At 37.9% G+C, this 115,343-nt stretch carries 90 protein-coding genes, 3 rRNA genes, 1 other RNA gene, 5 pseudogenes and 1 riboswitch (1 of these 100 only partly in view); of the genes and pseudogenes, 61 read left to right on the top strand and 38 right to left on the bottom strand.

All coding sequences use genetic code 11. The features are described from left to right. The 3 genes from JNUCC51_RS10050 to JNUCC51_RS10040 all read right to left on the bottom strand — a co-directional run. Positions 1-4, bottom strand: the beginning of a protein-coding gene (locus JNUCC51_RS10050) for a DUF4097 family beta strand repeat-containing protein (protein ID WP_337991867.1). It extends 704 nt beyond the left edge of the window; only the first 4 of its 708 coding nucleotides appear in the window; the start codon lies at positions 2-4; its stop codon lies beyond the left edge, outside the window. Between the two features lie 72 nt (positions 5-76). After that, entirely contained in the window at positions 77-1,012 is a 936-nt protein-coding gene (locus tag JNUCC51_RS10045) for an ABC transporter permease (protein ID WP_337991866.1), read from the bottom strand. After that, positions 1,009-1,920: an ABC transporter ATP-binding protein gene (locus JNUCC51_RS10040; RefSeq protein WP_337991865.1), complete on the bottom strand. Its 912-nt coding sequence runs from the start codon at positions 1,918-1,920 to the stop codon at positions 1,009-1,011. Before JNUCC51_RS10040 ends, JNUCC51_RS10045 begins: the two co-directional genes overlap by 4 nt. 200 nt (positions 1,921-2,120) lie before the next feature. On the opposite strand from JNUCC51_RS10040, the gene JNUCC51_RS10035 reads away from it, so the two are divergent. Continuing rightward, positions 2,121-3,911: a response regulator gene (locus JNUCC51_RS10035; RefSeq protein ID WP_337991864.1), complete on the top strand. Its 1,791-nt coding sequence runs from the start codon at positions 2,121-2,123 to the stop codon at positions 3,909-3,911. Between the two features lie 238 nt (positions 3,912-4,149). On the opposite strand, the gene JNUCC51_RS10030 is transcribed toward JNUCC51_RS10035, so the two are convergent. From JNUCC51_RS10030 to JNUCC51_RS10010, 5 genes are all read right to left on the bottom strand, one after another. Beyond that, a complete protein-coding gene (locus JNUCC51_RS10030; RefSeq protein WP_337991863.1) occupies positions 4,150-4,857 on the bottom strand; it encodes an ABC transporter permease in 708 nt (235 codons plus the stop codon). After that, entirely contained in the window at positions 4,854-5,702 is an 849-nt protein-coding gene (locus JNUCC51_RS10025; RefSeq protein WP_337991862.1) for an ABC transporter ATP-binding protein, read from the bottom strand. Before JNUCC51_RS10025 ends, JNUCC51_RS10030 begins: the two co-directional genes overlap by 4 nt. Before the next feature lie 148 nt (positions 5,703-5,850). Further along, a complete protein-coding gene (locus tag JNUCC51_RS10020) occupies positions 5,851-6,807 on the bottom strand; it encodes a LytTR family transcriptional regulator DNA-binding domain-containing protein (RefSeq protein WP_337991861.1) in 957 nt (318 codons plus the stop codon). After that, the gene (locus tag JNUCC51_RS10015; RefSeq protein WP_337991860.1) at positions 6,794-7,399 is read right to left on the bottom strand and encodes a dienelactone hydrolase family protein; all 606 of its coding nucleotides are present in this window, start codon (positions 7,397-7,399) and stop codon (positions 6,794-6,796) included. Before JNUCC51_RS10015 ends, JNUCC51_RS10020 begins: the two co-directional genes overlap by 14 nt. A gap of 189 nt (positions 7,400-7,588) precedes the next feature. Further along, entirely contained in the window at positions 7,589-8,413 is an 825-nt protein-coding gene (locus JNUCC51_RS10010; protein WP_337991859.1) for a methyl-accepting chemotaxis protein, read from the bottom strand. A gap of 549 nt (positions 8,414-8,962) precedes the next feature. Between JNUCC51_RS10010 and JNUCC51_RS10005 the strand changes: the two genes are divergently transcribed. Beyond that, positions 8,963-10,471 (top strand): DEAD/DEAH box helicase, encoded by a 1,509-nt coding sequence (locus JNUCC51_RS10005; protein WP_337991858.1) that lies wholly within the window; start codon positions 8,963-8,965, stop codon positions 10,469-10,471. 17 nt (positions 10,472-10,488) lie between these two features. After that, positions 10,489-11,268: a YqhG family protein gene (locus JNUCC51_RS10000; RefSeq protein WP_337991857.1), complete on the top strand. Its 780-nt coding sequence runs from the start codon at positions 10,489-10,491 to the stop codon at positions 11,266-11,268. Between the two features lie 359 nt (positions 11,269-11,627). Here JNUCC51_RS10000 and JNUCC51_RS09995 read toward each other — a convergent pair whose 3' ends face one another. Together JNUCC51_RS09995 and JNUCC51_RS09990 are read right to left on the bottom strand one after the other, a co-directional pair. Next, complete coding sequence (locus JNUCC51_RS09995) at positions 11,628-11,945, bottom strand: ArsR/SmtB family transcription factor (protein ID WP_268637967.1); 318 nt, start codon at positions 11,943-11,945, stop codon at positions 11,628-11,630. Then, entirely contained in the window at positions 11,942-12,367 is a 426-nt protein-coding gene (locus JNUCC51_RS09990) for an SRPBCC family protein (RefSeq protein WP_337991856.1), read from the bottom strand. Before JNUCC51_RS09990 ends, JNUCC51_RS09995 begins: the two co-directional genes overlap by 4 nt. 175 nt (positions 12,368-12,542) lie before the next feature. Between JNUCC51_RS09990 and JNUCC51_RS09985 the strand changes: the two genes are divergently transcribed. Continuing rightward, positions 12,543-13,181 (top strand): LysE family translocator, encoded by a 639-nt coding sequence (locus JNUCC51_RS09985; RefSeq protein WP_337991855.1) that lies wholly within the window; start codon positions 12,543-12,545, stop codon positions 13,179-13,181. A gap of 227 nt (positions 13,182-13,408) precedes the next feature. Here the strand turns inward: JNUCC51_RS09985 and JNUCC51_RS09980 are convergent, their stop codons facing one another. Together JNUCC51_RS09980 and JNUCC51_RS09975 are read right to left on the bottom strand one after the other, a co-directional pair. Then, the gene (locus JNUCC51_RS09980; protein WP_337991854.1) at positions 13,409-13,873 is read right to left on the bottom strand and encodes a DUF3291 domain-containing protein; all 465 of its coding nucleotides are present in this window, start codon (positions 13,871-13,873) and stop codon (positions 13,409-13,411) included. Between the two features lie 169 nt (positions 13,874-14,042). After that, the gene (locus JNUCC51_RS09975; RefSeq protein ID WP_337991853.1) at positions 14,043-15,356 is read right to left on the bottom strand and encodes a short-chain fatty acid transporter; all 1,314 of its coding nucleotides are present in this window, start codon (positions 15,354-15,356) and stop codon (positions 14,043-14,045) included. Positions 15,357-15,650: 294 nt separating this feature from the next. Between JNUCC51_RS09975 and JNUCC51_RS09970 the strand changes: the two genes are divergently transcribed. The 4 genes from JNUCC51_RS09970 to JNUCC51_RS09955 all read left to right on the top strand — a co-directional run bounded on the left by JNUCC51_RS09970 (position 15,651) and on the right by JNUCC51_RS09955 (position 18,681). Further along, complete coding sequence (locus tag JNUCC51_RS09970; RefSeq protein WP_337991852.1) at positions 15,651-16,529, top strand: LysR family transcriptional regulator; 879 nt, start codon at positions 15,651-15,653, stop codon at positions 16,527-16,529. Positions 16,530-16,636: 107 nt separating this feature from the next. Beyond that, a complete protein-coding gene (locus JNUCC51_RS09965; RefSeq protein ID WP_337991851.1) occupies positions 16,637-17,344 on the top strand; it encodes a CoA transferase subunit A in 708 nt (235 codons plus the stop codon). Then, entirely contained in the window at positions 17,344-17,985 is a 642-nt protein-coding gene (locus tag JNUCC51_RS09960) for a 3-oxoacid CoA-transferase subunit B (protein WP_337991850.1), read from the top strand. The genes JNUCC51_RS09965 and JNUCC51_RS09960 overlap by 1 nt, the downstream gene beginning before the upstream one ends. Positions 17,986-18,267: 282 nt before the next feature. Further along, entirely contained in the window at positions 18,268-18,681 is a 414-nt protein-coding gene (locus JNUCC51_RS09955; protein WP_337991849.1) for a VOC family protein, read from the top strand. Positions 18,682-18,847: 166 nt separating this feature from the next. On the opposite strand, the gene JNUCC51_RS09950 is transcribed toward JNUCC51_RS09955, so the two are convergent. Further along, positions 18,848-19,303 (bottom strand): hypothetical protein, encoded by a 456-nt coding sequence (locus tag JNUCC51_RS09950; RefSeq protein WP_337991848.1) that lies wholly within the window; start codon positions 19,301-19,303, stop codon positions 18,848-18,850. A gap of 425 nt (positions 19,304-19,728) precedes the next feature. Here JNUCC51_RS09950 and JNUCC51_RS09945 point away from each other — a divergent pair. Beyond that, positions 19,729-21,288 (top strand): annotated as a pseudogene (locus tag JNUCC51_RS09945) (IS1182 family transposase); the annotation flags it as partial. 362 nt (positions 21,289-21,650) lie between these two features. Then, entirely contained in the window at positions 21,651-22,832 is a 1,182-nt protein-coding gene (locus JNUCC51_RS09940; protein ID WP_337992215.1) for a NupC/NupG family nucleoside CNT transporter, read from the top strand. Positions 22,833-22,907: 75 nt separating this feature from the next. On the opposite strand, the gene JNUCC51_RS09935 is transcribed toward JNUCC51_RS09940, so the two are convergent. From JNUCC51_RS09935 to ssrS, 3 genes are all read right to left on the bottom strand, one after another. After that, positions 22,908-24,238, bottom strand: a protein-coding gene (locus JNUCC51_RS09935) for an IS3 family transposase (RefSeq protein WP_337988626.1) whose coding sequence is annotated in 2 segments (ribosomal slippage) — positions 22,908-23,857 and positions 23,857-24,238 — 1,332 coding nt in all. Because the reading frame shifts where the segments join, the coding sequence is not laid out codon by codon here. Between the two features lie 673 nt (positions 24,239-24,911). Next, complete coding sequence (locus JNUCC51_RS09930) at positions 24,912-25,160, bottom strand: DUF3923 family protein (protein ID WP_337991847.1); 249 nt, start codon at positions 25,158-25,160, stop codon at positions 24,912-24,914. A 394-nt stretch (positions 25,161-25,554) separates the two neighbouring features. Beyond that, positions 25,555-25,747: non-coding RNA, 6S RNA (ssrS, locus tag JNUCC51_RS09925), on the bottom strand. 570 nt (positions 25,748-26,317) lie between these two features. On the opposite strand from ssrS, the gene JNUCC51_RS09920 reads away from it, so the two are divergent. The 3 genes from JNUCC51_RS09920 to JNUCC51_RS09910 all read left to right on the top strand — a co-directional run bounded on the left by JNUCC51_RS09920 (position 26,318) and on the right by JNUCC51_RS09910 (position 28,416). Continuing rightward, positions 26,318-26,656: a zinc ribbon domain-containing protein YjdM gene (locus tag JNUCC51_RS09920; protein WP_337991846.1), complete on the top strand. Its 339-nt coding sequence runs from the start codon at positions 26,318-26,320 to the stop codon at positions 26,654-26,656. A 238-nt stretch (positions 26,657-26,894) separates the two neighbouring features. Next, positions 26,895-27,425 (top strand): sigma-70 family RNA polymerase sigma factor, encoded by a 531-nt coding sequence (locus JNUCC51_RS09915; protein WP_337991845.1) that lies wholly within the window; start codon positions 26,895-26,897, stop codon positions 27,423-27,425. After that, positions 27,418-28,416: an anti-sigma factor gene (locus JNUCC51_RS09910; protein WP_337991844.1), complete on the top strand. Its 999-nt coding sequence runs from the start codon at positions 27,418-27,420 to the stop codon at positions 28,414-28,416. The genes JNUCC51_RS09915 and JNUCC51_RS09910 overlap by 8 nt, the downstream gene beginning before the upstream one ends. Positions 28,417-28,469: 53 nt before the next feature. Here the strand turns inward: JNUCC51_RS09910 and JNUCC51_RS09905 are convergent, their stop codons facing one another. Both JNUCC51_RS09905 and JNUCC51_RS09900 read right to left on the bottom strand, forming a co-directional pair. Continuing rightward, positions 28,470-28,982 (bottom strand): zf-HC2 domain-containing protein, encoded by a 513-nt coding sequence (locus tag JNUCC51_RS09905; protein ID WP_337991843.1) that lies wholly within the window; start codon positions 28,980-28,982, stop codon positions 28,470-28,472. Positions 28,983-29,125: 143 nt separating this feature from the next. Then, on the bottom strand, positions 29,126-29,764 hold the full coding sequence (locus tag JNUCC51_RS09900) for a YfbR-like 5'-deoxynucleotidase (RefSeq protein WP_100545782.1): 639 nt from the start codon (positions 29,762-29,764) through the stop codon (positions 29,126-29,128). Between the two features lie 464 nt (positions 29,765-30,228). Here JNUCC51_RS09900 and JNUCC51_RS09895 point away from each other — a divergent pair, with 464 nt between their 5' ends. After that, positions 30,229-30,669 (top strand): hypothetical protein, encoded by a 441-nt coding sequence (locus JNUCC51_RS09895; RefSeq protein ID WP_100545781.1) that lies wholly within the window; start codon positions 30,229-30,231, stop codon positions 30,667-30,669. A 44-nt stretch (positions 30,670-30,713) separates the two neighbouring features. Here JNUCC51_RS09895 and JNUCC51_RS09890 read toward each other — a convergent pair whose 3' ends face one another. From JNUCC51_RS09890 to JNUCC51_RS09875, 4 genes are all read right to left on the bottom strand, one after another. After that, on the bottom strand, positions 30,714-32,558 hold the full coding sequence (locus JNUCC51_RS09890) for an FtsX-like permease family protein (RefSeq protein ID WP_337991842.1): 1,845 nt from the start codon (positions 32,556-32,558) through the stop codon (positions 30,714-30,716). Beyond that, the gene (locus JNUCC51_RS09885) at positions 32,548-33,309 is read right to left on the bottom strand and encodes an ABC transporter ATP-binding protein (protein ID WP_337991841.1); all 762 of its coding nucleotides are present in this window, start codon (positions 33,307-33,309) and stop codon (positions 32,548-32,550) included. Before JNUCC51_RS09885 ends, JNUCC51_RS09890 begins: the two co-directional genes overlap by 11 nt. A 116-nt stretch (positions 33,310-33,425) precedes the next feature. Next, a complete protein-coding gene (locus JNUCC51_RS09880) occupies positions 33,426-34,406 on the bottom strand; it encodes a sensor histidine kinase (protein ID WP_337991840.1) in 981 nt (326 codons plus the stop codon). Beyond that, positions 34,403-35,092: a response regulator transcription factor gene (locus JNUCC51_RS09875; protein ID WP_049667282.1), complete on the bottom strand. Its 690-nt coding sequence runs from the start codon at positions 35,090-35,092 to the stop codon at positions 34,403-34,405. Before JNUCC51_RS09875 ends, JNUCC51_RS09880 begins: the two co-directional genes overlap by 4 nt. 1,042 nt (positions 35,093-36,134) lie before the next feature. On the opposite strand from JNUCC51_RS09875, the gene JNUCC51_RS09870 reads away from it, so the two are divergent. Continuing rightward, the gene (locus tag JNUCC51_RS09870; RefSeq protein ID WP_337991839.1) at positions 36,135-37,157 is read left to right on the top strand and encodes a GGDEF domain-containing protein; all 1,023 of its coding nucleotides are present in this window, start codon (positions 36,135-36,137) and stop codon (positions 37,155-37,157) included. 277 nt (positions 37,158-37,434) lie between these two features. On the opposite strand, the gene JNUCC51_RS09865 is transcribed toward JNUCC51_RS09870, so the two are convergent. Further along, complete coding sequence (locus JNUCC51_RS09865; RefSeq protein ID WP_337992214.1) at positions 37,435-38,565, bottom strand: response regulator; 1,131 nt, start codon at positions 38,563-38,565, stop codon at positions 37,435-37,437. Between the two features lie 824 nt (positions 38,566-39,389). Here JNUCC51_RS09865 and JNUCC51_RS09860 point away from each other — a divergent pair. From JNUCC51_RS09860 to JNUCC51_RS09835, 6 genes are all read left to right on the top strand, one after another. Then, positions 39,390-40,172: a 3D domain-containing protein gene (locus JNUCC51_RS09860; protein ID WP_337991838.1), complete on the top strand. Its 783-nt coding sequence runs from the start codon at positions 39,390-39,392 to the stop codon at positions 40,170-40,172. Between the two features lie 171 nt (positions 40,173-40,343). Further along, on the top strand, positions 40,344-40,895 hold the full coding sequence (locus JNUCC51_RS09855) for a superoxide dismutase family protein (RefSeq protein WP_100545772.1): 552 nt from the start codon (positions 40,344-40,346) through the stop codon (positions 40,893-40,895). Positions 40,896-41,657: 762 nt separating this feature from the next. Continuing rightward, positions 41,658-42,650 carry a TAXI family TRAP transporter solute-binding subunit gene (locus tag JNUCC51_RS09850; protein WP_134022706.1) on the top strand — a complete coding sequence of 331 codons (993 nt, stop codon included), beginning with the start codon at positions 41,658-41,660 and terminating at the stop codon, positions 42,648-42,650. A 142-nt stretch (positions 42,651-42,792) separates the two neighbouring features. Further along, positions 42,793-43,308 (top strand): DUF1850 domain-containing protein, encoded by a 516-nt coding sequence (locus tag JNUCC51_RS09845; RefSeq protein WP_337991837.1) that lies wholly within the window; start codon positions 42,793-42,795, stop codon positions 43,306-43,308. Continuing rightward, a complete protein-coding gene (locus JNUCC51_RS09840) occupies positions 43,305-45,344 on the top strand; it encodes a TRAP transporter permease (RefSeq protein ID WP_337991836.1) in 2,040 nt (679 codons plus the stop codon). The genes JNUCC51_RS09845 and JNUCC51_RS09840 overlap by 4 nt, the downstream gene beginning before the upstream one ends. Positions 45,345-45,686: 342 nt before the next feature. Further along, complete coding sequence (locus tag JNUCC51_RS09835) at positions 45,687-45,830, top strand: hypothetical protein (RefSeq protein ID WP_166672130.1); 144 nt, start codon at positions 45,687-45,689, stop codon at positions 45,828-45,830. A 20-nt stretch (positions 45,831-45,850) separates the two neighbouring features. On the opposite strand, the gene JNUCC51_RS09830 is transcribed toward JNUCC51_RS09835, so the two are convergent. Further along, positions 45,851-46,153 carry a hypothetical protein gene (locus JNUCC51_RS09830; protein WP_337991835.1) on the bottom strand — a complete coding sequence of 101 codons (303 nt, stop codon included), beginning with the start codon at positions 46,151-46,153 and terminating at the stop codon, positions 45,851-45,853. Positions 46,154-46,390: 237 nt separating this feature from the next. Here JNUCC51_RS09830 and JNUCC51_RS09825 point away from each other — a divergent pair, with 237 nt between their 5' ends. Then, entirely contained in the window at positions 46,391-47,506 is a 1,116-nt protein-coding gene (locus tag JNUCC51_RS09825) for an amidohydrolase (RefSeq protein WP_337991834.1), read from the top strand. Between the two features lie 681 nt (positions 47,507-48,187). Beyond that, the gene (locus JNUCC51_RS09820; RefSeq protein WP_337992213.1) at positions 48,188-49,582 is read left to right on the top strand and encodes an amino acid permease; all 1,395 of its coding nucleotides are present in this window, start codon (positions 48,188-48,190) and stop codon (positions 49,580-49,582) included. Positions 49,583-49,679: 97 nt separating this feature from the next. Here JNUCC51_RS09820 and JNUCC51_RS09815 read toward each other — a convergent pair whose 3' ends face one another. Then, positions 49,680-50,921 carry a hypothetical protein gene (locus JNUCC51_RS09815; RefSeq protein ID WP_337991833.1) on the bottom strand — a complete coding sequence of 414 codons (1,242 nt, stop codon included), beginning with the start codon at positions 50,919-50,921 and terminating at the stop codon, positions 49,680-49,682. A gap of 81 nt (positions 50,922-51,002) precedes the next feature. Between JNUCC51_RS09815 and JNUCC51_RS09810 the strand changes: the two genes are divergently transcribed. Next, positions 51,003-52,115, top strand: coding sequence for a mandelate racemase/muconate lactonizing enzyme family protein (locus tag JNUCC51_RS09810; RefSeq protein WP_337991832.1), 1,113 nt, complete (start codon positions 51,003-51,005; stop codon positions 52,113-52,115). 12 nt (positions 52,116-52,127) lie between these two features. Continuing rightward, positions 52,128-52,808, top strand: coding sequence for a GNAT family N-acetyltransferase (locus tag JNUCC51_RS09805; protein ID WP_337991831.1), 681 nt, complete (start codon positions 52,128-52,130; stop codon positions 52,806-52,808). Positions 52,809-52,865: 57 nt separating this feature from the next. Here the strand turns inward: JNUCC51_RS09805 and JNUCC51_RS09800 are convergent, their stop codons facing one another. Further along, the gene (locus tag JNUCC51_RS09800) at positions 52,866-53,573 is read right to left on the bottom strand and encodes a Fe-S oxidoreductase (RefSeq protein WP_337992212.1); all 708 of its coding nucleotides are present in this window, start codon (positions 53,571-53,573) and stop codon (positions 52,866-52,868) included. A 119-nt stretch (positions 53,574-53,692) separates the two neighbouring features. Between JNUCC51_RS09800 and JNUCC51_RS09795 the strand changes: the two are divergent. The 3 genes and pseudogenes from JNUCC51_RS09795 to JNUCC51_RS09785 form a co-directional block, all read left to right on the top strand. Next, positions 53,693-53,929 (top strand): annotated as a pseudogene (locus JNUCC51_RS09795) (DUF4395 family protein); the annotation flags it as partial. 310 nt (positions 53,930-54,239) lie between these two features. Continuing rightward, entirely contained in the window at positions 54,240-54,374 is a 135-nt protein-coding gene (locus JNUCC51_RS09790; protein ID WP_337992211.1) for a DUF4395 family protein, read from the top strand. A 625-nt stretch (positions 54,375-54,999) separates the two neighbouring features. Further along, positions 55,000-55,488: a GNAT family N-acetyltransferase gene (locus tag JNUCC51_RS09785; protein ID WP_337991830.1), complete on the top strand. Its 489-nt coding sequence runs from the start codon at positions 55,000-55,002 to the stop codon at positions 55,486-55,488. A 65-nt stretch (positions 55,489-55,553) separates the two neighbouring features. Here JNUCC51_RS09785 and JNUCC51_RS09780 read toward each other — a convergent pair whose 3' ends face one another. From JNUCC51_RS09780 to JNUCC51_RS09770, 3 genes are all read right to left on the bottom strand, one after another. Then, positions 55,554-56,519, bottom strand: coding sequence for a DMT family transporter (locus JNUCC51_RS09780; RefSeq protein ID WP_337991829.1), 966 nt, complete (start codon positions 56,517-56,519; stop codon positions 55,554-55,556). An 89-nt stretch (positions 56,520-56,608) separates the two neighbouring features. Further along, complete coding sequence (gene pepT / locus JNUCC51_RS09775) at positions 56,609-57,838, bottom strand: peptidase T (protein WP_337991828.1); 1,230 nt, start codon at positions 57,836-57,838, stop codon at positions 56,609-56,611. Positions 57,839-57,973: 135 nt separating this feature from the next. After that, positions 57,974-58,633, bottom strand: coding sequence for a lysoplasmalogenase (locus JNUCC51_RS09770; protein ID WP_337991827.1), 660 nt, complete (start codon positions 58,631-58,633; stop codon positions 57,974-57,976). Between the two features lie 155 nt (positions 58,634-58,788). Between JNUCC51_RS09770 and JNUCC51_RS09765 the strand changes: the two genes are divergently transcribed. Beyond that, the gene (locus JNUCC51_RS09765) at positions 58,789-60,468 is read left to right on the top strand and encodes a hypothetical protein (RefSeq protein ID WP_337991826.1); all 1,680 of its coding nucleotides are present in this window, start codon (positions 58,789-58,791) and stop codon (positions 60,466-60,468) included. A gap of 63 nt (positions 60,469-60,531) precedes the next feature. On the opposite strand, the gene JNUCC51_RS09760 is transcribed toward JNUCC51_RS09765, so the two are convergent. Beyond that, complete coding sequence (locus JNUCC51_RS09760; protein WP_337991825.1) at positions 60,532-60,957, bottom strand: hypothetical protein; 426 nt, start codon at positions 60,955-60,957, stop codon at positions 60,532-60,534. A 207-nt stretch (positions 60,958-61,164) separates the two neighbouring features. After that, positions 61,165-61,896, bottom strand: a complete 732-nt coding sequence (chrR, locus tag JNUCC51_RS09755; protein ID WP_337991824.1) for a class II chromate reductase ChrR — start codon at positions 61,894-61,896, stop codon at positions 61,165-61,167. A 288-nt stretch (positions 61,897-62,184) separates the two neighbouring features. On the opposite strand from chrR, the gene scpC reads away from it, so the two are divergent. Then, positions 62,185-63,705, top strand: coding sequence for a succinyl-CoA:acetate CoA-transferase ScpC (gene scpC / locus JNUCC51_RS09750; protein ID WP_337991823.1), 1,521 nt, complete (start codon positions 62,185-62,187; stop codon positions 63,703-63,705). Positions 63,706-63,947: 242 nt separating this feature from the next. On the opposite strand, the gene JNUCC51_RS09745 is transcribed toward scpC, so the two are convergent. Together JNUCC51_RS09745 and JNUCC51_RS09740 are read right to left on the bottom strand one after the other, a co-directional pair. After that, positions 63,948-65,429, bottom strand: coding sequence for a DASS family sodium-coupled anion symporter (locus JNUCC51_RS09745; protein ID WP_337991822.1), 1,482 nt, complete (start codon positions 65,427-65,429; stop codon positions 63,948-63,950). Between the two features lie 184 nt (positions 65,430-65,613). Continuing rightward, complete coding sequence (locus tag JNUCC51_RS09740) at positions 65,614-66,246, bottom strand: glycerol-3-phosphate acyltransferase (protein ID WP_337991821.1); 633 nt, start codon at positions 66,244-66,246, stop codon at positions 65,614-65,616. Positions 66,247-66,540: 294 nt separating this feature from the next. Then, a riboswitch (SAM riboswitch) is annotated at positions 66,541-66,653 on the top strand. A 117-nt stretch (positions 66,654-66,770) separates the two neighbouring features. Here JNUCC51_RS09740 and JNUCC51_RS09735 point away from each other — a divergent pair. From JNUCC51_RS09735 to JNUCC51_RS09725, 3 genes are all read left to right on the top strand, one after another. Next, positions 66,771-68,072: an O-acetylhomoserine aminocarboxypropyltransferase/cysteine synthase family protein gene (locus tag JNUCC51_RS09735; RefSeq protein WP_337991820.1), complete on the top strand. Its 1,302-nt coding sequence runs from the start codon at positions 66,771-66,773 to the stop codon at positions 68,070-68,072. Between the two features lie 395 nt (positions 68,073-68,467). Next, positions 68,468-68,854, top strand: coding sequence for a hypothetical protein (locus tag JNUCC51_RS09730; protein ID WP_337991819.1), 387 nt, complete (start codon positions 68,468-68,470; stop codon positions 68,852-68,854). 921 nt (positions 68,855-69,775) lie between these two features. After that, complete coding sequence (locus tag JNUCC51_RS09725) at positions 69,776-70,762, top strand: homoserine dehydrogenase (protein WP_100545177.1); 987 nt, start codon at positions 69,776-69,778, stop codon at positions 70,760-70,762. 51 nt (positions 70,763-70,813) lie between these two features. Here the strand turns inward: JNUCC51_RS09725 and JNUCC51_RS09720 are convergent, their stop codons facing one another. Beyond that, a complete protein-coding gene (locus JNUCC51_RS09720; RefSeq protein WP_049667308.1) occupies positions 70,814-71,044 on the bottom strand; it encodes a MerR family transcriptional regulator in 231 nt (76 codons plus the stop codon). A 159-nt stretch (positions 71,045-71,203) separates the two neighbouring features. Between JNUCC51_RS09720 and JNUCC51_RS09715 the strand changes: the two genes are divergently transcribed. The 4 genes from JNUCC51_RS09715 to JNUCC51_RS09700 all read left to right on the top strand — a co-directional run bounded on the left by JNUCC51_RS09715 (position 71,204) and on the right by JNUCC51_RS09700 (position 75,443). After that, positions 71,204-72,061, top strand: a complete 858-nt coding sequence (locus JNUCC51_RS09715; protein WP_337991818.1) for a DMT family transporter — start codon at positions 71,204-71,206, stop codon at positions 72,059-72,061. Between the two features lie 345 nt (positions 72,062-72,406). Next, entirely contained in the window at positions 72,407-73,099 is a 693-nt protein-coding gene (locus tag JNUCC51_RS09710; RefSeq protein ID WP_337991817.1) for a response regulator transcription factor, read from the top strand. Next, positions 73,077-73,232 carry a hypothetical protein gene (locus JNUCC51_RS09705; RefSeq protein ID WP_337991816.1) on the top strand — a complete coding sequence of 52 codons (156 nt, stop codon included), beginning with the start codon at positions 73,077-73,079 and terminating at the stop codon, positions 73,230-73,232. The genes JNUCC51_RS09710 and JNUCC51_RS09705 overlap by 23 nt, the downstream gene beginning before the upstream one ends. Positions 73,233-73,247: 15 nt before the next feature. Then, positions 73,248-75,443, top strand: a complete 2,196-nt coding sequence (locus JNUCC51_RS09700) for a sensor histidine kinase (protein ID WP_337991815.1) — start codon at positions 73,248-73,250, stop codon at positions 75,441-75,443. A gap of 432 nt (positions 75,444-75,875) precedes the next feature. On the opposite strand, the gene JNUCC51_RS09695 is transcribed toward JNUCC51_RS09700, so the two are convergent. Then, entirely contained in the window at positions 75,876-77,024 is a 1,149-nt protein-coding gene (locus tag JNUCC51_RS09695; RefSeq protein WP_337991814.1) for an acyl-CoA dehydrogenase family protein, read from the bottom strand. A 425-nt stretch (positions 77,025-77,449) separates the two neighbouring features. On the opposite strand from JNUCC51_RS09695, the gene JNUCC51_RS09690 reads away from it, so the two are divergent. From JNUCC51_RS09690 to JNUCC51_RS09670, 5 genes and pseudogenes are all read left to right on the top strand, one after another. After that, complete coding sequence (locus tag JNUCC51_RS09690) at positions 77,450-78,532, top strand: metallophosphoesterase (RefSeq protein ID WP_337991813.1); 1,083 nt, start codon at positions 77,450-77,452, stop codon at positions 78,530-78,532. A 148-nt stretch (positions 78,533-78,680) separates the two neighbouring features. Continuing rightward, entirely contained in the window at positions 78,681-79,514 is an 834-nt protein-coding gene (locus tag JNUCC51_RS09685; RefSeq protein ID WP_337991812.1) for an undecaprenyl-diphosphate phosphatase, read from the top strand. 237 nt (positions 79,515-79,751) lie between these two features. Further along, positions 79,752-81,053 (top strand): protoglobin domain-containing protein, encoded by a 1,302-nt coding sequence (locus tag JNUCC51_RS09680; RefSeq protein WP_337991811.1) that lies wholly within the window; start codon positions 79,752-79,754, stop codon positions 81,051-81,053. Positions 81,054-81,571: 518 nt separating this feature from the next. Further along, complete coding sequence (locus tag JNUCC51_RS09675; RefSeq protein ID WP_337991810.1) at positions 81,572-82,534, top strand: 2-hydroxyacid dehydrogenase; 963 nt, start codon at positions 81,572-81,574, stop codon at positions 82,532-82,534. 266 nt (positions 82,535-82,800) lie between these two features. Continuing rightward, positions 82,801-84,360 (top strand): annotated as a pseudogene (locus tag JNUCC51_RS09670) (IS1182 family transposase); the annotation flags it as partial. Positions 84,361-84,484: 124 nt separating this feature from the next. Here the strand turns inward: JNUCC51_RS09670 and JNUCC51_RS09665 are convergent. After that, the gene (locus JNUCC51_RS09665) at positions 84,485-85,285 is read right to left on the bottom strand and encodes a TIGR00266 family protein (RefSeq protein ID WP_337991808.1); all 801 of its coding nucleotides are present in this window, start codon (positions 85,283-85,285) and stop codon (positions 84,485-84,487) included. Between the two features lie 500 nt (positions 85,286-85,785). On the opposite strand from JNUCC51_RS09665, the gene JNUCC51_RS09660 reads away from it, so the two are divergent. The 9 genes from JNUCC51_RS09660 (at position 85,786) to JNUCC51_RS09620 (ending at position 96,357) form a co-directional block, all read left to right on the top strand. After that, the gene (locus JNUCC51_RS09660) at positions 85,786-87,264 is read left to right on the top strand and encodes an aldehyde dehydrogenase family protein (protein WP_337991807.1); all 1,479 of its coding nucleotides are present in this window, start codon (positions 85,786-85,788) and stop codon (positions 87,262-87,264) included. A gap of 26 nt (positions 87,265-87,290) precedes the next feature. Next, positions 87,291-88,463 carry a saccharopine dehydrogenase family protein gene (locus JNUCC51_RS09655; protein WP_337991806.1) on the top strand — a complete coding sequence of 391 codons (1,173 nt, stop codon included), beginning with the start codon at positions 87,291-87,293 and terminating at the stop codon, positions 88,461-88,463. A 10-nt stretch (positions 88,464-88,473) separates the two neighbouring features. Next, positions 88,474-89,667 carry an acyl-CoA dehydrogenase family protein gene (locus tag JNUCC51_RS09650; protein ID WP_337991805.1) on the top strand — a complete coding sequence of 398 codons (1,194 nt, stop codon included), beginning with the start codon at positions 88,474-88,476 and terminating at the stop codon, positions 89,665-89,667. Between the two features lie 485 nt (positions 89,668-90,152). Further along, positions 90,153-90,578, top strand: a complete 426-nt coding sequence (locus tag JNUCC51_RS09645) for a MarR family transcriptional regulator (RefSeq protein WP_337991804.1) — start codon at positions 90,153-90,155, stop codon at positions 90,576-90,578. Between the two features lie 154 nt (positions 90,579-90,732). Further along, positions 90,733-91,338 carry a DedA family protein gene (locus JNUCC51_RS09640; protein WP_337991803.1) on the top strand — a complete coding sequence of 202 codons (606 nt, stop codon included), beginning with the start codon at positions 90,733-90,735 and terminating at the stop codon, positions 91,336-91,338. A 90-nt stretch (positions 91,339-91,428) separates the two neighbouring features. Further along, positions 91,429-92,631: an MFS transporter gene (locus JNUCC51_RS09635; protein WP_337991802.1), complete on the top strand. Its 1,203-nt coding sequence runs from the start codon at positions 91,429-91,431 to the stop codon at positions 92,629-92,631. A gap of 317 nt (positions 92,632-92,948) precedes the next feature. Continuing rightward, the gene (pssA, locus tag JNUCC51_RS09630; RefSeq protein WP_337991801.1) at positions 92,949-93,482 is read left to right on the top strand and encodes a CDP-diacylglycerol--serine O-phosphatidyltransferase; all 534 of its coding nucleotides are present in this window, start codon (positions 92,949-92,951) and stop codon (positions 93,480-93,482) included. Continuing rightward, complete coding sequence (locus tag JNUCC51_RS09625) at positions 93,473-93,961, top strand: DedA family protein (RefSeq protein WP_337991800.1); 489 nt, start codon at positions 93,473-93,475, stop codon at positions 93,959-93,961. Before pssA ends, JNUCC51_RS09625 begins: the two co-directional genes overlap by 10 nt. Positions 93,962-94,263: 302 nt before the next feature. Beyond that, a complete protein-coding gene (locus tag JNUCC51_RS09620; RefSeq protein WP_337991799.1) occupies positions 94,264-96,357 on the top strand; it encodes a beta-propeller domain-containing protein in 2,094 nt (697 codons plus the stop codon). Positions 96,358-97,073: 716 nt separating this feature from the next. Here the strand turns inward: JNUCC51_RS09620 and JNUCC51_RS09615 are convergent. Then, on the bottom strand, positions 97,074-98,486 hold the full coding sequence (locus JNUCC51_RS09615; RefSeq protein WP_337991798.1) for a polysaccharide deacetylase family protein: 1,413 nt from the start codon (positions 98,484-98,486) through the stop codon (positions 97,074-97,076). 404 nt (positions 98,487-98,890) lie between these two features. Here JNUCC51_RS09615 and JNUCC51_RS09610 point away from each other — a divergent pair, with 404 nt between their 5' ends. Both JNUCC51_RS09610 and JNUCC51_RS09605 read left to right on the top strand, forming a co-directional pair. After that, on the top strand, positions 98,891-99,643 hold the full coding sequence (locus JNUCC51_RS09610; protein ID WP_337991797.1) for a threonine/serine exporter family protein: 753 nt from the start codon (positions 98,891-98,893) through the stop codon (positions 99,641-99,643). A 12-nt stretch (positions 99,644-99,655) separates the two neighbouring features. Next, complete coding sequence (locus JNUCC51_RS09605; RefSeq protein ID WP_100545854.1) at positions 99,656-100,123, top strand: threonine/serine exporter family protein; 468 nt, start codon at positions 99,656-99,658, stop codon at positions 100,121-100,123. 92 nt (positions 100,124-100,215) lie between these two features. Here the strand turns inward: JNUCC51_RS09605 and JNUCC51_RS09600 are convergent, their stop codons facing one another. Then, entirely contained in the window at positions 100,216-102,237 is a 2,022-nt protein-coding gene (locus tag JNUCC51_RS09600) for a GGDEF domain-containing phosphodiesterase (RefSeq protein WP_337991796.1), read from the bottom strand. A 370-nt stretch (positions 102,238-102,607) separates the two neighbouring features. Here JNUCC51_RS09600 and JNUCC51_RS24790 point away from each other — a divergent pair. From JNUCC51_RS24790 to JNUCC51_RS09565, 8 genes and pseudogenes are all read left to right on the top strand, one after another. Further along, positions 102,608-103,064 (top strand): annotated as a pseudogene (locus JNUCC51_RS24790) (DMT family transporter); the annotation flags it as partial. A gap of 77 nt (positions 103,065-103,141) precedes the next feature. Continuing rightward, positions 103,142-104,863, top strand: coding sequence for an ABC transporter ATP-binding protein (locus JNUCC51_RS09595; RefSeq protein ID WP_337991795.1), 1,722 nt, complete (start codon positions 103,142-103,144; stop codon positions 104,861-104,863). Then, positions 104,863-106,695, top strand: coding sequence for an ABC transporter ATP-binding protein (locus JNUCC51_RS09590; protein WP_337991794.1), 1,833 nt, complete (start codon positions 104,863-104,865; stop codon positions 106,693-106,695). Before JNUCC51_RS09595 ends, JNUCC51_RS09590 begins: the two co-directional genes overlap by 1 nt. 487 nt (positions 106,696-107,182) lie before the next feature. Then, complete coding sequence (locus JNUCC51_RS09585; protein WP_337991793.1) at positions 107,183-108,049, top strand: GNAT family N-acetyltransferase; 867 nt, start codon at positions 107,183-107,185, stop codon at positions 108,047-108,049. Positions 108,050-108,675: 626 nt separating this feature from the next. Further along, positions 108,676-110,228 (top strand): 16S ribosomal RNA (locus JNUCC51_RS09580). Positions 110,229-110,409: 181 nt separating this feature from the next. Next, positions 110,410-113,337: ribosomal RNA gene (locus tag JNUCC51_RS09575) — 23S ribosomal RNA — on the top strand. A 61-nt stretch (positions 113,338-113,398) separates the two neighbouring features. Further along, a 5S ribosomal RNA gene (gene rrf, locus JNUCC51_RS09570) occupies positions 113,399-113,514 on the top strand. The 16S, 23S and 5S rRNA genes sit together here, the layout of an rRNA operon. A gap of 275 nt (positions 113,515-113,789) precedes the next feature. Then, positions 113,790-115,112: pseudogene (locus tag JNUCC51_RS09565) on the top strand (IS3 family transposase). The last annotated feature ends 231 nt before the right edge of the window (positions 115,113-115,343 follow it).

Raw genomic sequence — 115,343 nt, 5'->3', positions numbered from 1 at the left:
TCATATTTATCCTCCTTTTTCTAGCAGAGATTGATCTAAAATTCCGCTTTTGTTGCTCAATTTTGAAGTTCGCCACTCAGACCACATCGCGTTTTACAAATATAGGGTAGGATACTAAATACATGACTGCTAGATGGATACCAATAAATACGAGAGAAAAGCCCAACGTTACCCCATCAACAGAAGGATTTCCGTATATGTACGGAGTAAGGTCAGTGTGGGAGAAGACAAAGTATTTCGTCCAGCTCCAGCCGTCCATCGCAATCGCAATAATAAACCCAGTCAACGAGACGAGCAGGGAAATAACGATGGAGAAGGTTGTGCTCCGAAAGGCGGCAGAAATCATAAATGCCAACGTAATCACGATGAGCAAGAATGGAATATTAAGCACATATCCCACAAGTAGAGCTTGCAGCATTGGAACTTCTTCTACAGCTTGGTTCTTTACATAGAAATAGCTGTCCGCTAATCCATCAAAACCGAATATGAAGCCACCAAGAAAGATTGATGTTAATACTCCAGCCACTGATAACATAAGGCCGAACAAGATAGCGGCGACATACTTGGAGATGTAGATGTTGGTGCGGCTAGCCGAACGGGTCAATAGAAGTTTAATCGTACCGGATACGAATTCAGCGGCAACAATCTCACCGGCGATAATAATGGAAATAAGAGAAACAGCAAAAATGATATTCCGTACTAGGCTCACTGCAAAGGTCCATGCATTGGTGCTAGGTGGAATGTCTTTGTCTAAATAGTACTGGTTCAGTACTATGTGTTTCTCAGCCTGCTTGATTTCAATGTTCAGCGCGTCCGGCTTGCTTGCTTCCTGACGGAGTTGCACGTTCTTTTGTTCTAACTGTACTCTCCAGTTATCGTTTACAGCGTCACTTCCGGCTGTTTTCAAATTCACGATTTGAAGTACTACGTATAACAAGACGATTGCAATCATAACCCACGTCCGCTTTCGTTTATAAATCTTCATGTTTTCATTGCGAATGAATGAAATCAATGGTCTTCCCCTCCTGTTATCTCGATAAACATGTCTTCCAGCGTCTTTTTGAGCGTGTGGACGGCATATACGTTAATTCCGGAAGCCATTAGCTTTTGGCTAATCTCCGGAATATCCGACTTGGCGATGCGGATTTGTATATGTCGTTGATCGGTCGTGATTTCATCGCCAGACATTAGCGTTTGGAGAATTTGTACAGCTAGATCCGGTCGATCGACTTCAAATCGAACTTGCAGTCGTTCATCTTCTTCCATATCTGATATTTTGTGAGTACTAATCAGTTTTCCTTTCTGCATAATAGCGACCCGATCACACATCATTTCCATCTCGGACATGAGGTGGCTGGAGATCATAATTCCCACACTTTCTTTTTGAGCTAGATGCTTCAAGTGACCTCTTAGTTCACGGATACCAGCTGGATCAAGTCCGTTGGTAGGTTCATCGAGTATAAGTAGGGAAGGTTTATGGACGAGAGCGACGGCAAGACCTAGGCGCTGACGCATGCCCAGGGAGTAGGTCGCAACCTTATCACTGATACTATGCTCCAAGCCAACGAGTGAAATGACTTCTCGGATTCTTGCTTCTGTCACGCCTGGCGTCATACGAGAGAAGTGAAGTAGATTGTCATAACCGGATAAATATTTGTACAAATCCGGATTCTCCACGATTACGCCTACATGCTTCATAGTTTGTTCAAAGTGGGTATGAGCATCTGTACCGTCAATCAGTACTTGGCCTCCTGTTTTGGACATGAGACCGACAATCATCCGAATCGTCGACGTTTTTCCTGCACCATTTGGACCGAGGAGCCCTAAGATTTCTCCCTTTTCTATATTTAGCGTTACCTGATCAACAATGATCTTGTTTCCTATTTTTTTCGTGAGATCACGAATTTGTAGCAGCGACAATGCCTACCACTCCCTTTTATTAGTAATTGGAATGAGATATACTTTTCTGTATTCTAGTGGAATCTCATCCAACTTCAAATTAGCAGAACGATTGTCATAAAGCCGAGTGACAAGAAGTCATAACCTTGATATGACAAGGGAAATTGGGTTCTCTCAGGTTGTTTTTTTCTCAGTTCAATAAGATGAAAGGAGTTGTACATATGCGTTTTCAAATTAAAAATAAAAATCGGTGGTTATGGCAGGACTGGACTATGCTTGCTATTCGTTGTCTATGGGTCGTCGCCGTTATCATTTTTATGTATCAAGATCAGCCAACCTTTACTTTTTGGAGGGTGTTTTTTCCTCTTTTACTGTGTAATCTTGTCCCATTTTTATTTGTGAAGGGTCATTATTATCAATACCTGATATCAGAGTGCTTGTTTGCTGGTGGAATATCATTATTTCTTGCTTATGATTTTGGACTGATACGTCTGTTTCCACCGGCCCTCTTTACGATTGCGTTCTATACCCGAGGGCTATCCCATTGGTTCTCGCTTCCTATCGCCGTCACACTGTTTGTTCTAAGTACAGGGGATTCTTTCAGTTCATCGTTTTCACACCCTGTCATATGGCAAAGCATAATCGATGCGCTTATCTTCTACGGGGTAAGCTACGCGCTGCAAAAAGGAGCCTTAGCGATTAATGCTATCAAACAGAAGCTTTCGTTGATAAAAGAGCAATACACAATTTTGGAGCAGTATTCATCTCAGATTGAAAGAATGACGCTGTTAGAGGAACGTTACCGTATGGCTCGTGAGCTACATGATACGATCGGTCATACCTTTACTTCCATGATTTTAGGAATGGAGACGTTAAAGTCCCATATTCATTCGGAAGAGGGAGAAGCAAAGCTGCAGGGAATGCTCAAGCTGGCGAGAACGGGACTGGATGACATTCGCCGCCAGGTGCATCAGATGGATCCAATCGAGGAGGCGCTACCATTGGATCGAGCGCTGCTTCAGATTATGGATGAATTCAAGACGAATACCGGGATTCGAATTGTATTCCGTACAATGGGTGAGCCTTATCCTGTGATGAAGCAGGCCAAGCTTGCCTTGTATCGCTGTCTGCAGGAGGCTCTAACTAACGCCAGTCGTCATGGGCAAGCCAGTACGATTCAGGTTCTTTTGCAATATGATCATACGCACTTGATGCTACAGGTACAGGATAACGGCAAGGGTGAGGACAACCTCCAGTATGGATTCGGTCTGACAGGTATGAAGGAACGTCTAGCCCCATTGCAAGGCAAACTTTTTATCCATTCGCAGCCGGATACTGGCACAATGGTAACCTGCACGATACCGAATCCATCTCATGAGGGTGGACAGAAAATCAAAATCTTGTTGGCCGATGATCAGCCATTAGTCAGTGAGAGTCTGAGATTGCTGTTAGGAGAAGAACAGGATTTCGAAGTGGTGGTTGTTGGAGATGGCAAGCAAGCCATTGAAGAATGTAAGAAGGATCGTCCCGACATTGTATTAATGGACATCAACATGCCCGAGATGGATGGTATCGAAGCTACAAAGTTTATTAAAGAGACGTGGCCAAACATTCGGGTCATTATGATTACAACAATAGAGGATGTTGCCTTGGCAGCTGAAGCGCTTCGTATTGGAGCAGAAGGCTACATGTTGAAATCGATACATCCTAAGGAATTGGCCGCAACGATCCGACTTATATATAGCGGGGGGACGATGATCTCGCAAGATATAGCTCATCAATTGTTTCAACACAAGATAGGAGTTAAGGTGCAGAATAGGTATGAACTAACTGAGCGGGAAATGGAAGTTCTCTGGTGCTTGACTGAAGGGCATCGCAATAAGGAAATTGCACAAAAGCTACATCTGTCGGAAGGTACGATACGAAATTATATCTCCTCTATTTACCTGAAATTGCAAGTGCATAGCCGTGAAGAAGCGGTGGAGAAGGCAAGAATTGAGTGTCTAATTTAACGATGAGAGAGAGGATCTACGTCAAACTATTGAATGGCACATTCTTTCTAATTCTTTAGGTGTAAAAAGTACTTATAAAATCACCTCCATTTAAATTTTAATTATATGTAAAATAATTACATTTCTATAAGTGTTCTGAAATGTAATTATAATCAAAAGTAAAGCTGAACTAATTAAAATAATTAGTTCAGCTTAAAAATACTAAAAATATAACGTTAGCTCTTGTCTTTAATAAAAATTAGTCGACCATTCTTTTTTTATAAATAAATCCTGCTACAATCCAAGTAACTAGTGACCATGCGATGATAGTAGCTATTGGAATAATGACGTCCATTGTTGTGTATGTTCCTTCTAAAGCTTCTGCTAATACTAACAATTGAGAACTTGGTAACCACTCTGCAATCTTTACAATCGGGTTAGTAGAAGATAAAGCAAGTGCAAGAGGACCAAATGAGAAAATAAGCATAACAGGTAATACGATGATGGATGCCTCCATAATCGATTTTGTGAATAAACCGCATAATGTTCCTAGTGCAATATAGAACACAGCCGAAAGCATTAAAGCGATAGCTATGATGAAAAGATTAGAAGGTTTATAACCAACTATGAAAATAGTCGTTGCTACAATAACGCTTGTAACAATAAAGACAAATAAGCTTTTACCAATTAAAATATCGCCAAGTGAAGCAGGGGAAAGCATGAGACTGCGAAGCGTATTTTTTTCTTTCTCCTCTGCAATTAAACAGCATTGTATATAGGTAGTCACAACAGAAAATGCCATATTTATCGATAGGAAATATATGCTGATAGTATGGGCACCTGTTTGATTGTATACAAAAGCCATAATAAGTGGTAGTAAGGCCATAGTGGATACCGCATAGTTACGTGAAAATTCCTTATAATCCTTCATAAAAATAGCCTGGATACGTGTCATTGAAATGTTCATACTAAATCACTCCCTGTTATTTGCATAAAAATATTACCTAGTGTTGGCTCGTTTGTATAGATGCGAGAAACTTCGTTAGATTGCATCCAATTAAACAGTTTTTCAGCATCCTGTTCTCCAGTTTGGATGACTTCACAAGCACCATTTTTTAATTCAACTGTAATAGAGTCATCGCCGAACTCTTTTTTCAAATCCTTCGGAGAACCAATTGCTCGAATTTTACCTTTATGTAGGAAGGCTACACGATCACAAAGTATTTCTGCTTCACTCATATCATGTGTTGTTAAAAATATTGTTGTCCCCATCTCGTTTAATTTGCGTAAGCCATTATAAATGTGCTGTGTATTAACAGGATCGAGTGCAGAAGTTGGTTCATCTAAAAATAATAATTCTGGTTTATGCATGATGGCACGAGCAAGTGTAACACGTTGGATCATCCCTTTAGAAAGCTGACTAATCTTCTTTTTACGTTCACCGTATAAGTTAACAAAATCCAACGCCTCTTTTACGGCCGATTTAGGCAAATGATATAAATTACTGAATAGTAATAAGTTCTCCTCGATTGAAAGTCTCGTATATAGTCCACTATTATCTGTTAAAATGCCGAAGCGTTTACGATTGTTATTTTGTTTCATCTCATTTGCTGGGCGACCAAACAATAAAACATCGCCAGCAGTTTTTTCAGTTTGTGCCGTTAATATTTTTATAGTAGTAGTTTTCCCGGAGCCGCTAGGTCCAAGGAATCCGAATATTTCTCCTTTTTGAATGGTAAATGAAACATCCTGTAATGCTGCTTCCTTATTAAATGTTTTTTTCAAATGCTGAACATCGATCACTGCGTTCATTTGAAAACCTCCCTGTGTTGTTGTTGATATCTACACTATAAGAGACAATAAGGATATCAACATTAATTTACAGGTGAAAGGCAGTAAAATGACCTTTAGTGGAGAAATATTTCAGCTGACAGGAGTCGTTTATTTCCTGGGAAATCTACTAAATTCCGAGTATTTCCTTTAAATCCGCGAGCTTATTTTTCGACAAAGGCACTATGGTCTTTTCATTGCTATTTAAGGCTAGGCTGTAGCTATTGCGAGTCCATGTAATGATTTCCCGTACCTTTTGTAAGTTAACGATATAAGAGCGATGACTTCTAAAGAAGCCGAACGGTGTCAATTTTTGCTCAAGTTCGTTTAATGATAATGTACATGGATAGGCTTCACCTGTAACATACAGTGAAACAACACCCTCAACACTTTCGATATAATCGATTTCAGGGGGATTAAATAAAATGATCTTATCATTTTTCTTTGTAGGAATTTTATCTAGTCGAATGGGTACGTTTTCTTGAGAGGGGGAAGCTGATTCTGTTTCATCCTCTTTAACATCTAATGCATGTAAGCCCATTGTATCCAATCTATGTATTTCTGTACTTGAAATAATTAAATCCTCAAAATTGTTGGATAATAAAACAACTGTTTTATTCTGTTTTTGAAGGGTATCCAATAACTGTATGACTTTTTGCTTGGAAAACTCATCTAGGTTTTGGAATGGTTCTTCTAAAACATGTATCTGTGCCTGATTGAGATATGTATGAATCAGTTTTAAACGTTGTTTCTCTCCATTTGAAAGCGTGCTGATTTTAGTGTTCTTTTGCTCAGTTAAAGCGAATAATTTTAATAAATCCTCCAGCTTTTCGGAAGAAGCATTGAAAAGCTTTAAGCAAAAGTTGATATATTCTCGAACCGTCAGTCGCTCATACAAGGCATTTTCGCGAAAATGTGTATACGTATTATTTTGCTTCGTAAACCACTGCATTAATGTATGTATTTTTGACACATCGGTATAGATGCCAATAATAATGCCAGGCTGCATAGATAAATGAAAGTTTGGATAAATTACATTTCCTCCTTCTATATAAGGATCAATAATTATGCTTTCATTTTGGTGCATTGCTTTGTCCTCCTTGACTTCGTTTGATTTCGAAAAATTGCGAGATTTCAGCCTGTACTTGTAAATAACTTTCATTACAATAGTTTGCATTATTAAAGTCCATAAAACCATGCTGACCTAGATATTGTCTCGTATGAACAGATGGGAATGTAACGAGTGTTTCTTTTAATTCATGGACATTAAAACTTTTCTCATGACCTGGTAAAATAACGAGTGTCGGACAAGAGGGGATTACATCCAAATATTGGCGAATGCGTGAACCGTAGACGCAAACGATACCTTGTAATGGTAGCGTTGATAGTCTCCAAGCTAAAGTTGCACCTACACTAAATCCAATTAACAGCACCTCATCATAATGTGTCCTAGCTTCCAATAGTATTTTGGTTAGTTTTTCAAGAGGAGAATCAAAGCCAACCTTGTTTATGAAATACTCATAGGCTTCCTGTTCTTGTTCATATGGAAATACTCTATTATCTGAATATAAAGAAATGCACTCAACAGTAGTGTTGGCGTTCCTGTATGCTTCAGCTTGCATTTTTATAAAATCGTTGATGCCATAAATCTCGTGTAAAATAAATATTTTTCTTTTCATGTAGACCTCATTTTTGCTTTTTTTAATAGTGTACCAAAAAGTAATCATATCGTATATTTTGTAAATTTTTAGGATTGATTTCGTCGTTTTTCAGTAATTAGTCCCTAAATGAAAAAAATCCACTCAGACTTCTGTGGTTCTTGATTTAACCACAGAAAGCGAGGCGGATTTTTCCGTTGATATATGCCTTTATTTCATTTCTTTAGACATAAAACCCTTCATTTCCATACTAAGTGCATTAAGCTCTTCAATAATTTCACTAAAGTCCTGAACTAGTTGTGCCTGTTCGTTTGTAGCACCATTTATTTGAGTCATGTTTTGCTTTAAATTCTCAAGATTATGATTGATACTTCGAAGCGAGGATTCAATGTTGTCAGTAGCAGTAGTTGTTTCAGTAGAAAGTTTACGAACTTCTTGTGCGACTATATTAAATCCGGCACCATGCTGACCTGCTCGTGCTGCCTCAATCGATGCATTTAATCCGAGTAGATTGGTTTGACGCGAAATATTTTTTATTAAATCGGTAATACCATTTGTTTTTTCAGCATCCTCTAAAGCAAATTGTGTTTGCTTATTAATTTCCTCGCTAGTTGCAGCTAGCTCCTCCGAATGAGAGGCAATTGTATGTACTTTATCCTGTAGGTTTTGGATAATGTCATTCATAGTAGTAATATATTTCTCCATTTGGAGAGAGTGGTCAATAGGTATTCCAAAGGCTAGCGCACCTACGATATGCCCATTTTCACGAACGGGAAAAGAAAATGCGTTAAACTCCACACCATAATATTCTTTTGGTACAGGCTCATCAGTGCTTATTCCTTTAAGTGGAAGATGTAAAATTGCATCCTGTGGGAGAAGTTTTTGTCCAATCTTATAACCAGAATCTATCCGTTTCCCAGGTAAATAAGCAATAATAGTTTCACTCTCTTTATCTACTAATCCAATCATGGACTCGCCCTTTAAAGCTAAATGCATGTAAGGGATTGACATTGTTAATGCTTCAAGAATTTTCATAGTAACCTCCTAGTATATGTAAGTCCTGTTAAACTGGACTTAATCCCGTTCTTCTATAAACGTAATGTTTTGGAAAGTAATACTTCTTTAATTGTATGAAAAAAGTAAGAAAATAAAAAGACTATATTAATACCATTATCCTTTTAAATTATACAAAATTAAGGGTACTATATGTTTAATTTTAAAACAGGGATTGGATTTGCATAGTAAGAATATTACAGACGCGATAATCATGGAGTATGTGCAATAGAACTTTGCAGAAAAAATGTAAGTCTATTGGAGTGAAAGCTTGGCGACTCTTTGGAGATTAGCGGCTCATCGGACGCTCCTAGGAAGCTTTGCTCTGCGCGTCAGCGAAGGACAGCGACCAAATGTTTTAACTGCGCGAAAGCGAAGCGTCAGCGCCAAAGCGCCCAGCCGGAACGAAAATCAACTTCTAGTTTTGCCGAAGTAAACTTTAATTATTTAATTTTTCTTTCGCAAAACCTTAACATAGCTTTCTCTTTTTTGGACAACCTAAACTAGAAATAATGGCATGAGGTGTTGATCATGAAAATAGAAAGGTCGTCCGAATGGGAAGAAGGCTTTATCAATAAATTGAATGAACTTGGAAAATGGGATAGTTGGACATTGTACAAGATGAATTATGAAATTGTGAAAATGAAGTTAATTCCTGATTTCACAGGTCTACAGGCGACAAAGTATTTACCAAATTTAAAGCCGCTTAAGCACCAGTTGGAAGCAGCAGAGACAGTTATTGAACGTATGAATGGTAAAGCGATTTTAGCTGATGAAGTAGGTCTTGGTAAAACGATTGAAGCAGGTTTAGTTTTAAAAGAATATTTGATTCGAGGACTCGTTAAAAAAGCATTAATATTAGCTCCAGCATCTCTTATTAATCAGTGGGTGGAAGAATTAAATATAAAGTTCCACATTCCGGCAGTAGCTTATAAAAAAAATGTTCAGATTGAGCGCCATGATGTCCTTATTATGAGTATGGATACGGCAAAGAAAAGTCCTCACAAAGAGCGTATTTATGAGCAGGATTACGACATGATAATTATCGACGAGGCTCATAAACTCAAAAATCATAAAACACAAATTTATGAATTCGTACAAAGTTTAAAGAAAAAGTTTTGTTTATTATTAACGGCTACACCGATTCAAAACGATGTCTTTGAATTATTTTATCTTATTTCTTTACTTAAGCCTGGCCATCTTGGCAATTATGATACATTTCAATCTGCATTCTCGGCGAGTAAGCATGATTTAGAGCATGATGATTATTTAAAGGAATTAGTGAATCAGGTGATGGTGAGGAATAGGAGAGAGGACACAGGTATTGATTGGACAAATCGACGTGTTCAAATTATCCCGATTCAATTCACGAAGGAAGAAGAGGAAGTTTATAATCTGCTCGGAACGCTTCAAAATACAGCATCTTTTTCAAAGATTACATTGCAAAAGGAAATGTGTAGTAGCAAGGAAGCAACAGGTTTAACATTATCTAAAATGCTTGAAGACAATGCGCAATCGCAAGAAATTGAAGAAATACTAGCAAAATTAATGGCCTTAGAAGTGAATTCGAAGGCGAAAAAGACCCTTGAAATAGTCGAACAGGCTAAGGATAAAGTGATTATTTTTACAGAGTATAGAGCTACTCAAATTTACTTGCAATGGTATTTGCATTCTAACGGTATAACGAGTGTCTTGTTCAACGGTAAATATAATAAAAGCAAACGTGATTATATGAAGCATCTTTTTAAGGAAAGGGCACAGGTTCTAATCGCGACAGAGGCAGGTGGTGAGGGGATTAACCTTCAATTTTGCCATCATGTCATTAACTATGATTTGCCATGGAACCCAATGAAGCTAGAGCAGCGAATTGGGCGTGTACATCGATTAGGGCAGGAGCATGATGTTCATATTTATAATCTAGCTATTGCCAATACGATTGAAGAGAAAATATTAGCATTACTTCATACGAAAATTGATGTGTTCGAAAAGGTAGTAGGCGATTTAGATGCGATTCTATCTAACTTTAAAGAATCTGTATAGTGTGAGGGAGAAGGACCATGTATCCACAGCAAGTTCATAGTTATTTACGCCAATTTTTTAATGAAAATAATTGCCCTATTTTAGGAGAAGACCATCATTATCTTACTGTACAATTAACCGTTGATATTGATAAAAGAATAATGAATCGACCTTTTTATTGGCAATACGTAGAAGCTACAAATAGTGAGGGAAATCCCGCTCAAGTAACTTTCATTACAAATCAAACAGCATCAGCTGGGGGCCTTTATGGGGAAGCTATTCATTTTGGTTCTCCGAGAATGAACCAGCTTTTTCGAGCAACAAGGGAGCTAGGGGCTTATGTTCAGCTTTTTGAAAAAGTGGATAACGCGATAGGACAAGTTATCTTAACTCCTTGGCTTGGTGTTAATTTTAAAGTGTCGTATTGCTGCGATCGAACGAAAGAAATGCTTTATTCATTTGGTATAAACTTGCTAACTGGGATAATAAAAGAGGATTTTCAAGAGACGATATGTACATCTGAATTTGACACTGTTCCAGCAGACAATGCTTTTCATGTACAATATATCATTAAGCCTCTTAGAGCACTCGAAAGATTACATGCTACTATTGAAAAGATTATTGAACGAGATGACCATTCATGGGCTACAGAAGCAAAAAAACGATGGCAGCGTGATCAGCGAGTACTTGATTATTTTTATGAGGAAGAAGAAGAGAAGCCAGAATGCTATAACATTGAAATGAAGGCATTAGAGGAACAATACGATACAAAAATTAAAATAGAAATTATTAATGGTGGATTATTTTATCTTTATTAAACGAGGAGCTGTCCTAATAGTGGGGACAGCTCCTTGCTCATTTTAACTTCTTTCATCGGGTGTCAAAACACACATTGAAATAGAGGAACTCAGTCTAAGAACGCCACGTCCTGTGGCGACGACTGAGTGACCAACATCACGTTGGCCTAAAGCCTCTGGCGGATGTCACGGAATCGGAAAGGAATGCTTAAAGGATGTTAGCCTAAAACCTTCGTATCCTGCGAAAACGGCTAACTGACCTGCATCGGTAATAACGCCACGTCCTGTGGCATTACCGAAATGACCGACATCGTGTCGGCCCTCTCGCAGGCCTAAGCACAAAGCAGATTCGGGACGGAATAATGCCGAGGAATTATTGATTATTCCTCGAAAATACTTTGTAATTGCGCCAATTTATTATCCCAAAATAAATCAAAGTACTGTAGCCAGTCTTCAATTTCTTTTAGTTTTTCGGCGTGTAATGTGTAAATTTTTTCTCGGCCCTTTTTCTGAGCAGAAACTAGCTCAGCCTGTTCTAAAATTTTTAAATGCTTCACGACAGCAGTTCGGCTTATAGAAAAATTTTCAGAAATGAGTGAGATGGGTTTATCACTTGAGGCAAGTAGCTGTAGGACATGACGTCTTGTTGGATCAGCGATTGCTTGAAAAACATCATTTTTTACAGCAAGCTGTGTCATTGTGATTCCACAACCTCTTTAAATTTTTGATCGACAATTTTTGTCCAGCCGTCAGCCATAATTTTTCGAATAGCTTCAGCAGGCATATTAGCTTTAGGAATGATATGTGTAGCTTCTTTCCAGCCACCATGCGTTAACGTGAATTCAGTTTGTCCACCAGTTTCTTTCAGTTCAAAAGTGACAAACCATCCATCAGTATCCCATGCAAAACGCACAAAATGTGGAGCATCTACTTGTTCTACTCGACATGGTGAAGGACCAAATGGTGATTGTATTGTAAATTCATGACCTTCAACTGGCTTAAAATCATTTGGCATAAGCCAAGAAGCAATCTTTTCAGCATCCGTTACTGTTTCCCATACTTTTTCAATCGGTGCATTAAGTGTAACTGTTTTAACAATATTCTCTAGTTTTTCTGTCATTTAAAATGAACTCCTTTGCAAAAATATAACCTTAAGGTGTTATGAATATATAACACCTTAAGGTTATATGTCAATTATAAATACATTGGATAAATTTTTACCGCGTCTTTTTGTGTAGCCTCACTTATGTTAAAATTATTTTTATAATTTTCTGACTAAAAGGGAGGTCATTAAAGTGGTGAACATATCTGTCTTTTTATTAATGTGCATTTTATTAATTATTTTGCCTGGTCCAGATACGGCGATTGCAACAAAAAATACATTGACTGTAAGCAGAAAGGGAGGCTTACAGACTTTACTCGGTTCGTGCTGTGGATTATTGATCCATACTTTTGCAGCGGTTATTGGACTTTCCGCAATTATTGTTAAGTCAGCATATGTATTTACCATTTTAAAATACGTCGGCGCGGTCTATTTATGCTATTTAGGTGTCAAAACCTTATGGGCATTACGAGTAATACGGACACAGCTTCCAGTTGTACAAGACGAAACCCAAATCGACCACAAATATTCGGAACAATCATGCTTTAAACAAGGCTTTTTAACGAACGTTACAAACCCAAAGGTGGCTGTATTTTTTCTAACATTTTTACCTCAGTTTGTAGATGGAAAGAGCGGTACATTTATGCCGTTTCTTATAATGGGGCTCATTTATACTGCATTAACAGGATTTTGGTTTGTGTTTTATGTTTACTTGTTGGATAAAATTAGCGCATTTATGAAAAAGCCAACGACAAAGGCTGTTATCGAAGGATTGACAGGTGCAGTATTAATTGGATTCGGCATTAAATTGGCATTAGAAAAAGCTCACTAAGATTTTATTGAAAATCAAAAAATATTTAAGATTGTTATGAATTAAGTAACTGAATACAATGTCACACATTTTACAGGTCTAAAAAAGGATAGATGAACAGGAAGAATACCTGTTTTCATCTATCCTTTTTTACAACAAATGACCTCGACAACTTTTTTGTTGTTCAACTAACGCACCTTGATAGTTTGAGTGTAATGCTTCACGATTCCCTCCAGAGTGGGCCATTGCTATTCAATCAAGAATCTTTCTCCTTTTTCATCAAATGTATGCTTAAAATCAAATGCAAAAGAAGTTGGACCATGCTGAATATAATAGTTGTATCTCTTAAATGCCTCCTCCCATGACACATCCTTCACCTTTTCTGTCCACCAAACTACATAAGAAAGGTGTTTCTCTGGATATGGCTCGATCCATTTGCTTCTATCTCGTAATGCTTGTATATGCTTTCCGGAATAGGTAAAGCGATATAATGATTGAAGATTTCTCCATACTGTTAACGTAAGAATAGGAGGACCCTTTCCCTTTACGGTTTCTTCAGGGAAAGGGACTCCTTCAGGTGAAAAAGTCTCTATAAGTCCTGATTTAGTTGCCTGACGGTATACTTCATTTCCCACTTGATAAAATTCACGAGAGGCTGGGTGGTCATAGGGATGGTTTAGCCTACCAACAGTATAGATTGAAACTAACGCCATAAATTGCCCTCCATTTATAGTCTTTTTATAGATATATTAGAGTGAAAATGTGAAAATTCCTCCTTCGACTAACCTGCCTATTAAAGCTCACTTTAGCTTCGTTCAAAGTGAACATAAAAGCTTCACGGAAATTATGTATTGCATTCCGTGAAGCTTAAATACTCGATATTTAGAAGAAAAGTAACCCAATGCTAATAATAATGCCTGTAAAGATTAAAACGAATAAACAAAATCCCATTATATCCCTAGCCTTTAAGCCAGCGATTGCAAGGGCTGGAAGTGCCCAGAACGGTTGAATCATATTCGTCCAAGCGTCACCCCACGCAATAGCCATAGCGGTTTTTGCATAGTCGGCACCTAAAGTGGTTGCGGCATCTAACATAATAGGAGCTTGCACTGCCCATTGTCCACCGCCTGACGGTATAAAGAAGTTAACAAGTCCTGCTGAGAAAAATGTGAATAAATAGAATGTATGTTCGTTGGAAATATTAACGAACCATTCTGAGAATACAGCGGCTAAACCAGAAGCGGTCATCATGCCCATAATCCCTGCATAAAACGGAAATTGAAAAACGATGCCTGTTGTAGTTTTAATAGCATCTTGTGCAGCAGCAAGGAAACGCTGTGGTGTCCCGTGAAAAATGATTCCTAACACAATAAAAATCGTATTAATTACATTTAAATCAAGAACAAAGCCTTTTGTAATAAAGTGATGAACTAAATAGACAAGTCCGATAATACTAATTAAAATCGTTAAAATATAACTACGTTCAGAGCGGCTGGCAAAGTTGTTTTCAGGCTTAGGTAACTCTGTTTTTTCTTCTACTAATAATGCAGGGTCAACCTCAACCGTATCCTCTTCCTTTGGCATCATCCAACGATTAAACAACGGTAAAGTGAAGACGATAACAATGACTATAAATAAGTTATACGTTGAGAAAAGTGTAACATTTGTTGGTATGATGCCCATAATGTCTGCAAACTTATGACCCTCAGTTGCAATGGATAGTGGAATTGAGCCAGCTAATCCACCATGCCAAATAACAAAGCCTGAGTAGGCACTAGCAATTAATAAACGATAATCTACCTTTTTAACATGACGAGCAATTTCTTTTGCAAAGAGAGCACCAATAACAAGTCCGAATCCCCAGTTAATCCAGCAAGCTATTAGTGATACGAATGTAATAATGATAATTGCCATGCCTGGTGTTTTTATATTACTTGCGATGGCTGATAATCCTTTTTTAAAGACAGGACTATTCGCTAAAATGTGACCTGCAGCCAAGACAATCACCATTTGCATTGTAAATGCTAATAGCTCCCAAAATCCATCTCCCCAATAGATCACCATATCGAGCGGAGAAGAATCTGTTAATGCAACCCCTAATAATAACGTCAACACTGTGAGTATAGTGACAAAAATATATGGATCAGGTAAATATTTTTCCATAATAGCATTTGAAATTCTTGTTAACGTTTTCATGTTAGAAATCCCCCTTATCTTATTGCTAATTTTACATAGAAAACCGAATTGAGGAAGATAAAAATCAGCATTAAGTACGATAAATGAAACGTAATGTAGAAAAGAATTCGTGGCTATTATCGCGGATATTGTGGAATCAAATAATTATTGAAATCATAACAAAGCCTTATTGCTATTGTATTTAACTACATATTTTTTTAGAAAAAGGATTAGTAGGAGATAAGGAGAATTTATTACTAAATAGAGATTTTGAGAATATATTTTATAACAAATTAGAATAAATGAGGTATCTATATGGAGTTGCGAGATTTAAAAGCATTTATGACTGTTGTTGAACATGGGAGCTTTACAAAGGCAGCTAATGAATCCTTTGTATCACAGCCTTCATTAAGCAAAAGCATTAGAAAGTTGGAGGATGCTCTTCATGTAGAGTTATTAAACCGCTCTACACGCAATATAGAATTAACGGACGCTGGTAGTATCGTCTATAAACAAGGGCAAAAAATAATACGTTCTGTACATGATTTGCATATATTATTGGATGATTTATCGAACATTGAAACAGGTACGATTAAACTAGGAATTCCGCCGCTAATTGGTACACTATTTTTTCCTGAAATCGCTCGAAAGTTTCATAAGCAATATCCTAAGGTGCATTTAGAGCTTGTGGAACGTGGAGCTAAAATGATCGGAACATTAGTAGAAAATGGCGATGTTGATATGGGGATTGTTGTTATACCTACAGATGAAAGGAAATTTTCTGTTCAATCATTTGTGGAAGACCAATTTTTTGTCTTTATTAATGAGTCCCATCCATTAGCTCAGCAAGAGCATATTCTATTACAAGATTTAAAAAATGAGACATTCATTATCTTTGCAGAGGAATTCACACTGCATGATTATGTTATTAAATCATGTAAAAGCGTAGGATTTACACCAATAATCGGCTATAAAAGCTCGCAATGGGATTTAATAGTAGAGCTAGTATCCTCGAATTTAGGGGTGACACTTTTACCATATTCAATAGCCGCTAAGCAGACAAATAAAAATGTCAAAATTATTCCGTTGCTTGATTTTGACATGCCATGGCGTTTAGGTGTTATTACGAAGAAGAATACATATCAATCTTTTGCCTTAAAGCAATTACTCAATACAATACGTTCTGAAAATTGATTTATGCACTTTTAGAATAAATAGTATTCTAATTAATTCCTTTACTTATAAAATGATATTAAGGTAGAATTTTTCTTAATAAGTGAGCAATTTTAGGGGGTTTCGATATGGGGAAGGGAAAAGTGTGGAATTCGTTTGAGGAAGCCGTTGCTGATATTAAAGATGGAGATACATTAGCAGTAGGGGGCTTCGGGCTATGTGGTATCCCTGAAAAATCAATTGCGGCGCTAGTACAAAGGGGAACAAAAGACTTAACAGTTGTAAGTAATAACTGTGGCGTGGATGATTGGGGTTTAGGGCTTTTATTAGCAAATAAACAAATCAAAAAAATGATTGCATCCTATGTAGGTGAAAATAAAATTTTTGAGCAGCAATTTTTAAGTGGAGAGCTTGAAGTAGAATTGACACCACAAGGTACGTTAGCAGAGCGTTTACGAGCTGGCGGAGCTGGAATTCCGGGCTTTTACACAGCTACTGGAGTTGGTACTCCAATTGCTGAGGGGAAAGAAGAAAAGGTTTTTGATGGCAAAGAATATATTTTAGAAAAAGGTATAGTCGCAGATTTTGCACTTGTAAAAGCATGGAAGGCAGACAAGCTAGGAAATTTAGTTTTCAAAAAAACATCACGTAATTTTAACCCTCTAGCAGCAATGGCGGGGAAAATTACGATTGCGGAAGTAGAGGAAATTGTTGAAGTAGGAGAGCTAGATCCGGATCATATTCATACTCCTGGAGTATTCGTGCAACGTGTTTTACTTGGTGGCAATTATGAGAAGCGTATCGAGCGTTTGACGGTAAAAAAGGGGGATGCGTGATGGCTGATACAAGACAAAGAATCGTAAATAGAGCGGTAAAAGAAATACAAAACGGCATGAACGTCAATTTAGGTATTGGTATCCCAACGCTAGTGGCCAATGCAATTCCATCTGATTATGACGTCCTTCTACAATCAGAAAACGGACTTCTTGGCATTGGTCCATACCCAGTAGAAGACGCAGTCGATCCTGATTTAATTAATGCAGGTAAAGAAACGGTAACAGCTGTTCCTGGAGCTTCTTTCTTTGATAGTGCCGAATCATTTGCCATGATTCGTGGCGGTCATATTGATCTGGCTATTTTAGGTGGCATGGAAGTATCTGAGACGGGTGACCTTGCGAACTGGATGATCCCAGGGAAAATGGTGAAAGGTATGGGAGGTGCCATGGACCTTGTAGTTGGGGCAAAAAGAGTAGTCGTCGTGATGGAGCATGTTAATAAAAATGGTGAGTCAAAAATAAAAAAACAATGTGAGCTACCGTTAACAGGGAAAAGCGTTGTGCATAGATTAATTACAGATTTGGCTGTTTTTGATTTTACGGATGAAGGGATGCAGCTTATAGAATTAGCAGAGGGTGTTACTTTAGAGGAAGTAAAAGAGAAGACAGCTGCTTCATTTAGTGTTGTCTTAAATGGATAAAGTGAAGTGGGGGTTTTTTTCATCCACACAGATCATTAGTCTTCACCAATCGGACGTTTCCGGGCAGTTAACCTCCCATAACGTCTTTGCTTCAACTTAACCCGTAACCAGTTCTTTGATAGGGCTGGTTATTTTCATTAGGGATATTAATCACTTGAGCGGTATTGTCTCTTCGCGGGTATTTCTGAAAAGCATGAAGGTTGATTGTGATTTTTCAGACTATTGGCTGTTCTCTAGCTCTATTTTTCAATTATACAATGATTGAAAAGGAGAAAAATAACTATGAGACAACAATGGTCAGAGGAATTACAGGTGGCACAGGTACGCGTTGCACGGCCAACTGATAAATTAAAGGAAATTGAAGAATTTTATTGCGAAGGCGTAGGGTTAGAAAAAATTGGCTCTTTTTCTGGACATCGGGGCTACACTGGTATCATGATTGGTCTTCCGAATGCGGGATATCATTTAGAGTTTACAGAGCATATTGAAGGAAGTCCTTGTCCAGCACCAACAAAGGATAATTTGCTTGTACTGTATATCCCAAAGCTTTCAACCATACAGCGTATTGCAGAACGCTTATTACAAATGGGCTACCCGGAGGTCGAGCCAGAAAATCTGTATTGGGTTGAAAAGGGTGTCACAATTGAAGATCCAGACGGCTGGCGTCTCGTATTGATGAATACAGAGGGGATTTAAATAGGTATGAGCTTACATTTTCATACCCCTTGCGGTATTTGATTGCAACTTTTAGTATCGGAAAGATGGAAAAGGCAATAGGTAAAAAAACTTTTGTTTGAGGCAATTAATAAATAAAAAAAGATACCCCTTCTATATACATGGAGGGGTATCTTTTTGGATTATTCTATTGTCCTAAAGAAGCACTTTGATGATAATGAGTAGCAATGGATTCAATATCTAGCTCAGTATAGTTTGCCCAATTAGTCTTTCTGAAATCTTCCTCACTAAAGTAAATATTTAAAAGCTCAGTCATAGATTTGTCCCCTTTAGGCTTTGTTAATGGAGCATACCAATTAATAGCTGGAGCTTTAACACTTTGAAGCTTAGACAGCTCTGCAAATATTTTAGTGGAATCCTTCAGCATTTGATTTTTCATACCTTTTTTCACATCTGTATCTTGAATGGAGATTGATACCGTACCATTCTTTTCTTCAACAGTGAATTTGTTTTTAACGATAGCTCCTACTATATCTTCAACGGTAGTATTTTTATCGACGGCAACTTCCTTTGGTGCGGTATTTTTCCCGCAAGCGGATAATAGTAGTGTGGCTAGTAAAAACAAATAAAATAACTTCTTCAATGTAATAACCTCCCTTGTTACTACCATATATGCGCAAAATGGAGGTGAATTATACAAAAAGAAGGAAGGAAATAAATTAAATTGGAGTTACATAAATCTGTTTTTTAGTTGGATATAAGAGGACAATCCCAACAGCTTGGTTTTTATCTATAAAACGAATAGAAATAGGGATATAACAGCTGCCGCTAATCACAAAGTCGTCAGTCTCTAATAAGACCATTTAAATAAGTATAATTTGAATAAATTTTACAAAAATTTGTAGTGAGCGGGGAGGCTGGGACAAAACCCACCTCTTAACTAAAAAGCCGGTGAAATTTTACGATTAGTAAAATTTCACCGGCTTTAAATTTTTTTCATAAAAAATAAGGACCACTTCTGATAAAATTAAGTCACCATAACAAAATTATACAGAAAGAAGGATCCTTATGTTTAAAGATTATAACATGAATCAATTAGTTTTGCCTTTAGATTTTGAAGTGAAGTTACAAAAGAATGATATCGCCTTCCATGTCCACCATTTAGTCGAAAGTATCCCGCCCGAAGCGTTTGAACCATTCCTTCGAAATGAGGGCTGTCCTGCCTACCATCCACGCATGATGCTTAAAATTATCTTATGTGCCTACACGCAATCTGTCTTCTCAGGGCGCAAAATTGAAGCGCTTTTAAAAGATAGTCTTCGGATGATGTGGTTAGCTCAAGGGCATGAACCAACCTACCGCACAATCAACCGATTCCGTGTCCAACCAGAGGTAAAAGAGTTGATTCGTCAATGCTTCGTTCAATTCCGCTGCCAGCTGGTACAGGGAGAATTAATTGACCAGGAAGCTATTTTTATTGATGGAACAAAGATTGAAGCGAATGCGAACAAATTTACATTCGTGTGGAAAAAGTCGGTTGAGAAATTTCATAACGGACTAATTGAAAAGTCAAACCAGCTATACGATGAGCTGCTTGAAAAAGAAATCATGCCAGAAATTGAACGGGAAAGTGAAAAGGAATTAGCATTGGAAGACCTCGCTCAAATGGTCGAAAAAGTTGATGAAGTGATTTCTGAATATGATCGAAAAATTGAAGAGTCATCGGATGTAGCAGAGCGAAAGGCTTTAAGAACGGAACGGAAATTCCCAAAGCAGGCTCGCAAACAATTGATCGACTATATTGAACGCAAACTAAAATATCAAAGAGACTTCGAAATCTTTGACGAACGAAATAGTTATTCGAAAACAGACCCGGATGCAACATTTATGCGTATGAAAGATGACTATATGAAAAATGGTCAATTGAAGGCAGGTTATAACATACAAGTGGCAACAGAAGGTCAGTATGCGCTTGCCTACAGCATTTTTCCGAATCCAACGGATACACGTACATTAATCCCATTTTTAGATGAAATCGAACAACATTATTTTAAGTTACCAAAACACATCGTCGCAGATGCTGGATATGGCAGTGAACAAAATTATGATGATATCCTTTCGAACCGTAAGCGAGAAGCCTTAATCACGTATAACATGTATGTAAAAGAACAGAAGAAAAAGCATAAGCAAAACGAATTCAATACAGAGAACTGGGATTATGATAAAGAACATGATCGATACACTTGCCCAAACCAACAACAGCTTGTATTTAAATATCGTTCCACGAAAACGGATAAGTATGATTTCACGCGTGAATTTAAGATATACGAATGTGAGGACTGTTCCGGATGCCCCCTACGTTCGTTATGTACGAAAGCAAAAGGGGGAAATAATCGTAAGTTAATCGTGAATGAGAAGTGGGAGCAACAAAAAGAATATGTAAGAGTAAAGCTTTCAGAAGAAAAAACGAGTACCATTTATCGTCAACGCAAAATTGACGTGGAACCAGTTTTTGGATTCTTGAAGGCTAATTTGCGTTTCACTCGATTTTCTGTGAGAGGAAAATCGAAGGTTGAAAACGAGATGGGCCTCGCATTAATGGCCGTGAATTTAAGAAAATTCACAGCCATTAGCTAATAGCTATATGGAGACAACATAAAAAATAGAGAAATCCGAATTTGAATGAATTCAAATTCGGATTTCTCACTAATGAAGCTAGTTATGTCCCAGCCTCTTTTTTTATAGAACGGTAATTTTGTAAGCGTATACACTTTTTGCAGAGTTTTTTTTCTTTTACTATTGAATTGCTAGTGAAAACAATGTATAGTGAAGTGATTTGTCTGACGTCTGACTATCTACATATTTTCAGTTTTAAGATCTAAAGCTGTTATTCAAGTTTCAATAATGGAACATAATGAGTGACAGAAGGGTTTGTAGTTTCGGATATCGAACGTGCAAAAATATTATCAATATTATTTATGGAGGAACTCATGAGATACTTAATATCCATTTGTGGATTGCTACTTGTTTTTGGTTTAGCTCTGTTAATGAGTAAAAACAAAAAAGAAATAAAATATAAAAACATAATTATTATGTTAATCATTCAATTTATATTTGCAGCATTACTGCTAAATACGAAGTTTGGTTATATTCTAATCAAAGGATTTACAAATGTATTTGATCATTTATTGTCTTATGCAAGTACGGGTGTAAATTTTGTTTTTGGTGGTTTAGCGAATAAAGGAGAGTATTCCTTCTTCCTAAATGTTTTATTACCGATTATTTTTATATCTGTATTGATAGGTATTTTACAGCATTTTAAAATTCTCCCATTCATCATGAAGTGGATAGGTTTATTTTTAAGTAAAGTAAGTGGTATGGGGAAATTGGAGTCCTATAATGCTGTTGCTTCTGCAATGGTAGGTCAATCTGAAGTATTTATTACTGTAAAAAAACAATTAGATAAGATTACTCCACAGCGAATGTATACATTATGCGCATCAGCAATGTCGACCGTTTCTATGTCAGTTGTTGGAGCATATATGACGATGATTGAACCAAAATATGTTGTAACGGCGATTGTCTTGAACTTGTTTGGTGGATTTATTATTGCTTCAATCATTAATCCGTATAGCGTAGAAGAAAGTGAAGATATCTTAGCGATTGAAGATGATAATAAGCAAACTTTCTTTCAAATGCTTGGGGAATATATCATGGATGGATTTAAAGTAGCCGTCATTGTTGGAGCTATGCTTATCGGTTTTGTAGCATTAATGGATTTAATCAATTCAGTATTTGATATGATTTTCGGTATATCCTTCCAAGACATTTTAGGTTATATCTTTGCACCAGTTGCTTTCCTAATGGGTGTACCTTGGGCAGATGCTGTTTCTGCCGGAGGAATTATGGCAACCAAATTAGTAACGAATGAATTTGTTGCAATGGTAAGCCTTGGAGAAGTAGCTAAGTCTATGAGTGCACATACACTGGCTATTATTTCTGTATTTGTTGTATCCTTTGCGAACTTTTCATCGATCGGTATTATTGCTGGAGCAGTAAAAGGTTTGAATGAAAGGCAAGGAGATGTAGTTGCTCGTTTTGGTTTAAAGTTGTTGTACGGAGCAACACTTGTTAGTATCTTAACAGCTACAATCGTTGGTTTGGTTATTTAATTTATAAAAAAGAAGCAGTTGACTGCACTCCAATATCTAAAGTGTACCCTTTGTAAAGGACATTTTGAAAAAAAGCTAGGCAATCTTTTGAAGCTGCTGTCTGTATTTTGCAGGCGGCAGCTTTTTCAAGTTCCATTGCCCTCTATAATGGTTGTAATACATCATATAACTTTTCACTTCTCGTTTTACTTCTTCTAATGTTTCGCACGCTTTCAGGTTGGTTTCATCTTTAAAATGACCGAAGAAGGATTCTTGGGGGGCGTTATCCCAACAGTTTCCTCGGCGTGACATCGATTGCCCTAGTCCCATTTTCTTCACAAGTTTCTGGAATTGCGGATTCGTATAATGGAATCCTTGATCTGAATGAATAAATGCATCTTCTGTTAAATGGCGGTGTTTCTTCAATTGATGAAGTGTATTGAGGGCAATATCAATACTTAATGAAGACGACACTTCATACGCTAAAATTTCATTCGTTTCAGCGTCTTTAATCGTTGATAAATAAGCGCGTTTACTGCTTCCATACGTTAAATAGGTGATATCCGTCAGTAACACTTTTCCGGCCACACCCTGTTTAAAGTTGCGTTGTAATTCATTTGGGCACGTACGATGTTCTTTTGTTGCTTTTGCCATACGTCGAGCTGGATTCGCTTTTCGAATCGGGCAGATAATCTGATATTTTTTCATCACGCGGCGAATACGTTTCAGATTGTACGTAATTCCATATTGATTTTCTAACGTCATTTTAATTTGACGTGCTCCTTTTTTTCGCCCTCGGAAATGATACGCCTTTAAAATGATTTCCTTTACCACTTCATCTCCTTGTTCTTGTGCCATACGCTTCTGCGCTGATTTTTCTGAAAAATAATTGTAATAGCCAGACCGAGATACATCCATCACATCACATAGATAGCTGACTAAACGCTTTAATTTATACTTTTTTATCGTGTGATAGATGAGTTCAAATTTTAGTGTTGTAGCGATTTTTATTTCTTCTTCAACATCTGCCTTTCGAGTAGATCGACCTTTTTTAACAATTCATTCTCTGCTTCAAGTAATCGATTTCTCGCTTCTAATCGCTTCAATTTTTCTTCTAGTGTTAATTCTTTTTCAGATGGTCTACCTGAATTTGTTTTACGTGTATCTTGTAAACCTTCTACACCTGTTTTACGATAAGAAGCTCGCCAACGTTTGCCTGAAGATTCTATACGTTTTATACCGATTAATTCAACATCTAAACCCGCATTTTCAAAAATTTCTCTTGGGAATTTACCTTTTTCATTTTCCGCAATAAAATGACGTTTAAATTCGTCAGTATATGTGATAGCTTTTTCACTAACTGCATGCACATTTGGATTACATTTTAGTTGTTCTAGTTCTATTTTCGTAAAATATCTTTTGGTCATTTCACTCTACCTCAACATCTTTTTTCTCATTATAAACAAAAGTACCCTATAGGATAGACTTTTTTCAAAGTGTCTATCTTATAGGGTACAGTTTAATCTATGGGGTGCAGTTTTTTTATGCAAGGGGATTATCATTAAATGTTAAGCGTTCGAAAAAGCTTGTTCCCGATACACTGCAAACTAAGTCCCTTTGGCGAAGGAAACACAAAGAATGGTGGCTTATAAAATATCCTTAAATAAGTGCCTTTAAAATGGACGCATCACCAAAAGTTGTAGATGACATTTGTGATATGTATGTCGTTTATATAAGTTGATTGGAGTGGAGACTGAGCGACTCCTTGGGGATTAGCGATATAGAGGAACGAAGGCTAAAAGCATCACGTCCTGTGATAACGCCTTCGTGACCAACATCCTGTTAGCCCGAGACCTTGGAGCGAGCAGCGCGAGTGAAGCGGCTCATCGGACGCCCCCAGGAAGCTCTGCTCTGCGCGAAAGCGAAGCGTCAGCGGCAAATGTTTTCATGTAGCGAAAGCAAAGCGACAGCTACAAAGCGCCCAGTCGAAACGGAAATCAACCGCACGTTATGATGATGAGTTTGAAAATATTTACATTTGTACATATAAAAAAAGCCACTTTATTTAAGTGACTTAGAAAACTACAAAGACCACTGTTATTAAGATAGTCTTTTTGCTGAATTATTGGTTGTGCCTTTTCTAAGAAAATGAATAAAAATGAGTAGTATTAGTTGAAACAGTACAACAATAAAAAACGCGATACCCAAAACAATGAATGAGACCATTTTAACTTCAGGAGTTTGAACTACCCCTGCATAATCAACTTCTCTTACCCCAATAAAAATGGCTCCAGCAGCAAAAATGAATAGCCATATAATATTTATAGCCCACCATATTTTTATACCCAAAATAACTATCTCCTTTCTCTTCATAAGTTTACTACCTTAGCTTAGGGATGATTTCCTTTCCAACGAGGCGCTTTCTATATGCGTCCGATGTGCCACTTTGAGGAAACAGGATGTTGGTTACGAAGAGAGTCGTCTAAGGATGAAGATCATTGCACTTTCTAAAATCGATACGTTCTTTAATAAATGTCATCCTGGGTGATGAATTTAATGCTCCGATTATTGTTTATAATTGTAACACTTTTCCTTTTAACTGGAAACAAACTTTAGGCGGTGCTACTTCTCAGCCTTAAGACTGATTTCATTAGTATTTCCAAGAATAAATGAGTATAAAAAAATCACCCTCCAATAATAGAGAGTGATTCGTTCAAAAGCCTTGTGGCTGTATGATTAAAATTAAAAAGCCGCGTATGCCGTAGTTATTATAGAAAGTTTTAAACCACCACTCCTCAAAGTGGGTGTTCGCAGAAGCTTTCCTGCTTATCCTCATGCACCTTGGTGTGAGGCCCGTCATTCCAACTCCAATAATAAAACTCCCTTTTACAGCTTAAAGGTTAAAACTTAATATTATACGAACAATGCAGCCTTTAAGGATATAATAAGGCATGTAAAACAAACTTGCAAGTAAGATGGTTTGTACAAAAAAGTCAATGGGCATGTGTCCCAAATCATACATATCCAGAATGAAAAAACTCAAAAAGCATAAAACAGATTCAAACATTTTTCACAAATACGAACGAAAAATGCGAACGGCCTTTACTTAATAGGACGAAGTATGTAAAGATAGGAGCATGCATATATGGGGTTTACCTTCATTCAGTAGAAGGCTACACATCTCAACGAGTGGTGAGATGAATGCAGTTTTGATTCCCTTTCAGTGGGTATCCAAATCCTTACTGAAATAGAGGAACTCAGTCTAAGAACGCCACGTCCTGTGGCAATGACTGAGTGACCAACTTCGTGTTAGCCTAAAGCCTCCGGCGGATGTCATGGATTTTCAAAGGAATGAATATAAGGATGTTAGCCTAAAAACCTTCGCATCCTGCGAAAACGGCTAACTGACCTGCGTCGTGCAGGCCTGGGCACAATTCAAAATCCAGACGCAATTACGCCAAGGCGAAATTGATCTAGAAGCAAAAAAGTAAAAGGAGGAAGCGGAAATGGCAGCTTATCCAAATTGTCCGAAATGTAATTCTGAATACACATATGAGGATGGAACGAACTTTGTATGTCCAGAATGTGCGCATGAGTGGAGCACTGATGTAACGGAGCAGGACACAGATACGTTAATCGTAAAGGATGCTAATGGCAATCTACTTGCGGACGGTGATTCCGTTACAGTTATTAAGGATTTAAAGGTGAAAGGTAGTTCTTCAACATTAAAAATTGGGACAAAGGTGAAAAGCATTCGTCTCGTTGAAGGCGATCACAATATTGATTGTAAAATCGATGGCTTTGGTGCAATGAAATTAAAATCAGAGTTCGTTAAAAAAGCATAATAACAGTAAAAAGAGTCGTGTGATGAGGCGCCCAACTAGGAGATGATGTTGGAAGCTTTTCAAAATACGACTCTTTTTTTATTTTTATTCAGTAGGTGTCTAAACACCTACTGAATAAAGATAAAGCCTCCGGATTACGCCAAGGTGAAATTGATTTTAGTAAAAAATTTTAGTAATTACTGTAACATTTAGAAAAGATATACGTTTTACTTGTGGAAATACAAAGCGAGGGGATGGCATGGACAGACAGCGGAAAAACGAGCTTGAGCAACTTTATGAAAAATACGCGAAATCTTTATATTATTTTCTGCTGAAGATGTCTGGATCAGTGCAAATAGCAGAAGATTTAGTGCAAGAAACATTTGTACGAGCTACGATATCGCTGTCTTTTTATAAAGAGGAGGATGTGAGATCGTGGTTATTCAAAGTTGCACGGAACACGTATTTAGATGAATGGCGTAAACAGAAAAGACGGAAGACTATTCCATTCGCAAACTTATTTTGGAAAGATGAAATCCTAAGTCCATATGGGTTACCAGAAGAGGATTTTTTAACGCAGGAAGTGACAGAAGATGTACAGGCGTTGCTGAAATTTTTGCCTGAAAATTACCGAACGATTTTATATTTACGTGAATATGAACAATTCACCTACTTAGAATTGCAGGAAGCCCTAGAGCTTTCTGAGGGGCAGGTGAAAATACTTTTGCATCGTGCCCGCAAAAGATTAGAAGAAATAGCGAAAAAGAATGGAGGTTTCCAACATGACTAAGTGGTCGCAGGAGAATGAAAAAAAGATTTTAAGAAAATACCGTTTTACGTTAACATTTCGAGTACTTCGTATATTGCTAATATGCTTCGTTATTTATGCTCTGTATATAGCAGGGGTATCCATCGTTTTTGATAAAACGCGTCCTGATCTTAAACATGCTTATAATTCTTTAATAGTACTTGAATGGCTACACCCAAATATGAAAGGTCAATATTCTATGGGTTCGCCTGCAGAAATAACACCATTTCTAACACAAAAAATGAGTTATCCACTTGAGAAACAGGTAGGAAAGGAAAAAGTAGTAGTTGGTGAAATGCGTGTTGAAAAATCAATGTTAAATTCTAATTCATCTATGCGTATGAACTTAACGTCGACAAATACTTCACAACAATTTAATTTTAATTTACCAGAAGATCCTGTGACGGGAAAAGCAACCTCATCTCATCTTAACAACAATGTATGGAAGGCGTTGGAAAAGTTACCTGAGGGAGCTGTAGCGGAAATGGCATTTTCGACTTCAACATTTAAAGAGCCTAAAGAATTGGAAAAAATGCTTGCTCCGTACGATGTCCGAATCGTTTGGATGCCACTATATACAGGTGAGTTTAAATCCTTTGAACCAACTTCTTCTGACCGCAGTAGTGGCACAATTACAATTTATGATAGAATCGGGCTATCAGGTGGCTTAACAGTTAGTGATGATTATTCACATATATCTGAAGCACAGGACTTTACAAGTTTGAGGGATAGCCAGCGTTGGATGCTCGAAAATATGGAAAAACTTTTAGCTGAAAAGAAAAGCTATTACGAAGGATTTCTCGGTTTAAACCATTTGCAAGAACGCTATGATTATATTAAGAAGAATGGATTTCAGGCTTATGGCGCTGTTGTAACAGGACCGACAAAGCAACTAATGGGGCTTCAAGATCTAGAAGGTATTTCTAATGAAATGCTAGGGGATGTCGAACTTATGAATGGGTATAATTGGTGATGAAAGAAGTTGTCTCAAATACTTGAGACAACTTCTTTCTGCAAGGTGGAACATTATTTTGTAAACCTACGAAACATAATAGCAAAAGCAGCACCGATTAGTGCGAAAATAGTATGTAAAAGGGCTATGTAGCTAGCTCCAATCAACAGTGTACCGATTTCTGCGAATGAGTAGTAGGTGACATAGAGTGGGTTATTGATATTGTCAATAATAGCCCATACAAAAACAGGTACAAAGCTGATGGAAAAAACAATCCAAATATTTTTGTAAAAGAAATAAGTAAGGCCGCCAAAAATCGCGTAAGATATAGCAAAGCTTGTTTGATTGCCAAGTAAGGAAGAGTTAATAGCAAACATAAAGGATAGTACGATAAAAACAAGATGGAAAAATGTTATCGTTCTTTTCATTAATAAATGATAACCCAGTGATTGCTTTGAAGTAGCGAGCTGCTGACAATGCTCACAATTAGCTAAATGCTGTTCGACAAATTCTACAGTAGTTGCTTGGAGCGCTTGTTTTTTATACAAAGGCAATAAATCCTCTACAATTGAACATTCCTGTGACAAAAGCTTCCCTCCATTCGATCTCCTTCCATTATACGACTTTTTAACTTCTTTCAGCAGACGCAATTAAACCAAGGCATAATTGATGAAAATAAAAAAAGCCTTCCGTGAATTAATTCGTTCGGAAAACTTGTACATGCACCCTATTAATTTGATGTTAATACTTCATTGGTCAAAGCTTGAATATCAATGTGTGTTTTTTCCTTCACAGCATCCTTTAGAATCTCAGTACGGAAATAGTGAACCGAAGCTTCAAGAGGAATAGTTAAAATCTTAGAAAGAGCGGATTGATACATATGCACAAATTCTTTATCTGTGTTACCGCGTTTTAACTCAGCAAAGGCTTCGTAAAATTGGTCAAGCTTATCAGCAAACTCAAGTAGGCGACCTTCTACAGTTTTATCCTTACCTTCTTTCATGCGCTCAAAGAAGACAGCCTGAAACTCTTGTGGGATCTCATCGATAATAAATTTCTCCATCATTTTTTCTTCCACATGTGCAAGCATTTGTTTAAGCTCTGGGCTAGCATGCTTTACAGGTGTTTTAATATCGCCGATAAATACTTCAGCAAAGTCGTGGTTGATGGTTTTTTCATATAATGATTTCCAATTGATTGTAGCTCCGTTTAATTCTTCAAGTGTGGCAAAGAACATCGCATACTGTGATACTTTCCAAGAGTGAGCAGCCACATTGTGCTCTTCAAATTTGAAGCGCCCGGGGCAACGAATAATACGCTCTAAATCATTAAGACTTGTAAAAAATTGATGAATTCCTATAAAAATCACTCCTTTTTGGTCTATATGTGCATGTTACTATAATCCATACCCTCTTTGTGCACATTTCAAACAACTTAACAATGATTCATTTTGCGTTTACAAAGGATTCACAATTGACGATAAAGCATACTTATGTTAAGTGCTATAATGAGGGGGAATGAATCAATTATGCCTTGGCATAATTGCGTCCAGAATCGGCTTTGTGCTTAGGCCTGCAGGATGCAGGTCAGTTAGCCGTTATCGCATGGATGCGATGATTTTAGGCTAACATCCTTTATGAACTCCTTTCCGATTCAGTGACATCCGCCGGAGGCTTTAACTTCTTTCAGCATGTGTTTGAACACGACTGAAAAAGTAACGTAAACCCGCATTCATTTCACCACCTATAGAGGTGGGAGACTTCTGTACCTGTCGCTACGCTTTCGGTACATAAAACATTTGCTGAAAAAAGTTAAAAGGGGAGTAAGTGCACAATGATATCAATTTATACACTTCTACTTTACATACATATTTTAAGTGCTGTACTTTCGATTGGGCCTTTGTTCGTTGTTTTAACAATTGTTAAGAAAATGCGTACAGCTTCTCATGTTGAAATGTCACCATATATTGAGGCTTTTAAAGGAGCCATTACGATCGTCAAGCATTCGGGGCATGTTCTTGTTGCGTCCGGTATTTTATTAATGTGGCATGCGGGCTATCATTGGAGTACCTCATGGATTGTTCTTACATTTCTTGTGATGTTGGCCTCGATTGTATTTTTAGCTAGAGCATTCAAACCGACTTTACAGACATTTAATACGCCTGCCTATGACCAGCAAAAATTTACTTCGTTGCTACATCGCAAAGCATGGATGTACATTTTATTATTGCTAATTATGTTATGGCTAATGGTTGCAAAGCCTGTACTTTGGTAAAGGATAAAAAATCCGCACCCCGAGAGGAGTGCGGATTTTTTTCATTAATTGCTAAGCAAGCGTTTGAAATAGCTTTTGCGAATAAATATATAACTAACGAAGAATAGGGCAAAGAAGCATAAAGAGCTCATCATAGAGACTTGTAAAAATGATGTTGAAACCATTGTTCGCATTGCAAATAATGTAGCAAATAACATTGTAGTCGCTATTGCGAATGGTACAAATATAAGGATTGCCAGCTCTTTAGACACAACAGTGAATAACTCTTTTTTAGATAGCCCAAGTTTTCGTATGCCTACATACTTTTCTTTTTCCTGCAGAAGTGTCGTTTGTAAATAGAAGTAGAGTATGCTCATCGCTGCACTTAAGAAAATTAAGCTCAACATAGAGCCGATAAAGAACATCACACTTTTTATAAACATCTCTGCGTCATACAATTCGATTTTTGACGTTACATAACGTTTCTCATATATATGTGGGAAATCCTTAATAATTTTTTTCGCTAACTCTGTATGTGCTGTCCAATTGTCTAGCTCAAATAAATAAGCTTTGTAGACAGGATATTGGATACTGTTATAAACTTCATCAGGCACAATAAAATACGTTTGTTGGAAACCTGTTGTTAATAGATTTTTTTCATTTACAGATACAAGCTTAAATTGCTTTAGATATTTGTCATTACTTACATTAGTAATAGGAATTGTCTTATGATTACCAGCAACTGCTATAAATTCATTTGCACCTAAGCTAATCTTTTCATTGTGTAACAAGTTATAATCGGAAACTGACATATAACCGAGTCGTTGATCTTCATTCGATTTAAATTTAATAAAATATTTTTGAGAATCCACTGTAGATAATTGTTCTTCAATGTTTTTAATATCAGCTTCTACCTTGTTTGGGTCAGCTTTAGGAGGGGCAATATACTGAAAACTGTACGGATAATTCGCCTCACTATCTTTGTCAACAGTATAGTAAGAACTAAATAAAATGCTTGTACATAAAAATACACCGCTTAATAAAATAGTGATTAAAAATAGCATATTTACGTGTGATTTCATTTTTGCATTGAGATTGGAAGCCAGTAGCATATTCGTTTGTTTCATATAGGCTGACGATCTCTCAAAAGCCTTTAGTAGGAAGCGCATTCCTTGTGAGATGATTAAATAAATTGTACAAAGCACACTCACGAAAAACGCTGCATAGAAAAGAAGACCGAGACTACCTACAATGTTATGTTCGATTTTTAAAAAATAGCCTAAACCAATGGTAATAATAATGCTAATGAATAATAAAAGATAATGTGACTTTATCGACTTTTCGATGACAACATCACTTTTTAATAGTTGAATGGAAGCTTCTTTATTAATAAATCTTGTCATTACTTTTGAAATAATAACGAATAATACAAGGAATAAACCAATAGTTAGCATGATTGCTTTAATAGGGAAATACATACCAAAAGCTTCTGCGTTTAAAACAACCTTGGCACCCATTAAGAAGAGAGGCGAAATGACAAGCCCAAGAACGATTGCTGTAATAATCGCCAGTACACCTATAAGAATATTCTCCCGAAAAACGAGCGTGCGAATTTGTTTCATAGATGCACCAGTAATCATAAAAATACCTAGTGTTTTTGTTTTCTTCTTTAAAAAGGCCATGATGGAATAGGCGATATAGATAAATGAAAACAAATAAACGAGTATACTCGCTAACATTAATGCAAGGCCAAGTGTTGAGTCTGGATCTAAACCTGCAAGACTTGGATGAAACACAATGACTGTAAATAGAAAGAAAATAATGATAGAGAACATACTGCTTAGGAAATACGAAACATAAGTCCATTTATCACGTAAAATATTTTGAATAACAATATGATTAAAGCTCATGCTGTCCACCACCTAAAAAAGCAAGTGTGTCCATGATTTCCTGGTAAAATTGTTTACGGTTATGACCTCGATGAATTTCGTTATATAATTTACCATCCTTAATGAATATAATACGATTTGCGAAGCTTGCCACATAAGGATCATGTGTCACCATTAAAATGGAAGTTTTCAGTTCTGTATGAATAGAACTGAATAAATTCATGACATCATTTACTGCTTTTGAATCGAGATTTCCTGTAGGTTCATCTGCCAACAATAAACTCGGTTCGTGAATAACCGCACGAGCAATAGCTACACGTTGTTTTTGCCCACCGGAAATTTCATAAATTCGTTTTGAAAGAAGCTCTTCAATTCCAAGAAATTGAGATACATGTTGAAGTCGTTGCTGCATTTTATCGGCAGGTAAACTATCTAAAGTTAACGGTAATAAAATATTTTCTTTCACCGTTAATGTGTGTACAAGATTAAAATCTTGAAAGACAAAGCCTAATTCTGAACGACGGAACTTTGCAAGTTCTTCATCATCTAATGAATATGGATTTCTACCATTTATAAGAATTTCGCCAATAGTAGGACGATCGATTGTTGACACGCTATTTAAAAATGTAGTTTTTCCACTTCCTGAAGGCCCCATGACGGCTACGAATTCGTTCTCACCAAGTTGAAAATCTACGCCATTCAATGCCTTATATGTGATTTCTCCGATATATTCTTTTTGCAGATTGGTCACTTGTAGGATTGAGGTTCCCATCTTTGAACAACTCCCTTACTTCGATTGAATAGCTTAAGTATAAAGAAGGAGCAGCATTTTCCCTATTTGATTAAATGACGTCAATATGACAAAGTTGTCATATTACGAGCTTACAATCATGATTTTTTCACGCTATTTGAAAAATCTATGGAAAAGGTAGTGACGCACTCATGGGACTGTAAAGTATAAGGGTGCTCTAATTCAGTTAAAATCTTTTTCACTAAATACAAGCCTATACCTGTTGCTTCTCCGCTCGTTCTTCCTTTCACACCTGTGTAAAATAAATCAAAGACACGTGAAATTTCACTCTCAGGAATCGTATCTCCATAGTTTTTAATACGTAAAGTAGCTTCGTCATAAATAATCTGAATAGAACTTTCAGACTCACCGTACTTAATGGCATTATTGATGACTTGATAAAGGACAACTTTTAACCATTTTCGATCTGAATAAATAATAGTATTTTCATTAAGCGTTACTTTTGGAAAAATTTCTTTAGCAATGAAATAATCCTTTAAATCGTTAACAACTTCCTTCATAAGTTCTTTTAATGAGAGTGCTTCTATTTTTAAATCAGCCACAAGATTGGACGTACGTTCATAAGTTAGTAGCTGATTGAGGGTAAACGTCAACTTGTCGCATTCTTGATTAATTGTTTGCAAATGCTCGGATTGGCTATTGCTATTAGATTGGATAATCAGTTGAATAACCGACAATGGCGTTTTCATTTGATGCGCAAAATGGGAAAGTACAAGTTGCTTTTCGTTTTCTTGCTCCTCTAAATGTTGCTGCTGTGTTAAGTATAGATATTGCATTTGTCGTAGTTTTTGGCTGTAGGCTTGCTCAATCATAGCCTGTGGTTCATACAGATGGAGGTCGTCGCTTGTTAATGTGTTGTTCTGTAAATGAGCATAGAGTTTTTTTCTGCGATAATAACGTCCGATTAGCCAAATGGTAAATAGGAAGCTAACTAGAAAGATAAAATAAAGATAGTGTGAAGATAAACCATCCAATGATTGAATGATCCAAGGTAATAATAGAAAGCTTACACAATAAAGACTGATTACACTTATATGATCTCGAAAGAACAGCTTCATTCTTCCGCCTCCACTAATTGATAACCAAGTCCACGGATTGTTTTAATTTCTAATCTAGATTGGATAGTCTCGAATTTTTTGCGTAATCGGCCAATATTAACAGATAAAGTGTTTTCTTCAACGAAGGATTCATCATCCCAAATGGCACTCAACAATTTTTGACGAGGAACTACATTAGGGTAAGCTTCAAATAGTAGTTTGCTAAGCTGCATCTCTTTTAACGTTAACAGGCTCTCGTGTTTTTCGGTGTAAAGACGAACTGTATCAGAATTTAATGTTGTATTAGCTATTGATATCGAATTAGATTCGGAGGAAGCATATTCTCCGTATGTACGACGAATAAGACCGTTCACTTTTGCCATAAGCACATCCAGCGAGAAGGGCTTAGTGATAAAATCATCCGCACCATTTTCAATTCCATGCACTTGATCGATATCATTCACACGCGCTGATACAATGATAATAGGGCATTTGGATAACTGACGGATTTTGCGTGACCAAAAGTACCCATCATAGGTTGGTAGGTTAATGTCCATAACCACTAAATGAGGTTGAATAGCTTGAAATTCTTCTACTATATGATTAAATTGTTGAACGGTATAGCATTCAAATTGATATTTTGTTAAATGCTCCACAATAATCTTTGAAATATTAGGATCATCTTCTATTATGTATATTTTGTACATAGTATCGACCTTTCTTTATTAACTTCTTTCAGCGAGTGTTTTATGTAGCGAAAGCGAAGCAGCAGCTACAGAATTCTCCTACCTCTATAGGTGGTGAGATGAATAAGGGTTTAAGTCACTTTTCAGCGGGTTTCCAAACATCCGCTGAAATAAAGGAACTCAGTCTAAGAACGCCACGTCCTGTGGCGACGACTGAGTGACCAACATCACGTTGGCCCAAAGCCTCCGGCGGATGTCACGGAATCGGAAAGGAGTTCTTTGTGCAAGCACAAAGCCGATTCCTGACGCAATTATGCCGAGGCATAATTGATCATATTATTAATGTACCCTGATTTCTAAAAATCCATAAATATAGCTCATCACTATAACGTGTGTTGATTTCCGTTCCGACTGGGCGCTTTGTAGCTGTCGCTTTGCTTTCGCTACATGAAAACATTTGCCGCTGACGCTTCGCTTTCGCGCAGAGCAGAGCTTCCTGGGGGCTTCCGATGAGCCGTTCACTCGCGTTGCTCGCTCCAGGGTCTCGGGCTAACAGGATGTTGGTCACGAAGGCGTTATCACAGGACGTGATGCTTTTAGCCTTCGTTCCTCTATATCGCTAATCCCCAAGGAGTCGCCCAGTCTCCACTCCAATCAACTTAATTACATAGCGTACGCTTTAATAAAAATATAATCTTCTTTGGTGATGAGCTAAATTAATATAGTAATTGTAACTTGAAAGTATAAAAAAGAGCCACCACCAACTCAATTAGAAGGTGATGAACTTTTAAGGGGGAAAAAAGACGACTTTGGATATCATCGTCCATACCTAACCCATTATCTACTTACGAGCGTCGAGCCGCTTTCCTAAAAAAATGCCCGATTGAAAAAGTATTGTTGGAATGACAGCACCTTGGAGAGGAAGGAAGTGAGTGAGTGTCCTACATCCTTCTGAGAGTGGAATGCACATCAATTCGGTAAATATCTATCCGTTTTTAAGTTTTCTTTAAGAGGTATGACGTATGATGAGGGAATAAAATCTCAATGGGAGAAATGATCTATTGTGAGTAAACTCAAGTTAAAGTTATCGTTTGTTATTGTTAGCGTGACGGTAATGATAGTACTTGCGACTTCTAGTGTTAGTATTTGGAGTAGCTATCGAAATTTTAACGACATTCTTATGCAAAATAAAATTGTCATGCAGGAAAATTATGTGAAGGAAGTTTCAATAATCACTGAGAGCTACGTACAAGAAAAACTGAGGGAACCAAATCAAGATAAATCGATCGAACCTTATATGGTGCAAGTGGTTGATAAGTTACTTGATGAAAGAGCGGTTTCTTTTAGCGCGTTCATTAAAAGTATACTCATACCTTTATTATTATGGTTAATCACAATACTTGTATTAGCTGTATGGCTTGCTTTCAAAATTGCACGACCTTTAAAACAGCTTTTTATTAGTATGGAGAAAGAAGAAGTACAGAAGCTTGAAGAAATTAATGACTGGTATTACGAAGCACATTCCTTAAAAAAGGTAGTGCGAAACTTGGTTATTAGTTCAGAAAGCACAATATTTGATTTAACTAATCAACTGAATTTAGACGCCTTAACAGGAATTCCTAACAGAGGAAGAATGGATCAAATTTTAAATGAATTAATCATCAATAAAGTTCCACATTCAATAGTGTTAATAGATTTAGATGATTTTAAAAGTATAAATGATACATATGGTCATACTGTAGGGGATGAAGTTCTAAAAGCTTTCGCCAGTCATATGCAGGAGAGCATAGAGAAACAAGGAATGTGCTTTCGATATGGTGGGGAAGAGTTTATGGTTATATTGCCATCCACGACAATAGATGTAGCTATAGAATTAGCGGAGAATTTACGTATTAAGCAGGCCATGTTAAATACTGCATGTGAAAGGCCTGTTACAATGTCTGCCGGCATTACATCATTTACAGCAAATATTAAAACGGCTAATCAGATCATTGCAATTGCAGATCAGGCATTGTATAAGGCGAAGCAGTCGGGAAGGAACTGTATATGTGTCTTTGAAGAACTATCTGAAAAAATAACCAAATAAATTATCAGTCAAGCCAACCACATCTTCATTCATCCCACTACCTTCAAAAGTGGAAGTCTTCTACTGATTGAAGATAAATGGTGTGTTTTAACTAAACCATTATAAATTAGATGAGGAACCGTTGATTTTCACGGAGAGTTGCGACTCCTGCGGGGTGAGTTTGTTCTGAAAGCGCCAACTCGGAGTGAAAATCAAACTTTGTTTATTGATACACTTTATTCATATTTATTTGTTTGTTTACAAGCTAAGGCATCGAGAGTTATCTTCCCGATGCCTTTTATAGATTAAAATTTTCGATAGATATAGCGTTAAATAGTTCAGTCGTTTCTTGCTCTGGTAAAATACCGAGATCCGCTAACAAGGTATTTTTAAAGGTATTGTAAACCTTTACTGCACATGCTCGATTATCCACTTCAATATAGTGCTTTATTAGCTGTTGTATGATTTTATCGGAATATGGATTATGTTCTATCGTTAAAAGTAAAATTTGCTCTCGTTTTTTCACATCATGTATTGTTGTATAATGCTCTATTAATTCATGAAGTAAAAGAGTAAATTTGTTGTTCATAAAATTTGCTTTACTTGTAATCCAGGGATAATCTAAGGCGGCCATATACTCACCTTGGTAGCTTTGTATTAGTGCCTCAGCCTTCTCTACATCAATCTTGGCAGTCTCCATATGAGCATTTAAAATATGCTCTAAGTCATGGGCATCACATTGAAAATCCTCTAGTTGCAAAATATAGCAGCCATTTGCATACTGTATGACTTCTGAATAGCCCAATGCTGAAAGCGTAGTGCGTAGATAGGAAACTGTTGTATGTAACTGTACTCTTGCCTTTTTAAATTCTGTATCTACCCATAAGTTGTCGATGATTGTATCACGAGGTACATGGTTATTAAGATTGGAAAAAAGAAAGGCAAATAATTCTTTTGTTTTAAGTGTTCTCCAATGTACGGCTTTGTTATTGTGTAAAACAACGAATCCTCCAAAGCATTGTATTGTAAGCTCGGGTTTATTTCGTATTTGTAAAGGAGTCGATTTATTTTCTAGGTGAAGGAGTTCTTGGATTCTGTTAATAGTTGTCTCTAGACGAGCTTTTGAAATAGGTTTTAGTAAATAGTCAATGGAGTGAATTTCAAATGCTTGGACAGCATAGTCCCGATACGCAGTGACAAATACGATAAAAATGTTTTTGTTCCATTCTTTTAATAGTCTTGCAATTTCTAAACCATTCATGCCAGGCATTTCAACATCTAAAAATGCTACTTGAAAATCCAAGCTCGGTCCCTCTGCCAACAAATCTTTTACAGTTGTAAAGGATTTAATGACCTCTATTGAATTAAATTCCTTTAACTTTTTCTCCATGTTTACAAGAGCTAATGGCTCATCATCCATTACTATCACTCGAATCAAAAAGGGCACCAACTTTCAAATATTAATTTTAACTTCTTTCAGCAGGTGTCCAAACATCTGTACCTGTCGCTACTCTTTCGGTACAAAAGACATCCGCTGAAATAGAGGAACTCAGGAACTCAGTCTAAGAACGCCACGTCCTGTGGCAATTTATCTGTGCGAAAGCGAAGCGGCAGCAACAACACACGATTGAGTGACCAATTTCATGCTGTGCTGCTGACGCTACGCTTTCGCGCAAAAAACATCTGTTGGCCTAAATCCTCCGGCGGATGTCACTGAAATCGGAAAGAAGTTCTTTATGCACGCCAAAGCCGATTCCGGACGCAATTATGCAGAAGCATAATTGATAAATAGTGAAGTAGGCTAAAGTGAAATATCAATGATTGACCCTTTATATGGATGTATGGCCACTTGCTGCTGTGGCAGATCTTTTAATAATTCGGTAGCAGCTACAGTATTTGGGTTGAGTGCATTTTGCACTCATTTGTACAGTATGTTGTAGCTCCATAATTTGAGAAGACATTATCGTATTAACTTCCATCCTACATTCCTCTTTTACCATATTATCGGAAAAAGCACTGATTTTCCAACATATAAAATTGCAAATAGTTTCGCAATATTCCCTCTTAAAATTGTTTGATTTACCAAAAATATATTCTATATTGTATATTTTTCCTCCTTTATACCAATAATTCCTAATATCAGGTCGTTGTCCTGAGTTATTAATTGCATTCTAGCATTGCTTGCATAAAAGAGCCCAACTCTAGTGTGCTAGCAGCAGACTGCGAAATATTAAAATATGGAGGTTACAAAATATGAAAAAACAAGCTTTAGCTTTAGCTGTAACAATGACGTTGGGATTAAGTTTATTTGCCAGTCCATCATCTGCTAAGGAACAACTAGCTTTTAGGCCATTCGATGCATTGTGGGGAATCTCGAAAATTTACAATTTGTCTTTAGGAGATTATGAGCCAATGATTGACACAGACGCGGGATGGTTTTATCCAGAGCAAGATTTAAGTGTATTCGAATTAAATGATGATAATTCAATGAAAGACCAACACTTTGTTGAGGCCGGGGATACATTATTTACAATTGCGCGTGTAAATGATGTATCAGTGGAAGAATTAAAGAAATGGAATAATCTCTCATCTGATGTAATTTATGTAGGTGAATCAATAGCTATCAAAGAATCAGCGGCAAAACCTAAAACTTTCGAAAACAGAACTAAAAGTGTAGCGACGGCATCAAGTAAAAAGAAAGTAACAACATCAAGCACAGACTCAGTGAGTGCTCCAGCAAATGCGGGCAAAACATTAACAATGCGAGCAACAGCCTATACAGCGTATTGTGAAGGGTGTTCTGGGATTACAGCGAATGGGACAGATATCAGATCTAATCCAAACTTAAAGGTAATTGCTGTAGACCCACGTGTAATTCCTCTTGGTACTAGGGTTTGGGTTGAAGGTTATGGTGAAGCAATTGCAGCAGATACTGGCGGAGCAATAAAAGGTAATAAAATTGACGTATTTATTCCTACTGAGGGACAAGCTCGTCAGTGGGGCGTTAAAAATGTAACTGTAAAAATTTTAAATTGATGTAATTTAAAGGGTGTCTCCTTAAGTTGGAGATATCCTTTTATTTTGCATTGTAAGATTAAAAGCCAAGTCCGCGAAGATTACTCAGTAACCAATAATTCGCAAATTTCTAATGAAAATGCATAAGTGGAAGGATTGTTGGCAACCATCAGAAATAGAGGAGGTATTTTTATGAAAAAAATGAGCTTAATAATTATTTCTTTATTAGTATTTGTCGGCGGTTGTGGTTTCTTTGAAAAGAAGGAGCAAAAAGTAGCCGTTAACGCCAATTCAGGACCAACTGCAACCGCAAAAGTAATTGGTAAAAATAATGAAAGCTATGGCAATGCATATTTTGAGGAAGAGGATAATGGGGTTAAAATGACACTCGCACTATCAGGGGTGCCAGCCGGAACTCACGGCATTCATATTCATTCAGTTGGCAAGTGTGAACCGCCAACATTTGAATCAGCAGGTCCTCATTTTAATCCAACGAGTAAAGAGCATGGGAAGGATAATCCTAAGGGATATCATTTAGGAGATCTTCCAAATTTAGTAGTTGGAGAAGATGGTAAAGTGGATTTGAACTTTTTAGCTGAAGGGCTGACATTAGAAAAAAATGCTGCCAACTCATTGTTACGAGATGGGGGCACTGCATTAGTCATTCATGAATCTGAGGATGATTATAAAACAGATCCTTCGGGTAATTCTGGTGCTAGAATTGCTTGTGGCATTATTCAATAAGGAAAATGAATCAACTGTATCTAAAGTAAATCACTTTAGATACAGTATTTTTGTTTTTCGGGTAAAAATCGACAATCATTTTGGTTATTACTAACAAGTTAGGAGATTATTTGTTAAACAGAATGCTATGTAATAAGTTGATTGGAGTGGAGGCTGGGCGACTCCTTGGGGATTAGCAATCGAGGAACGAAGGCTAAAATCATCACGTCCTGTGATAACGCCTTCGTGACCAACTTCGTGTTGGCCCGAGACCCTGGAGCGAGCACATAGGGGAACGAAGGCTAAGAGCATCACATCCTGTGATAACGCCTTCATGACCAACATCGTGTTGGCCCAAGCGGCTCATCGGACGCCCCCAGGAAGCTCTGCTCTGCGCGAAAGCGAAGCGTCAGCGGCAAATGTTTTCATGTAGCGAAAGCAAAGCGACAGCTACAAAGCGTCCAGCCGGAACGGAAATCAACTCCACGTTATGATGATGAGTATTCCTCATATAAAAGAAGAAGTAAGCGGTCATTTCAATAATAAATATGCAATTTTTATACATACAGAAACCAGGAATGTTTTCCTGGAAAAAGAAATTATTAGCTTAATGTAGATAAAATTTGAGTGGTGTAGTTATTAATAAACTTCTGAAATAAAGGGTGATTAAGGAGAAAGGTATAATTATAAAAGACTGAATTTACAATAAATAGATTGACATTATTATACTGTTTTTGATAATTTTAAATAGATTCTTATTTTTAACCAAGGGGGAAGGTTACTATGAAGAAAAAACAATTCAGGCTATTAATGCTATTAAGTGCCTTTGCGCTATTGATTTTAGCTGCATGTGGGTCTGATAGTGGAGCGGGTTCAAAGGATTCGGATAAGGGTGATTCGACAGCATCTGATAAGCCGAAATTTTTGAACTTATTAACAGGTGGAACGCAAGGTACTTACTACGCATTGGGTGGAACGTTTGCGGATCTAATTTCTAAAGAAACAGACATTAAAACAACTGCTGAAGTATCTCAAGCATCTGCAGCCAACATGACGGCTTTACAAGATGGTAAAGGTGAAATTGCATTTGTACAATCAGATATTGCTTATTACGCTACTGAAGGAAAATTGATGTTTGATGGCAAAAAAATCGATTCAATTGCTGCTTTAGGTGCACTTTATCCAGAAACAGTACAATTAGTAACGACTGAAGCATCAGGTATTAAATCTTATGCTGATTTAAAAGGGAAAAAGGTTTCTGTAGGTGCACCAGGTTCTGGAACTTACGCAAATGCTGAACAGTTACTTGAAATTCATGGTCTAACAATGGATGATATCAAAGCACAAAACCTAGACTTTGGTGAATCTACTGATGGTCTTCAATCTGGACAAATCGATGCAGCGTTTATTACTGCGGGTACGCCAACAGGTGCTGTTGAAGCATTAAATGCAACAACTAAAGTAAATATTATCGGTGTAGATCCTGGTAAAGCAGATGAGCTAATTGCTAAATATCCTTACTACGCAAAAGATACAGTAAAAGCCGGTACGTATGGTCTTGCAAAAGATACTGAAACAGTTTCGGTACTTGCGATGCTAGCGGTGAAAAAAGATCTTTCGGAAGATGTTGTTTATTCAATAACAAAAGCTATTTATGATAACACAGATAAAATTTCCCACGCTAAAGGGGCGTATATCAAAGCTGAGACAGGCTTACAGGGTATCAGTATTGACGTTCACCCAGGTGCTCAAAAATACTTTGATGAACAGAAATAACGGAACATTCGGATTATAAATTTAGAATAGCTTATGGCGAGTGAAAAGTTATTTTCTTAAATACGAGGAGGCTCGGATTGCGTAAAGCTTCGAGTCTCTTTTCTTCCGTACGAATAGCTTTTTAAGTGGGGGAACAGATGTAGTGCGAAAGAGAACATTAATAATTGTTTTAGCTTTTTTATGTATTTGCTTTAGTATAGTCATTTTTCTTCCTCTTCAAAAGGTATTCGCATTTACGGAAACGCGCATAAATGATCCGGTAGTGCAATATATACCACTGACAACTGAGGATACATTTGAAATTAGATACACTCACTCCATCCATAAAACGGATGTACTCGAACATTATAAATGTGTAGACGGAACGAGTATTCAAATGTTAGGGATGGAGTATGAAAGTTTAGCAATCGGCATGCCAAGCTATGCAGAAAAAAATCAAACATTAACAGAACGAGATGGTAAATATTTTTTGCAGTTTGACAATGAAGTCATTGAAAATTTTACGATCTATATAGGCGATTTGGATTTAGACCTTGTATTAGATTACGAGAATTATGAATACGATTTAAAAAAAGACTTACAAAGGGGAAAATCCTATTTATTTGAGGTGAAGCGGTTATCGCTTTATGAACAATGGAAAGGAGTAAGGATGAAATGACAACTCAGCATAAATCAAACGAAGAAGTAAAAAAAGAAGAATTCGAACAAATATCAGCTGAAGAGCAACAAGCGATACTAGAGAAATATGATATTGAATCCAATGTCCGAACGATATCGGGCATTATGAAGCATGTCGTTTTCTTTGGACTACTAGCATTTTCGCTGTTTCAGCTTTACACAGCAATATTCGGCCAATTCCCAGCGCAAATTCAGCGTACGATACACTTAGGTTTTGGTTTGACCCTTATTTTCTTACTATTCCCTGCTCGAAAAAAAGCAGCAAAGAATAAAATAGCGTGGTTCGATTATATTTTAGCGGTATTATCCATTGTAGTAGGTTCGTATTGGACAATGAATTATACAGAGCTTGTTAATAGCAATGGTACCATTACGCAAACAGATTTTATTGTAGGCCTTATAGCTGTCGTATTGGTACTTGAAGCAGCTCGCCGTGCAGTAGGTTTACCGATTACAATCATTGCTATATGTTTCTTAATTTATGCATATTTTGGACCATATTTCCCGGACTTTATGGCGCATAGAGGGCAAGATTTTGAGAGTATTGTTAATCTCATGTATTTTACGACAGATGGGATTTTCGGAACACCGATTAGTGTTTCTGCCACATTTATATTTGTGTTTTTACTTTTTGGAGCATTCCTTGTCAAAACAGGTGTTGGTCAATACTTTAATGATTTAGCGGTATCTCTTGCAGGTAAATTAATTGGTGGTCCTGCAAAAGTGGCGGTATTTTCTAGTGCGCTTCAAGGTACGATTTCGGGAAGCTCTGTAGCGAATGTTGTAACATCTGGATCATATACGATTCCGATGATGAAAAAGCTTGGATACCGAAAAGAATTTGCGGGTGCAGTTGAGGCGGCGGCATCTACAGGTGGGCAGTTAATGCCTCCGATTATGGGTGCAGCAGCGTTTTTAATGGTTGAGTTTATCGGTCGCAATATTACGTATTGGGATATTGCGAAGGCGGCGGCGATACCTGCATTGCTTTATTTTACAGGTATTTGGATTATGACTCATTTCGAAGCGAAACGAGTAGGTTTAAAAGGTTTACGTGATGATCAAATGCCAAATCGTCGAGAAGTATTTAAGAAGATTTACCTTCTATTACCGATCGTCGCAATTATCATCTTAATGTTAACGGGTACACCCGTAATGCATGCAGCGCTTTACGGTATTATTATTTCTATTGGTGTTGCTATGTTTAATAAGGAAACACGTTTAAAACCAAAGGATATTATTGATGCACTAGTTGAAGGGGCTCGTACAGCGCTTGGAGTGGTAGCGGCAACGGCTTGTGCAGGTATTATTGTAGGTGTAGTTGTAAAAACAGGTCTAGGCTTAAGTTTAGCTAATAGTTTAGTAGAATTAGCGGGCGGTAGCATTATTTTAACGCTGATTTTTGTTATGATTGCTTCCTTAATTCTTGGTATGGGGGCCCCGACAACAGCTAACTATGTAATTACGTCAACAATTGCTGCTCCTGCAATCGTAGCATTATTATCACCGAATACACCACAGGAATTAGTACCAATAGCAGTTTTATTATCGGCACACTTCTTTGTATTCTACTTTGGTATTATTGCTGATATAACACCACCTGTTGCACTTGCAGCTTTTGCAGCTTCGGGAATATCTGGTGGAGATCCGATTAAAACAGGTGTAAACTCTGCGAAGCTTGCGATTGCAGCGTTTATTATTCCGTACATGATTGTATTCTCACCTGCGTTGCTAATGATTGATACAACTATACCTGAAATTATATGGGTAGTATTTACGGCCATTACAGGAATGGTAGCCATAGGTGCTGGAGTAATCGGTTACTGGTATCGCAAAATGCTTTGGTTTGAACGCATTATTTCCATTGCAGCTGGTCTACTACTTATCTATCCAGAAAAATTCTCGGATTGGGCTGGTTTAGCAATCTTTATCGTGATGTTTGTTATTCAATATTTAACACAGCATAAGGATAACGGTGATGACAATCAAAAGAGTAAAACGAGTGCTGTAGCTTAAGTAAGGGGTAAAAAGGCTTCGAGCCTATAAATTAAATAAAAAGGAATCTACTCATTTTCTGAGTTAGTAAATGCTTGCTTTGTAATGTCTATGAGGTGATGAAAACACGCGCAATTTACGGCGTCCATGTACGATCGCTTGGTTAATAAGTCTAACCATCAAGGAGATGTATCATAATTTGATACATCTCTTTTTCTTATTAACCTCGAAATTCAATCTAAAAAGTAGATCGTTTTTATATTTTTTATGCATAATGAGCATCGTTTATTGCTTTTTTTACAAAGGTCATTGTATAATTTTTTTATCAGAAAATTCAATTAAATAAAACAGCGAGGTGATTAGATGAAAAAGTTGGCAAATTCAAAATTTGAAACATATTTAATGGATCAGGAAATTGAGCTTAATATCGAAGAGGAAAAAAATGAGGAGCAACTAACGATGGTACATTATGAAGAATTCCCAGAAGGTTTTTTTACAAGTTTATAATAAATATTTGATGGACTGTGCTAAAGGTTGAAATAACTTTTATCACAGTCTTTCATTTTTTTTACATAAAAGTTGGAAGAAATATTTGTAGAAATATACGCTATGAATCTAGGTTGATTGGAGTGGAGACTGGGCGACTCCTTAGGGATCAGCAATAGAGGAACGAAGGCTAAAACCATCACATCCTGTGATAACGCCTTCGTGACCAACATCGGTGCTGTTGCCGCTGCCGCTTCGCTTTCGCGCAGATGAACCCCTTTTGCTGTCGCTACGTTAGCACTACGCTTTCGCGGAAAAAACATCTGTTGGCCCAAGCGGCTCATCGGACGCCCCTAGGAAGCTTTGCTCTGTGCGAAAGCGAAGCGACAGCAACAAATGTTTTATCTGTGCGAAAGCGAAGCGACAGCAACAAATGTTTTATCTGTGCGAAAGCGAAGCGACAGCAACAAAGCGCCCAGTCGGAACGGAAATCAACCCACGCGCTATGGTCAATGTCCTCTTTTTCTTAAGAAATAGTTTCATGTATAATGGGAAACAAAAATGCGTATAGAGGTGTGGTTATGTCAAAGGCTGTAATCTTAGAAGGAACAATTTATCAATGGTTTGATCATTTTCATAAATACCCAGAGGTAAGTTGGAAGGAATTTGAAACTACTAAAAAGATTGCGTCGATTTTAGATGAGTTAAATGTATCCTATCGTTTGTTAGGGGACGTTCCGGGCTTAATTGCTGAAATTGGTACAGGTGATGAGATTGTTGCTATACGTGCAGATATAGATGCTTTGTGGCAAGAAGTGGATGGCAAGTGGCAAGCTAACCATTCATGTGGGCATGATGCAAATATAACGATGGTTCTTGGCGCTTTATTACTGCTGAAAGATCGACCATTGCAGCATCGTGTTCGATTTATTTTCCAACCTGCTGAAGAACTTGGGAATGGAGCTTGTGCAGCCTTTGAGCGTGGGGCTGTTGATGGTGTTTCACATTTATTTGGTGTTCATTTAAGACCAATTGAAGAGCTACCGCTTGGCAAGGTATCACCTGCTATCCATCATGGTGCGGCTTATTTTTTAGAAGGAACAATACGAGGTACTGATGCTCATGGAGCTAGACCTCATCAAGGGCAAAATGCAATCGATGTTATTATGGCCGTACAACAAATGCTCAATAGCATACATTTATCACCTTTCGAGCCTCATTCTGCAAAGTTAACGAAGATTGTTGCAGATGGAGGTAGTACAAATATTATTCCAGGTACTGCGAGCTTCTCTATGGATATTCGAGCGCAACGTAATAGTCAATTAGAATTACTTCGTAGTCGTATTGAGTTTGGCTTAGCATCAATCCAACAGCAGTTTGAAATTGATATGGACTGGAAATGGTTAGATTTCACACCTGGTGCTGAGGTTTCTTCAATTGCCGCACGTATGGCTAAAGACGCGATTATTGAAACGCTTGGGGAAGCGCATCTAGCTGAGGAAATCACAACACCTGGAAGTGATGATTTCCATTTTTACACAGTTAAAAAACCTGAATTAAAAGCAACGATGATAGGAATAGGGGCCAATTTAGCTCCGGGATTACATCATCCAAAAATGACTTTTGAACGAAATGCATTAATTGATGCTGCAAAAGTACTTGCTTGTGTGTTAGAGAAAAAACCTGAATACGAATAAGGATCGCGAGAGTGCTATGTCAAAGTTTCTTTGATATAGTTCTTTTTTTAATTTTTTTATCGAAATATATGAATATTTTGCATTGTCCCGAATAGCTATTTGAAAGCGTTTTTATGCGCAAAAATAGTCGAAATAGCTCGAGAAGCATAAAATTTTTGCGTTGACTTTTAATTTTTCGAATATTATGCTAAAAAACATATAAAAATATTTGCGTCTTAGAAAAGTTGAAAAGGGGATAGGTGCAAAAAAAGGGGATGGAACTGTAAAAAGGAAATTATTCTAGTTGGGCACCTATAATTTACAATTATATCTATTGTTTTAGTAGGATTAACTATCAGAGCATGGATCGATGATAGAGTCGTAGCAATAATGATTTATTAAGGCTTAAAATTAATTTCTCCAGCATGGTTTTTAGAACAATTATGCTGTTATCGCAAGGGTTTATTAAAAAGAGATTTTGACATTATTATTTTAACAAGAACATTTAATTTTGATATATAACAACTGCTAGGTAAAGAGAAACTAGATTTAGTTTTCTTTAAATTGGCAACATTAAGTGTTTTTAGAAAGGATAAAAAAATGGTCTTAAAAAAAGAAAATAGTATATCTCATGAAGATTCGCCCATTATTATACTAGGAGAAGAAAAATTAAAAAAGGGTTTAAAAGCTCGACATTTAACAATGATATCGATTGGTGGAGCAATTGGTACAGGATTGTTCCTTAGTAGCGGTGCAGCAATCAGTACCGCAGGTCCAGGCGGTGCATTACTAGCATATACTTTAGTTGGAGCTATGATTTTCTTTGTGATGACAAGTTTAGGAGAGCTAGCAGCATTTATGCCTACAAGTGGTGCATTTAGTACTTATGGTACAAAATTTGTTGATCCAGCTTTTGGATTTGCAATTGGTTGGACCTACTGGTTTAATTGGGCAATGACGATTGCAGCTGAGTTATCTGCTTCTACAATGATTATGAAATTTTGGTTTCCAGACAGCTCATCCTTATTATGGAGCGGTTCATTTTTAGCTATTATTTTCCTATTAAATTTTTTATCTGTTAAAGGATACGGTGAAGGAGAATATTGGCTGTCATTAGTTAAAGTAAGTGCAATTGTAATTTTTATTATAGTCGGCGTACTAATGATTTTCGGTATTATGGGTGGGGAAGCAGTAGGATTCAAAAATTTCACTGTAGATGATGCACCTTTTTCAGGTGGAACTTTAGGTGTTTTTATTGTCTTTATTGCAGCAGGGTTTTCATTCCAAGGTACAGAAATTGTTGGGGTAGCTGCTGGAGAAAGCGAAAATCCAGCCAAAAATGTACCTACAGCTATTAAAAGTGTTTTTTGGAGAATTCTTCTTTTCTATATATTTGCGATTTTAATTATTGGGCTTATCATACCGTATACAAATCCAAATTTACAAAGTGAAAATGTAATGGTCAGTCCATTTACCATGGTATTTGAAAAAGCTGGATTTGCATTTGCTGCTTCATTAATGAATGCTGTTATTTTATCAGCAGTTTTATCAGCAGGGAATTCAAGTTTGTATGCTTCAACACGTATGCTATACTCTATGGCTAAAGAAGGTCAGGCTCCAAGAATTTTTGGAAAGTTGAATAAACGTGGTGTTCCTGTTGCGGGTATGATATTAACATGTGCAGTCGGTATGCTTGCTTTTTTAGCTTCCTTTTTCGGGGATGGGGTAGTTTATATGTGGTTAATGAATGCAATAGGTATAACAGGGTTCATTTTCTGGTTAGGGATCTCTGTCAGTCACTATCGTTTCCGTAAAGCTTTTATTGCACAAGGGTATTCGTTGGACGATTTACCTTATAGGGCAAAATGGTTTCCAATTGGACCGATTTTTGCAATAGCATGTGGACTAATTGTAATTATTGCACAAAATTTCCAAGCGTTTATGGCTGAAGAAATAGATTGGGGTAGTGTTGTAGCAGCGTATTTAGGAATTCCATTCTTCCTTAGTTTATGGTTTGGCTATAAAATCATTAAAAAGACAAAAGTTGTTAACCTTAAGGATGTTGATTTTGATTTTGAAAATAAAAATTTGAAATAATATCCACTATAATTGAAAAGATATAAAAATAGGAGTTACATTGTTACTATAGTTAACCCGTAGTCTCGCAGATGCCAAAAGTATCTGCGAGATTTTTTTAATAAATAGCAAAGTTCAATTCATATATTGTACGTGGGCGACCTTGTTGATGGGTCATTTCTTCACCAACAACTTTAGCATAACCGTTATCCACCAATTTTTTTATAATGCGTTCTGTTGTGCGGCGTGTAACCTGTAAGTATTCAGAAAGATTATGGGAAGTAAATTGCGCTGATTGTCGCTCTCGGCTAAAATGAATGATCTTGGAAATATTTAATGGACTTAAGCCTGTTTTTTTTGCCATTTGTAAAACGTAGGGATCATCAGTTTTTAAAGCTAGTCTTACTTCTGATTTAGGGAAAGGACCTAGCAAATTTTTATGTTCGTCTAGTATATAAATCTCGAAAGGTTTAGTAAATGTTAAGGCATTCTTGGCATTTTGATTAGCCTCAAAAATTGAATGACCATAACCAAAGGCCAGCTTAAATGGCTTATCGGTTTGTTGTAATAAATTCTGTAAATTCTCTTTTTCGAGTGCCTTTTGCAAATGCCCAGCTGTCGTATATAGCTCAAAAGAGTATGGTGAAATTTCTTTATAAGTTGCATGTGTAGCTGCCGTGATTTGCATTAACATGTTGTAGTCTATAGGTTTATCTTCAGGAGCTTCTAATAGTCCAACAACCGCTTTTACAGATTCAGATTTTGTAAGAAGTGATTGGGATTTCGTCTCCTCAAAGCATTGAACAATGGAGTTAGTTGCATCTAACATGCGCATTGCAGGTATTTGAAGAGCTTGCAATTCATCAAAAACACTATGAATACTTGTTATGACGAAGTCAACGCTGTTAGCTTCCCATAAAGCTATATGATGCTGCAATATAGATTGCGTAGATTTAGTGATAGAAATAGGATGAATATATGGTTTTGGACCACAATACTCTATTTCTGTTAGTACATTTTCTACAATAGCTGGATTCATAACATCAATGGAAATTCTATTTAAAGGTACTGCATGATTGGCTATAAGCGATAACAAAGTTGTGGAAATTGCTGTCTCATCTTGTTTTATATAATTCCAAGGTATTGGCAGTTCTGACAGTGCAGATTGGGCATGTAAATAGGGTAGTGTTCCTCCGAATAAAAGTGCATCACATGGCTTCATTTCCTTTAACAAAACGGGTGCTTCTGTAGGTTGATTGTAAAGATAAAAATCTATTTGAATATTCTCTATGTTTTGTGCGATACTATTTATACGCTTCATAAATGCTTTAGAGCAGATAACCGCTATTTTAGTAGACATAGGCAACGCTCCTTCTCTATTATTTTTTCAACAATTAGCGACGTATTAGCGACAACCATATTATACAGGAGACTGATAAAAATGAAAATCCAACAAGTAGAAATTTTTGCAATTCATTTACCACTTATTGATCCATTTATCATCAGTTATGCTACATATGATACAATGCCTTCTATCATTTTGAAGGTTACGACAGATACAGGTTTTGTAGGCTACGGTGAAGCAGTACCAGATGAGCACGTAACAGGGGAGACGTGGGAGAGTACATATGCTGTATTAAAGAATCAGCTTGCTCCTGCTATCATTGGAGAAAATCCAATGGCCTTTGAAAAGCTTCATGATAAATTGAACAAAGTTGTGAAGGATGTGCCAGCAGCGAAAGCAGCGATTGACATTGCTTGTTTCGATATTGCAGGGAAAGCGTTACAAGTTCCTGTGTACCAACTATTGGGTGGACGTTATCATGAGAAATTCCCGATTACACATGTACTGAGCATTGGAACACCTGAGGCGATGGCAGAAGAGGCAGCTAACCGTGTAGAGATGGGCTATCGATCATTTAAAATGAAGGTAGGAACAGAGGTAGCTCGTGATGTTGTTCGTATTAAAGCGGTGCGTGAACGTGTTGGTGAAGACATTGCAATTCGTGTAGATGTAAACCAAGGATGGGGAAATGCGTCAACTACATTACAAGGTTTACGTGCATTAAAGGATCTAAATATCGATTGGTTAGAGCAGCCAGTAGATAGTGAAGATATTGATGGCATGGTAGAAGTGAAGTCAAAATCAGATGTACCATTAATGATTGATGAAGGACTTCGCGGTGTACGTGAAATGCGTGAAATTATTGCAAAGCGTGCTGCAGATAAAGTCAATATTAAATTAATGAAATGCGGTGGAATTTATCCTGCTATGAAACTAGCAGTTATGGCTGAAATGGCAGGCATTGAATGTCAAATCGGTTCAATGGTAGAATCATCAGTTGGATCAGCAGCTGGCTTCCATGTAGCATTCTCTAAAAAAATAATGACAAGTGTAGAATTAACAGGTCCATTAAAATTCTCTAAGGATGTCGGAAACTTACACTATGATGTTCCGTTTATCTGTTTAAATGAAAAACCAGGATTAGGTGTAGAAGTAGATGAAGAGATCCTTAAAGAATTATGTAAGTTCTCAACAATTGTAACAGCTTAAGGAGGCGGCGAAATGGAAAAAATTTGTGAAGGCATGCTTGGTGAAACGCCGTTTTTTGTTACAATATTAAATCTTCAGCATTTGCAAGAAATTGAGAAATTACAGCTTCAGGTTTATGAATCATTAGCAGACCAAAGTATATTACAACCATTAAGTACTGAGGAATTTGACTACATTTTAAGTGGCAATGGCATGATGATAGGTGCTTACGTAGGGGAAGAGTTAATTGCCTTTCGCGCACTATTGAACCCACCTGTTGATGACGAGCACCTTGGCTATGATTGTGGGATTGCTGAGGAAGAATTTCATAAAGTTTTATATCAAGAAATATCGAATGTCTCACCAGCATATCGTGGCTATGGATTACAAAAAACATTAGCGCAAGTTGTCATGGGTCATATCGATTTAGAAAAATATGATTATGTATGCTCAACAGTAAAGCCATATAATATCCCGAGCTTGAAAGATAAATTTGCTCAAGGGTTAGTCGTAAAGGGATTAAAGATTAAGTATGTAGATAAGCTCCGATATATTTTCTATAAAGACTTGCGACAAGAGTTACCAATCTTTACAGATAAGAAGACGATAACAATGGATGATACGGTTGGTCAGCAACAGCTTTTGAAACAGGGTTATATAGGTACTTCTATGTATGAGGATCAAAATGATTGGTTCGTCGTTTATGAAAAATAAAAAACCTTACCTTTTACTTTACGTGAGAGGTAAGGTTTTTTCGCTAAAGAGGGGCTTTTATTTCATCGGGCAAAAACCGCAAGCCATTAAACCAGGTATGTCTTTAGAAAAACAACATGATTTTCTTACGGGGACGTTCACTAAATTAGTAGGGCTTTGACCTCCAGTGTATTGTGCCCACCAAGATTTGTTGGAGAAACGAGCCCATGTTTTAGGGTCCTCTAAAGTTTCAATATCCTCCATTGCTTGATCAGCTAGACCTGGATTAGAAAGCAAAACATGATAGTGCCAAAGTAGATATCCAAAGAAATTCTCCCAAATAGTGAGAGGGGAAATAGAAGTTACTTTACGGAGCTGTTGAACGATAACGTGCCCATCATATAGGATCTTCTCAATAACTGATTGACGTTCATCCTCATCAACATAACGCCAATCATTTGGGTTAACAAACATTGCGACTGTAAAACTGTCGAATTCTTTTGCTGCATCAAAGCGAAGCTCGATTGGTTTACCATCCCACACCTCGTCATAGGCGGCAAGCATGTAAAGTTGCATAGCGAAAAACATACCGTAGCGGCGCGCAAAATGAGAAATAGCTGCTGTTTCCGTTGCTGCGTCTGTAATTCCCATCATAAGGTTTAAAAAGTCAGGATGGTAAAAGTCCTTATGTATATCTGCTAATGTAAATAGTGTCCGCTTTGGTTCTGTCGTATAAATGCTATAGGAATTCAATTGTCGAACTTGATCCATCGTTAATGCTGGCATTGTCATCACCTTTTCTTTCAATCTTCTGCTACTTCAATTATAAATTAATCATTTTTGCTTCACAAATGGAATGCAATATAGTAAAATGCATTAAACATATCTGAAAGGTAGGTTTTATAATGTCACAGCCCCATTCAATTCCAAGGCCGCTCGTGCGACTCAATCAATGGACGATTCTGTTAAGTGTCATTCTAACGTGGGTAACAGGTGTCTTTTGGATTTTAGCAATTCCTTTAGTAGCGAATATTCTTGGTATTTTATGCAATTTTAATCCTATTATTCGAGTAGGGAAACTGTTTCTAAAAAAGGCGCCATCTACATATATACCAGACGACACTCAGCAGCAAAAATTTAACTTCTTTCAGCAGAAGTCACCTACCTCTATAAGTGGCGAGATGGGGTTTAAGTATATTTGCAGCGGGTATCCAAATATACGCTGAAAGAAGTTAAAGCCTCCGGCGGTTGTCACGGAAATCGGAAAGGAGTTCATAAAGGATGTTAGCCTAAAATCATCGCATCCATGCGATAACGGCTAACTGACCTGCATCCTGCAGGCCTAAGCACAAAGCCGATTTCGGACGCAATTATGCCGAGGCATAATTGATTTACAGTATTGCTAGCTTTTGTTTAGCAGGTGGAATTTTGGGCTTCTTGCTTAAATGGCAGGTGGTTGGATATGTCTTTACGGGAATGGTTGCTGTAGCTTCGTCGATAGCAATTGCAGGCTTTTGTATAGGCTGTTTTCTACATTTTCAGCTAAAGCAATGGCAATATCGTCGCTCGTTGAAGAAGGCATTGTGACATTCATTTCTTTCAGCCAAAAGAAATTGAAAAAAACTTTAAGAAATTTTCAGATTAATGTTGACTTTATAATTGATAATGATTATCATTATCGTATAAAGATTATTCCTCGTCTACAATACAGTGTAGAGAGGATGAACTTTAGCTACTTTTCTCCAGAAGTTTGCTAGTTCATGATAACGCTCCTAAAACCCCCCTCATTTTTTGGGAACGTAAAATCTCTCGACGACTCACTCCATTGTGATTGAGTCGTCTTTTTTTGATTGAAACTGCGATTGTTCCGATAAAACGAGATATTATTCCGATAAAAGCAAAGATTGTTCCGATAAAATGAGATTATGTTCCGATAAATCTTCGAAGTATTCCTATAAAAGTGAACTCTTTGCCATAACGTGGGGTTGATCTCCGTTCCGGCTGGGCGCTTTCTTGGGGGCGTCCGATGAGCCGCTTCACTCGCGTTGCTCGCTCCAGGGTCTCATCTGTGACGCTGATTCCCGAGAAGTCGCCCAGCCTCCACTCCAATCAACACTATCTAGCGTACATTCAAAAACATCTAACTCCTAATAATTATACCAAAAATTACAATTTAATATATAATATACCTAATGAGAAGGGGTGATTATTCATGTTTTCTATTAGAAACTTCGAAGGTAATGAAAAAGAGTTTCAGTTCTTTCTAGATATGTTATATGAGTCTATTCATATTCCTGAGAATAAACCATTAAAAGATGTTTTACTAAACTCGCCTGACATAAGAAAATATCACGAAGGTTGGGGGAGAAAGGGAGATAAAGTGTTGATTGCTTTTAACACAAAAAATCAAACTGTTGGTGCAGTTTGGTACAGATTGTTTGATGACCATAATAAAGGCTATGGTTATATTGATGGCAACACGCCTGAAATAGGAATGGCTGTTTCAAAAGAAGTAAGAGGAAGAGGGGTGGGAACTATACTGATGCATGAAATAATTCAACAAGCAATGGATGAAGGATACAATACCATTTCTCTCAGTGTAGACCTCGAAAATGACAAGGCCATTAATATGTATCAAAAACTAGGCTTTAAAGATTATGAAGTTGTAGGGACATCAAAAACAATGATTTATAAATTTTAGTGTTTTCTAGAATAAAAAATGTACACGACTAAAGGGTGATTTAGTAATGTACATTTTTTTTGTATTTACTGAGTAGGACTGCTACTATGAACAGCGCTTTTTTTCCCTAGTATCATCGTATAGTAGCTATGTAACAGCATGCCGACAATAATGACACCTAAGCCTGCGAGAGCAATTGGGTTTGGGAATGCAATGCCGAGCAATAATACTTCACCAATAATGACAAAGATTATTTCAGTCGATTGTGTTGCTTCAACTGCTGCAAGCTTTCCTTGGTGATCGCGAACACGGTCAGTTGCAATGAAAAATAAAGTTGTAGCGATGACACCAGAGCTTATGCCTACAAGCAACGATTGCATCACTTGGTTGATTGAAGGAAGCCCAACCGTTGCCAGTGCATAAATAGCTAGAATAATCCATGCGGGCATCGAGGCGAGGGTCATTCCGAGAACTCGTTGATATGTATCGATGCGTCCGCCGCAGATTTCCATCATTTTGCGATTACCAAGAGGATAGGCAAATGCAGCGATGGCAACAGGTAAAATGCCAAGCATTAAACTTTTAAATGGAACAGATTGTGCCTGTGGTATTTGAATAAGTAAAATGCCGACTAAAATGACACATGAAATTAGTAATGAAATAAGAGGTATTTTTTGACGTACTGTTTTCCCAGCTACTACTGAAACAAATAGGGGAGCTAATAATACGCCAGCGACTATTGTAAATTGCCATGTTCCGGAAACGAGCCACCCTGGACCGAATGCTGCTGCAAATGTCAGTGGTGCATAGAACAATACGAATCCTATAAAGCTCCAGAGCAGCCAAGAGACAGGCTGTGCTTTCATTTCACCTGATAGTTGGGAAAAGCCCTTTCGATAGAAGACGATCGCAAGTAAAAACGGTAGCATGAAGAAATAGCGCAGTGATGAACTCCATAACCAGCTACCACCTTGCATTTCCATTGCGTGATTCAATATAAATGTAACAGCAAAAAATAGTGAGGCTAAAATACCTAATGCAATTTCTTTCAATAAATTCACCTCATAATCCTTTATGTAATTTGAAAATTCAGTCATTAATTTAGGGAAATTACGAAGAAGGGATAAACCCTTCTTCGTAATTATTTTCCTTGTTGTTCAAAGAGCTGTACGATTTCGATAATAACTTGTGTAGCTTTCTCCATCGTTTCTCCAGATACATATTCGAATTTACCGTGCATATTTTCGCCACCTGCAAAAATGTTTGGAGTTGGTAAGCCCATGTAAGAAAGCTGTGAACCATCAGTGCCACCACGGATTGGTAATGTAAGTGGAGCAATATCTAACTTTTCCATTGCTGTGCGTGCAATATCAACGATTTCTTTTACAGGCTCAATTTTTTCGCCCATATTATAGTATTGATCTTCCATAGTAATGATTAAAGCATCCTCGCCATATTGAGCTTTAATTTTTGCCGCAGCATCAAGCATTAATTGTTTTTTTGCTTCGAACTTTTGACGGTCATGGTCACGGACAATATAAGAAAGCTCAGTATGCTCGATCGCACCGTTAAAGCCCATTAAGTGAATAAAACCTTCATAACCATCCGTTTTTTCTGGTACTTCATTAGTAGGCATTTCATTTTGGAAGGCAATCGCCATTGTGATGGCATTGACCATTTTATTTTTCGCAGAACCAGGGTGTACACTCGTACCTTTTGTCACAACCTTTACGCCTGCAGCATTAAAGCTCTCGTATTGTAGCTCGCCAAGTGGTCCGCCATCCATCGTATAAGCATAGTCGGCTCCAAATGCAGCCACATCGAATTTATGAGGACCGCGGCCAATTTCTTCGTCAGGTGTAAACGCTACACGCAATTTACCATGTTTAATAGAAGGAGTGTTTACTAGGTATTCCATAGCCGTCATAATTTCTGCGATACCAGCTTTATCGTCAGCGCCTAATAATGTAGTACCATCAGTTGTAATTAACGTTTGACCTACATAATTTTTAAGCTCAGGAAAATCTGTTGGCGACATCGCTAGATTTTCATTGAGCTGGATAGCTCCACCATCATAGTTGTCAATGCGCTGTGGATTAACATTTGTGCCAGTAAAATCTGTTGTAGTGTCCACATGTGCTAAAAAGCCAATAGTAGGCACTTTTTTATCTGTATTTGCTTCGAGTGTCGCAAATAAATAACCATTTTCATCTAATGTAATATCAGTTAAGCCTATCTCAGCAAGTTCATCTTTTAGTACATGCAATAAGTCAAATTGCTTTTGTGTTGAAGGAGTTGTTTCGCTTGTGAAATCAGATTGTGTATCAATTTTTGCATAACGAATTAAACGCTCAATTACTTGTTCTTTCATAAGTATGGCCTCCTAATGTGTATGTTTAACTTTTATCGGTGGGTATCCAACACTGTTGCTGTCACTTCGCAAAGAAGTTCTTTGTGCAAGCACAAAGTCGATTCCGGACGCAATTATGCCGAGGCATAATTGATATTATTGTAACACTTTACTTCGGATTTCGGAATATTGAGAAATACTTAAGGCAATTAGTATTTGAGCACTGTAATATGTAAACATAATAAACTCATGTGAAAATGGTAAAGGCATAACAAATTTATTAATAGCTAAATAGGAATCTGATGAAATAAATAGTAGAGCGCCAATCGTTGCAAATGTAGAACCTGTACGAATCGCAGTCCAACCCATCGTTAATATGACTGAAATATAGGCAATTACCGCAATACCAAGCACGATTTCTCCTGATGAAAACACTGTACCTACAATCCACACAGCCATACTTGCACCGTAGACGAGTAAGACAATCTTCGCCCAAGTAGGTACTTGTCGTTCATTAGTAGAAGAAAAGGCGAAGATGTAAAAAATATGCCCGATTAAGAAGCTTGTTAGCCCAATTAGAAACCACTGAAGCGTATAATCGCCAACCATACAAAACACAAGTCCAGTGACAATCAGTAGTTGATACTTTTTAATACCTAAATTTTTTGGTCTAGCGGCTAAAATAATGATTAGAAGCATCGGAATAACTTTAAAGATAAGTATCAAGCTTTCTGGAATATGGGACAGGAAAAAAATATAATAAAGCCCAAACAAAATAATAAATGCTAATAAAACTTTTTTTGACAAAATTCTCATCTCCTTTTCTTTGAAATTCTTTATCTATGTTAGCATTTCCTTTATTTCTTTTGTAAAGAAAATGCACAAGATGGTACCCATTCATCTTATGTATGAAACTTTTTCTGTATGTAGCCGTAAATAAGTGGACAGTAAGGTTAGAGAGGGTGAACAAAATGACTAAGCTATTAATAGCTTCGGCAGTCATTGGACTAATCGCGAGTGTTTTATTAACACCGCTTATAACGAAAAAACGAGAAGATGGCGGATCTAAAAAGGTAATTGGATTCTTCTTTATCAGTGTATTTGTACTAGGCTTTTTAGCTACGGGTATAACAGTTTATGTGACAAAAATGGATGTAAACTGGCTTGCTTTTTGGCCTGCTATTATTTTATTAACATTAGGCGGTGCGCTTCTTGCAAGTGGTATTGAAAGAAAAATAAAGGGAATTTTATTTTTAGCTAGTTTAGGTGTTGCAGTGTATGTATTATCAGCTCCTTTATGGAATGCTAACGAAAAATTCAAATCAGCTGAAATGAAGGAAGAGGTTGAAATAAAACCATTCGATGAAACACAAACACCAGCTAGTGTTCCTCCTAAATTTGCGCGAAATAAGATGAAAAAAGCGTTCGGTCAAGTACCGAATACGAGCTATTATGAGCTAGGGCGCTTACAAATTCAAAAAGTAAAAGGTGAGTATGTTTATATAGCACCAGTTGAGTTCTCTGGTTTCTTTAAATGGATGAACGGCGATACAACTCCTGGTTACTTTATAATGAGTGCAACGGATTCAGCAGACAATCCTAAGTTTGTTAAGCAGGAAATGAAGTATGTTCCTTCTGCTTATTTAAATTCAAATTTAGAGCGACATATACGCTTACAACATCCATTCCTTGTTTTCTGTGGAGATGTACAACTTGAAATAGATGATGAGGGTAAACCATACTACATCCGTTCATATGGTGAATTTATTTCAGCACGTAATGGCTTCGATGTAAAAGGGATCGTGCTTGTAGATGCGCTAACAGGAAAATCAGAAGTTATTAAGCTGGAGGATGTCCCAGAATTTATTGATGGAGCTGTTTCTCCAGAGACAGTAAGCTTACAAAATAGTTATTTCGGTAATTATGTACATGGATATTGGAACAGTATGTTTGGTAAAAAAGATGTAAAACTTCCTTCTGATGAGGGAACAGAGGCAAATGTTAGCCCGATTTTTGACGAGAAGGGCGATATGTATTATTTCACAGACTTTACGAGCCCTAAAGAGGGTGTCGATTCAATGCTTGGCTACTCCTTAACAAATGCACGAACAGGTCAAGCGACTTATTATACTGGAAATCAAGACGCTTCATATATGGATTCACAAGGAAACTTGCAAATTATCGAGAAGAAATTTATAGAGAAAAAATGGTCTGGAGAAATGCCGGTATTGTATAACTTTTACGGTGAGGCTAGCTGGTTGACTGCGGTACTCGACTCAAATGGTTTCTTACAAAATTATTTCATTGTATCTGCGGCAAATCCTGAAATTTCCGTATATGCGACAACTCCTAAAGAGGCATTAAAATTATACAAAACAGCCTTAAGTCGCGGTGGAACTACGGTCGACGGAAGCTCACATGCGGAAGAGAAAAATGTAAGTGGAAAGGTCCTTCGCGTTTACAAGGAACGTCTCGGAGACTATACAGTTGTATCATTTTTATTAAATAACGGTGAAAACTATTTAGTAAGCTCAGAAACAGAACCGCTTGCAATTTATTTGCAAGAAGGTGATGATGTAATTCTCACTTATGGTGATACAGGAGAGCAGTTCTTACCAGTTCGAAAACTGATTATTAAAGGATTACAGTAATGTAGTTATCGCTAAATAAAAAAAGACGATCTAGTAGTACTATGCTACGAAGATCGTCTCTTTTTATGTTGGTTGAGATTCCATATAGTGAAGCATCTTTTCTTGGTGATTAGTAAAAAGTGCTTTTGCATGATCGTTTAACGCAAATATTTCATGAATGTACCCTTGCAGTAAATTATGTTCATATTCAAAAGGATAAGAATCTTCGTTTTCTAATATATGGGCTAATAAAAGTGCATGTAACACAACGACCTCTAGATTTTGTGTATTTGTAATAAATTTTAAGTTGAGGATAGTAGTGTGAGAAACGAATTGATTAACATAATCAATAGCATCTTTATAAACAGCTAAGTCGATATGTGGTTCAAGTCGTTTTCTTAATAATGTACACTCATTATTTAAGTCTTGAATTTTTAAAAATAAACCTCTTACACTTCGCTTATGTTGTTGTTCTAGGGTACGAGCAAGATGTTTATTGACATAGGACATTTATAAATAACTCCTTTTCACATAGCGGTCATCTATTAGTATTAATGTAATTGTTTAAAAAGGAAAGAGTCTTTTTGTTTAATTCATACCTAAATTTAACATATTGTGTTGGACAAAAATACTAGGTGTAGAGTGAGGATGAATGTAGAATATGAAAAAAGTGGAGAACTATCATACAATAGTAACTCCACACAGCTTGTTGATAAATTATTTCCAGTTGAAACCTTTTTTTGCTAAAAATTCATTGATATGAGGACGGCGTTGTTCAATTAAAAAATCGGCCATTTGCTTTGTCCAGTTATCAATTTTTCGATTGGATGAGCGAGTATTGTAGTATGCTTCCATTGTGTCGTTGTAAGCTGGTAAAAGGTCCTCGTATTTTTCTGTATTGTATTCATTTTCATGTAATACTGCTGCAACCGGTAAACGAGGTTTTACTTCATTGCGACGAGCAGGAACCCCAATTGTTAAGCCGAATAATGGGAAAACATAGTCAGGTAGATTGAATAATTCGCTGATTTCTTCAGGCTTATTACGCACTCCTCCAATATAACAAATTCCATATCCCATAGATTCTGCAGCAACAACAAAGTTTTGAGCGAATAATGATACATCAGCTACTCCAACAAGTACGTTTTCTGCTGAATCTGCCACAATATCTACGCCTTCTAATTTACCTGCTGATTGCAGACGCTTAAAATCTACGCAGAAGACAAAGGCACCACCAGAAGTTTCGTATTGACGAGGATTACCAGAAAGCAATCCTAATTTTTCTTTTTTCTCCGCATCTGTTACCCAAATTACGCTATAAGCTTGTACAAAATGTGATGTAGCAGCCATTTGTGCAGTAGAAATTAATTCTTCAATAATTTCCTTTGAAATCGGATTTCCATCATAAATACGAACCGAAGAATGGTTCCGTAATAATTCTTTAACCATTAATAAAATCTCCTTTTCCCCTTTATATATATCAAGAGCATATCACGCTTTATCTTCAAAATCGAATTTTTCCGACATTGAAATTATTTTCAGATAATTTACGAATGCACAAAATTTCTCGTAATATAAAATATTTTGTTAGTTATAGATTAAAAATTCTAAATAGTTTAAAATTATACACGAACGGTTTATTTGGTTGGATTTCTAATAATTGGATAACTATACCAGAAGGGTTAAACCGAGAAGAAATCTAAAATAAAAAAATAAAGTGGGATGGAGGAATAAGGAATGGCAGAAAAGTTGGCGAGAAAGCTTCGTAATGAACAGTTACGGAGCAAGGTTGTAACAGCAGAAGAAGCAGCATCTTGGATTAAGGATGGTATGGTACTTGGGATGAGCGGATTTACCCGTGCAGGTGATGTTAAAGTGGTACCTCTTGCACTTGTGGAGAAAGCTAAAAAAGAGAGCTTCAAGGTAGATGTATATACAGGTGCATCACTTGGCCCAGAAGTTGATCAATACTTAGCAGAAGCTGGTGTTATTCGTAAACGTGGACCTTTCCAAGCGGATGCTGGTATTCGTAACAAAATCAACAGTGGCGAAATTACATTCGTTGATGCGCATTTATCACATAATGCGGAGCTAGTACGTCAAGGTATTATTGGTCCTATTGATTTTGCGATTATTGAAGCGGCTGCTATTACAGAAGACGGCTTACTAATTCCTACAACTTCAGTTGGTAACTCTCCAATTTTTGTGCAAGAGGCAGACCAAATAATCATTGAGTTGAACGTAGCTCAGCTTGATGCATTAGAGGGTGTCCATGATATTTTTGTGCCAGGACCGCAGGGGAAACGTGATCCAATTCCATTACAAAATGTATCCGATCGGCTTGGCATAATTGGTATTCCATTAGATTTAGATAAAGTAAAAGGCATTGTCATTTCAGATATTTTAGATGCGCCATCAACGATCGTTCCAGCAGATGAAGAAACAGATATTATGGCCAATCATTTATTAAACTTCCTACGTGAAGAAATTAAAGTAGGTCGTTTAACAACAAGCTTAAGACCAATCCAATCAGGTGTAGGCTCAGTAGCAAATGCCGTTTTATTAGGCTTTAAAGATTCTGAGTTTGAGAACTTAGAAGTATATTCAGAAGTATTGCAAGACGCGGTATTCGAATTAATTGATGCAGGGAAGGTAAACTTCGCATCTGCTACTTCTATTACTCTTTCAGAGGAAGTTGGAAACCAAGTTTATGGTAACTTCGAAAAATATGCAGATAAACTAGTATTACGTCCGCAAGAAATCTCTAACCAACCAGAAATTATTCGCCGACTCGGGTTAATTTCTGTTAATACAGCACTAGAAGTAGATATTTATGGGAATGTAAATTCTACGCATGTTTCTGGCACAAAAATGATGAATGGAATCGGCGGCTCCGGGGACTTTGCACGTAATGCGAGATTAGGTATTTTCGTCACAAAATCTTACGCGAAAGGCGGAAATATTTCTAGTATTGTTCCAATGGTTTCGCATGTAGATCATACAGAGCATGATGTAGACGTAATTGTCACAGAGCAAGGGGTAGCAGACCTACGTGGCCTTGCTCCAAAAGAGCGGGTTGGGCTCATTATTGATAACTGCGCACATCCGGATTATCGTGAGCAATTATGGAAGTATTTTAACGATGCCAATGAAGCAACAGGTGGACACCATACGCCACACAATCTAGAAAAAGCACTCTCATGGCATGTGAATTACGCAAAAAATGGTACGATGAAGAACCCTGCTTTATCGAAATAATAAAGTAATGAAAGCCTTGAAGGAGACAATTAATCTGTTCCTTCAAGGCTTTTTGTTGTTTTAATAACAGCTTCTTCTAGCTCATCATCAAAAGTTGTGGATGACATTAATAAAAACATATGTCATGTATGTTAGTTGTTTGGAGTGGAGGCTGGGTGACTCCTTGGGGTCATCGGACGCCCCAGGAAAGCGCCCAGCCGGAACGGAAATCGACCACACGTTATGGTGACGATCCCTTCTCCTTACAGTAATCCAATCCATTTCCAATACGTTGCGGAAAATAGAAGAACTAAGATGTATCCAATAATCGTTAATGGAATACCAGATTTTAAGAAATCCTTTGTTGTAAAGGCTCCAGTACCATAGGCAAGCATATTTTGCGGTGCACTAATAGGTAAGAGGAAGCCAAAGCTAATGACGAATTGTTGTACGATAACGAAACCAACCTGATCGACATTAGTCGTTAATGTTGAGGCTAAAACGATAAATACCGGTATAAGTGCAGATGCTAAGCTTGTTGCACTCGCAAAGCCTAAATGAATAAGAATATTAAATAGAGTAACTAGCGCAATTGTTGCTAGAATTGGCATAGAATCTAAACCGAGTGAACCGAATACTTTATCAGATAACCACGATGCACCTTTTGTATTAAGCAAGACCGTTCCTAGCATAATTCCTACAGCAAAGACGATAATTGTACCCCAGGGAATATGTGATTCAACTTGCTTCCATGAATAGACTCCAATTTTTGGCATTAATAAAATAGCAATTGCAACGATTGTGACCGTTGTCGTATCGAACGGGTGAAGTTTGCCCTCAGCAGCCCAGAAAAATAGTAAAACTACCGATGTTATGATCAATCGAATTTCGGGAGCTTTTAATGGACCAAGTTCCGCAAGCTGTTTTTTGATTACTTCTTTACCACCTTCAATATTGCTTGTTTCAGGCTTAATTAGTGTAATCATAATGAAAAATAGAGCGACTGACATGATGATTGAGAAGGGGGCAGCATAAAGTAACCAAGCACCCCAAGAAATATCCACACCAAACTGTTCTTTGATGAAGTTTAAAGCGACCATATTTTGAGCTGCTGCCGTCTTAATACCGATATTCCAAATAGAGACAGCTTGCACAGATGTAATGACAAGTAGAGCAGCAAGTCGACTATCACGTGGTAAACCAAATGCTGCTACCATTCCAAGTAGTATTGGCACAACTGCGCCAGCACGTGCAGTAGCAGAAGGAACAAAGAATGCGAGTGCAATAGATACTAAAATAGCACCGAAAACAATAGCTTTCGTTTTTGTTCCTACTAGTGAAAGTATCCATAGCGCAAGTCGTTTATGTAAATTCGTAATTTGCATGGCTGCTGCTAAGAAAAGAGCTGCGGCTACTAGTGCAACTGCAGAGTTACTGAATCCACTTAACGCCAGTTTTAATGCATCCGATGTTCCTAGTACTCTCGTTGGATCGTCCATTGACGGAGCTAACCCTAGTAAGATTGTAACGAGAGCAATAATCATGGCAGAGCTAACGGGATAGGAAACTGCTTCTGTAACCCAAAGGATGACCGCGAAAGCTAAAATAGCCAAAGCTCGTTGTCCAGCTACAGGTAAATCGCCGTTGTTCGGTAAAAAAGTTATGATGATTAGGGATGCGAACGCTAATGCAATCCAGAGTGGCTTTAAATTACGTTTCGGTTTTGCTTGTTCAGAAGTAGACATACTTTTTCATCCTTTCTACAAACATTACTGCAATTTTCTATAACATCGGCTAGTAAAATGCTTTATTAAGAAAGTTAATTTGTCAATTTATTGTAAAAAGACTACTGTGTGAAATACCCTCTATTTATAGCAATAACAGGCAGTTACGAGAAAATATACGGTCATAGAAAAGACGAAAATGATATTATTTATTCTTGTTGAATGCTGAAGTCACTTTAGGCTCAGTTCCTAGCATTAAGCGCTTAATATTTTCGATATGCAAAATGATTGCTATACAAAAAAGTAATAGAGCTATAATCGTCGGGACTGTTCCAGGAATCCATAAAAATGTGACTGTACAAAAAACGAGATAAAATTCAAGTACACCGACAATTAAATAATTTGTCACAAAAGAAAAAATAACAAATAAAATGAGTGCGAATAAGCAAATTTTCCAATCAATCGCGAGTAATATCCCTATGATTGAGGCAGTTCCTTTGCCGCCATTGAAGCCCATATAAAATGGGAAATTATGACCTAGAATGACACCGGCAGCTACAATATAGGTGAAGAGCCAAACTTGTACTTCTGTTAATTGTGTTATATCTGCTAAATAAGCTTGTGCACCGATTATTGCTGCGACACCTTTACCGATATCGATTAGTGCAACTAATATGCCGTATTTCCAGCCAAGGGAAAGTGTTGCATTAGAGGCACCAGCATTGCCATGACCAGTCTTTTTTAAATCAACTCCGGATAAAAACTGAGCAACTTTAGAGCCGTGAATACAGCCAATCAAATAACCAACAAGAAGAAAAATAATAACGGCTTTTATCATAAAAGTCCTCCTTTCCAAATAAGCTCATCACTAAAAGTTAGAAATGACATTTGTTATAACATATGCTCTGAAGTTGATTGTTGTGGAGACTGGACGCCCCCAGAAAAGTGCTTGGTCGGAACGGAAATCAACCCCATGTTTTGGTGATAGGCTATGTAAATACTAAAATAGTGTATGCGTTCGTAATACGTAAAAAAGCAGACAGAAGTTTCGGAAAAAATAAAATTTTAGTGTTGACAGAGAAAAAGTCTATGTTTATACTGTGTAACAACGATGGAAATTGAATCTCATATACTCTTATCAAGAGCGGCGGAGGGATAGGCCCTATGATGCCCGGCAACCAGTAAGTGACGAACTTGCTAAGGTGCTAATTCCTACAGATTCTTATTGGATCTGGCAGATAAGGGGAGGAAAACTTGCAACCGCGACCCTCTTCTTAGCTGAAGAGGGTTTTTGTTTTCTACTGAAAAAATCCTCCTCATCTCCGGTACCATCGTAAAAAAATAACCATTTGGAGGTATACAATGACAAAGTTTAAACCTGAAACATTGCTGTTACACGGTGGGCAAGAGCCAGACCCGGTAACAGGATCACGAACAGTACCGGTATATCGATCAACGGCTTTCGTTTTTAAAGACACTGCTCATGCGCAACGTCTTTTTGCTTTAGAGGAAGCCGGTAATATTTACACACGAATTACAAACCCAACTGTAGATGTTTTTGAAAAACGTGTCGCTTTATTAGAAGGCGGTACAGCAGCAGTAGCACTTTCATCAGGTGCAGCAGCTATCGCATTTTCCATTTTAAATCTTGCAGGGGCAGGCGATGAAATTGTTGCAGGTAGCTCTTTATACGGAGGTACTTATAATTTATTCGCAAATACACTACCAAACTACGGAATTAAAACAATTTTTGTAGACGAAACAAATCCAGAAAATTTCCGTGCTGCTATTACTGATAAAACAAAGGCCGTGTTCGCTGAAATTTACGGTAACCCAAGTTTAAAGGTACTAGATATTGAAGCAGTAGCAAATATCGCACATGAAAATGGCTTGCCATTAATTATTGATAGCACATTTGCGTCACCATATGGCTCTACACCAATTGACTACGGTGCAGATATCGTTGTTCATTCCGCAACAAAATGGATTGGTGGTCATGGAACAACTTTAGGTGGCGTTGTAGTAGATGCAGGAAAGTTCGATTGGACTCGTGGACGTTTCCCAGGCTTTACTGAGCCAGATGCTTCTTATCACGGTTTGCGTTATGGTATTGACACAGCAGATGCAGCATTCGCCACAAAACTGCGCGTGCAATTACTACGCGATTTTGGTCCAACATTAAGTGCAGATGCAGCATTTAATTTATTACAAGGTTTAGAAACGCTTCATTTGCGTATTCCTAAACACAATGAAAATGCATTAGCGGTAGCTGAATATTTACGAAACCACCCATCTGTGGAATATGTAAATTACAACGGCTTAGAAGATTTCCCTACTTATAATTTAGCTAAAAAATATTTGAAAAATGGCTTCGGTTCAGTGCTTACATTTGGTATTAAAGGTGGACGTGAAGCAGGGCGTAAATTAATAGATAGTGTGAAATTATTCTCGCACGTAGCAAATGTAGGGGATGCTAAATCATTAATTATTCATCCAGCATCTACTACACATCAGCAACTATCAGCTGAAGAGCTAATCCAAACTGGTGTAACTGAGTCGCTCATCCGCTTATCCATCGGTTTAGAGGCAGTAGAGGACATTATTGCAGATTTAGAACAAGCAATTGAACAAGTAACAGCTTCACAACAAGAAGTAGAAGCTTAATAAAAAATACATTGGCTAATGTTGTAGCGTTTACGTATTTTCTCATTCGATTGTCCTCATTTGGTAATGCGTCAAACGTTGCTACATCATCCGCTCACCTCATTTGGTGAAGTAACTGAAATTTTATAAAATCAATACCTAGTAATTTTATAAGTATTATTGACTTATTTAATTCCTTGTTTTATACTAGGAAATAAGAAAAGTGTTCGAAAAGCTACCAACCTAGAATCAATTTAAAGCGCCTACTGGTAGATCGGTAAAGTGTTTTTCAATCAATACTCAAACTAAATTAGTTTCATAAGTGCTCCCCCACTTTTGAATATATATGAAGAGGAGTAGTTACTCAGCCAGTAACTACTCTTATCTACAAAACTGATCATAAAGGAGTGTTTTAAATGGGAAATGTGTATAGTGCGCAAAACATTGCATCTTATCTTATTTATGAGCTAAATGAAGGTCATGTGTTTGTGAACAACATGTCCATTCAAAACATACTTGCGTCAGTTGAGCGTAAATGGCAAGAGATCTTTGGACATTCAGCTTATAAGGAATTTGTTGATGTCAAAGAGGAAAGCTATACAATAAAAGAAGTTTTCGAAGCTTATGAAAGCTATGGAGCGAGTCATATTCCTCTACCAGCGACAGAGTATTATTTAAAATATGGCACTTTCCAATTAGTTGAACGTACGTATGCAATACCAAATTTTACGCAAGAGGAAGTAAGACTGGTGCAACAAGCTTTAACACAATATCGTTATAAATTGCTAGCCAACGCTAGTTAATTAACCCTCATATATTTAGGCTCATTCTCTGCTGCTACAGGGAATGAGTTTTTTAATTAGATGGTAGTAGATATACTGAAAAATTTTTAATTAATATATTTAAAAAGAACAATTTTTATGAATGTCTTTACATACATATATATAATAGAAGAAAGGCATTTGTTTTTAACTTTTTTCAGCAATGTTTTATGTAGCGAAAGCAAAGTGTCAGTTACAGGTGTATTTGTAATAGAAGCGCAGTTACAAAAGTCTCTCACCTCTATATGTGGTGAGATGAATGCGTATTTACGTACTTTTCAGCGAGGTTGCAAACATCCACTGAAATAAAGGAACTCAGTCTAAGAACGCCACGTCCTGTGGCAACGACTGAGTGACCAACATCGTGCTGTGTTGCCGCTGCCGCTACGCTTTCGCGCAGTTAAAACCCTTTTGCTGTCGCCTCGCTTTCGCACAAAGAACATTTGCAGGCCTAAGCACAAAGCCGATCCCGGACGCAATTATATCGAGGCATAATTGATAAAGATCCGTCAAAATTTGTTCAATTATTATAGATTTAAGTGTAAAAATCATATAATAAAAGGAATGAAAACGATTTCCTTTGCACGTCTGCAGAAAACAAATGTCCTTCCTAGAAAGATTTTTCTTGTACAATGTATGTATTTGCGTTACAATTTTCTTTAAGTTGAATTTTGAATTATTTGAATTTGTTTGTTTCACGGACTTTGTATCTTCATTCAGAATATTTTTTGTAGCGAGAGTGAAACAACATGACTAAATATCTGTTTGAAAACGAAGTGTTAGAAACACGACAAATTGACCTGCTTTGCAAAGTCGGCGCACAATTCAAAATCTGTACGAATTAAGCTGAGACGAAATAAATTTAATGAAACTGCGGAATGTAAGTTGGAGGGAATAACAACAATGGCAACTATAAAGGCAGCTATATTAGGATTTGGAACGGTAGGTCAAGGAATTTACCATATATTAAACGAAAAGCGTGAAGAGCTTAAAAATAAATTAGGAATTGAGCTAGAGGTAGCAAAAATTTTAGTTACAGATGCTAGCCGTGAACGTGTACCAGGCACAGCACATTTAATGACAACTAGTATGGATGAAGTCTTAGCGGAACCAGGTATGCAGGTTGTTTTTGAGGCGATCGTCAATGAGGAGCCAGCATTTACTTATTTAAAGCGCGCTGTTGAACATAAATGTCATGTCATCACAGCTAACAAAGTAATGTTTGCAAAACGAGGCTTGGAACTACAGGATCTTGCAAAAGCAAACGGTGTTTTTGTAGGCTTTGAGGCAACAACTGCTGGCGGTGTACCAGTTATTAAAACGATGAAAAATATTTTGCTTGTCAATGATGTTAGTCGTATTCAGGGTGTTTTAAATGGGACATCCAACTATATTTTAACGAAAATGCGTTCACAGGGCTGGTCGTTCGAAACTGCATTAAAAGAGGCGCAAAATTTAGGTTATGCAGAGGCAGATCCATATAATGATATTTCAGGACAGGATGCCTTTAAAAAATTAATGATTTTAAGTGCTTTGGCATTTGGAGAGCAACCAGACTGGGCTGACGTCGAAGTAGTAGGTATTGATAGTATTTCGGCAGAGGAAGTAAAAGAAGCATGTGAAAAAGGCTTGCGTTACCGCCACGTTGCTGAGGTTGAGAAACTAGCAGATGGTAAAGTGGTCGCAAAGGTTGGCCCGCAATTAGTTGATAAAGAACATCCACTTTACCCAGTTGATGACGTCAATAATGCTGTGGCATTGGATACTAATTATATTGGCACATTAACGCTAATTGGACCTGGGGCAGGTATGTATCCAACAGCCAGTGTTATGGTTGAGGATTATGCGGAAATTATCGGTAAGCGAGCTGGATTTGTCGTAACAATATAATAGATGCCTATCATTCAACAATGTTGTAATTGTTTGAATGATAGGCATTTTTTAATCCTCATCTTTAACATCAATATCCTCAGGAATAGGTGTATTCCGCCAAATTTCAATTTCTTCTTTAATACGATCTAATTGTTCAAAATAAGTGCTGAACTGCCCGCTATTAATCAGTATTTGGTCCCCGTCGTATACTGAACGAATACGGCCCTCGTAAACTAGGCGAAGTACTTGATCCTCTGGCATACCAAGTTCGATGGCTGTTTCTTCAATTGTTTTATACATAATTTTCGCTCCTTTTGTTGTTTTTATTATAACCTCAGTTTAATAGAAAGCCTACTATGGGTTAATAAATGAAAGAAAAAGGAAAATGGTAATTGTTTGAATTTGGATAAATCTGTATTATTAATGATAATGAGGTAGTGACGGTCGAGGGGGCAATAAATGATGTATCCATTTTTCATACTTCTAGCGGCTATATTATGGGGCATGACAGGAACTGTACAAACATTTTTGAGTGTAGGAATATCTCCGATAGCTGTAGCAACAATTCGTTCCGCAATTGGTGGCGGGTTATTATTAGCTATTACTATTTTGCTACGTAAAATAAACTTTCTGAAATGGTCATGGAAATGGACAATTTTAGCTGCGGCGAGCATTGCATTGTTCCAAGGCCTTTTTTTCTCATCAATTCGTCTAACAGGTGTAGCTATTGGAACCGTTGTAACGATTGGTAGCGCTCCTGTCTTTTCTGGTGCTTTAGAATGGATATTATGGAAATTACAGCCGACAAAGGTGTGGGGAATAGCAACTGTAATGGCAACACTCGGCTGTATTTTATTATTCGTTAATAATGGGGAAGAGGCTGTCCATATGGGAGGGATTGGGCTAGCCCTTTGTGCAGGTCTCTCCTTTGCGCTGTACACAAATATTAGTAAAAGGCTAATGAGAAAAGAAGAGGCGTTACCTGCAGTAGCGATGACTTTTTCAATCTGTGCGCTATTCTTACTTCCATTTTCGATAAATGTGGGTTTTAGTTGGTTAGCTATCCCGCATAACCTATGGACAATGCTTTTCATGGGGATTATGTGTACAAGCGTTGCCTATATTTTATTTTTAAAGGGGCTTCAGAAAATTAGTTCATCGTCAGCTGTTACACTATCATTAGCTGAGCCTTTGACTGCAGCAATGTTAGGTGTATTTTTAGTTGGTGAATATTTAAGTATGACTTCTTGGATAGGTGTTGTAATGTTACTAGGTGGTATTATCGCTCTAACATTAGGAGGACGAAAAACGATTTGAAAACAAGTCATACTTTGAATTAAGAAAATGAAGAGTTAACAATTATGGCTATTTTGCTTGTTTACATATGTTGAAACATATGCCCTGTACGTTTTGGTGTTATGCCTCGGCATAATTGTAGCTGTCGCTATGCTTTCGCTACAGAAAACATTTGCCGCTGCCGCTATGCTTTCGCGCAGATAAACAATGCGTCCGGAATCGACTTTGTGCGTGCACCAAGAACTCCTTTTCGATTCTGTGACATCTGCTGAAAGAAGTTAAAACCTTAAGAAATTCTTCATTTTTATAATAACTGGTTTTTAAGATTTAAAAGGTACACTATTAATTGAGAGCGAGGTGTATATCATGACGAAACTAACAGTTCTTGTAACAGACGATGATCAAGATATTCGTGATGGTATTGAAATCTATTTAAAGAATGAAGGCTACAATGTCCTAAAAGCTGCAGACGGCTTAGAGGCACTTGGAAAACTAGCAAGCAATGAAGTACATTTAATTATTTTAGATATTATGATGCCAAATATGGATGGAATTACAGCGACGTTTAAAATTAGAGAAGAGCGCAATATTCCAATTATTATGCTTAGTGCAAAGGCGGAGGATGGCGACAAAATTCATGGTCTATCTGTAGGTGCAGATGATTACGTTACAAAGCCTTTTCATCCGCTAGAGCTATTGGCACGTGTGAAATCTCAGCTGCGACGTTATGTACAACTTGGGACGTACAATGAAGGAGCAGCGAAGGTGGAAATCGACGGACTTGTATTGGATGAAGATGCAAAGGAAGTCAATTTAGAAGGCGAGCCTGTTCGATTAACACCAATCGAATATAAAATTACGGAATTATTAATGAAAAATGCTGGGCGTGTATTTTCGATAAGAGAGATTTATGAGCGTGTGTGGAATGAGGAAGCTTACAATGCAGAAAATATTGTGGCTGTACACATTCGAAAAATACGTGAAAAAATCGAAGCTGATCCGAAAAATCCACGTTATTTAAAGGTGGTGTGGGGCGTTGGCTATAAAATGGAAAAATAAAGTAGAGCAGTATGTTACATTTGCAGGGTTTGTAGCAGGGGTTATTGGACTAATTTATTTCGGTGTGTATGCCTATCAGTTAGTAACTGCCCGCTCTTCGGGGATGTTACAATTGCTAGAGAAAATTTTTTAGAGAGGAGTTAAAAGTATGTTGAAAAATTGGAAACCTCTTCTCGCTCTTATATGTTTAATCTGGGTAATTTTCGGTATATTTACATTCTCGAAAGCTGGGTACCAATATATTGGAAAGTCGTATTTTCAATCTGAAAATTTCCAGCACGAACTAGATAATTTTCAGTCAGAATTAGGACCATTAGTATTAAATTTACCGACGACTGAGGATTTAAAAAGTAAAATTGTGGTGACACAAAGTGAAATTGAAGAACATCGTAATCGCTATGGAACATTAGGAGAACAGGTAGATAATATTAAAGCTCAATATGAGGGGCGTATTCAAGAAGCTGCTAATGTAAATGCAACGGATTTAAAAACAAAGCTTGAGAAAGAGCGAGATGCAACAATTAAAGATATTACGGCGAATTTTGGGGATGATGAGCATGTCCGTAAAAAAATTCTAGCTCAAAAGGAAGAACTCGTTGATCAATATATAAAGGCAGCACAAGAAGAAGCAAAGAGTTTTGTGAAAAATTATAATTACTGGTCTTATGAGTTAACGAACACTGAAACAGGCGAAATATTTAGTTCGGGTGATGTTTCGGATAGTAGTGCGTTCAAAATAAAATATACTGGGCAACACCCATTATCTACTTGGAATATTAGTGATAATTTAAACCATATTTTTTATCAAACTGATATCAACTTTGATACAGAAAATTTAAGGGAAACTGCTGATTACACTGGTATCATAACCATCTCAAAAAAATCAGCACAAGCAGTCGACATCATGGAGGGATATAACAATTTTACAACTCGTCAATATATTTTCTCCTTTATATGGTTAATGAGTATTGTGGCAGCTATTTTTGCATGGAAAGGGCGTAAAGAAGTACTGCAGATGGTACAAGGCTTAAAACAAAGAGAAGCTCTTGCAAAGATGAAAATTGATTTCCAAATTGGACTATTATTAATAAGTGCATTCATATATTTAATAGCATCTCAAATTGCTTATGAATTGATTGTAAATGCTGTTTATCCATATAATTATGTACATTATTTAATGGATATGTTGTTTAAAATAGGTATCTTAATCATTATTGCAATGCTGTTCTTTGTACAGTTAATTTGGTTGTATGATCGGGTGAATACAGCACAGAAATTAGAGGAGAACTTAAAAGCTAGCTACTTATGGTCACTTGGCGAATCAATCACGGATTTATTTATAAATCGTTCCATTGCATTACATTCCATTGTGATGATTGGGGCAGCATTTTTCGGTGGCGGAAGCCTTGTTGCTACAATGATAGGAGGCGGTGGATTCCCATTTATTGTTTTGAGCATCTGCGCAATGATTGGTATTCCAGCCATGATTCTCTTCCTTTCGAGAATGGGCTATTTAAACCGAATTATGAAGGATACAAAAGACATGGCAGAAGGACGTTTAAACCGTGATGTCAAAGTAATGGGCAAATCACCACTCGCAGGACATGCGGAAAATCTTAATCATTTAAGAGAAGGCGTACGTACGTCTATGCATGAACAGGCAAAAAGTGAGCGTTTAAAAACAGAGCTTATTACGAATGTTAGTCACGATTTACGCACGCCGTTAACATCTATTATTACGTATACAGATTTACTGAAAAATCCTGATATTACAGAGGAAGAGCGCCAGCAATACATTCATATCCTTGATAAAAAATCAGAACGTCTAAAATTACTGATTGAGGATCTTTTTGAAGTATCGAAGATGGCGAGTGGTAATATGGAGCTTCATCGTACTCGTGTTGATTTAACCCAACTTGTACAGCAGGCAGTAGGGGAGCATGAGGAGGATTTAGCTCAGGCTCATTTAGATTTACGCATGACAAAACCACATGAGCCAATCTACGCGTATGTGGATGGACAAAAATGGTGGAGACTGATCGATAATTTAATTGTTAATGTATTGAAGTATGCATTAGAGGGCACACGTGTTTATGTAACATTGAAACGTACAGCAGAAGGTGATGCTGAATTCACGGTGAAGAATGTTGCAAAGTATGAAATTAGCGAGAATGCCGATGAGTTATTTGAACGCTTTAAGCGAGCAGATGCATCACGCCATACAGAGGGCTCAGGGCTAGGCTTAGCCATTGCGCAATCCATTGTAGATTTGCATGGTGCTCGTATGAGTATAGAGGTAGATGGAGATTTATTTAAGGTAATCGTTCGAATTCCGGCAGCATAGACAAAGAACAGCGGCAAACATTTGCCGCTGTTTTTATTATGTTGAAAAATAAAATATGTGAGACCCTTTTTCAATCCGTCATTTTGGCACTTAAGACGGTCGCTTTGGAGGGACCATCCACGGCTTTGGCTGTTCTATCCACGATTTTGACGTTTCTAACCGCGACTTTTGCTGTTCTATCCACGATTTTGATGGTTCTATCCGTCGGTTAGGCAAATCAATCCGTCGTTCCGGCCCTTCATACCGTCGCTTAGGCTTCTATCCGTCGTTCCGGCCCTTCATACCGTCGCTTCGGCACATCAATCCGACGTTCCGGTTTTTCATACCGTCGCTTAGGCTTCTATCCGTCGCTTCGGCACATCAATCCGACGTTCCGGCCTTCCATACCGTCACTTTGGCCACTCGTTGTGCCGAAGAGCTATACTTTATTAGTTATAAACCTAAATTCTTGGCAATAATCACTTTCATGACTTCATTAGTACCTGCATAAATGGACATGACAGGAATATCTCGATATCTTCTAGCAATCTTGTATTCCTCCATATAACCGTAGCCACCGTGTAACTGCATACACTGGACAGCAAGCTCACGTGCATTTTCCGTTATCCAGTATTTTGCCATCGAAACTTTTGTCACAACATCATTTCCTGCGATATGTTCCTCAATTAAAGACTCCAAAAATGATTTGCCGAGTTCAATTTTTGTCGCCATTTCAGCTATTTTAAATTGCGTATTTTGGAAGTCACTTATTGACTTTCCAAAAGCTGCGCGGGATTTTACATAATCAATTGTTAAAGCAAGCATATCCTCAGCAGCCGTTTGCGCGGCGATGGCTACTGCTAAACGCTCTTGCTGTAGCTTTTCCATCATATAGATAAAGCCTTTACCTTCTTCGCCTAGGAGATTCTCTACAGGTACGCGACAATCCTCAAAATATAGCTCGGCTGTGTCCTGCGCGTGCATGCCAACTTTTTCGAGCTTACGACCTTTCGTGAAACCTGGTGTCCCGTCCTCAATGACAAGGAGACTAATGCCACGATGTTTTTTTTCTGCCTGAGGATTTGTTTTTACAGCAACTACCGCTAAATTTGTATGAATACCATTTGTAATAAATGTTTTTTGTCCGTTGACGATATAGTGATCGCCCTCACGAATAGCGGTTGTCTGGATATTTGCCAAATCTGAACCTGTCCCTGGCTCTGTCATAGCAATTGCTGTAATATTTTCGCCTGTAACACATTTCGGTAGCCAGCGTGATTTTTGCTCATTTGAGCCGTATGCCTCAATATAAGGGACGACAATATCGTTATGCAGACCAACACCGATAAGGCTCGAACCTACACGCTCAAGCTCTTCTTGAATAATAACACCAAAACTAAAATCGAGTCCGAGACCGCCGTATTGCTCTTCTACTTGAGGGCATAGATAGCCCATTTCTCCAAGCTTACGCCAAAACTCAAGTGGAATAAGATGATCTTTCTCCCATTGTGAATAATGTGGCTCAGCTTCTTCTGCTAAAAACTTACGTAAGGTTTTACGAAATAACTCATGCTCTGTTGATTCGAATTTATATCTTGTCATATGAACAACACCCCTTTTTTCCCTCGTACATGCGTAAATTTTATCTTGCAATTATAATGTTACTTAAATATTCAGAAAAATTAAAGTATATTATTCGTAGATTTTTTACATAGTCTTATAATTAGATTGGTTGTTAAGGGGATTTTATATAATAAAGGTTTGATTTCGTAAGCGATGAACGTTCTAACCCATAGGTGTTGTAATGACTTCGTGTAATCCCCTAGATTACGATATTGTCACTTTTCTAATTAGATTGTCATGTAAATCATACGATTAAATGCCAAAGAATATGTACACTTGAGATAACGAGCGAGCTGATTGGTTATCTTTTCGTACTTACTTTCAATAGGAGATACTTAATGCAAATGTAAATGTTAAGTATAATGCTATAATCAACTAAGACTATATGAAAGTAGGGAACTGAAATGCCTAAAGTATTCGGTGGAATTCTTTTAATAAGTATATATAGTGCATTAACTTTCTACTTAGGATGGGGATTGAGACAGTGGCTTGTGGCAATGGGCTGGTTCCGATTTCCAATTTTATATTGGTTAGTACTGTATATCATTGCATTTAGTATTATTATTAGTAGATGGCATGAGTCCTTACGAATGTTTTCAATAATCCATAATTATTGGATGTTTATTTTTGAATATGGATTAATGCTTTGCTTGGCAGCACACTTGATTATTTGGCTAAGTCCTTTTAAAAATGTACAGATAATTGGTAGTGTAGCAGTTGTTATGTTATTTGTACTAAGTATTGTGGGTACCTATTTAGCATATTCACCTGTTGTCCGTTATTTAGAAATAACGATGGATAAAAAGAGTAGTGAGCTAGAATCGATGAGAGTTGTAGTTGCATCAGATTTTCATTTAGGTGTGCTATCAAATAAAAAACACTTACAGCGTTTTGTTACTTTATCGAATGAAGTAAAGCCGGATGTCGTCTTTTTAGTTGGTGATATTGTAGATGACGACCCTAAATGGTTTGTTAAAGAGGGAATGGCAGATGTAATGAAGCAATTAACATCTACGTATGGTGTGTATGGTGTACTGGGTAATCACGAGTATTATGGCAATAAAATCCCTGAATTTGTTAAAGAAATGGAAAATTCCAATGTAAAAGTTTTGTGTGATGAAACTATTAGAATCGATAATGTGTTAGTATTAACAGGGCAAGAGGATATTACAAACAAGGATAGAAAGCAACTAGATGCATTGAAGACAACAGATGACTTGCCTTGGTTTGTCATGAATCATACCCCAAATGATTTAAGTACGCCTGCAAAAATGGGTGTAGACTTCCATATGTCAGGTCATACACATAAAGGTCAATTATGGCCCAATCAGTATATAACAGCTCGTGTATTTGAACTCGATTATGGTTATAAGATGAAGGAGAAAATGCATACACTTGTTTCATCAGGTTTTGGCTTTTGGGGTCCTCCAATGCGAATAGGCAGCCGTTCAGAATTATGGGTTGTGGATATAAATTTTCGTAAGTAGGTAAATTGGGCTTGGGGCTCACCCTCGTACAGGCCTGGACACAATTCCAAATCCGGACGCAATGTTTATCTGTAGCGAAAGCGGCAGTCTCGCCAAGGTGAAATTGATAATATGGTTGTATTTAATTAACAAAAGGTAAGGTGAAAACGTGGATATCATTGAATTATTAAAGGCGCTTATTTTAGGCTTGGTCGAAGGAATGACAGAGTTTGCACCAGTGTCATCGACAGGTCATATGATTATTGTGGACGATATGTGGCTAAAGACAGAAGAGTTTTTAGGGATGTATCCCGCCAATACATTTAAAATTGTTGTTCAACTAGGTTCTATATTAGCTGTAGTCGTTGTGATGTGGAAACGAATGTTGAGCTTAGTGGGGCTATATAAAATCGAAGGACAATCTACTTCGATGAAAGGTCGCTTCAACTTAATGCATGTTATTGTGGGTATGTTGCCAGCAACTGTATTAGGTTTTGCATTTAAAGACTTTATTGACGATCATTTATTTAAAGTAGAGCATGTTATTTATGCTTTAGTAGCTGGTGCAATTTTAATGATTATTGCAGATAAATTTGCACCGAAAAGACCAAAAGTGGATTCTCTAGATAAAATTTCTTATGGTTTAGCATTTAAAGTAGGTTTAGTACAATGCTTATCGCTTTGGCCAGGGTTCTCTCGTTCAGGTGCGACAATATCTGGTGGTGTACTATTTGGTATGAGTTACCGTGTGGCTGCAGATTTTACTTTCATTATGGCAGTACCAATTATGGCAGGTGCTAGTCTAGTATCTGTACTGAAAAACTGGGACACGCTATCTATGGATTACTTTAGCTTCTATGTAGTAGGCTTCATTAGTTCATTTATTTTTGCTTTACTTTCTATAAAATTCTTTGTAGCACTTGTTTCAAAAGTGAAATTAATGCCATTTGCTATTTATCGTTTAGTACTAGCAGCGGTACTAGCTGTTATTATCTTTATGTAAATAATAAGGTCACTCTTCTATTAAGAATGAGTGGCTTTTTTTTGCGTTTGATCTTAATTTTAGGGAGAATTACGTGGTTAATAAGTATTGTTCGAAAGTATGATAGATTATTGTTTATTCCAAAAAAGATATTTTTTACCTATATATTGTCATTACAATTGTAAAGAACTTATAATAAATTCAGAGAGTTTTTTGTTTTCGGATTATATTCGACGGAATAAACTCAGACACAGTGAGGTGGAGAAATTGTTTCTAATTAAAAATAAGCCCAAGAAAAATACAATTGAAATTAGTGATGAATCAAATGTAGGGGTTATGATTCAAGATCAGGAACGTTTACTACAGTTAAATCTAGTAAACTTAACGAGAGAAGATTTGAAGTTAATAAGAAGTTTAAAACCGTATATTGAACGAAATGTTGAAGAGGTAGTGGCAGCTTTTTACCATGCGATTGAAAGTGTGCCAGCCTTACGTGAGGTTATTGAAAAATATAGCTCTAGTGAGCGATTACGCCAAACATTACGCCATCATATTATAGAAATGTTCGAAGGGCGTATAGACGATGCGTTTTTGGAGAAGAGAAGGCGAGTAGCAAAAATGCATGTGAAGATTAACTTGTATCCTAAGTGGTATTTAGCAGCCTTTCAAAACCTTGAGAAATTTTTAAGAAAGATTGTTTATAATCTTCAATTGACGAGGGATGAAGAAGAAAAGTTTTGTGAAGCTATTGGTAAAATGTGTAATATTGAACAACAGATTGTCTTAGAGGAATATGATAATTATGCTAATACCTTAATGGAGAGGCAACAGGATAGTGTTCGAGCACATGTTAAGGAAATTATAGGTGGTATTTCTACGCAGTTGGAGACTCAATCTTATAGTACCAATGAAACAGTAACAGAACTTGTTTATAACGCTAAGGAAGTGAATGAATACTTGAAGGAAAGTATCGATGAGGCAAAAACAATGCAAGAGGTATCGTCTGAAGGCTATTCTAAAATAATATCAATAAATGAGCAAACGGGGAAAATTCATCATAAGACAATTGAAATGTCGGGTATGGTGGAGCAATTAGATCATTCTTCCTCTAAAATTAATGCTGTTATTGAAATAGTAAAAAGTATTTCTGGTCAAACAAATTTACTTGCATTAAATTCAGCTATTGAGGCTGCACGTGCAGGAGAGCATGGAAAAGGCTTTGCGGTCGTGGCGAGTGAAGTTCGTAAGCTTGCGGACCAGACGAAAAATTCGGTTGAACAAATTGCGGATCTCATAACTATGTCTAATGGAATAACAGAACAAGTTGTACTAGCAATTCACGAGATTCAAGAACTTGTGAATAATAGTATTGAGCAAAACGAAGAGTCTTTAAAAGCGTTCGATGCAATATCTGGCTCAGTAAATGGTTCTATCTCAAACTTCCAAAATGTTGGTCTAAAAATAACGGAACTGGCAGAAATTATAGAATCGATTGGAGAATCTTCCGAGGAATTAAAACAAGTTGCCAATCGATTAGATACAACAATCAGAGACTTCTAACGACTATGCATAAAGCCTATGCATAGTTTTTTTGTATCACCTAAAGTTAAGGGTGATATTTTGTTTGAAGGTGTTTAATGGAACGAAGGCTAAGAGCATCACATCCTGTGATAACGCCTTCGTGACCAAATTCGGTGCTGTTGCTGTCGCTACGTTGCACTACGCTTTCGCACAGAATGAACCCCTTTTGCTGCCGCTACGTTAGCACTACGCTTTCGCGCAAAAAAATCTGTTGGCCCGAGACCCTGCAGCGAAGTGGATGTTTTCTGTGCGAAAGCGAAGCGACAGCAACAAAGCGCTAGTCGGAACGGAAATCAACCACACGTTATGAGATTAGACAGTTTTTTATAAATAGGACAAAATCGTTTATTTAGAGGATAAAACAGCAAATAGACGGATGAAGTTTGTAGAGTGATAGAAAGGAATAGCTATCACACACGTAAAGATAAGAAATCCCTAGAAAATGAGCGTTCTAAGTGTTACGCTATAGGCGAATTGAATTGAGGGGTGTTCGGAATATGAAAAAGAAATTATTTATTACTCGAAAGTTCCCAGCGCATATAGTTGAGCCGTTGAAAGAGTACTATGATATCAAACAATGGGAGGAGGAGGAAATTGTTATACCACGGGAAAAACTATTGGCAGCTGTAGCCGATTGTGAGGTATTGTGGGTAACGATTGCTGACCAAGTCGATGAAGAGTTATTATTACATGCACCCAATCTAAAACTCGTGACAAATTTAGCAGTTGGATATAATAATATTGATGTCAAAGCTTTGCGTAAGCGTGGAATAATGGCGACTAATACTCCAGGAGTTTTAACAAATACGACTGCAGATTTAGTATGGGGATTATTGCTTGCGACTGCTCGAAGAATTCCAGAAAGCGAACGATATTTGCGTGAGGGTAAATGGAAAAGTTGGTATCCAATGCAATTAGTGGGTAAAGATGTTTCAGGATCTACTATAGGAATTATTGGTATGGGACGTATTGGCCAAGCTGTGGCAAGACGAGCAAAAGGTTTTGATATGAAAATTTTATACAACAATCGTAGACGTCGCCATGAGGCAGAAGAAATGTATGGCTTTCAATATGTATCGTTGGAGGATCTTTTAAAACAATCGGATTTTGTTGTTATAATGACACCTTTTAACAATGATACGGTAGGACTTATTGGAGCAGAGAAACTTGCTTTGATGAAGGATGACGCGGTATTAATTAATGCATCACGTGGTGGCATTATAGATGAGAATGCACTATATGATACGTTGAAAAATGGTAAGCTGTGGGCAGCGGGGCTAGATGTCTTTGAACAAGAGCCTATTGCGTTGGATCACCCATTGTTGACACTTCCGAATGTTGTAGCACTTCCGCATATCGGTAGTGCCTCACTTCAAACTAGAACTGCTATGCTGATGCTGAACGTTAAAGAGCTTACCGCATATGGGCAGGGCAAGGCTGTAACGAACCGAATTGATTAATGACATCTAGAGTTAACAGAAGTAGGAATGCGACGCAGAGACTTCATTCGTGAAGAGCGTAGAAAGCGCATTTATTGATACACATTTTTTATATTTATCGACAAGATTAAAGAGGCTGGGACAAAACCCATCTCTAAACTAAAAAGCCGGTGAAATTTTACGATCAGTAAAATTTCACCGGCTTTAAATTTTTTTCATAAAAAATAAGGACCACTTCTGATAAAATTAAGTCACCATAACAAAATTATACAGAAAGAAGGATCCTTATGTTTAAAGATTATAACATGAATCAATTAGTTTTGCCTTTAGATTTTGAAGTGAAGTTACAAAAGAATGATATTGCCTTCCATGTCCACCATTTAGTCGAAAGTATCCCGCCCGAAGCGTTTGAACCATTCCTTCGAAATGAGGGCTGTCCTGCCTACCATCCACGCATGATGCTTAAAATTATCTTATGTGCCTACACGCAATCTGTCTTCTCAGGGCGCAAAATTGAAGCGCTTTTAAAAGATAGTCTTCGGATGATGTGGTTAGCTCAAGGGCATGAACCAACCTACCGCACAATCAACCGATTCCGTGTCCAACCAGAGGTAAAAGAGTTGATTCGTCAATGCTTCGTTCAATTCCGCTGCCAATTGGTACAGGGAGAATTAATTGATCAGGAAGCTATTTTTATTGATGGAACAAAGATTGAAGCAAATGCGAACAAATTTACATTCGTGTGGAAAAAGTCGGTTGAGAAATATCATAACGGACTAATTGAAAAGTCAAACCAGCTATACGATGAGCTGCTTGAAAAAGAAATCATGCCAGAAATTGAACGGGAAAATGAAAAGGAATTAGCATTGGAAGACCTCGCTCAAATGGTCGAAAAAGTTGATGAAGTGATTTCTGAATATGATCGAAAAATTGAAGAGTCATCGGATGTAGCAGAGCGAAAGGCTTTAAGAACGGAACGGAAATTCCCAAAGCAGGCTCGCAAACAATTGATCGACTATATTGAACGCAAACTAAAGTATCAAAGAGACTTCGAAATCTTTGACGAACGAAATAGTTATTCGAAAACAGACCCGGATGCAACATTTATGCGTATGAAAGATGACTATATGAAAAATGGTCAATTGAAGGCAGGTTATAACATACAAGTGGCAACAGAAGGTCAGTATGCGCTTGCCTACAGCATTTTTCCGAATCCAACGGATACACGTACATTAATCCCATTTTTAGATGAAATCGAACAACATTATTTTAAGTTACCAAAACACATCGTCGCAGATGCTGGATATGGCAGTGAACAAAATTATGATGATATCCTTTCGAACCGTAAGCGAGAAGCCTTAATCACGTATAACATGTATGTAAAAGAACAGAAGAAAAAGCATAAGCAAAACGAATTCAATACAGAGAACTGGGATTATGATAAAGAACATGATCGATACACTTGCCCAAACCAACAACAGCTTGTATTTAAATATCGTTCCACTAAAACGGATAAGTATGATTTCACGCGTGAATTTAAGATATACGAATGTGAGGACTGTTCCGGATGCCCCCTACGTTCGTTATGTACGAAAGCAAAAGAGGGAAATAATCGTAAGTTAATCGTGAATGAGAAGTGGGAGCAACAAAAAGAATATGTAAGAGTAAAGCTTTCAGAAGAAAAAACGAGTACCATTTATCGTCAACGCAAAATTGACGTGGAACCAGTTTTTGGATTCTTGAAGGCTAATTTGCGTTTCACTCGATTTTCTGTACGAGGAAAATCGAAGGTTGAAAACGAGATGGGCCTCGCATTAATGGCTGTGAATTTAAGAAAATTCACAGCCATTAGCTAAGAACTATATGAAGACAACATAAAAAATAGAGAAATCCGAATTTGAATGAATTCAAATTCGGATTTCTCACTAATGAAGCTAGTTATGTCCCAGCCTCTTTAATAAATAGCATCGATTATTTATTAAACATATCAAATAAACCGCCAATACCACCTTCGCCTCTTGATTGACCGCCACCGCCTTGAGAAATTGGTGCTGCAGCAAAGACGCGGCTTGCTAATCGGCTAAATGGTAATGATTGAATCCATACTTTACCCGGACCCTTTAAAGTAGCGAAGAAGATACCTTCGCCGCCAAATAATGCAGTTTTTACGCCCCCAACCATTTCGATATTGTAATCCACATCAGATGTCATAGCTACTAAACAGCCTGTATCAACACGTAATACTTCGCCAGGTTGTAGAGTCTTTTCATGAATAGCTCCGCCTGCGTGTACAAAAGCCATGCCGTCTCCTTCGAGCTTTTGCATAATGAAGCCTTCACCACCGAAGAAGCCAACACCGATTTTTTTCTGGAATTCAATACCGATTGAAACACCTTTTGCAGCAGCTAAAAATGCATCTTTTTGACAAATAATCTTTCCGTCTAATTGACTTAAATCCATTGGAATAATCTTACCAGGGTATGGAGAAGCAAAATACACATGACGTTTACCTGAACCGACGTTCGTAAATGTCGTCATGAATAAACTTTCGCCCGTAATTAGACGTTTTCCAGCTCCAAATAATTTACCCATAATACCACTTTCTTGGCTTCCTCTTGAACCATCGCCAAAGACAGTTTCCATATGGATAGAATCATCCATCATCATGAGTGCTCCAGCTTCAGCTACTACTGTTTCTTGAGGGTCAAGCTCAACTTGCACGTATTGCATATCATCGCCATATAATTTGTAGTCAATTTCGTGATTATTCATAAAGGATTCCTCCAAAAAATAGTTTTGTTATTGTATACGATTATAAGTTATTTTGGTTTCAATGCATAATTAATTATTTTAGAAAAAAAGGGAATAAGCTAGTAAATGTCGAATATAAAAAACTATAATGGGTATTTTTTTTATTTTCGCCTAGCTGGAATTTTGTGATTGTTTTAACTTCTTTTATAGGGTGTCAAACATCAACTAAAAGAAGTTAAAGCCTTCGACGCAATTATGCCGAGGCATAATTGATTACTCACAAAAGACTTTCATCCGTAACTGACATCAATGCACAGCTAAAGGAAAATAAAGCCTCTGACGATTGTCACCGATGTTATTGATCCAAAAGCATACTCTTTAGACCTCTATATATTAAAAATTCGGAATTTTGACATATCTAATTTTATATACTATAGAGTAATAGATGATATCTGTCTGAAAGCGATGCGATTGGTAGCAAAGAGGCAGAGGCACCATAGATAGTTCAGGGGGTGTATGTAGTGGAAATTAAAAACTATATCGGCGGTGAATGGGTAACACATTCGCATTTACAAAGTATAGTAGTGACCAACCCTGCTAATGGGGAGCAGCTAGCTACAATACCGCTATCTACTGAAAGAGAGGTAGATGAAGCGGTAGCGCTTGCAAAACAGGCACAAAAAAACTGGGCATTAGTACCTGCGCCTAAACGTGCCGACTATTTATATGCCATCGGTCAAAAAATGAAAGAGAAGAAAGAGCATTTAGCGACCGTTTTAACAAAAGAGATGGGGAAGGTTATTGAAGAAGCTCGAGGTGAAGTACAGGAAGGGATAGACATGGCCTATTATATGGCTGGTGAAGGGCGAAGGTTATTTGGGGAGACAACACCGTCAGAGCTAGCCAATAAATTTGCTATGAGTGTACGGGCACCTATTGGCGTTGTAGGTTTAATAACTCCGTGGAATTTCCCTGTAGCCATTGCTACTTGGAAGTCATTCCCCGCAATAGTTGCTGGCAATACGTTCATTTGGAAGCCGTCGAATGAGACGCCAATGATGGCGTATGAGATGGGCAAAATTTTTGAAGAGGTTGGCTTACCGGGTGGAGTGGCAAATATCGTATTCGGTACGGGGCCAACAGTTGGAACAGCATTGATTGAACATCCAGATGTAAAGGTCATCTCATTTACCGGCTCTACAACAACTGGAAGTAAGGTAGCAGAGCTAGGCGGTAAACACCTGAAAAAGATTTCATTAGAGATGGGTGGGAAAAATGCAGTCATCGTTATGGATGATGCCGATTTACAGCTAGCCACTGAAGGCATTTTATGGAGTGCATTTGGCACTGCTGGTCAAAGATGTACAGCATGTAGTCGCGTGATTGTGCATAAAGATGTAAGAGAAGAACTAGAAAAACGTCTATTAGACGAAATGCAAAAGCTAACAATTGGGGACGGCCTGGGTGACGGTGTGAAAATCGGACCTGTGATTAACAAAGCCGCATTAGAAAAGATTAATCACTATGTGCAAATCGGCAAACAAGAAGGGGCGACGTTGTTAGCTGGAGGTAGAATTTTATCTGAGCCTCCTTATGATAAAGGGTTTTATTATGAGCCTACACTATTTACCAACGTAAAGCCTGACATGATTATTGCACAGGAAGAAATTTTTGGTCCGGTCGTTTCTCTAATTGAAATAGCAAGTTTGGATGAAGCAATCGAAGTAAATAATGGCGTGAAATTTGGCTTATCCAGTTCAATTTTCTCACAAGATGTTAATACGATTTTCCGCGCACAACGAGATTTAGATACAGGTATTGTTTATGTGAATGCTGGCACAACGGGTGCTGAAATCCATTTGCCATTTGGTGGCACAAAAGGCACGGGGAACGGTCATCGCGACTCGGGTGTAGCTGCCTTAGATGTTTATACAGAATGGAAAAGTATTTATGTAGACTATAGCGGTAAATTACAAAGAGCACAAATCGATACAGAATAACAGATCAATGAAAGGGGATGTTCTTGATGAAAGTTGTTGTATTAGGTGCAGGTTTAATGGGGAAAGAGGTAGCTCGTGATTTAATAAAAAATAGCAAAGTGGAGCGTGTATTTTTAGGGGATATAGACGTGAGTTTAGCGCAGAACTTTGTGGACTCGTTAAATACAGATAAGATTGAGGTTGTGGAGCTTCATGCTGAGCGCGATGACTCGTTAATGGAGGTTATCTCAAAAGGTAATGTAGTCGTTAATGCATTATTCTATTCCTTTAATGAGCGTGTAGCAAGAGCGGCAATCGCGGCTGGTGTCCATTCCGTGGATTTAGGTGGTCATATTGGTGGTGTAACAGAAAAAATATTAGATCTAGACGAAGAGGCAAAGGCAAAAGGTGTAACAATTATTCCGGACTTGGGTGTTGCTCCAGGTATGGTCAACATTTTAGCGGGTTACGGTGCTTCAAAATTAGATGAGGTAGAATCTATTAAACTATATGTAGGCGGTATTCCTACAGAGCCGAAGCCACCTCTTCACTATACGCGAGTATTTTCTCTAGATGGTGTCTTTGATCATTATACAGAGCCATCAAAAGTGATTCTAAAAGGTAAACTTCAAGAAGTTCCGTCGCTATCAGGCGTTGAACCTATTTATTTCAAAGATTTTGGTGTGCTTGAGGCATTTTATACATCTGGCGGTATATCGACGTTGGATAAGACATTCCCAAATGTCCAAACACTAGAATATAAAACGATTCGTTATAAAGGACATGCAGAGAAATTTAAGCTATTAGCAGATTTAGGATTCCTCGATGCTAGTAATAAGGTAGAGGTAGAAGATCAAGAAGTTTCTGTGCGCCCAGTTGTTCGTGAGGCACTTAAAAAGAAACTTGAGCTTGGTACAAAACCAGATGCAGTGCTACTGCGCGTAATAGTAGCCGGTGAAAAAGCGCAACAACAAGTGACTTATGAATACGAAATGGTCGTGCGAAAAGATATGACGATTAATGAAACGGCTATGGCTCGTGCAACAGCAAATACAATTTCTGTCGTTGCTCAAATGATTGGAGAAAATAAAATTACAGAGCGCGGTGTATTTGCACCTGAATCAGTTGTACCGGGCGATACTTATATTGAAGAGATGGCAAGACGTGGTGTTGTCATTAAGGAGACGTCTCATACATCTGCAATGATTGTGAAATGGTAGGTGCTTGGTCATGAATTTCGAATTTACCACTGAGCAGGAAATGTTACGTAAAACAGTGCGACAGTTTGTGGATGCCGAGATTATTCCACATATTGCGAAGTGGGATGCTGAGGGTGGCTTCAATCCGAAGATTTGGTCAAGGCTTGCTGAGCTAGGCTTAATGGGTGTTTGTGTACCAGAACAATACGGTGGTAGTGGGATGGATTACAATGCACTTGCCATCGTTTGTGAAGAACTTGAACGTGGAGATACAGCGTTTCGCACAGCTGTTTCAGTTCATACAGGTCTGAATAGCATGACCTTAATGCAATGGGGAACAGAGGCTCAAAAGCAGCAATATCTTGTTCCGCAGGCAAAGGGAGTTCGGATTGGGGCATTTGGTTTAACAGAGCCCGGAGCAGGATCAGATGTAGCCGCAATGTCTACCACCGCTGTAAGGGATGGAGATTTTTACGTTTTAAATGGACAGAAAACATGGATTTCCTTATGTGATATAGCTGACCATTTTATCGTTTTTGCCTACACTGATAAATCGAAAAAGCATCATGGCATTAGTGCGTTTATCGTAGAGCGTTCCATGCCGGGCTTTACATCGAAGGCCATTAAAGGTAAATACGGTATTCGTGCTGGTAATACCGGCGAGCTCTTCTTTGAAAATCTACGTATACCTGTAGAGAATCGCCTTGGAGAAGAGGGAGAAGGCTTTAAAATTGCAATGTCTGCGTTAGATAATGGTCGTTTCACAGTAGCTGCAGGTGCGGTCGGTCTTATTCAAGCGTGTCTCGAGGCGAGTGTGAAATACTGTCATGAACGCGAAACATTTGGTAAACCTATTGGTGAGCACCAACTAGTAGGGCAAATGATTGCCAAAATGGAAGCTGGCTATCAAATGAGTCGCCTACTTGTATATCGTGTTGGAGAGTTGAAAAACAAAGGTGTACGCAATACGCGAGAGACATCATTAGCAAAGTGGCAGGCTTGTGATTTTGCCAATAAAGCTGCGGATGATGCTGTCCAAATTCATGGAGCATATGGTTATTCGGATGAATATCCAGTCGCTCGTTATTTACGTAACTCAAAAGCACCGGTTATCTATGAAGGTACACGTGAAATTCATACAATTATGCAGGCTGACTATGTATTAGGAAAACGTCAAGATAAGTCATTAACAAAAATGCTACCGAGATGGCCATTTGAAGAATAAACATCTTATCAAGACTTTTTTATTAGCTTATTTTTTAAACACATGAATACACAGATTCAAATGTCAAATGAAAAACAACTTGGTCACCTTTCTAAGGAGAGGAGGCTAGGTTGTTTTTATTTTAACTTTAAATTTATTGTAGGTTTGTAATGAAGTTTGATTAAAGTTCCTCACAAACATTGATTTTAAAATAAAGAAAACGACCTCTTTTTGAACAATATTTGATAAAACAAGGTCACTTTTTAATATTGATAAATTTCAAGTGTGTTGATTAACCATTTTTATAAATTCGAAGAGACTGATTTCCGCTACAGGCTACTTGCTAACCTGAGCTCATTACCTGAACCTCGCTTCAATCTTCATCAATCAACCTTTTTACAATTAGTTTTTTATAACAATTGACAATAAAGGTTATTTGATTTAGTATAAACTTAAAATATTTTAATTAAAAATTTTTAAGTTTATTGTGAAAAGGAGAAATAAATGTGTTGAATGAACTCTTTGAAGATTTATATATGAAACTTGCTATGAATTTTTATAAAAATTCATCTCGCGGTCAAACAGTAGAGATTGAAAATATAAGTGCTGTAGAAATGGCATGCCTTGAAGTTGTATATTTCTTAAAAAAGCCTACCTATAGCGAGCTAGCAGAGTTTTTTAATATATCACAGCCGAATGCTACGTATAGAATCAACAAATTGATAAAGAAAGGATATCTTACAAAATTCAATGACGAAAAAGATAAACGTGTATATTACCTTCAAGTAACAGATAAATTTATGGAGTATTACTGTCTTAATGATAATTATATGAATAATATAATTATGAATTTGAAAAAAAGATGTACTGTAGAGGAAATAGAACAATTTGAAAAAATGTTAAAAATACTAATAAAAGAAGTTATGGAGTAATTACAGATGGAATTTAAAGCAATACACTATCTTTATTTAGTAGAATTGCAAAAGCGTTTAGATAATTTCGATCATGATAGATGGTAAACACCAAATATGATTGTTAAGAAATTGGGAGATCTACGATGGAAAAAGTAACCTTTGGAGAGATGACATGGAATGGATTTATGAATTATTTCAACAGTATGGATACTATGTTGTATTAGTTGGCTTGCTGTTAGAATATATTGCTCTTCCATTTCCGGGGGAGCCAACATTAGTTTATGCAGGGTATTTAGTACATACAGGAGACTTAAACTTACTGATATTAATTATACTATCGTTTATTGGGACAAGTGTTGGGATGACGATTCAGTATTTTCTAGGTAATAAACTAGGTATGGCGTTTGTACAAAAGTATGGAAAGTATGTGTTTTTAACACAGAGAAAAATTGATTTAACGAAAACGTGGTTTGATAAATATGGATATTTCCTGCTTTTTATTGGATTCTTCATTCCAGGTGTACGTCATTTTACGGGATACTTTGTAGGAATTATCAATTTATCATTTCGCCGTTTTGCAATAATAATTTATTCAGGTGCTCTGTTTTGGGTATCGTTCTTCTTAATTGGTGGTTACTGGTTAGGTGATAAAATGCATGATGTCTTTAGTATGATGGGACAACACATCGGGAAGATTGTTTTTGGCGTTATTATAATTGTTGCTATTATCCGATTCCGTAAACAATTGAAACGTTTATTTGTACAAAACACTAATTAATTTGGAACCCATTCTATGTAAAATTAGAAGTCTCTTAGACAGTTAGAGATATTTCACATCAATGATTCTTATAGAAATAGATGTTGATACATGAAGAAAACAATAAAAGAACAAAAGTCGATATTAATTATTCTTCTAAGCAATGTATTTATTGCATTTCTCGGAATTGGTCTCATCATTCCAGTTATGCCGTCATTTATGAATAGCATGCAATTATCAGGAAAAACGATGGGTTATCTTATTGCCGTATTTGCGATGGCACAACTACTTATGTCACCACTCGCAGGTCGTTGGGTTGACCGTTATGGCAGGAAGAACATCATCATAATCGGTCTATTCCTTTTTGGTATTTCAGAACTTATCTTTGGTTTAGGCACGCATGTATCGGTGCTTTATCTATCAAGAATGTTAGGGGGAATTAGTGCCGCCTTTATTATACCAGGTGTTACTGCCTACGTTGCAGATATTACATCAATTCAGGAACGACCAAAAGCGATGGGCTATATTTCTGCCACAATTAGTACTGGTTTTATTATAGGACCTGGCTTTGGTGGTTTTATTGCAGAATACGGTATACGCATGCCCTTTTTCTTTGCGGCAGCCATTGCCTTTTTAGCGTGCATTGCATCAATATTTATTTTAAAAGAGCCACTAACGAAGGAACAGCTTGCAGAAATTTCTGCTAAAACAAAGCAAACAAACTTTATAAACGATTTAAAAAAATCACTTAGTCCACTTTATTTCATTCCATTTATCATTGTATTTGTACTCGCTTTCGGCTTGTCTGCATATGAAACTGTCTTTAGTCTATTTTCTGATCATAAATTCGGCTTCACGCCAAAGGACATCGCAACCATTATTACGATAAGCGCAATCTTCGGTGTTATTGTGCAAATATTTATGTTTGGAAAAATGGTAGATAAACTCGGTGAAAAGAAATTGATCCAATTATGTTTAATTACAGGTGCAATATTGGCGGTTTTATCCACCGTGATCTCTGGATTTTGGGCAGTGTTGGTGGTAACTTGTTTCATCTTCCTCGCATTTGACTTACTTCGTCCGGCATTGACGACATTTTTATCAAAAGCTGCTGGTAAAGAGCAAGGGTTTATTGCTGGGATGAACTCAACCTATACGAGCTTAGGTAATATCATCGGGCCAACGATAGGAGGAATACTATTTGACATAAACGTTCACTACCCTTACCTTTTCTCTGCTGTTATTATGGTCATTGGCCTCGGTATTACATTTGTGTGGAAAGAAAAACAAATGACAGAAAACTTAGTGGAATAATTAGAGAAGTGGGGGAAGCCTTCAGAACAATCAAAATCCGAATTGTTTCTGTGACATTCAAAGAAGCCCTCTTTGTGGACCTAGAAAATTCCCTAACTCGAAAAGTTTTACCTAGTATTATCGTTTACTTAAATACCATTCCAATATAATTAGGAGTTTGTGGAGAAGGCGAGAAATCACTTTTGCATTTATCCACCACCTTCAGAGGAGGATTATTCAGTAGCTTACGTTTTACCTTTCGCTATTTTTCAAGGTGTGCAGTGAGACTGTTTTTTATCCATTATGTTGGTTTGAATGAATTGGAGGTTTATTATACTGTGAAATATATACCCTGTATGATTACAATTGGAAACTTTATTTGCGGACTTCTTGCTATTCGCTCTTTGTTTATTCAAGATTTCTATTCAGCAATGTTCTTCATTTTTGTTGGTATGTTTCTCGACTTTTTCGACGGTATGGCCGCACGTAAGCTAAATGCCGTTTCGGATATAGGGAAGGAACTTGATTCTTTTGCTGATTTGATTACGTTTGGTGTGGCTCCGGCTATGCTCGCTTACAATGTAGCATTGTATAGTATTCCGTTTATTGGGATTTTGTGTACGCTGGCATATGGCACTTGTGGAGCAATTCGCCTTTCCAGATTTAATGTTCATCAAAGCAAGTCTCCGACATTCATTGGAATGCCGATCCCATTCGCAGGAATATGTCTTGTTATATTAAGTTTCATGAATAACTCAATCGTATTAGCATTAAGCACATGTGTGCTTTCTTATTTGATGGTGAGCACAATTAAGTTTCCACATTTTAAAAGACTTGCGGTTGAAAATTCAGAGGTGGAAAGATGGGAATGATTCAAGAATTAATCGGATCTTATGGGTATATAGCAATTTTTTTAATGTTGCTTCTTGGAATCGTTGGACTGCCGATACCCGATGAAGTCCTAATGACAATTGTCGGTTATTTTACAAATATTCATGTCCTGAATTATGAACTTGCTATTCTCGTTAGTTTTGCAGGAGCGCTTATGGGGATGATGATCAGTTATCTAATTGGAAGAAAAGCTGGCCGTCCTTTAATAGCCAAATATGGAAAATGGATAGGACTGAAAGAAAAGAGAATGATGAAAGTGGAAAGGTGGATGAAGAAATACGGGCCGTTCTCACTTGTTTTCGGGTACTTCATTCCTGGTTTCAGACACGTAACCTGTTACTTTGCGGGAATCGGCAAAATGAAATTAAAAACATATATTACGTTTGCTGCGATTGGTGCTTTATTATGGTGTTTCACCTTTATTACAATTGGAAAGGTCGTAGGGGTTATACAGGCTTAATCCTATTTCCTATATTGGGTATTGCCCCACATCCATCAACTTAAGAATTTTATAACGCCCAAAAACGAGAGAATGTACAATTTCACATAAAATTGTACATTTTCTCGTTTTTGGGGTATTTGTATTGACGCTAGTGATAAAGTTAAATACACAATAATCAACCTTAATATGAGAACAAATCTAAAAATTGATTAATTTGTCTAATTAGCAGGTGTGTTGAACAAAAAAATTCAGAATAGTGTAACTTTCCTATTCTTTGGTAGTCTAATTAATAAACAACTTTATGAAAGGAAGTAAAAATGATGAAAAATAAGTGGATAGCCATTTTACTCATCGCCGTACTAGCTATTTTGCCAGGAACTTTTTCGTTGATGGTGCCCCAAAAAGTAGAGGCACAGACTGCCAGTGCGAGTATGACAACTCATAGCTGGCAAGTGTCCTTTGCAGAGGCAATAACGGAAAGCAAAATAACGGATGCCAATGTATACGTAACAAATAGCAAAAATGAAAAGGTGCTAGTAACAATAACATTGGGGGACGATAAAAAGACACTGATTGTTAGCGATTTAGCACCTGGTAGCTATAAATTACATGTGAATAAAGAAGCATTTGCACTAAGCGGAACTAAAACAGCCTCACAAGTAATACCATTTACCATCATTGAAAAGCTTGAAGCTGTAAAATCAGAAAAGGAACTACAACAATATTTCAAAACAATATTAGCTAATTCACGAAAAGAACCGGGCTATGAAGCAACCGCAGAAGTTGAAAAGAGCGAAGACAAAGCGAGTGCAGACAACTCCTCTACAACGAATAATCAAGTCGAAGGAGTGGAAGAAGGAGATATTGTTGTTGTCAAAGATGGCTTTATTTATTCTGTAAAAGATCATGGCATTACTGTAGTAGATGCTAAAGATCCGAAAAATTTAAAGTTAGCGACAACTATCAAGCTGAAGGAGTCACAATATATTTCGAAGCTAGCATTATATGATAATTTATTAATAGTAATTGGGGATAAATATTTAGAAAAAGTAGGCACAAGCATGTCGACAGCTACTTTGTATGATATTTCAAACCCAAAGAATCCGAAGCTCATACGTGAAGTGGGGCAAGAGGGATATTTACAAGATATTCGAATTACAAATGACACATTATATTTAATCGGTAATATGTATCCGAATTACTGGATGCTTAGAGAGCAAAAAACGGTGGATTTAAAACCGAAAACATTTGATAGTGTAGAAGGGAAAGAATATAAGAGCTTACCTCTAGAGAAAATTTCTATTTTACCTAATACAATGGATGGAACATATAGCTTAATTACAGCAGTAGATTTGAAAAATGGTGCAAAGACAACTGCGAATACTAAGGGATACTTAGGTGGTAGTAGCGGACTTTATATGTCAGAGGATGCACTTTATTTAACAACACCAATTTATGATGGATATTCAGTGCCTGCTGCTGGTCGTGTTATGGATATGATCTGGATGCCAAGAACAACTGATACACAAGTTTTTAAATGGAATGTTGATGGAACTGCCATGAATTTTGTAGGTACTACGGAAGTAAAAGGATCCGTGTTAAATCAATACTCAATGGATGAATATGAAGGCAATTTCCGCATCGTTACAACTGAAGGAAATGCCTGGGATGAACAACAAATATCACGAAATCACCTATTTATTTTAGATAAAAACTTACAACATCTCGGTGCAGTAAAAAATTTAGCTCCTGGTGAGAAAGTTTATTCTGCACGCTTTATGGGCGAAAAAGCATATGTAGTAACATTCAAGCAAGTGGATCCATTGTTTGTAATTGATGTAGCAAACCCGAAAAAGCCAACTGTGCTAGGAGAGCTAAAGATTCCGGGCTTTAGTAACTATTTACATCCATTAGATGATACACATTTAATCGGTATTGGCTATGATACCGAGCAACGCTATGATGAGTATTCAAAGCGTAATTTTACGGTTACAACTAATATGAAAATGTCATTGTTTGATGTTTCAGATTTCAAAAATCCAAAGGAACAATCAACAGTAAAAATAGGCGGAAAAGGCTCGTACTCCGAAGTTCAATACAATCCTAAAGCTCTATTACGCAATAAGGAATACAATTACTTTGGTTTCCCAGTTGTCCTTTATGATGCAGGGAAGGGCGATGAAGTCGTCTATAAAGGTCAGGGTGCACAAATCTATGAAATCACTGCAAATAAAGGAATCGTACTAAAAGGAAATATTGTTAATAAAAGCACTGGCGATCAATATGAAAATTGGGAGCAGCGTGTACAGCGGGTAGTCTATATAGATGACACTCTTTACACAATAGCTAACAATGAAGTAAAGAGCTATCAACTAAAAGACTTCAAACCACTTGATACCTTAACAATTAAATAAGCAGAAAGTCCAATAAACTCAAGGTTTATTGGACTTTTTTGTGTTAAAAACCTATTATCTCAATGATTCTGCAAAACGAGAGGTTGATTTCCGTTCCGACTGGGCGCTTTCCTGGGGGCGTCCGATGAGCCGCTTCACTCGCGATGCTCGCTCCAGGGTCTCATCTGTGACGCTAATCCCCGAGGAGTCGCCCAGCCTCCACTCCAATCAACATATCCACATGACATACGTTTTAACAAAATGTTATCCAACTTTTGAGTTTTATCGGAACACTTTTACGTTTTATCGTCCAGCCTTATTCCAATCAACCTTTTCACTTAGAACATATATTTTCTTTCATAAGCAACAATTGTTTTTTGTGCGAAAGCGGAGTGTCAGCAACAACAGATGTACAATTGCTTTCTCTGTTATAAGTCTATTCTGATCGATTATGGTGAGTAGCATATCTTTCACTTTTAACATTAAATTAAATTTATCAAAGTACTACGTTATTGCTGATTGGAGTGGAAGGCTACTCGACTCCCGTGGGAAAGCGAGACAGGCGAGACCCTGCACGGAGCGCAAGCGGAGGAAGCGGCTCGACGCTCGCCCACAGGAAAGCGAGTAGCCTGGAACGGAAATCACCCCCTTGTTTTGCAGAAGTTCATTGACACAATAGGTTTTTTATAAGAAAGGCCAATAAACTCCATCTTGAGTTTATTGGCCTTTTTCTTTGGTTATTTTTGACGATATGGAAGGATTTCTGATACTGTAACGAATTCATAGCCTTGCCCTTGTAAATAAGCAAGTACGGCATCAAGACCATCAGCAGTCGATTGATGAATATCATGCATTAAGACAATGGCGTTATTGTGTAAATTATTTTTGACATTAGGTAGTAACTGTTGTGCATTGCGATACTTCCAATCTAATGTATCGATCGTCCACAAAACAACAGGAATTGGAATTTGAGCGTTAATAGCATCGTTTGTTGCTCCATACGGTGGTCTAAATACAGTTGGCTTTTGATTAATGGCCTTCTCTATCTCCGCATCCGTAGATGTGTATTGATTTACTGCCGACTCTAGTGACAGTTTTGTTAATACAGGATGGTTCCATGAATGATTACCTATTTCATGTCCTCTTGCAAGTACATCTCTTGCGATATCAGGATAATATTGTACACGACTACCAAGCATAAAGAAGGTAGCTTTTGCATGATATTTATCGAGCGTATTTAAAATCTGTTCTGTAACCTTTGGATGTGGGCCATCATCAAAGGTTAAGGCAATACGTTTTTTGTTTGGATCACCTATAGTAATTGGCTTCGTCGGTTTTTCCATAGCAATCTGGAAATCAGAGGCTAACAACGGATTGATAAGTGATAGGGGAAGCTTCACAATTGGAGAACCAGCTGTTCCGCTAGCAATCTCATACTTATCAAAATAGAATTGTAACGAATCATCAACGATAGCAAAGCGGTTGAAGTTAGACCACTTCGGTTCAGTTGATTTAATTAAATCCTCCTTGAAAAGTTCATCCTTTAACTTGAGGTTTTTTTGTAAGTCATTACGTACATGAGTAGCTAATGCCGATAAGTTGTTTTTATCGTTATTTAACAATGTTTCAATGGAAATTAGTTCACCAGTTTTATGATTGATGAAGAACGTTTTTGTTGAAACCTCGGGGTTGGCTCCACCTGTATACAACATTTTTGTTAGAACAAAGGAATAGTAATGCTTTTGATATGGGAAAGTTTCCAAACTAATATTAAGCTCACCCATTACCTCTTTATCTTCATTTTTATTTTTATTCATAGTTGACAGATAGTTTTCTTTTGATTCCGTTATGTACTGTAATACAGCATCGTTAAAAGCTTTATTATCTGTTTCTGGATAGTGAATAGCAAAAGGAGTTCGCTTGTCGTTGGAAACATCTGATACAATACGTATACCTGGAAACGCAGAGCTTTCTGTGGATAGATTACTCTTTATTGATTCTGAAGTTGTCTCTTTAGAGGCACTAATTTTTTGAAACTTAAAGTCATCCTTTGATAGGATAATGACTAAAATAATAGTTGTTAATGTAATGATGAGGCCAATTAATAGGAAATCAATCATTGGGCCCCGTTTTTTTCTGCGTTCCGGCATTTTGATGGATACGCTCCTTTCCTTATTTATTTTTCTATACTTCTTATAAAATCAGACGTGTTAGTCATTGAAAAAGTTATATGAATCTATAAAGTTTTGCTATCAATTTATGGGAAACCCATCTCCATGAATAAATTACCCATTTGCTTACCATTTCTAACTTATGAAAGCAAAATTACTTTGGTTAAAAGTTAAAAAATTTTTTTGTTGAGTTTTTATTTGCAGTTCGATACTATTGGCAAGGAACCTTAACTTATTTCAGTGGGTGCAAAAACACCCACTGAAATAAGTTAAAGCCTCCGGCGGATGTCACTGAATCGGAAAGGAGTTCTTTGTGCCAGCACAAAGCCGATTCCAGACGCAATTATGCCGAGGCATAATTGATAGGAGGGCAGATAACTGTAATGGTTTTACATGAAGTGGATAATGAATTTACGATTGACTGCTTATTGCTTGCAGGTCGAATTATGATTGAAAGTGGTGCAGAAACATACCGTGTGGAGGATACAATGCTACGGATGGCACATTCTCAAAATATGCTGGATGCGCAATGTTATGCCACACCTACAGGAATCATTTTTTCATTGGGCAAGACACAGCCAACGAGAATCAAATCAATTTCCAACAGGGTAACAGATTTACAAAAAATAGCCTTGGTAAATTCAGTATCTCGGAGACTCACATCTCACATGATAACATTAGAAGAAGCTTATGACGAGCTAAAGTCGATACAAAAAACAAATTATTTTTTACCAATATATATTCAAGTCATATCAGCAGCTCTTGCGAGTGGTTGTTTCCTTATAATGTTTAAGGGAGGATGGTCTGATTTCCTTTTTGCATGTTTAGCAGGGGGGTTAGGTTTCCTAGTGCTTTTATTGATAAATGACTTAACAAAAGTGAAATTTTTCTCTGAATTTACGGCTTCGTTAGTAGTAGGATATATTGCTGTCTTTTCAGTGGAATATGGCCATGGTGCGGAGATAGATAAAATTATTATTAGCTCCGTTATGCCACTGGTACCAGGTATTTTAATTACGAATGCAGTTCGGGATCTAATGGCAGGTCATTTTATTTCAGGGATGGCAAAGGGCGTAGAGGCCTTTTTAACAGCTTTTGCAATTGGTGCAGCTATTGCCGTCACTCTATCGTTTTAGGAGGCAGACGACATGGACTATATTGTACAGTTGATTCTTAGTTTTTTTGCGACTGCAGGTATTGCGGTTATTTTTAATGTACCTAGAAGAACCCTCATTTATTGTGGTTTTGTTGGGGTAGTAGGCTGGATGATTTACTTCATACTAACAGAGCATGGCATGGATATAGTAAATGCCTCATTCTTTAGTTCTTTTATAATTGCTATCGTTTCCCATTTATATGCTCGACGCTTCAAAATGCCAATGATTATTTTTATTGTCGGTGGTATTATCCCGTTAGTTCCGGGGGGCATGGCTTATAATGCAATGAGAAATGTTGTAGAGGATGATTATGTACAAGGGCTACAGTATGGATTAAAGGCATTTTTAATTACAGGTGCCATTGTTATGGGACTTGTATTTGCAGAGGTGCTTATACAGCTTATTTTCCGTTCTGTACGTACCGGTAAGGCAACATTCCAAAAGGTCTACAAGAAATGAGACTCTACATCAAATGTAGGGGTTAGCACGGTGGATAAAACAATTATAAAGAAGGAGGTTACGTTTAAAACGTAACCTCCTTTTTCAAATTACTATTTAACTAGTAGTGCTTCAATTTCCTCTGCATGGATTGGTTTACTAATATAGTAACCTTGAATCGCATCACAGCCATAAGAGATTAAAATATCTGCTTGTTCAGCAGTTTCGACACCTTCTGCTACAACTTTAAGTTCCATAGATTTTCCGAGTTGCACCATACCGTGCATTAGCTTTTGAGTTTTTTCGGATTTTAATAAAGAACTTGTAAATGCTTTATCGATTTTTAATGTATCTATTGGTAGAATCTGCATATATCTAAATGAACCATATCCGGTACCGAAATCATCTAGTATAAAGGCAATACCTTCATTTTCAAGCTTACGCATTTGTTGTGTGATAAAGGTAGCAGCTTCTGCTTCTAGGGCGAATTTCTCTGTAATTTCGATTTGAATAAGGCTTGCAGGGCAGCCGGTCTTTGCCAAAGTTCCAAGGATTGACTTTGCCATGTTTTTATCACGGAATTCGCGTACAGAAGAGTTAATGGATACTTTTAAATCATGACCAGCTTTTTTCCAGATTAGTGCTTGTTCACAAGCTTTTTCTAGCATAAAGGAACCGATATTATTAATAAGACCAGTTTCCTCAGCAATTGGAATAAGTTCATCTGGTGAGACAACGCCTATTACTTCATCTTCCCAACGAACTAGTGCTTCTACAGCTGTAATTTTACCTGTATTAACATCAATTTGCGGCTGATAGAGAACTTTTAGGTTTTTTTGATCAAGAGCCTGAAGTAAACGTTTTTCAATTAAAGCTTTACGATTTAATGCTTTATGTGTTGCTTTGGATAGTGAGACGACTTTATCGCCACCTGCTTCACGGACAGTTGTAATAGTAGCAATGGATGCCTTCATTAGTTGGGAGAATGTAGTTTGATCCTCTGGATAACGTGTAATCCCGCCACTAATAGAAATAGGGACAGCAACATTACTGTTATAAATTGGATGTTGTTGTAAATAAGACAGGAAGCCTTGAATGAACCATTCACTTAATGGTGTAATCACGACAAAATCATTTTCGTTAATACGCGCCATTGTGCTATCTTGGAAGTACATTTTTATACGATTTGTAAACTCTACAATAAGACTTTGATCGATTTGCTGATCATGTAACTCTTTTAATGTATAAAATTTATCAATACTTAAATAGACAAAAGAAAAGTTTCTTTCATCCTCGATCATAGTAGAAATCACTTTTTCGAGTCGATGTGCATTCATAAGACCTGTTTCTGTATCGATATAAGCGATTTTTTCAAGCTGATGTTGTATTGTCTTGGACTTGGTAATATCCTTTTCAATTAATAAAAATTGTTGCTCATTTGTTTCAAGATTAAATGTTGGGATAGCAGTAAGTAGTACCCAATAAGGCTGACCTGTTTTTGTAACTTTTTCAATTTCACCTTGCCACGTTTGTCCATTGTTTAAATTACGCCAGATGGTATTTGTGATCTTTTCATTTTCTTTATTTTCAGGGAATAGCTGCCAAAACGTTTTTCCAATCACGCGTTTTGGTGTCCATTGACTCGTTTTTAGAAATTCATTATTACATTCTAAAATGAAGCCATCATGATCAAGTGTCACTGTCATAAATGTAGAGTCTAATCCCTGTTTTAAGTCTACGAGAGTGCTGCTACTTGAGACAGCATTAATCATTAACTCTGGTAGCATGAACATCATAAGAACGAAATGTTCCCCTTGTTCAGTAAATGGTTTAGCTAGTAGTGCTGTTGTAATTTCTTCATTTGTATACGTTTTCAGTTGAATTTGATTAATATACGTGCTGTCATTATTTTGCAAAATAGCTTGAAAGGTTTCTAATGAAAGCTGACGTAGTAAATTTTCATGAATGAATGAAGTGGTATGTTCTTTAATAGTAGTAGCTGAAAAATCAAATAGTTGTTCAGCAAGCTTTCCCAAATTTATAACTTGTCCACCTTGATTCATGACAATAGCAGGAAAAGGAAGTGAATTTAAATAATGTTCATCGATCGTAAATGATTTATGCATATGACTCATGATTATTCGATCTCCTTGAGTAATCTATATATACTATTATTATAGTTAATTATCGGGAATTAGTCATTATGAATATGATTGTAAATATTTGATAATACGAGATTTTGGGACTTTTTTAGCGGGGAATAAGGAAAAAATTGAAGAATAATAACATTTTTTAGTATATATATAGGGAGCAAGGGTTGTATGGGATGGTTGAAAGGAATAGTTTTTTATCGTCTTCAGTGCGATGTTATGGGGAGCGATTGACCTTTAATGGAGTGGTTACTCAACCATACGCCATTGACAGTCTCCTTTTTGTTTAACAATTCGTTTATCTGTCGCAGGTATTATTTTACTTACATATTTATCTTCATTTAGAAGAAGGTGAGACTCTCTTAGTTTAAAGAAACGGCCATCGAAATATCAAGTGTTAGGGATTATTGATACACTTATAGGTCCTTTCCTCCTACTAAAGAACGCTTCATTTGAGGCTTTGTTAGTTAGTAGCAAAGCCTTATTGTAGGAGTAGTTGTTGGTCTCGCGTTTGCACTCTACACATTGTGTCCTGCACGTTTAATAAAAAATGGAGTGTACTACTTGTTGTCGGCTGGGGAATGTATATTGGAGGATTAACGTGTTGGCCTAAAGCCGTCGGCCGTATAATTGATGTAGCATGAAATACATCACAGCAGATGAGACAAGTATCCTTTCTAGAATTGAACCGCTAACAGCAATGGTTATTTCAGTTATCGTGTTTGGTACATCTAGATTTTTGGCAATTAGCTGGTGTTTTCGTTATGCTTGTATATGTAAAATGGCTTTTTGTAGGTGGAGGAAAAGCATAAAAATACTATTTGTGTAGGAGCTATTCACTATTTTTGAAATTTGTGGAACTCCTTTACTAAAAGCAAGGGGGAAGAATGTGAAAGAAATTTTTTCCTATGTAAAGCCTTATAAATGGACTGCATTTATTGCGTTTAGTTTAATGCTGTTGGAATTGTTTGTGGAGCTCGCTCAGCCACTTATCATGGCTAAAATCATAGATGATGGTGTACGAGCTCAAAATCAAGGGATGATTTGGCAATGGGGAATTGTTTTACTTGGCTTATCTTTCGTAGCCTTTATAGCTGGTGTCGTAAATTCATATTTTTCATCACATACAGCACAGAGTTTCTCCTATGATTTACGAAATGCATTGTTTGAAAAAATACAATCCTTTACATTAGCTACTTATCAGAAATTCTCAACAGCTTCTCTTATTACAAGGTTAACGAATGATGTGACGCAAGTTCAGACGGTACTTTTTATGAGTTTGCGTATTATGCTTCGTGCACCACTTGCCGTTGTTGGCAGCATCGTTATGGCCTTTATTGTAAATGCTAAATTAGCGTTATTTTTAGTTATTGGCGCACCAATTATTTTAATTTTTCTTATTTTTATGGTGGCAAAAGGCGTATCTTATTTTGGACTTGTGCAAAAGAGAGTGGATCGTTTGAATCGTGTACTACAGGAAAATTTACAGGCTATTCGATTAGTGAAGGCTTATTTACGCGGTGCATATGAAGCCTCTCGTTTTGACGAAGTTGCCTCACGCTTAAAAATAGATACTGTAAAGGCTTTACGCACAATGGAGTATATTATGCCTGTGCTGTTATTCATCATGAATATGAGTCTACTTGCAGTTCTGTGGTTTGGGACAAAACAAATAGCTTCAGGTACAACACCGCTTGGAGATGTTGTTGCCATTGTCAATTATGCAATGCGTATGACAGGCTCGTTTTCGATGTTTGCCTTTATTATTATTTTTTATGCGCGTGCAAAAGCCTCCGCAGAGCGTATGGCAGAAGTCCTTTCAACTGAGAATGAGATTGAGCTACCATCACCTTCAGAGAAAACGTCTAAAGGTTTGAATTTTGGAGAATTAGCTTTTGAGCATGTTAGCTTTACTTATCCTGGGGGAGACTCGCCTGTACTATCCGATGTAAGCTTTCGAGTGAGATCTGGTGAAAAGCTTGCCATTATGGGGGCAACAGGTGCAGGGAAATCAACACTGTTACAGCTTATTCCTCGTTTCTACGATGTGACAGAAGGCAAAATAGTAGTAGAGGGAAAAGATGCACAGCAATGGGATTTACAAGAACTGCGAGAAATCATCGGCTATGTTCCGCAACAATCTTTATTATTTACAGGAAGCATTGCAGATAATGTTCGTTGGGGCGATGCAGAGGCTGAAATGGATGCTGTGCTACAGGCTACGATGCAAGCGCAAATCCATGCTTCCGTGGAAGATTTCCCGAACGGTTACGAGACAAAAGTCGGTCAGAAGGGTGTCAATCTTTCAGGCGGTCAAAAACAAAGATTATCGATTGCAAGAGCGTTATTAAGAAAAGGGCATATATTAATGCTTGATGATAGTACAAGTGCGCTTGACGTTAAGACGGAGCAGGCGTTATGGGAAGCTTTGAGTGAGGAACAAGCAACAATGCTAGTAGTCACTCAAAAAATTCGGACAGCTAAGGGTGCAAGTCGCATTTTACTCATTGATGCAGGAAAAGTGGTCGCGTACGGGACGCATGAAGAGCTTTTGCAAACGTCAGTGCTTTATAAAAAAATCGCAATCTCTCAACAGGAGGTGGAGGAATAATGGGGTTTTTCCAAAAGCCTTTTGGCTATGAGCCGATTTTGACGAAAGATGATGTGAAGCAAGTTGTTAAGAAAAAGAAGGGACCTCGTGCGACAGATTGGAAAAGTACACTACTACGTTTATGGAAGATAGTTGATGAACAACGTGTACTACTAATTATTGTGCTGTTACTTGTCTTGGCAAGTTCCATTTTGTCTCTCCTTGGGCCGTATTTAATCGGTAAAATGATTGACATGTACGTAACTCATGGAGAGCTTGCAGGACTAGAGAAGGGGATTATGCTGTTAATCGGCATTTATGCGCTATTAGCAGTATCATTATTTTTGCAAAACTATTGGATGATTGGTGTTGCCCAACAAACCATTTATAGATTACGAACGAGTGTATTTGCTCATTTCCAAAGGCTGCCGATTGCCTTTTTTGATCGTCGTCAGCATGGGGAATTAATGAGTCGGATGACGAATGATATTGAAGCAGTTAGCTCAACATTAAATAGCTCCTTTATCCAAGTGTTCTCTAGTGTAATAACGCTTACAGGAACAGTGATCATCATGCTAAGTTTAAGCCCTTTACTTACGGTATTAACAATGACGATTATACCAATTATGTTTTGGGCAATGCGTTGGATCACCCGGAGAACAGCACCTTTGTTTAAAGAACAGCAGGCGGCTATTGGATCTCTGAATGGCATGATTGAAGAAACGATTTCGGGCCAGAGAATTGTAAAAGCTTTCTCTCAAGAGGAACGCATGAAAGCAGAGTTTCGCGAAAAAAGTTTACGATTAAAAAGTACTGGCTTTTGGGCGCAGACATACTCTGGGTATATTCCGAAGGTCATGAACTTTTTAAACAATATGAGCTTCACAATTGTAGCTGGTATTGGTGGTGTACTTGCTTTTTATGGGCATGTGTCAATTGGAGTAATTGTTATTTTTACAGAATACGCAAGGCAATTTACACGACCATTAAATGATTTGGCCAATCAATTTAATACCGTGCTGTCAGCGATTGCTGGTGCTGAACGTGTATTTGCGTTACTGGATGAACAGCCTGAAGAGGAAGCTACTTCAGCACAAAAGCATAAGCTATTAGGGCAGGTGAGCTTTCAACATGTGTACTTTAAATATGAGCAAGCAGAGGAAGCTTACACTTTGAAGGATATTAATTTTAACGTGGAGCCTGGACAAACTGTAGCGCTTGTTGGGGCAACTGGAGCAGGGAAAACAACGATCTTGCAGCTTATTGCAAGATTTTATGAAGTGTCAAAAGGTGAGGTTTTATTTGATGGTGTAAACGTTCAGCGAATAGAACGACAAGCATTGCGCTCGCAAATGGCCTTTGTGTTACAGGATCCGTTTTTGTTTGAAGCATCTGTACGTGAAAATATTCGTTATGGTCGATTAGATGCTAGCGATGAAGAGATAGAGGAAGCGGCGAAGCGTGCAAATGCACATGATTTTATCATGACGCTAAAGGATGGCTATGACACAGTACTTGCTGCAGACGGCAGTGGAATTTCGCAAGGTCAAAAGCAGTTATTGTCAATAGCAAGAGCATTGATTGCTGACCCGAAAATTTTGTTGTTGGATGAGGCGACAAGTAGTATAGATACTGTTACCGAGCTTGCAATTCAAGAGGCTCTTGATGTGTTAATGCAGGGACGTACAAGCTTTGTTATTGCTCACCGTTTAAATACAGTGCACAATGCTGATATTGTGCTTGTTATGCATAAAGGTGAGTTAGTTGAAGCAGGACCCCAACAAAAGTTAATGGAATCCGGTGGCATCTACGCGCAGATGTTACAATCTTCATCCCACCATCTTGATGAGTAGTGTGAAAAGCAGCAGATTCTGTACAACATGTAAATGTACATTACTAAATTTCAATTTTAGTAGTGTACTTTTTATTTTTGCTAAGCAGTGTCTAAGTACTAAAGTGTCTTTTTGAAGTATTGCTTTTACGTACAATACCTCACAATTTCAATGTAACTTTTTTATAAAAGTAGTATAATTATGTAAATGATGGAAGTTATGAGTGAAAAATGATATGTATTTTGAATCTAAAGTTATGGAGAGGGGAATTCATAGAAATAAATATTTCTAAATTGCAATTAAAATAGGCGTGTAGTATGATGGGTTTTTTCTATGATTCTAGTAACTTTCATTCATTATAACCGTCAATAATCATATAAAACTTTTTAATTTACTATATTTAAAGTAAAAGCATTAATAATTGGAAGTTTCAAATATAATTTGTTGCCAGCTTATTTTCTTTCTTGCTACAATAGGGCAATAGTTTGATACAAGAACGGGGTAAATGATGAATATTTCTGTGATGACAGTGTCTTTTCCGTTAGATGGGGAAACATTAAATGAATTAAAATTATTGTGTGAAGAAGCGACTACACATGATTATCGTGTATATGAAACTGCTCTGGGTTTGCCTATGGCGAGTTCCTTTGAATCTAAAGGCTTTATGGTACTTGCGTATGAAGATGACAATGATGTATTAGTTGGTGCAGCTGGTGCAATAGATTTAATGGGGCTTCATACATATGAGTGGTCTTTAGTTGTAACACCTACGTACCGTCAAAAGGGAATTGGAACTGCTTTAATGGATGCTTTACAGACCGGCCTCAAAGAACGTGGGGCAGAAGGTCAATTGGCAGTAGTGATAGATGGCTCACCTTTTGGACACACATTTATTGAAAAGAAGGGCTTTACATATAGCTTTTCAGAAGCCACTTTAGAAACAAGAGCAGAGCCAGTTGAATTAAAGAATGATATCGAAATCATTCCTTATACAGGTGAACAGACAGAGCTGATTGCTATCTATAGTGCAGCTTTTGGAGATCTACCTGAAGAGTCTGAGGAGCTAATCACTTTTAATACATCAACGAATGGACGAAAGCTGTGGGTAGCGCGGAAAGATGGAGAAGTTGTTGGAACAGTAACGACTGCCCAGGAAAATGAAATTCAATGGGTTACAGCATTGGCAGTTCATCCAAACTGTGAGGGGCAAGGTATAGGAACTGCGATGCTTTCATTTTCGAAAGATTATGCGAGCAAAATTGGAGCGAAATTCGTCATGCTGGATGTAGAAATTGACAATAAAAAGGCGCTTTCAGTTTATGAGAAGGCAGGCTTTATGAAGGCTCAGCAAATAGACTATTATGTAAAACAATAGGTGAAGAGTGAGGAGTATGTGCTTTATGCATCGCTTCTCACTTTTTTTGTTCAGCATGAGTCCAAACAACAGAGATAAGGAAGCGGAGAATTTTCAGCTGGAGATAGACGAACTACATAAGGGTGTGTAAGTCCTTTCTTTCAAAGAAAATTCTAAGGGAACATCATTCGACTCCGCAATATAGGGTTGAAAATAATTTCATAGAAATAAGAAGTTTATCAAATACGGATACAATAAAACATTAAATAACTTTAGATTTTGAGTCTAATATTAAATTGTTTTCTTAATAATAATATAAGAAGCTTCTCAATGAATTAAAAAACTATGATATTTTTTCAGAAAAAGTGTTGACCTTTTATAATTAAGAGTGTAGTATTATACAAGTCGTTAAGACAGCTACTGAAAAACAACGAAGTTAAATAAAAAAGTTGTTGACATGGAGTTTGTGACATAATATTATATAAAAGTTGCTACTGAGAAAGTGGCGACGAAATGAACCTTGAAAACTGAACAAGCAAAACGTAATCAATAAAGTTTTTAGTAGCTAACCTTGAGTTAGTGAACGAAACAAAATTTTGGACATCAAACATGATGCCAGCAAAACAATTTGAGCTAATCAGATTTCTTTTATGGAGAGTTTGATCCTGGCTCAGGACGAACGCTGGCGGCGTGCCTAATACATGCAAGTCGAGCGAACAGATAAGGAGCTTGCTCCTTTGACGTTAGCGGCGGACGGGTGAGTAACACGTGGGCAACCTACCTTATAGTTTGGGATAACTCCGGGAAACCGGGGCTAATACCGAATAATCTATTTTACTTCATGGTGAAATACTGAAAGACGGCATCTCGCTGTCGCTATAAGATGGGCCCGCGGCGCATTAGCTAGTTGGTGAGGTAACGGCTCACCAAGGCGACGATGCGTAGCCGACCTGAGAGGGTGATCGGCCACACTGGGACTGAGACACGGCCCAGACTCCTACGGGAGGCAGCAGTAGGGAATCTTCCACAATGGGCGAAAGCCTGATGGAGCAACGCCGCGTGAGTGAAGAAGGTTTTCGGATCGTAAAACTCTGTTGTAAGGGAAGAACAAGTACAGTAGTAACTGGCTGTACCTTGACGGTACCTTATTAGAAAGCCACGGCTAACTACGTGCCAGCAGCCGCGGTAATACGTAGGTGGCAAGCGTTGTCCGGAATTATTGGGCGTAAAGCGCGCGCAGGCGGTCCTTTAAGTCTGATGTGAAAGCCCACGGCTCAACCGTGGAGGGTCATTGGAAACTGGGGGACTTGAGTGCAGAAGAGGAAAGTGGAATTCCAAGTGTAGCGGTGAAATGCGTAGAGATTTGGAGGAACACCAGTGGCGAAGGCGACTTTCTGGTCTGTAACTGACGCTGAGGCGCGAAAGCGTGGGGAGCAAACAGGATTAGATACCCTGGTAGTCCACGCCGTAAACGATGAGTGCTAAGTGTTAGGGGGTTTCCGCCCCTTAGTGCTGCAGCTAACGCATTAAGCACTCCGCCTGGGGAGTACGGTCGCAAGACTGAAACTCAAAGGAATTGACGGGGGCCCGCACAAGCGGTGGAGCATGTGGTTTAATTCGAAGCAACGCGAAGAACCTTACCAGGTCTTGACATCCCGTTGACCACTGTAGAGATATGGTTTTCCCTTCGGGGACAACGGTGACAGGTGGTGCATGGTTGTCGTCAGCTCGTGTCGTGAGATGTTGGGTTAAGTCCCGCAACGAGCGCAACCCTTGATCTTAGTTGCCATCATTTAGTTGGGCACTCTAAGGTGACTGCCGGTGACAAACCGGAGGAAGGTGGGGATGACGTCAAATCATCATGCCCCTTATGACCTGGGCTACACACGTGCTACAATGGACGATACAAACGGTTGCCAACTCGCGAGAGGGAGCTAATCCGATAAAGTCGTTCTCAGTTCGGATTGTAGGCTGCAACTCGCCTACATGAAGCCGGAATCGCTAGTAATCGCGGATCAGCATGCCGCGGTGAATACGTTCCCGGGCCTTGTACACACCGCCCGTCACACCACGAGAGTTTGTAACACCCGAAGTCGGTGGGGTAACCTTTTGGAGCCAGCCGCCGAAGGTGGGATAGATGATTGGGGTGAAGTCGTAACAAGGTAGCCGTATCGGAAGGTGCGGCTGGATCACCTCCTTTCTAAGGATATTTTCGGAATACAAACCTAGGGTTTGTAAGATTACGTTTTGCGTTCAGTTTTGAAGGTTCATTCTTACGAATGAAATACTTCAAAACGTGTTCTTTGAAAACTGGATAAAACGACATTGAAATTGTAACAAACACATTTATTTTTTAAGTTTTTTTATAGGCTTAATAACTTGGTTAAGTTATTAAGGGCGCACGGCGAATGCCTTGGCACTAGGAGCCGATGAAGGACGGCACTAACACCGATATGCTTCGGGGAGCTGTAAGTGAGCTTTGATCCGGAGATTTCCGAATGGGGGAACCCACTACGTTTAATCGCGTAGTATCTTGACGTGAATACATAGCGTCTTGAAGGCAGACCCAGGGAACTGAAACATCTAAGTACCTGGAGGAAGAGAAAGAAAAATCGATTCCCTGAGTAGCGGCGAGCGAAACGGGAAGAGCCCAAACCAAGAGGCTTGCCTCTTGGGGTTGTAGGACACTCTATACGGAGTTACAAAAGAGCGAGTTAGATGAAGCGACTTGGAAAGGTCCGCCAGAGCAGGTAAAAGCCCTGTAGTCGAAAGTTCGTTCTCTCCTGAGTGGATCCTGAGTACGGCGGAACACGTGAAATTCCGTCGGAATCCGGGAGGACCATCTCCCAAGGCTAAATACTACCTAGTGACCGATAGTGAACCAGTACCGTGAGGGAAAGGTGAAAAGCACCCCGGGAGGGGAGTGAAAGAGATCCTGAAACCGTGTGCCTACAAGTAGTTAGAGCCCGTTAATGGGTGATAGCGTGCCTTTTGTAGAATGAACCGGCGAGTTACGATTACGTGCAAGGTTAAGCTTTAGAAGGCGGAGCCGCAGCGAAAGCGAGTCTGAATAGGGCGAAATAGTACGTGGTCGTAGACCCGAAACCAGGTGATCTACCCATGTCCAGGGTGAAGGTGAGGTAACACTTACTGGAGGCCCGAACCCACGCACGTTGAAAAGTGCGGGGATGAGGTGTGGGTAGCGGAGAAATTCCAATCGAACTTGGAGATAGCTGGTTCTCTCCGAAATAGCTTTAGGGCTAGCCTCGTGATGAGAATACTGGAGGTAGAGCACTGTTTGGACTAGGGGGCCATCCCGGTTTACCGAATTCAGACAAACTCCGAATGCCAGATATTTATACACGGGAGTCAGACTGCGAGTGATAAGATCCGTAGTCAAAAGGGAAACAGCCCAGACCACCAGCTAAGGTCCCAAAGTAATCGTTAAGTGGAAAAGGATGTGGCGTTGCACAGACAACCAGGATGTTGGCTTAGAAGCAGCCATCATTTAAAGAGTGCGTAATAGCTCACTGGTCGAGTGACGCTGCGCCGAAAATGTATCGGGGCTAAACGATTCACCGAAGCTGTGGATTGACATCTACGATGTCAGTGGTAGGAGAGCGTTCTAAGTGCGTTGAAGTCAGATCGGAAGGACTGGTGGAGCGCTTAGAAGTGAGAATGCCGGTATGAGTAGCGAAAGACGGGTGAGAATCCCGTCCACCGTATGACTAAGGTTTCCTGAGGAAGGCTCGTCCGCTCAGGGTTAGTCGGGACCTAAGCCGAGGCCGATAGGCGTAGGCGATGGACAACAGGTTGATATTCCTGTACCACCTCCTCACCGTTTGAGAAATGGGGGGACGCAGTAGGATAGGGTAAGCGCGCTGTTGGATATGCGCGTCCAAGCAGTAAGGCGTGTGTGTAGGCAAATCCGCACACTGTAACGTTGAGCTGTGATGGCGAGTCCGTATGGACGAAGTTCCTGATTTCACACTGCCAAGAAAAGCCTCTATCGAGGTGAGAGGTGCCCGTACCGCAAACCGACACAGGTAGTCGAGGAGAGAATCCTAAGGTGTGCGAGAGAACTCTCGTTAAGGAACTCGGCAAAATGACCCCGTAACTTCGGGAGAAGGGGTGCTCTTGAGCGTGCAAGCGCATGAGAGCCGCAGTGAATAGGCCCAGGCGACTGTTTAGCAAAAACACAGGTCTCTGCAAAACCGTAAGGTGACGTATAGGGGCTGACGCCTGCCCGGTGCTGGAAGGTTAAGAGGAGTGGTTAGCGCAAGCGAAGCTGCGAATTGAAGCCCCAGTAAACGGCGGCCGTAACTATAACGGTCCTAAGGTAGCGAAATTCCTTGTCGGGTAAGTTCCGACCCGCACGAAAGGCGTAACGATCTGGGCACTGTCTCAACGAGAGACTCGGTGAAATTATAGTACCTGTGAAGATGCAGGTTACCCGCGACAGGACGGAAAGACCCCGTGGAGCTTTACTGTAGCCTGATATTGAATTTTGGTACAACTTGTACAGGATAGGTAGGAGCCAGAGATCTCGGAGCGCCAGCTTCGAAGGAGGCGTCGGTGGGATACTACCCTGGTTGTATTGAAATTCTAACCCATGCCCCTTAGCGGGGCAGGAGACAGTGTCAGGCGGACAGTTTGACTGGGGCGGTCGCCTCCTAAAAGGTAACGGAGGCGCCCAAAGGTTCCCTCAGAATGGTTGGAAATCATTCGTAGAGTGTAAAGGCACAAGGGAGCTTGACTGCGAGACCTACAAGTCGAGCAGGGTCGAAAGACGGGCTTAGTGATCCGGTGGTTCCGCATGGAAGGGCCATCGCTCAACGGATAAAAGCTACCCCGGGGATAACAGGCTTATCTCCCCCAAGAGTCCACATCGACGGGGAGGTTTGGCACCTCGATGTCGGCTCATCGCATCCTGGGGCTGTAGTCGGTCCCAAGGGTTGGGCTGTTCGCCCATTAAAGCGGTACGCGAGCTGGGTTCAGAACGTCGTGAGACAGTTCGGTCCCTATCCGTCGTGGGCGTAGGAAATTTGAGAGGAGCTGTCCTTAGTACGAGAGGACCGGGATGGACACACCGCTGGTGTACCAGTTGTCTTGCCAAAGGCATCGCTGGGTAGCTATGTGTGGACGGGATAAGTGCTGAAAGCATCTAAGCATGAAGCCCCCCTCAAGATGAGATTTCCCATTACGCAAGTAAGTAAGATCCCTCAAAGACGATGAGGTAGATAGGTTCGAGGTGGAAGTGTGGTGACACATGGAGCTGACGAATACTAATCGATCGAGGACTTAACCACAATGTTTGAAACATTCAATGAACCGTTTATCCAGTTTTGAAAGAATAATTCTTTCAATATGTCTAGTGATGATGGCAAAGAGGTCACACCCGTTCCCATACCGAACACGGAAGTTAAGCTCTTTAGCGCCGATGGTAGTTGGGGGCTTCCCCCTGTGAGAGTAGGACGTCGCTAGGCAACTAAAAAAGCCGAGGATTTATTCCTCGGCTTTTTTCTATGGAAATAAATAATCTTTTGGCCTGTGAGTATTCTTAAAAATTGATGGAGAATCTGTACCATTTACAGTGTTTATATACCGGGCGCTTTAGTTATAAAACATGAAAAAGAGAGATGTATCGTATTTTCAAATTAATATGGTACCTGTAGTTAGGACACTTGAAAAAGAGTGTGCTAACTGCAGGTATTTTTTATATACTAGACTTTCAAGATTAAAGAACGAACTAGAGATTACTATGAGTAAAATTTTATTTTCACCAAAACAGGTACTACAACTTCAAAAAAATCCAAACGTACAACAGGTTAGCGAACGTACGATTACCTATACAGATACATTTAAAAGTCAATTCATTGATGAATACTTCGCAGGGAAAACACCGAGACAAATTTTTAAGGAATATGGCTTTGATGAAGAGATAATTATCAAACGTATTGAACAATCAGCTTTTCGTTGGTGTAAAGCATATGAAGAGAACGGCCTAATTGGCTTAACGGATACACGCAAATCTGGATCAGGTAGACCGATTAAATGCGAATCAACAGCGGCAGAAGTCATTGAAAGACAAGCTGCACGCATTCAACTATTGGAGGGGCAAGTAGATTTACTAAAAAAGCTCGAAGCGACAGAAAGGAGGCTGCTAAACGACAGCCAAAAACTAAGCACAAATAAGGTTTTTCAACTCATTTCAGATACGCTCACTCAGTTTCCATTTAAACGGATGGTGACGTATTTTTGTGACCTCTTAAAGGTTTCTCGCTCAGGCTATTATAGCTATTTACAGGCGAGTGATGCGCGAGCAGTGAGAGAACAGAGGGATTTAAAGGCGCGCGACTTGATTTTAAAAGCCTTTGATCGTCATGGTTATAAGAAAGGCTCTCGTTCGATTAAAATGACACTCGAACAGGAGTTTCAATGTGTAATGAGCCGTAAAAAAATCCAGCGTATTATGCGCAAGTACGGATTGTCTGCCCGCATCGTAAACCGAATCCATATAAACAAATGGCGAAAGCAACGAAGGAACATCGTGTTGTGCCAAATATATTAAATCGTGAATTTAAGCAGTATACCTGGGAAAGTATTATTAACGGACATCAGCTATGTGCCATATAATGGAAAGTGTATGGCTTATTTGTCGACGATAAAAGATGCCTCGACGAACGAAATTTTAGCGTACCATGTCTCAGACCGAATAACGCTCGAAATAGCTACGGAAACGATTGAAAAACTGATCCGTAATAAACGCGCTCAGCTTCATCCAGAGGCCTTTATCCATTCAGATCAAGGGGTTCACTATACAAGCCCACGCTATCAAACGCTCTTAAAAAAACATGGCTTAGGTCAATCGATGTCACGCCGAGGAAACTGTTCGGACAATGCGCCACAGGAATCATTTTTCGGTCATTTTAAAGACGAAGTAGACTTAAGCTCCTTGAAGACACTTGAGGAACTAAAAGTGAAAATCAATCACTATATGGTCTATTACAATAATTATCGTTATCAATGGAATCTAAAAAGGATGGTTCCTGTGCAATACAGAAACCATCTCTTAGCTACGTAATCTCTTTTTTTAGTTTGTCCTTGATTTGGGTACCACATTAAATGCACCTCTCTTTTTCTTTATGTTCATGGATACGTGTGAACTATAGGATACGAGTCTCGAACTGTGAAGACGGAAGAGCGTTGCTAATAGGAAAAATGTGTCTGTGAGGTCGTAAGGTAGCGCCAAAGAATCGGTCAAAGTCCGTAATGAAGGTGAATCTATTGAATTTGATGAGCATTTTAGACCAAC

It is taken from the genome of Lysinibacillus sp. JNUCC 51 (assembly GCF_015999525.1).
Classification (GTDB): Bacteria; Bacillota; Bacilli; order Bacillales_A; family Planococcaceae; genus Lysinibacillus; species Lysinibacillus xylanilyticus.
Note: the sequence above shows the minus strand (reverse complement) of the source record. Positions and strands in the feature narration are given on the sequence as shown.

What these genes read in the sequence shown, in the direction of transcription:
- JNUCC51_RS10035 (WP_337991864.1), top strand. Translation starts at nt 2,121, where the DNA reads ATGCGTTTTCAAATTAAAAATAAAAATCGGTGGTTATGGCAGGACTGG.
- JNUCC51_RS10030 (WP_337991863.1), bottom strand. Translation starts at nt 4,857, where the DNA reads ATGAACATTTCAATGACACGTATCCAGGCTATTTTTATGAAGGATTAT.
- JNUCC51_RS10025 (WP_337991862.1), bottom strand. Translation starts at nt 5,702, where the DNA reads ATGAACGCAGTGATCGATGTTCAGCATTTGAAAAAAACATTTAATAAG.
- JNUCC51_RS10020 (WP_337991861.1), bottom strand. Translation starts at nt 6,807, where the DNA reads ATGCACCAAAATGAAAGCATAATTATTGATCCTTATATAGAAGGAGGA.
- JNUCC51_RS10015 (WP_337991860.1), bottom strand. Translation starts at nt 7,399, where the DNA reads ATGAAAAGAAAAATATTTATTTTACACGAGATTTATGGCATCAACGAT.
- JNUCC51_RS10010 (WP_337991859.1), bottom strand. Translation starts at nt 8,413, where the DNA reads ATGAAAATTCTTGAAGCATTAACAATGTCAATCCCTTACATGCATTTA.
- JNUCC51_RS10005 (WP_337991858.1), top strand. Translation starts at nt 8,963, where the DNA reads ATGAAAATAGAAAGGTCGTCCGAATGGGAAGAAGGCTTTATCAATAAA.
- JNUCC51_RS10000 (WP_337991857.1), top strand. Translation starts at nt 10,489, where the DNA reads ATGTATCCACAGCAAGTTCATAGTTATTTACGCCAATTTTTTAATGAA.
- JNUCC51_RS09995 (WP_268637967.1), bottom strand. Translation starts at nt 11,945, where the DNA reads ATGACACAGCTTGCTGTAAAAAATGATGTTTTTCAAGCAATCGCTGAT.
- JNUCC51_RS09990 (WP_337991856.1), bottom strand. Translation starts at nt 12,367, where the DNA reads ATGACAGAAAAACTAGAGAATATTGTTAAAACAGTTACACTTAATGCA.
- JNUCC51_RS09980 (WP_337991854.1), bottom strand. Translation starts at nt 13,873, where the DNA reads ATGGCGTTAGTTTCAATCTATACTGTTGGTAGGCTAAACCATCCCTAT.
- JNUCC51_RS09975 (WP_337991853.1), bottom strand. Translation starts at nt 15,356, where the DNA reads ATGAAAACGTTAACAAGAATTTCAAATGCTATTATGGAAAAATATTTA.
- JNUCC51_RS09970 (WP_337991852.1), top strand. Translation starts at nt 15,651, where the DNA reads ATGGAGTTGCGAGATTTAAAAGCATTTATGACTGTTGTTGAACATGGG.
- JNUCC51_RS09965 (WP_337991851.1), top strand. Translation starts at nt 16,637, where the DNA reads ATGGGGAAGGGAAAAGTGTGGAATTCGTTTGAGGAAGCCGTTGCTGAT.
- JNUCC51_RS09960 (WP_337991850.1), top strand. Translation starts at nt 17,344, where the DNA reads ATGGCTGATACAAGACAAAGAATCGTAAATAGAGCGGTAAAAGAAATA.
- JNUCC51_RS09955 (WP_337991849.1), top strand. Translation starts at nt 18,268, where the DNA reads ATGAGACAACAATGGTCAGAGGAATTACAGGTGGCACAGGTACGCGTT.
- JNUCC51_RS09940 (WP_337992215.1), top strand. Translation starts at nt 21,651, where the DNA reads ATGAGATACTTAATATCCATTTGTGGATTGCTACTTGTTTTTGGTTTA.
- JNUCC51_RS09920 (WP_337991846.1), top strand. Translation starts at nt 26,318, where the DNA reads ATGGCAGCTTATCCAAATTGTCCGAAATGTAATTCTGAATACACATAT.
- JNUCC51_RS09915 (WP_337991845.1), top strand. Translation starts at nt 26,895, where the DNA reads ATGGACAGACAGCGGAAAAACGAGCTTGAGCAACTTTATGAAAAATAC.
- JNUCC51_RS09910 (WP_337991844.1), top strand. Translation starts at nt 27,418, where the DNA reads ATGACTAAGTGGTCGCAGGAGAATGAAAAAAAGATTTTAAGAAAATAC.
- JNUCC51_RS09895 (WP_100545781.1), top strand. Translation starts at nt 30,229, where the DNA reads ATGATATCAATTTATACACTTCTACTTTACATACATATTTTAAGTGCT.
- JNUCC51_RS09890 (WP_337991842.1), bottom strand. Translation starts at nt 32,558, where the DNA reads ATGAGCTTTAATCATATTGTTATTCAAAATATTTTACGTGATAAATGG.
- JNUCC51_RS09885 (WP_337991841.1), bottom strand. Translation starts at nt 33,309, where the DNA reads ATGGGAACCTCAATCCTACAAGTGACCAATCTGCAAAAAGAATATATC.
- JNUCC51_RS09880 (WP_337991840.1), bottom strand. Translation starts at nt 34,406, where the DNA reads ATGAAGCTGTTCTTTCGAGATCATATAAGTGTAATCAGTCTTTATTGT.
- JNUCC51_RS09875 (WP_049667282.1), bottom strand. Translation starts at nt 35,092, where the DNA reads ATGTACAAAATATACATAATAGAAGATGATCCTAATATTTCAAAGATT.
- JNUCC51_RS09860 (WP_337991838.1), top strand. Translation starts at nt 39,390, where the DNA reads ATGAAAAAACAAGCTTTAGCTTTAGCTGTAACAATGACGTTGGGATTA.
- JNUCC51_RS09855 (WP_100545772.1), top strand. Translation starts at nt 40,344, where the DNA reads ATGAAAAAAATGAGCTTAATAATTATTTCTTTATTAGTATTTGTCGGC.
- JNUCC51_RS09850 (WP_134022706.1), top strand. Translation starts at nt 41,658, where the DNA reads ATGAAGAAAAAACAATTCAGGCTATTAATGCTATTAAGTGCCTTTGCG.
- JNUCC51_RS09840 (WP_337991836.1), top strand. Translation starts at nt 43,305, where the DNA reads ATGACAACTCAGCATAAATCAAACGAAGAAGTAAAAAAAGAAGAATTC.
- JNUCC51_RS09835 (WP_166672130.1), top strand. Translation starts at nt 45,687, where the DNA reads ATGAAAAAGTTGGCAAATTCAAAATTTGAAACATATTTAATGGATCAG.
- JNUCC51_RS09830 (WP_337991835.1), bottom strand. Translation starts at nt 46,153, where the DNA reads ATGAGCCGCTTGGGCCAACAGATGTTTTTTCCGCGAAAGCGTAGTGCT.
- JNUCC51_RS09825 (WP_337991834.1), top strand. Translation starts at nt 46,391, where the DNA reads ATGTCAAAGGCTGTAATCTTAGAAGGAACAATTTATCAATGGTTTGAT.
- JNUCC51_RS09820 (WP_337992213.1), top strand. Translation starts at nt 48,188, where the DNA reads ATGATATCGATTGGTGGAGCAATTGGTACAGGATTGTTCCTTAGTAGC.
- JNUCC51_RS09815 (WP_337991833.1), bottom strand. Translation starts at nt 50,921, where the DNA reads ATGTCTACTAAAATAGCGGTTATCTGCTCTAAAGCATTTATGAAGCGT.
- JNUCC51_RS09810 (WP_337991832.1), top strand. Translation starts at nt 51,003, where the DNA reads ATGAAAATCCAACAAGTAGAAATTTTTGCAATTCATTTACCACTTATT.
- JNUCC51_RS09805 (WP_337991831.1), top strand. Translation starts at nt 52,128, where the DNA reads ATGGAAAAAATTTGTGAAGGCATGCTTGGTGAAACGCCGTTTTTTGTT.
- JNUCC51_RS09800 (WP_337992212.1), bottom strand. Translation starts at nt 53,573, where the DNA reads ATGCCAGCATTAACGATGGATCAAGTTCGACAATTGAATTCCTATAGC.
- JNUCC51_RS09785 (WP_337991830.1), top strand. Translation starts at nt 55,000, where the DNA reads ATGTTTTCTATTAGAAACTTCGAAGGTAATGAAAAAGAGTTTCAGTTC.
- pepT (WP_337991828.1), bottom strand. Translation starts at nt 57,838, where the DNA reads ATGAAAGAACAAGTAATTGAGCGTTTAATTCGTTATGCAAAAATTGAT.
- JNUCC51_RS09770 (WP_337991827.1), bottom strand. Translation starts at nt 58,633, where the DNA reads ATGAGAATTTTGTCAAAAAAAGTTTTATTAGCATTTATTATTTTGTTT.
- JNUCC51_RS09765 (WP_337991826.1), top strand. Translation starts at nt 58,789, where the DNA reads ATGACTAAGCTATTAATAGCTTCGGCAGTCATTGGACTAATCGCGAGT.
- JNUCC51_RS09760 (WP_337991825.1), bottom strand. Translation starts at nt 60,957, where the DNA reads ATGTCCTATGTCAATAAACATCTTGCTCGTACCCTAGAACAACAACAT.
- chrR (WP_337991824.1), bottom strand. Translation starts at nt 61,896, where the DNA reads ATGGTTAAAGAATTATTACGGAACCATTCTTCGGTTCGTATTTATGAT.
- scpC (WP_337991823.1), top strand. Translation starts at nt 62,185, where the DNA reads ATGGCAGAAAAGTTGGCGAGAAAGCTTCGTAATGAACAGTTACGGAGC.
- JNUCC51_RS09745 (WP_337991822.1), bottom strand. Translation starts at nt 65,429, where the DNA reads ATGTCTACTTCTGAACAAGCAAAACCGAAACGTAATTTAAAGCCACTC.
- JNUCC51_RS09740 (WP_337991821.1), bottom strand. Translation starts at nt 66,246, where the DNA reads ATGATAAAAGCCGTTATTATTTTTCTTCTTGTTGGTTATTTGATTGGC.
- JNUCC51_RS09735 (WP_337991820.1), top strand. Translation starts at nt 66,771, where the DNA reads ATGACAAAGTTTAAACCTGAAACATTGCTGTTACACGGTGGGCAAGAG.
- JNUCC51_RS09730 (WP_337991819.1), top strand. Translation starts at nt 68,468, where the DNA reads ATGGGAAATGTGTATAGTGCGCAAAACATTGCATCTTATCTTATTTAT.
- JNUCC51_RS09725 (WP_100545177.1), top strand. Translation starts at nt 69,776, where the DNA reads ATGGCAACTATAAAGGCAGCTATATTAGGATTTGGAACGGTAGGTCAA.
- JNUCC51_RS09720 (WP_049667308.1), bottom strand. Translation starts at nt 71,044, where the DNA reads ATGTATAAAACAATTGAAGAAACAGCCATCGAACTTGGTATGCCAGAG.
- JNUCC51_RS09715 (WP_337991818.1), top strand. Translation starts at nt 71,204, where the DNA reads ATGATGTATCCATTTTTCATACTTCTAGCGGCTATATTATGGGGCATG.
- JNUCC51_RS09710 (WP_337991817.1), top strand. Translation starts at nt 72,407, where the DNA reads ATGACGAAACTAACAGTTCTTGTAACAGACGATGATCAAGATATTCGT.
- JNUCC51_RS09700 (WP_337991815.1), top strand. Translation starts at nt 73,248, where the DNA reads ATGTTGAAAAATTGGAAACCTCTTCTCGCTCTTATATGTTTAATCTGG.
- JNUCC51_RS09695 (WP_337991814.1), bottom strand. Translation starts at nt 77,024, where the DNA reads ATGACAAGATATAAATTCGAATCAACAGAGCATGAGTTATTTCGTAAA.
- JNUCC51_RS09690 (WP_337991813.1), top strand. Translation starts at nt 77,450, where the DNA reads ATGCCTAAAGTATTCGGTGGAATTCTTTTAATAAGTATATATAGTGCA.
- JNUCC51_RS09675 (WP_337991810.1), top strand. Translation starts at nt 81,572, where the DNA reads ATGAAAAAGAAATTATTTATTACTCGAAAGTTCCCAGCGCATATAGTT.
- JNUCC51_RS09665 (WP_337991808.1), bottom strand. Translation starts at nt 85,285, where the DNA reads ATGAATAATCACGAAATTGACTACAAATTATATGGCGATGATATGCAA.
- JNUCC51_RS09655 (WP_337991806.1), top strand. Translation starts at nt 87,291, where the DNA reads ATGAAAGTTGTTGTATTAGGTGCAGGTTTAATGGGGAAAGAGGTAGCT.
- JNUCC51_RS09650 (WP_337991805.1), top strand. Translation starts at nt 88,474, where the DNA reads ATGAATTTCGAATTTACCACTGAGCAGGAAATGTTACGTAAAACAGTG.
- JNUCC51_RS09640 (WP_337991803.1), top strand. Translation starts at nt 90,733, where the DNA reads ATGGAATGGATTTATGAATTATTTCAACAGTATGGATACTATGTTGTA.
- JNUCC51_RS09635 (WP_337991802.1), top strand. Translation starts at nt 91,429, where the DNA reads ATGAAGAAAACAATAAAAGAACAAAAGTCGATATTAATTATTCTTCTA.
- JNUCC51_RS09625 (WP_337991800.1), top strand. Translation starts at nt 93,473, where the DNA reads ATGGGAATGATTCAAGAATTAATCGGATCTTATGGGTATATAGCAATT.
- JNUCC51_RS09620 (WP_337991799.1), top strand. Translation starts at nt 94,264, where the DNA reads ATGAAAAATAAGTGGATAGCCATTTTACTCATCGCCGTACTAGCTATT.
- JNUCC51_RS09615 (WP_337991798.1), bottom strand. Translation starts at nt 98,486, where the DNA reads ATGCCGGAACGCAGAAAAAAACGGGGCCCAATGATTGATTTCCTATTA.
- JNUCC51_RS09610 (WP_337991797.1), top strand. Translation starts at nt 98,891, where the DNA reads ATGGTTTTACATGAAGTGGATAATGAATTTACGATTGACTGCTTATTG.
- JNUCC51_RS09605 (WP_100545854.1), top strand. Translation starts at nt 99,656, where the DNA reads ATGGACTATATTGTACAGTTGATTCTTAGTTTTTTTGCGACTGCAGGT.
- JNUCC51_RS09600 (WP_337991796.1), bottom strand. Translation starts at nt 102,237, where the DNA reads ATGAGTCATATGCATAAATCATTTACGATCGATGAACATTATTTAAAT.
- JNUCC51_RS09590 (WP_337991794.1), top strand. Translation starts at nt 104,863, where the DNA reads ATGGGGTTTTTCCAAAAGCCTTTTGGCTATGAGCCGATTTTGACGAAA.
- JNUCC51_RS09585 (WP_337991793.1), top strand. Translation starts at nt 107,183, where the DNA reads ATGAATATTTCTGTGATGACAGTGTCTTTTCCGTTAGATGGGGAAACA.